Source organism: Bacillus sp. Cr_A10 (genome assembly GCF_029222665.1).
In the GTDB taxonomy this organism is placed as follows: Bacteria; Bacillota; Bacilli; order Bacillales_A; family Planococcaceae; genus Psychrobacillus.
The window spans coordinates 173,015-280,666 of record NZ_JARHXR010000013.1 but is presented as its reverse complement, the minus strand read 5'-3'; the positions used below and the strand labels follow the sequence as shown (position 1 = coordinate 280,666).

Below are 107,652 nucleotides of genomic sequence, written 5' to 3'. Positions count from 1 at the left end.
GTCGTTATGGTTACCGTCGCATCGCGAAAGAACTGCAGAAATACGGTTTTACTCATGACCCGAAGACCATCAACCGCTTGATGAATGAAATTGGTTTAAAATGTGAGGTCCGTATGAAGAAGTATCGCTCTTATAAAGGAAACGTTGGGAAAATCGCTCCTAATGTACTACAACGTGATTTTAAGGCAGAGAAAATGAATCAAAAATGGGTAACAGACGTGACTGAATTCCATCTATTTGGAGAAAAACGTTATCTGTCACCTGTTCTTGATTTGTGTAATGGGGAAATTATCGCATATAAAGTCATGAATCGACCGGTCTACCAACTTGTAGGAGATATGTTAGAAGAAGCTGTTCAGCGCCTACAGCTAGGAGACGAAGTCATCCTTCATTCCGATCAAGGCTGGCATTATCAAATGAAAAAATATCAACAGACATTACAAGCACATCAAATTACACAGAGTATGTCTCGTAAAGGGAACTGTTTAGATAACGCAGTCATTGAAAATTTCTTTGGCCTATTAAAGTCTGAACTGCTTTATTTACAAGAGTTTGAGAGCATGGCGCATTTTGAAAAGGAATTAGAAGAATATATGGATTATTATAATCACAAGCGAATGAAGGCAAAATTAAAAGATCTGAGCCCGGTAGAATACCGAACACAGATCTTAGAAGCTGCCTAAATTATTTGTCTAACTTTATTGGGTCAGTTCAGATCTGAGGGTTTTTTGTTTTAAAACTCTGGATTCGCTCTTTTCATTACTTGATTATTTCATTGAAAATTAAACCATCATCGTCTAATTTAATAATTTTAAGGCGGTTTTCATTTTTAACAAAGGTGCTTTTGTATTCTTTATGGCCTTCGCTATTTTCAAAGAATATGATACGAGTTCCTTCGTTATCTGTTTCAACATTAGCTGTATACTTAGTTAAATCAATATGTTTAGCCAACATTACGAATTCTGGAAAACTTTTCAAATCACTTTGGGCCGTAGTGTCTTCAGTAGAATTAGTACTTTTCTCAGCGTTCTCTTCAATTGTTACATCTTCTTCTACGTCCACATTTTCAGTTTTGGCATTCGTATCTACCGTTTCTTCAGAACATCCTGCAAGTAGAGCTAATCCTAGAAAAGCTACTAATAATTTCTTCAAATCATAAACACTCCTTCGATAAATACTGCTTTCATAAAGAAAGCCCTAAAACATTATCCTAGAAGAGAGCGTGAATGAAGTCAAATATTTTCTAACGATGGCTCGGTGCTGACTTACGGAAAGCTTAAGAGAAATTTAAGGGAAGTAATTGTTTTCTTCCATAAAAAAGACACTTTCCAACTAAGTGCGTTTAGATTCCAACTAAATCGTTCATTATTCCAACTAAGCACTCTCAATTTCCAACTAAATCATTTAGGCAAAGCAAAAAGTGTTTAAATTAATCTTTTGGTATGGAAAAGCTTACCACTCGCCCTGTAGGAAGCGAACGGAAAGTCTCGGAAAACATGATTTATATGCTATTATTTAGTTATTTCGAATCGGAGGAGCAGTTTCTTCAGGAGTTAGCTCTCTTACTAATACAGGGACAGGATAGTCCACTCCTTCTCTGTTTTCAAGTTTCACTGCATAAAGTGATTGGAGCGCTTGATGGTCTTCTGGACGGAAGGTCATGGTACCTTTTGGTGATTCAAAGCTCATTCCTTCCATTGTCTCTATAAGTGTATCCGTATCGGTATTACCTTCTGTTTTCTTCACTGCTTCTACTATCGCTAATGCTGCACTCATTCCACCAGGTGTGAAAAGATCTGGAACCTCCCCATTAAATTTCTTTTTGTGTTCCTCTACAAGCCATGTGTTTACTTTGTTATCTGGTAACTCATGATAATAGACCGTAAAACCTTCCATTCCCACAAGAGGTTTCATTGTAGGTAAAGTGGCTATATCTGCAACACCAGTAGAGATTTTGATTCCTTTTTCTTGTACTTTCATATCCATGATTTGGTTCCATGGTGTATTAGAGCCTGCCCATATAACATATAAATAGTCAGGTTTTTGATCGATAATCTTTTGAATATTGGAAGTAAAATCTGTAGCAGCGGGATCCACATATTCTTCATGAATAATGTCACCACCTAGCTTGATAGCTGCTTCTTTAAATGCAGCAACACCATCTTGACCAAATGAGTAATCGGGAGCAAGGGTAGCAATTTTAACGCCTTTTTTAACAATAGCAGCTGCACCTGCGACCGCATCCTGAGATGAATTTCGAGCTGTGCGGAAAATATACTTATTGAACTCCGCGCCGGTAATACTATCTGCAGCGGCTGGCTCTACAACCATAATTTTTTCATATTCCTCTGCAAGAGGTAAAACTGCTAATGTGTCACCAGAGCTAGAAGACCCTACAAGAAAATCAACCTTATCTTCTTCTAATAGTTTGGTAGCTTTTTGTACTGCGACCTCTGCTTTCGTTTCTGTATCCTCTACAATAAATTCTATTTTACGACCTTCGACTTCCATCGTTCCATCTGTTGCATAGTCAAGACCAAGCTCAAAGCCTTGAACAGATTGTTTTCCATAGGATTCTAAACCACCAGTTAAAGATGCAAGTACACCAATTTTAATAGGTGCAGCATCATTTGCTTCAACCTCTACAGCATCGCCCTCATCGGAGCTACACCCAAAGATAAACAACAGAAGTGATAAAAATAGACCTAAGCAAACCGTTTTGTTTTTAAAAGTTTTCATTTTCTTCCTCCTTAGTCTCTTATTTTTATTAAAGTGGTCGCTGCCCATGTGTAACCTGTTCCAGCACTAACTGTGACAACAATGTTCCCTTTTTTAAGTTTTTGATCAGCTTCAGCAAAATCGAGTCCTACAAGTGGGTCAAGGGAAGACATATGACCATGATGGTCGAGATAAATGGCTTTGTCTTCAGAAAGCTCTAATCCGTTTAATATCTGATTAAACATCGACTTTTTTGTATGCAGTGGTAGGAGCATATCGATATCGTGCAATGTATATCCGCTTTTTTCTACTGATTCTTTTACTACCTTTACAAAATTACCTACAGATACAGGGTCAAGCCGTTCCTTCATATCCGCAGGATCTTTTACATCGATGAAATGGAGATTCTCTTCCACTGTTTCGTGTGAAGCGGGAAGAACAGATCCTCCAGCGGGGACACGTATATCGTCGTGGAAGGAACCATCTGTGTAAATGGATGACTCTAAAATTTCAAATTTACCATTATCTCTTGATAGAAGCGCTGCTGCACCCCCATCTGCAAAATTGAACATAAATCTTGATCTAGGATTTTGATAGTCGATAATTTGTGATTCTTTACAACCTCCAACAAGTAAGATATGGTTTATTGTCCTATCGGAAGTTAACATATCTTTTGCTACCTTAAGGGCGATAGGAAAACAAGAGCTGACATTCATTATTTCAAAAGCATAGGCATTTTTTGTGCCGAGCTCATATTGGATTTTTGGGGCGCTTGACCAAACTCCATAATCTTTAAACGGACTTCCAAAGTAAATGACAACGTCTATGTTTAGTGGATCAACCACCTCTAAAAGCGGCAACGCAGCGCTAATGGCCATATCAGAAGCATGCATTGATGAATCAGCAACATGTTTTTCGTAGAGACCGAATTTTTCTTTTATCACATTTTCTGGAATGCCTGTTTTTTCTTCTAGTAAACGAGCTGTTTCAACTTCGGGTGGAAAATAAGTGCTTGTTTTTACAATTTGTGTCATATCTTTGCTCCTTCCTTGGGCATCATCATTTTGGCCTCTCCTTTTAACACAATCGTGTTATCCTGTTTTCTACAAATCGTCTCTAGCCGAAGAATTCCACGATCCTGGTCAATCTCTAAAATTTCAGCACTAGCAGTAATGGTATCTCCTATGAAAACTGGCGCTAAAAATTTTAAGGATTGCTCTAAATAAACCGATCCCTTTCCAGGAAGCTCCATGCCAAGTAGCCTAGAGAGAAAAGAGGTAGTTAATAAACCATGTGCAATTCGCAATCCAAATCTTGTTTCGACAGCATATTCCTGATCTACATGAACAGGATTATAGTCACCACTTAAACCAGCGAACATGACAATATCAGTCTCGGTAACTGTTCTGCTAAAGGCTGCTGTCTGTCCAACAAAAAAGTTCATCATAAGATCATCACTTCTTCTACATAATATTTTTTGAGAGTTGCTTTATCGATTTTTCCCGTCGCATTTTTCGGTAAAGCGCTTACAATTCTAAAAAGACTCGGAACTTTATAACGTGCTAACTTTTTAGTGCAATACTCTTTCAACTTCTCGTCTGTAAAGTTTGTCTCTTTTTTAAGTACAATAAAGGCGATAGGCGTTTCACCCCATTTATCATGGGGAACTCCGATTACAGCTGCTTCATCAACATCTGCAATCTCGTAAATGACTTTTTCAACCTCAAGAGGATATATATTTTCACCTCCAGAAATAATCATTTCTTTTTTTCTGCCGGCAATGTAAACAAAGCCTTCCTCGTCTTGTCTTACAATATCGCCAGTTGCAAACCAACCTTCTTGAATCGCTTTAGTTGTTTCCTCGGGGAGGTTATAGTATTCCTTCATGACAGTCGGTCCCTTTACAAGTAATTCGCCATATTCTCCAGATGAAACTTCATTTGCTTCATCATCAACAACTCGTATCTCGGTAAACATAACGGGTTTTCCAATGGAGCCAACCTTACGGTGATAGTCTTCTTCCGATAGTAAAAATACAGTAGGGGAAGTCTCTGTCAATCCATAGCCTTGCCCAAAGCTAATCCCTTTTTGTAAGTACCAACGTATTAACTCTTCAGGGCATGGCGCGCCTCCGTTATAAAAGAATCGAACAGAGGTTACATTAGTCGTTTCGAAGCTTGGGCTTTTTCGTAAAGCATCATGAATAGTTGGAACTCCCATAACGATGGTAATTTCATGCTTCTCTATATATTCCAACGCTTGCTCAGGGTTAAATCGCTCTGGAACTACAACTGTACCGCCACATAACAGTACAGGTAATGTGAATAAACCGATTCCTCCAATATGGAAAAGCGGTAATAACGTAATAATTTTATCTTTAGAAGTAATATCAAGTCCTACAGTATTATTAATTGCATTCCAAAACATATTTTCTTGGGTTAAGACGGCTCCTTTTGGCCTTCCGGTTGTTCCAGATGTATAGAAAATAATGTATGGAGCTGCTGAGTCAATTTCGGTAGGTATTAGTGGTTCTGTTTTTGCGAGATTAATTGTTTCGAAAGTTAATAACTGAAACCGTGTTCGATTTAATAACTCTTTTCCTTTCGTATGGTTGTCGTTGTCAACAATGAGTGTTTGAAGTCCGCTGTCCTTTAGCTGATACTCTAACTCGTCGACAGTTAAGCGAATATTGAGTGGAACAGCCACAGCATTTAATTTTGCCAATGAAAATAAAACAATAATGAAATCAATACTATTCAGAGACAGAACGCCAACTCGATCTCCTTTTTTTATAGAATAAGTGGACTGTAATATTCCGGAAAATCGGTTGACTATTTTGCTCATTTCTAAATAAGTAAGTTTTCTCTGATCATCGATTAAAGCTAGTCTATTTGGTGTTATGATAGAACGCTGATCAATCCAATGTGATATACCCTTCAATCTGCATCACTCCTGCTTTTATTTTCGTAAACCTTGGAAAATAAGGGCTATAGCGTCTTCTAATAAATCCTCTGGTACATCTCGATCCTCCCAGTAAATCCATCTCATCCCTAAAAACTGGCTTATGCCCATTAAACAATAAGCAATTGTTTCCGTATCATACTTTTTTATTTTCTCTTTACCAATAGCTTCCTCTAGACCTTTAATGTATCCAGATGCTAGACGCTCGTAATACCAACGATAAAGCTCTTCGTCCACTAGTACAGTTTGCTGAACAATGCTATACAAATCCCGATGATTTTTTACCCAAGAAAAGAAAGTACGAAAGCCGATTCTTTGTGACTCTTCGAAACTATCTGCTGTCTTAATAGCGTTTCGAATTTCACTTCGAAACGTGTGGCTCATGTTACGCACAAGTTCTTCGAAAATGGACTGCTTCGAAGGGAAATAATTATAAAAAGTTCCCTGAGCTACATTTGCTTTTTGGGTAATATCAACGATCGAAGCATTAAAATAACCTTTTTCACCAAAAACTTCTTCTGCAATATTAAGTAAGTGCTGACGTGTTTTTTCTCCTTTCTTTGTAAGTGGTAGGGAATTAGAAGACAAATTTATTATTTCTGACATATGAATCACCTCTCAGTTTTTATAATATGTAAAATATTCAGAAATTACAATAGACTTTTAAAAATTATTACAAAAATATTTAGCGAAGAGAAAAAAGATGGTGCAGAAGTGGGCGGTGGCGAATTATAGATAAACTAATTTGAAAGAAGAATGTACATTTTCTAGAAACGGATGAATATACTGATTTGAGAGGCTGGGCTCAAAACTATAAATTGTAACTCAACTTGCAGTAATACTAGCTTTCGGAGTTTTTTGAAAAAATATTTCAATATTTTTGTTGTTTTATAGTACAAAATTTTATAATATTGAATTATCGGAATTTTGAGTATTTTTTATGGGGGTGAAAAATGCTTCAACAGTATATTAAAGGGTTTATTGAAGAACAAAAAATTCCAGGTGCAGTCATTCATGTGCAACGAGATATGGATGTTCTTTTGAAGCAAAGTTACGGCAATTTTACAGCAAAAGATGGCAGTACTCAGCCAATTACGCAACAAACAATTTTCGATATAGCATCTTTAACGAAAGTAATAGCGACCTTACCATCAGCATTATTATTACTAGCAAGAGGAGAAATTGCATTAGATGATTCAGTGCAAAAGTTTTTACCTAAATTTCTTCATGAAACAGTAACGATTAAGAACCTACTACAGCACAATAGCGGTCTGCAAGCAGATTTATCACCACCAGTGCAAAGGGATGAAGTAAGAAATATATTGGAAGAAATATATCAATTGAAATTAAGTTATAAGACAGGCGAAACCATTGTTTATAGCGATCTAGGAATGATTTTACTAGGCAAAATCATTGAAGAGGTGTCAGGTAAATCTTTAAATAGTTTTGCTGATAATGAAATTTTTAAACCATGGGAGATGCGTCATACTACGTTCAATCCTTCAAAGAACCTTTTACATAATATTGCATCTACTGAATTGGTTAAGGGTCAATATGTGCAAGGTGAGGTACACGATGAAAAGGCATTTTTGTTAAAAGGTGTTTCAGGGAGTGCAGGTCTGTTTTCATGTGTAGAGGACTTAGTAAAGTATGCACAATACTGGTTAGGCATCTCAAAACAATCGATCATACCATCGGAATGGATGGATTTATGTCATTCTCATTTATGTCAGCATAGAGGCCTGGGCTTCGAAGTTTGGACTGGGAAGGATACGGTACCACCCTGCGGAAGGAGGTGGACGGTCGGCTCTTTTGGTCATACAGGTTTTACAGGGACAAGTATTTGGTTGGATCCAAAGAGGAAGTTATTTGTAGTACTACTAACAAATGCAGTGCATTATGGAAGACACTTTCACGTGAAAGAGTTTAGACAAGGGGTTCACGAGTTGGTTTATGATATATACATTTCAAATTAAAAGGGGCGTATTAAAAATGAAAAAATCAAATAAGTACCTGTTTCTGTTTCTGTTTGTCATGTTATTTACGTTGATTTTAGCTGCTTGTTCTGACGATAGTGAAGATACTTCAACAAATAGTAATGCTAGTGATAGTAAAGATAATGGCGAAGTAAGTGAAGCTACAGAAAAAGTAAAGTTAACAATAGGTAGCTGGCGTACAGAAGATGTAGCGAAATACGAAAAAGTTATCGCTTTGTTCAACGAAACAAATCCTGATATCCAAGTTGAGTTTAGTCCAACTAAAAATACGGAATACAACACAGTTTTAAATACAGCGTTACAAGCGGGAGAAGGTCCTGATATTTTCCATCTACGTCCGTATGCAGCAGGATTAAAGCTAGCTGCAGCTGGGTTTGTTGAGCCGATTACAGACCTAAAGGGATTAGATCAATTTTCAGATGACTATTTAGCAGCTTCCCGAGGAGAAGATGGGAAGCAATACGGTGTTCCATTAAACATTAGTTCAACACAATTTTTCTATAATAAAAAAATATTTGCTGACCAAGGTCTTGAAGTGCCAACAACTTGGGATGAATTTATCGAAGTGAATGAAAAATTATTAGCAGCGGGTATTACTCCAATTGCGATGGGAACTAAAGAGAGCTGGTTACTATCTTTAACACATGGCATTGTAGGACCAGGTGTAGTGGATGGAAATGCTTTCGCAGATAAACTTGTTACTGGTGAAAGAGACTTTACAGATCCAGCATTTGTTGAATCAATTGAAGTAATGAATGATTTGAAAAAATATTTCCCTGCTAACTCAGAAGGATTAGGTATGGAAGATATTCGTACATTATTTGCTATGGAGCAGGCAGCAATGTTCCCACTTGGAAGCTGGGAAATCCCAGTTGTTAATGAACTGAATGCAGATTTAGATTACGGCTTTTTCCCAATGCCTTCAAAAACTGGCAATCAAACAGTGACAACTTGGGTTGATGGATCATTTGCGATAAATGCGAACTCTAAAAACAAGGAAGCTGCAAAAACATTTTTAGAATTTTTAACAACAAAAGAGTTTGGAGAATTATTTGTAGAAGAGTTCAAAATGATTAGTGCGCTTCCTGGTATAACTTCAAATGACGAACTTCTTAGTGAGTTAAGTAAAGCAGTGGAAACAAATTCAACGCCATATTACTGGGTAATTAACTTTGTAAGTGGAGATCCGACAACGAAAACAGTATTAGAAACGGAATTACAAGGAATGTATTTAGGAGAAGTAACGCCAGCGGAAGTAGCTCAAAAAGTGCAGGAAAATGCAGAAATTTCATTTGAGCCTTTTAAAAAATAAGAAAAGCGCAAGGCGCCTGTCAGTGGAATACAGTCTAAATTAGCGACATCGTGGTGTTCCCGCGCAAAGCTCGTCGCAAAATAAAAGAACATTTCGCAATGACTGCATGACCCACTTCGTGTGGGCCTCCGACAAGCGAATGGGAAGGTTCGTAGTCCAACTAGTTGGATTCAGAAGATTCCCCATTCGACCTTGAGGGGGTGGTGCCTAGAGTCTGGACAAAAAATGAGTAGAAAAGTTTATCATTTCTTATTCTCAAAAAAGGAGGCTGTGGATGATGACTATGACTGTACAAACAGCTTCAACAAAGAAGGAAAGAAAAAAGGGAAAACGGTGGACTATCCACCTTTTCCCAATACCTGCACTAATTATTTATGGTTTATTCGTGCTCTATCCTATATTAGCTGCATTATCTTATAGCTTTTATTCTTTCAATGGTTTTTCACGAGAGTCATTTGTTGGTTTTAACAATTTCGTTACATTATTTACGACAGAACCCTATGGTTCTATGTTTTTGAATGCGTTTAAGAATAATATACTGTATTTTGTCCTACAAATGATTGTTATGAATGGCTTAGCGTTTTTACTTGCATTTATTATTTATAAAAAAGTAAAAGGTGCTGAGTTTTTCAAGATTGCCTTTTTTTTACCGCGTTTATTATCCGTAATTGTTGTAGGTTTTTTATGGAAGCTTATTTTAAATCCAAACTTCGGCACATTGAACATGTTGCTAGGTAAGCTAGGATTAGAGGAATTACAACGAGCGTGGCTTGGAGACCCAAACACAGCGCTAGTCTCTATTATTCTAGTAAATTGCTGGTTTGGATTAGGGTTCGGGGTATTAATCTTTTTAGCAGGTTTTCAAAGTATTCCGGGTGAACTAGTGGAGGCTGCTAAATTAGATGGAGCAAAAGGAATGACGATGCTTCGGAAAATTTATTTACCGTTAATGGTACCTTCCATTTTGATCATGACAGTATTAACATTTATTCAATCTTTTGAGGCATTTGAGCTCGTATATGCAATGCAAGGGTCAATGGGAGAACCGTATTTTTCTACGGACACGCTAGCTGTATTCTTTTATCGCTTAGCATTTGGTAGTTCCACATCTGGAAGCTCGGATGCGATAGGGCTAGGTTCTGCTTTAGCAACTGTGTTATTTTTCTTCATATTAGTATGTACAATGGTATTCTTGAAATTTATGAATAAAAAAGAAGTACAAATGTAAGGGTGAGTAGTATGAAGAACAGTTCGATATGGTCGAAGCCATTTTATTATGTTGTTGTGTTTGCTGTCGCAACAATTAGTTTGTACCCGATTTTTTTAATGTTTTTATCTTCGTTTAAAACGAGTGCTGAAATTTTCAAGAATCCATTAGGATTGCCAACGAGTTTTAGCTTAGATACATATAGAACATTATTGAGTAAAATACCATTTGATCAATATTTTATCAATAGTGTAATTGTTAGTGTAACCTCTGTTGTGCTCGTTGTTCTCTTTTGCTCGCTAGCAGCATTTTATATTGCACGCTTTAAGTTTAGCTGGAATAATGCTATTTTCTTTTTATTTTTATTAGGAATGATGATTCCAATAAAATTAGGCATTGTGCCACTCTTCATTTTAATGCGTGATTTAGGTCTGATTAATTCACTTTGGTCCCTTATTTTTATGAATATCGCTACAGGTACACCCCTAACAATGCTTATTCTAACTGGCTTCTTTAAAACAATGCCTATGGAGCTAGAGGAAGCCGCAAGAATGGATGGGGCAGGAAACTTACGCGTGCTTTGGAATGTGCTTCTTCCATTAATGCGTCCAGCATTGGGTACAGTGTTAATTGTAAACTTTATTTCCGCATGGAATGATTTTTTCTTTCCTTTAATTTTTATTACTGAAAAGGCGAAGATGACAATTCCAGTTGGAATGTTATCCCTGTTTGGTGAGCACTCAGCGGATTGGGGTTCCCTATTCGCAGGCTTAACATTAGCTTCACTACCGATGATGATTCTATTCTTAGTTGCATCGAAACAATTTATGGAAGGGCTGACAGCCGGTGCACTTAAGTGAGGAATACTTTATCGGTGTAGATGGAGGGGGAACGAAGACAGTCTGTGTTATTGGAGATAACTCTGGTCGAATAATTAGCAAGATTGTAGGTAAGGGTTCCAATATTAAATCTACGAAGCCTGAAAATGTACGTATTCAAATTTTGGAGCTTCTAAATACTTTATTAAAGCAGTCAGGTATACAAAAGGAACAGGTTTCTGCAATATATATTGGAACTGCAGGTGGGGACAGAGAAGAAGATAAACGAACATGGATTGACTGGATGAGCATATATTTTCAATCACATCCGTGTCGTATTCAAATTACGAATGATGCTGTGCCTGCCCTTGTAAGTGGCTCATTTAGTTTGAATGGGCTTGTAGTTATTGCGGGCACAGGATCGATTGCTTATTTAGTACAAGATGATGGAGCGCGTACTACACGTTCAGGGGGCTGGGGCTATTTATTTGGTGATGAAGGAAGCGGTTATCATATTGGTAATGAAGCACTTCGCTATGTAACAAGGTATATTGATAAACATGGCAATTTTTCGCAAGATGAACTGTTAACGCAGGCTGTTTTGCGACATTTTAAGCTACAAAATTCATCTGAAATTATTACCGCCGTGTATGATAATGATAACCCACGTACAGCTATTGCATCATTAGCAAAGCCAGTAATAGAACTAGCAGAGCAAAAGTATGGACCAGCTAATGATATTGTTCAACATGCGATTACGTCGTTAGTTAAGCTTCTTTCTACCATACTAGAGCGGGAGCAGGAAACCAAAGGATTGCCGATTGTACTAAGTGGTGGCTTATTTTTAAATGATATGTTTTGTGGTTCATTTGTAGAGGCTATGCGAAAGTTTGATAATGAATTATATGTACCTTCATTACCACCAGTGATTGGCTCGTATATCAATGCATTGCTTAGCGTAGGCATCCCACTCACGCCTAAACTGAAAAGAGAAGTTATTGAGTCATGGAAACAGCTATGATGAACATAACCATGAAAGGTATGACGTAAATGAATGGATTGGAAAAACTAGCAACGGAAAGATCCAACCCGAAAACGAGTAAATTAGATAGCATGTCCGTGAAGGAAATTATTAAAACGATGAATGAAGAAGATCAGACAGTTGCAATTGCAGTTGCAAAGGTTTTGCCACAAATTGAGGATGCTATTCACATTGTGTATGATAAACTCTCAAAAGGTGGTAGATTGTTTTATGTAGGAGCAGGAACGAGCGGTCGAATTGGGCTCCTAGATGCTGTAGAGTGCCCACCTACATTTAGTACTTCTCCACAAATGGTACAGGCAGTATTGGCCGGTGGTTTAAGTGCTGTCATGGTTGCTGTTGAAGGAGCAGAGGACGATAAGGAGCTTGGAGAAAATGATTTAATACAAAAAAAAATTACTTCAAGTGATGTTGTTATTGGAATTGCTGCTAGTGGTAGAACACCTTATGTAGCGGGTGCACTATCTTATGCTCAATCAATCGGGGCTAAAACAATCAGTTTAACAAGCAATGTGCAAGCAGCTATCAGTCGATTTGCGAATGTAGCGATAGAGGTAGAGACTGGTCCAGAGATATTAACCGGCTCTACACGTTTAAAGGCTGCAACAGCACATAAAATGGTTTTAAACATGATTTCTACAGCTACAATGATTCAACTTGGCAAGGTGTACCAAAATTTAATGGTCGATGTGAACGCTAGTAATTTCAAGTTGAAAGAACGTGCAAAAAGAATTGTTTGTGAAGCAACAAATGTAACGAATGAAGAGGCAGAGAAAGCGTTAGCTGAAACGCAATTTAATGTAAAGCAAGCGATTGTAATGCTTTTAACTGAATTCACAGCCGATGAAGTAGCTGTATTATTGGATAAGACAGATGGAAAAGTTCGGGCTGCAATCGGAGAAATAAAGCTTTAATATGGGGTGAATAGTTATTAACTATTCACTTTTTTCAATAAATCAAGTAATAAATGAGGGTGTGAATATGACACAAAAGGTAAATGCAGGATTAGCTATACTAGAAGAAATGCTGAATCGACTACCACGTTCAGAGCGAAAAATTGCCGAATATATTTTAAAATATCCGAAAGAGTCTATTAATTTTACAGCAGTAGAGTTAGGTAAAAAAAGTGGCACGAGCAGTGCAGCTGTTATACGGCTTTGCAAATCAATCCAAGTTAATAGCTTTCAGGATTTAAAGCTTAGAATTGCTGGCGATTTACAGCACGAGCGCAAAGATGTGCGTGATATTGAGCCGAATGAATCGTTTGAAACGATGGTTGAAAAAATCACAGTTCAAAGTATAAGGTCGTTGAGAGAAACTACAAATATGCTAGATATGGAACAGCTATCGAACGCTGTAAAAGCTATTTTACAGGCTAATCATATTTATTTTTTTGGAGTAGGAGCATCGGGCATTGCTGCAATGGATGCACAGCAAAAATTTATGCGTATTCATAAACAATGTTCTTTTTATCCAGATGTACATTTAGCTGCAACTGCAGTTGCAAATGCATCGGAGAATGATTTAATATTTGGTATTTCATTTTCAGGTGAAACACATGAAGTATCAAAGATTTTAGAAATCGGAATAGAAGCAGGCGCTAAAACAATTAGTCTAACACGGTATGGCAATTGTCTTGTGGCAGATTTAGCCGAAATTAATTTATATACAGCCAGCTCATTAGAACCTGCTTTTCGAAGTGGGGCAACATCTTCAAGACTTGCACAGCTACATGTAATCGATATTCTGTTTATGTGTGTTGCCACGAGTACTTTTGAAAAAACAATAGGTTACTTAGATGCAACAAGAATGGCGATTAGTGATTTATATCAAAAGGTGCCAAAAAGAAAAAATGCGAACGAATAATGCAAAATTTAAGTACATATTAATAATATTTTTTTGTTAATAGGAACTAAATACATCTTATCTTCACAAAATAATAAAACAACATTTGAGAGTAGACTAAGTAACCCCTATCATTAGTTAATGATAGGGGTTACTTTTTATATATAATTAGAATCTATCACGTTTATTCAAGGGGTCGTTGTCCAATCGGTTTTCTTCCATTGGATCATTGTCTAGTGCTTTACTCTCAGTATAGCTTACTAAGGTAGGGTCAGATGTGTCGACAACATCATCTGTACGCTGGATATCTGCTTCTTCACGGCGAACGGACTCAGTTACAAGTTCCGTATCCTTTACTTTTTTCTTGCCTACGACTATTTCTTCACTTACTACAGGTCGTTTTGTCACTTCTACTCGTTCTTCCATGACAGGAATATGAATTTTTTCGCCATCATCCACTATATCCCCAGCTGCAGTCTCGTCAACAACCGCGCGTCTTTCGATATACACTTCTTCACGCTCTACTGGGACTTCAACCGTCTCTTGATCTTCCACAACATGTTTCTCGACGTTCACTTCACCTGCTTGTTGGCGTTCTTTGTCTACAGATAATCGTTCTTCATGAAGACGCATACGTTCTTCGCTAGTTTCATTATCATTCAATGTGTTGGTTCCAGTGAAATTATTGCCTGTATAAGTCGTTCCTAAATCAATATCCTTCTCATCATAAATAGTTCCATACTCTTTATCTACATAGAGAAGGATTCCGCCACTTTTAACTTCGCTGTAGTACCGCTCTGCCTCTTCATCTGTAAATCCCATATTGAGAAACGCTGCACGTACCGGCTCATCACCGCTTATGAAGGCCATGAATTTGTCTAGCCAGTTCCCATCCGCTGAAGTCAAATCGACGTCCGTTTGTCCGCGAACGATTGAAAGAGAATCTTTATCGTTTGTTACTACATAAATATCATCTTCTACATAACCTTCTAGCTTCAATTCATTAATCTTATCCAGTACTGCCTGCTCTGTTCTAAAAGATCCAACATATTTTTTGTCTGCCATTATTAATCTCCTCCTAAAATGTGAAAAATTAATATCGTGCATGTTTAATAGATACCCACTCGTTTCTTAGCTAAACAAAAGTATCGTATTTTGTGCTGTTTTCTTATACAAATTATAAAAGAACAGAAATGCTTACCTGCCCATTAGAATGCGGGTTTGATATACGTTGAACATAATAATTTTATTCCACAAATTGGATGATAATTAATTTGATTATTTTGCTAAAATAATACAGGTGTACTATCAAAAATGTACAACAAAAGGAGGGTATTTTATTGAAAAACGCATTACTTTATGTTTCCTTATTACTAGTTATGCTACTAGTTGCATGTGGGGAAGAGGAAGCAACAGAAAAATCTTCAGCTCCTACAAATGCATCAGAAGAAGTTTCAAAAGACGTTGAAACATCAGAAGAAGCGGATAAAACTGAATCACCAGAATTCGGCAAACGTTCAAATCCAGTGCCAGTAGGAACAACCCAATCGGTTGATATCGCTATCTACGACAATGAATCCAATTCATTTGCAGGAAAAGCAGATATAACGATTACGGAAGTGAAACGTGGCCAGGAAGTACTTGATCTTGTATTAGCTCAAAACGAATACAATGAAACTCCTCCTGAAGGATACGAATATATTCTCTTAAATGTAAAAGCAACTTTAACAGAAGCAGAGACCGAAGATTATGCATGGTTAGCTGATGGATGGGATTTTAACTTTATTGGAGAGGATGGTTCTCCATACGAAATGGCTTCAGTAGTATATGAACCAGAATATCACGGAGAAGTTTATGTAGGCGGAACAGTAGAAGGGTTTGTTGTCAATCAAGTAAAAGTAAACGATCCTATTAAAGTAGTCTACGAGGATGGAAACTGGGATAATGTATTTTTCTCAACAAAATAATATAGGTAGGAGATAGAATGTTGAAAAAACTAATAGCATTTTTAATTGTACTAGTATTTATCGTATCTGCTTGTGGTACAAATGAAACAAGCAATGAAAAAGAAACAGAGAAAGAAACTGAAAATGGTAAAGTGGAGAAAGCAGAAAGCCAATCCGTTAATGTTGATAAAGGATTAATCAATGTGGAAGTTACATTACCAGCTACTTTTTTTGAAGATCAAGACATCAACGAAGTTATTGCAAGTGCTAAAGAAGAAGGTTTTGACGAAGCGACAGCCAATGAAGATGGGTCTGTAACGTATAAAATGTCTAAAGCTAAACATAAGGAAATGATGGAAGACATCAAAACGAGTATATTGGAAACTGTAGAAGAAACAAAAAACAGTGAAGACTATGTTTCTATTAAAGATATTACTCACAATGATACTTTCTCAGAATTCACTTTAGTTGTGGACAAAGCTGCTTACGAAAATAGTTTTGACGGATTTGCTGCTTTTGGTTTAGGAATGTCAGGAGCATACTATCAAATATTTAATGGAGTGAGTACGGAAGATTATAAAGTGCAAATCTCTATTAAAGATGAAGCTTCTGGTGAAGTATTCGATACAATTGTTTATCCTGATGCGTTGGAAGAGTTAGAAGCAGAATAAAAAACAATATTATAAAGAGAATAACAAAGAACCCCAATCATTATTTATTGATTGAGGTTCTTTGTTATATTGGAGGGAATTTAGGTTAAAAATAGTCTACTTTACAATATCTACTATTAAAATTACTCCTAACTATGTAAAATAAAAGAAAAAGAAGTCGAAAAAAATGGAACATAGCATGTAGATTTTAATTTATAAAATTTATCGTAAAAAGTTTATGTGCCTACGATTGGAGACTGGGTGAATGGATAGGGAACAGATGAGATATTCTAGACTTGCGAATATAACTAAAATATTAAATACAAAGCTAGAACTGTGTGAAGTATTACAGCGTGTAACAGCAGCGATATCTGAGGAGATTGTTCAATGTAGTTCTGTTGGTGTTTTTTTACCCCAAGAAGATGGAACATTCAAAGGATACGCTGGAAAACCAGATAACATGAATGGAGAAACGTTGGATACGCAGATAATTGACCCTGAAATCGACCTACTTGCGAAAGAAGTTATTGATACCAAAAAAACTATTTACATCCCTGACACCTCTAAAGATAAAAGGCCGTATCCTAGAGCAGTCGAAGCATTTAAAATTAAATCCATATTAGCTCTTCCTATCTTATTTGAGCAGGATTTATTTGGTCTTGTTTTTTTGTTTAATTATGGAACTCCAATGAACTTAACAGATTCAGAAATTCAAAGTGTGGAAGCATATGTTAATATGGCAGCGGTTGCAATGCGAAACGCAAATAATCTAACGCAAAAGGAAAACCTGATTGACCAAAAACAGTTGTTACTGAATGTTACACGTGATTTATCCATGTGTTCCTCCTTAGAGGAAAGTCTTGAAAAATGTTTTTTTTACATAGAAAAGATTTTACAAAGCAAAAATATTGCTGCCCACTTCCTAGATCCGTTTGAAAAAACAACGATTAGATTAACAAAGTTAAGTATGAACTGTGATTGGACAGAAGCAGAATGGATGAAAAACCTTAATAATACAAGTAAGGACAAAAACTATACGGATATGATTCAAGAGGTTACTAAAACAAAAAAAATCATTCACTTACCTAGTTTTGATCTAAAAGGGCTTCTGATGATTCCTTTGGTTTCGATGGGTAAAGTATTAGGCGTAATAGCAGTTGTGCATTTGGGAGGGGAAGCTCCAAATTACGAGGATTCTCAAATTCAACTTGTACAATCTATAGTTGATGCTACAGCCCCTACATTTTCAAACCTATTGTATATGGACCAACTTGAAAGCATGGTAAAAGAGCGGACAAGAGAACTAGCTTCGGCAAATGAAATGGTTACGAGTGTCATTGAAAGTATTACGGATGGCTTCTTTACTTTAAATAAAGACTGGGAATTTACGTACATAAATGAACATCAATATTTACCACAAGGGAAAAAAGCTAATGACGTATTGGGTATTAATATGTGGGAAATTTTCATGGAAAATGTGGGAATGGATATTTACAGGGAGCTTCATCGTTCAATGTCACAGCGTATTACAGTAAATTTCGAGATGCTTTCACCATATAACAATAATTGGTACGAAGTAGTTGCGTATCCATTTGACGACGGTATTTGTTGTCTATTAAAAGACATAACGGAAAAAAAGGAATATGAGAAGGAATTAAAAAGATTGTCCAATCTAGACTTAATTGGACAAATGGCAGCAGGTATTAGCCATGAGATTAGAAACCCAATGACGACGGTAAAAGGGTTCTTGCAATTAATAAAAAAAGAAGAAGATTTTGAGAAGCATAAAGATTATTTAAACATTATGATTGAAGAATTGGACCGTGCAAATTCAATCATTACTGAGTTTCTTTCAATGGGCAATACAAGAACATCCGATTTAAAGATGTTAGATTTAAATGAAGTTATCCATGATATTATCCCTTTAATAGAGGTTGATGCATCAAATCAAAATAAATTTGTTGAATTCCATACACAAGACATCCCAAAATTATTTTTAAATCGAAATGAGATACGGCAGTTACTAATAAACTTATACCGCAACGGCTTAGAAGCAATGTGTGCGGGGAAAGCTCTCTCTATTAGTACGTATAAGGAAGATGAAAACACGGTGGTACTTGCAGTGCAGGATCAAGGAGTAGGGATCCAGCCTGAAGTATTAGAGAAACTGGGCACGCCATTCTATACTACGAAAGATAATGGTACAGGCTTAGGACTAGGTATATGTTATGCCATCGCTGCTCGTCATAATGCAAATATTGAGATACAAACTGGATCTAAAGGTACTACTTTTATTGTTAAATTTAAAATATGATTAATAAAATATAAGCCATTAGAGAAAAAACTAGATATTAATCAAACTGAAGACTACCTCGAATTTATTTTTATATAAGATAGGTTGGGTTTTCCGCAGCTTTCCGCGGTCGGGCTACGAGCCGCTTGGGTAAACACGGTGTTGTTCACTTATTCGATTCTTATTTTGGACCCGTTAATTTCCGTTCCAGGCGGACGCGTTCCGCCGGCATGGCTTCAGCCGCTTCCCTCGCGACGCTCAGTCCAGGGTCTTCAGCTCATGCGATTCCGGCTGGAGTCGCCGCCTTCCACTCCAATCAACTATTATCCGCTTTTCAATTAGAAAATGATCATGCCATTAATAGAGCAAGTTTTTATCACTTAAATTTTTTCAATTAGTATTTATGGAAAATCGTTGAATAAAGGCGACACTCCTGCGGGAATACCGTTAGCCGAATACCCCGCAGTTGAGGGGAAGGCAATCAAGTTCGCCGCATCCTGCTCCTGCGCAAAGCTCGTCGCAAAAGGAACTTTTGAGGCAACGATTGCATGACCAACATCGTGTTGGCCTAGGAGGCTAAGGCAACGCTAGCTGAAAGAGACCTGTTGTCTACATCTGGATTAATATGTTTTACCTTTAAATTGAGTTCAGTAGTCAAACTAGAACCCAGTTATTCTTAATTGCGAGAACTACTGCTTGGGTACGATGTTCTGCTCCTAGTTTATTTAGAATATTTGATACATAGTTTTTTATAGAATTAACAGATAAAAACATATTTTTGCTTATAGTTTCGTTATTATGGCCGAATGCTAACTGCTGAAGTATTTCCCATTCTCTAGGAATTAATAATTCAGGTGGTTGAAAAATAGGTTTAGGTGAAGATGCTTCCTCTAAATCACTCAACCTTCTTACATCGAGCATAATTTCGTGTATGATTCTTCCATCGATATAACTATGACCATTCTTTACGTTTGCTATTGCTTCTTTAATTTCATTTCTTCCATTCGTCTTAAACAAGTAACCTTTCACACCTAGTCGGATCATTTCTTTTGCAAACTCTTTGTCCTCATCACTTGTCAGGATGATAATTGAAGCTTGTGGTCGCTTGGTTAATAGTTTTTTTACCGAATGGATTGTATCTTTTTTATTGTTATCTACTTCGGATATGATTACATCTGTTATATGTTCCTCGTAGATATTGAGCATCTCATCAGAAGATGTACCCTCAGAGACTATTTTTATATTTTCCGACTGCAATCGTTCTTTAATTTTGGTTCTGACCATCTCTCGATTATCAATAATCGCAACATTTATCATTTGAATTTCTCCTTTCACAAGAGTTTCAAAGGCATGTATCAATTGAATACCCCCTACTCCAACTTCCTAGACATAAAATAATAAATACTAGTATTGTTTATTCAAATCAAAACCAAAAAAAGAACATACGTTATCCATTATGATAAAATTGAATTAGATATTATAATGTAGACCGATATTGAGTTTAACCAAAAACGTAGACGATCGAGAAAGGATTAGAAAAATGAATTTTTCGATGAATGAAAAGAAAATCAAAAGATTATGTGGAGAAACTGCTTTTAAAAAGGGTAAAGCATACTTTCAGGCGGGAAAAGTAACCCTTCACTCCTTTGAACAAATAGAAATTAAAGCGAGTGTAAAAGCAGGAGAGAATTTTTATACAACGGTAAAAGTCAATTCAGATGGGAAAATCATCGCTACATGTACTTGCCCACCTATAGACTTTGTAAAAACTCATTGCCAACATATAGCTGCAACATTCCTAGCAATCGAAGAGAAACAACAGGTGGAAGACCATTTGGCTGTAAAAATGCTGAATTTATTTGAAAAATCCTTACTTCCTACCGGAAAACAATTGCATTTTGATAAAAGACAGATGCTTCACATTGAATTTACTTGCCTTCCGATTGAGCTTGAGGACGGAGAATATGCTTTTGGAATACAAATGAGCGTTGGTGCCCATACATTCCAATCTATCGAAAATATAACGAAATTTCTTGAAGAAATAGGAAGAAGGCAAACTTTTGAATACTCCACTGGTTTGATATATACACCGGAGTTCTACAGTTTTCCGAAAGAAACGGATGAGGTTCTCCAATTCCTAATGAAAAGTCAGCGTGTAAACAATAAAACGGACTTACAAGACGATTTATTGCTAATTTCAGCTTCTGATTGGGAGCAGCTTCTTCCATTATTGTCGAAGGCACCAAGAGTAAGATTTTTCCACGAGGGGTTGCTTTATGAAGGAATTCAGTTTGAACAAGAGCTTTCATTACGTTTTGAGTTTGATGAAGCAAAGAAGCCGGACTACCAACTAAATGTAAAAGGACTTGACCAAATAATTGTTTTCAAAGCATATGGCTACGCGTTTTCAAAAGGTAAATTGTACAAGCTACCTCTAGATGATTGCAACCGATTGGCAGAGTTAAAAGTAATGCTGGATCAGTCAGGGAAGCACGAGCTTATCATCCCGGAAAAACAAATAGATCATTTTATGGAGAAGGTTATACCCAGCTTGATGAAGGTCGGTCAAGTGCATATAGGAGAATCTATTTCGAAAAGAATGGGAGAAACTCAACTAAAGGTGAAGTTATATCTAGACCGAGTGAAGAATCGATTACTTGCAGGGTTGGAATTCCATTATGGACATATGATGATTAATCCTTGTGAAGAAACAGAACAATCATTTACCCATTTTCCAGGGATAAGACGTCAGCGTGATAAAGAACTGCAGGTGATACAATTACTCCTAGAAAATTCATTTACCCAAACGCCTGGTGGATTTTACTTATATGATGAGGAAGCGGAATATCACTTTTTGTATCATGTACTAGCAAGAATGGAGAAATGGGTTCAAGTATATGCTTCGATAGCTGTGAAACTACGTGTAAACAAAGAATACACCGGTCCGAGAATAAGAGTAGAAATGAAGGAGCGGACGGAGTGGTTGGAGTTCCGTTTCGATCTAAAAGGAATTCCAGAAAAGGAAATTCAACATCTAATGGTTTCGCTTGAAGAAAAAAGGAAGTATTATCGAATTCCAAATGGTAATTTGGTTTCGTTGGAAACTCCGAGTTTCTTGGCTCTATCCAGTTTTATCCGTGATATGGGATTATCTAATGACAATATAACGGAAGGTATACGAGTTCCTTTAATTCAGGGAATACAAGCAATTAATTCCTTAGAGCAAGGTGATTTAGTAGATTCCGGTGAAAATTTTGCAAAGCTCCTAAAAAATTTAAACGATCCAGAAAACGTGGAATTGGACGGTTCTATTCCTTTAGGATACGTACTTCGAGATTACCAAAAAGTAGGCTTTAGATGGATGAAGCTATTAGCAAAATATAAATTCGGAGGAATTCTGGCAGATGATATGGGGTTGGGTAAAACATTGCAAAGCATTGCATTCATTGAATCAGTGCTTCCTGAAGTACGCGCACGAAAATTGCCAGTATTAATCGTATCTCCTGCGTCACTCATCTACAATTGGAAGAACGAGTTGGAAAAATTCACACCACATATAAATGCACAAATCATAGATGGAAGCAAAGAAAAGAGAAGCTCCTTATGGATGTCATCTTTAGAAGCAGATGTAATAATCACATCTTATCCGACACTGAGGATGGATACGGACCTTTACCGCAAACAGCCTTTTCATACGTTGTTTTTGGATGAAGCACAAGCATTTAAAAATCCTGTTACCAAGACAGCGAAATCGGTGAAAATGATTCAAGCAGTATATCGATTTGCGCTTACAGGAACGCCAATAGAAAACGCCTTAGAAGAACTTTGGTCCATTTTTCACGTAGTATTTCCTGGCTTGTTACCAGACAGAAGAGCTTTTAGCGAATTAAGGAGAGAAAACGTAGCAAAACGTGTACGCCCATTTATATTACGACGAATGAAAAAGGACGTTTTGAAAGAGTTGCCTAATAAAATGGAAACCATTCTTTTCTCCGAGTTACATTCAGAACAGAAAAAAATATATGCAGCTTATTTGGCAGAACTAAAACACGATGCTTTAAAGCATTTAAAGAAAAACACCTTTCAAAAAAACCGCATAAAATTTTTAGCAGGTCTCACGAGACTTCGGCAACTCTGCTGCCATCCGAGCCTATTTGTGGAGGGCTATACCGGAGGCTCAGCAAAGTATGAGCAACTGATGGAAATCTTAGAAGAATGCCGAATGTCAGGAAGACGAGTACTCGTTTTTTCTCAGTTCACGCAAATGCTCGGAATCATCAGAAGGCAACTAATACGACAAGGCACACCATACTTTTACTTAGACGGCCAAACCCCACCGTCCGATCGCGTCGCATTATGCAATCGCTTCAATGAAGACGAAGGAGACCTATTTCTCGTATCCTTAAAAGCCGGTGGCACAGGTTTAAACTTAACTGGAGCAGACACCGTAATCCTATACGATCTCTGGTGGAACCCCGCAGTCGAACAACAAGCAGCAGACCGCGCCCACCGAATGGGACAAAAAAACGAAGTAAACATCATCCGCTTAATAGCAAAAGGCACAATCGAAGAAAAAATAAACCAACTCCAACAAAAAAAGATGAGTCTTATCGATGAAGTGATACATTCCGGTGGAGATGTGATGACTAGTATGACGGAGGAGGATATTCGGGAGATATTGATGATTGAGTGAGGATTTCTTTGAAGATTTTGAAGTACCATCAGGTAATCTATCATTTCCAATTTATGGAGTATTCCTAGTAATACTAAATCCTAAAATCAATCGTGGAATTAAGTTCTTGCATTTTGAAGAATTTTGTTGCAAATGCTAAAATTTATAGTCTTGTATAAAAAAGTGAAGTTTTGACAATTCATATGAAATGCACAGAGTTAACAAAAGGAGTATCTACAAGCTAAAGCTTATGTAGATACTCCTTCAAGATTTTTATGGGGTTATTCTTCAACCAAATAATGATAAATGTTGGATTGTACTGGTTCTTTAAGGTACATACTCATAGTAGCGACACTATAGGTTTTTCCTTTGTCTAAAAGACTATCGTTTTGTGCACTACTAGAATCAACTGTGACTTCTCCGAGGTAATAGAAATCTTTACCCTCACCATTATGTTTTTTGACAAACAAATGAACAGCAATATTAGCTTCAGAGGAATTCACTATAGGAGCAATATCTTTAGCTGTAATTTTTCTATTCTTTGTTGAACACCATTTAAAAATATCTGGTGATAAAAACTCGTCCATATATTTAACTTCTGAATCATCTTCTTCAGCTTTATGATAGTTTACAAAAATAGGACAGGTATTCATTTTAACTCTGCCACCATTCAAAGTACCTTCTTCATTACTATCCCAATTTAAGAGTCTACAAACATCTTTTCTAGAATACTTTTCGTACATTGTAAATGGGGATTGTAGATTGTATTTTTTGTTTTTTTCAATACTACACAAAATTATATCTTCTAACATTAATTTAAATGAATCTTTTTCAATACTTTTTTGGAGCTCATTGTTTAGCTTATATTTACCATTTTCAAAGATTATAATTGGCTTCAATCCATAGTTTTTCTTCGCGGTTGTCACGAAGAAATTTAATGATAGTAAGTTTTCTACGGATGTAATAGTTTCTTCGTCAAGATAAGTTCCAAAATCCTTTAATATTTTTAGGTAATCAACTTTAGATATTTCACTTTGCTTTATTAAATTTTGAATTAACAATATTTCATGAATTCTTTTTCCATTAATAAGTTCTTGAGAAAACATTGTTAATACCGCATGTTCATAATCATTTATATTTGGAACTGGTTCATTCATACTTAATAAAAAATCAAAGTAATTTTTCTTTTTTATAAAGATTACTTCAGGATCAATAGAATTATTTTTAATAAAATCTAATAATAAAGGAACTCGACCTAAACGATTTTTTAATTCTTTGTATGGAGTTTCGAGAAATTCCTTATTGTACAATTTTAACTTTTTATTATCAATAGCATCAAAAATACGTTTCTTAGCAATTTCTTCAAAATTAATTGTTGAAACTCCTTGAATATAGTCGGTATTAACGGTTCTACGTCGGACATTATCTTTGTTCATGGATTGATCACCAGAAAGGGCAATAGGAATTAGATAGTTATTTTTATAGTTACCGATGAAGTCAATGATAGTTACATAATCCTTTTCATTATGCTTGCGTAGACCACGCCCTAGTTGCTGGATGAAAATAATACTAGACTGTGTTTGACGAAGCATTACGATTTGGTTCAAAAATGGAATATCAATACCCTCATTAAAAATATCTACCGTTAAAATATAATCAATTTCGTAACGCTCTAATTTACTAATTGCATCTTCTCTTTCTGGTTGTGAATTATCACCTGTTAGTGCAATAGTGTTTAACCCATGGGTATTTAAAATTGAAGAAAGAGCATGTGTTTCTTCTTTAGAACTACAGAAGATTAAGCCTCGTACTCTTTTCCCTGAATAGCCGTAGTAATTAATTTTTTCTAGAATATGATGGACACGTTCATTTGATACAAGCCGCTGTAGAGTAGATGTATCATCAATGACTTCTCCGCCTCTCTCATAATCAGTCACGCCAAAATAATGAAATGGACACAGCATTTCTTCTTCAAGAGCAGCCTGCAATCGAATTTCATACGCTATATTGTAATCAAACAGTTCAAAGATATTAAAACTATCTGTACGTTCAGGAGTAGCTGTCATACCTAGTAAAAACTCAGGTTCAAAATAATTTATAATATTGAGGTAAGAAGCTGCACCTGCACGATGTACTTCATCTATTAAAATATAGTCAAATTCATCTTTTTCGAATTTTTGCAGATGGCGTTGTGAAGATAAAGTTTGAACTGTTGCAAATAAATATCTTGCATTCATATCCTTCGAATTTCCAGAAAGTATACCAAAATCATCTGGATTACCACCTAGTATTGTTCTATAATCTTGAAGTGCCTTCTTTAATATTTGTTCTCTATGAACCACAAAGAGCATTTTTTTAGGGGCGAAGTTCCGTACATCGAATGCAGATAAGTACGTTTTTCCGGTACCAGTAGCAGAAATAATTAAGCCTTTTTTAGCACCCGTTGCACGAAGAGTTTTTAACTGTCCCAGTGCATCGATTTGCATTTTATTAGGTTGAATAGCGAGACTATCAGATAATTGGTTTGTTAAATATTCTGTGTTTACTTGAAATACATTGGTAGCTGAATGTTTAATGAAAGGTTGCTTTTCGTAATTAAAATTGTAGTTATTAATCCAATCAATGTTTAAAGGAATTGCTTCGTTCCAGGCTTCTTCAAATTGGTTTTTAAAGTGATGGATGATTTCTCCATCTTCTAAAGAAGTTAAATAGACATTCCACTCATAGTTAGCTTTTAATGCACTATCCGTTAGGTTAGAGCTACCTACTATTAAAGAATAATAGTTTATATGTTCGAATATATATCCTTTAGAGTGGAATCCTTTAACCCCAGTTAGCCGGACCTCTACATTTTCTAGTTTCATTAGTTCTTTGAACATTTTGGGTTGATTAAAATTCAAAAAAGTAGAGGTTAGAATTCTACCTTTGATTCCTTTTAGCTGAAGATCATAAAGCATGGTTTTTAATGTCGCTAGACCACCCTCAGTAATGAAGGCAACGGAAAAATTGAAGGTTTTACATGTTTTCATTTCTTGAAGGAGCGTTGACAAAACATTTTCGTGGGATTTATTTGATAGCAGCTTAGGTTTAAATTGTCCTGATACAGGATTACTTTGATCAATAAACCCCTTATGTAATGAATTCTTCATTTTACGGATAAGTTGTTCCATTTAATCACGTCATTTCATTCAAATTTTCCGAATATCTACTTTTCTTTTATGATTTTTTCAACTGCTGGTATATCTGCAGGTGCAAAATTAAGTCTATGTAGGTTTTCACGAGTTACCCATCTCATGTCAGCATGCTCAGTTGCGATGGGGAAACCTTCTAATAGTTTTGCTTTATACGTTTCTAATCTAACGATAAACTTTTCATATTCATATGTTGTATCTTCGACCTTCTGACCAACCTCAATTGCACAATCAAATTCTTCTTTAATTTCACGATGTAATGCTTGCTCCGCAGTTTCTCCAGTTTCAATTTTACCACCTGGGAATTCCCAAAGATTTGGAAGAGACATTTCGGAACTTCTTAAAGCACAAAAAATTTCATTTTTATCATTTTCGATAATTGCACCAACAACATGGACTGACTTCTTCATTTTTTATCTCCCTAAATTTAATTTATAACTGTATCATAGCTGATTTTAATGTAATGAGCAGCAAAATACTTAAAATTAGCAAAGAAGGGAACCTACACATTATCCATTCCTCTGGTTGAATAATGCACACAAAATTCTGATGAAGAGAGCCTTATTTAATTATGGGAATCAAGAAAGTGAAGTTTTTTGAGTTTGGAAATATGGAAAGTCCAAAGAGGAACCAAACAAAAAGTTAGAAAAAATTTATTAGTATTTCAAAAGAATAGATCATTAACCGGTTTACTTTGTAGATTCGTAATTATATGGGTTACACAAATCAAAAGATGTTGTTTAAATGAATATAGCCCTGCAATCGATTTATTTCGACTGTAGGGCTACTTTTTTTTGAATGTTATTTAAGAAACCATTAAACCCCAAATCTCTGTCTATATCCACACTTCCTGCACATTTCTTCAACAGCTTCTCTTCTCGTAAATCCATCATAGAGGGCATTTGCTCGATCACTTTCGATAATTTCTGAGAAGGGAGTTTTATTGATATTGCCTAGATTGATGACACCTTCTCCGTCCAGGCAGCAAGGGACAACGGTTCCATCAACAAGAATGGCTGCTTGACTGCGGAGAGCATGGCAGAATCCTTTTCCATCATCTTCTGGTGCTTGTAAGCTAGGCCATTGAAATTCATGGTCTTGGTTTAGATAAACGTTCTGAGAAATTTTAATACCTTTTCCTGGCTGTACTTTTTCTTCGATTTTGTAATCTAGGTTGTACTCATTTTCTAAGATTTCTAATGTTTCTCGGTTTCTTCGTTGTGCCAAATCCGAAGTTGCTTCTTTTTGTAAATTCCATAATCGATAGGAAATGATTGTATTATGCTCCTTGGCATCACGCACGAATTCCAGAATATCTCCTAAGTATTTTTCTCGATTTTCTGATCCTTCATGGCCATCAAAGCTATGTAGGGAGAAGTTGATTTGGCGTAATGCAGGTTTGCCTAGTAGTTTTTCACGATTCTTTTTAATAAGCGTCCCGTTTGTCGTAATATTTACTTTAAATCCTTTTGCATGTGCAGCATCGAGCAATTGGTCGATTCTCGCATGCAGTAGGGGTTCCCCTTTGACATGAAGATAAATATATTTCGTATGGTCTTTAATCTGATCTAGTATGTTGTTAAATGCATCAAGTTTAATAATATTTGCCTTTCGACTTGTTGGAGGACAGAAGCTACAAGCCAGATTACATACGCTTGTAATTTCAATATACATTTTCTTAAATGTTTTCAATGTTTGTTCACCATTCCAGTTCTAATATATTCACATAACTACATTCATTCTAACAGAAAATATACATTCCTTAAGTAGTTTTTGAAAGCACGTAGGGAATCTATAAAATACAAGATATTAAGAATTATAAATTTAACAAAGAATGGTTATTTCCCTCTTTATCTAGTATAATTTATTCAGTAAATATAGAGTATATTTAGATGCTTTTTAATAGGTATAAGGATTTATTTGGGGGTAAAATCGTGTATTGTTCAAAGTGTGGTGTAAAAAATGAAGAGGGTGCAAAATTTTGTACCGGTTGTGGAACTAGTCTAACTCCACAAAAGAATGGGTCAAAAGGTTTTCTAATTTTAGGGATTATACTTTGTTTTATTATATTAGGTGGGGTTGGGTATGGTTTTAAAGAGCTACTCTTTTCAAAGAATGAAGCTCAAAATGTTTTAGATGAAGTCAAATCGACTGTAGAAGAAACTCGCTCAACACTTACAGAAAAAGCAAAAGTAGTAGCGGAAGGTAAAGTACCTAAAGTTGAAGCGAAAGACAAGACACAAGTCATACAAGAAACGATGCCGAAAGTATTTACAATCCTGACTCAGGAAGGTCAAGGCTCAGGATTCCTGTATGGGCAAGGCGGATACATTGTAACAAATGCACATGTGGTAGCAGGATATACAGACGTTATTGTTCGAAACTCGGTTGGGAAAGAATCAAATGCGAAGGTAATCGGTATATCAGACCGTTCAGACGTTGCTCTTCTTCTTTCGGAAGATTATGTACAAGTAAAACCTCTCCTTACGGAAAATGAGGACTCGATTATTGGTACAGAGGTAATTGCTCTTGGAAGCCCTCAAGGTTTTGAAAACTCTGCATCTATCGGCTACTTGACTGGCATTAATCGAGATATGGAACTAGGATTTATTTATGAACATTTATACCAGATTGATGCACAGATTGATCAAGGTAGTAGTGGTGGTCCATTAATTGATGCGAAGACTGGAAAAGTGATCGGTATCAATTCACTTATTTATACGGAAAATAATTTATTTGGTTTTTCAATTCCTATGAATAGTGTAACGAATTTAGTAGATAACTGGATTGCAAATCCTATGAGCTCCAAGCAGGTTACTTCTCTTTTTGGTATTTACGAGGAGTATACATATAGTGATGATAGTGCTTCAGAAGATACCACTTTTGAAGAAGATTACACAGAAGAAAACTGGAACAATTATTCATTTGAAGAAGAATCACTATCTAATTTTATTATTACGTATAGAGAGTATTATGAGATGGCGTTGGACGCTGAGGATTTTTATTGGATTCAAGACTTGATCCAACCTGGCAGCACTGCTTACACAGATTTAGAGGAGTATATAAAAGAAATCGCTGGGCAAGGCATGACTTTTGACTTTACATCAAATATTGTCACTGGAGTGGAAATTTTCGAAGACTATGCACTAGTTTCAACAAACGAAGAATTTGATTTTATAAACGCTGCAGGTGAATACAAGTATTATAATCGTGATAAAGTATACACGGTGGTAATCGATAGTGAAGGTTATTATCAGATCACGGATATTGAAATATTTGACTAAAGCAGTTTGAAAGATGTATTTCCAATCCATTCTATTGTTTTTACGTGTAAGTAACCTGAAAATAGCGAAAGAGTAGCCGAAATTGCATCTTCGGCTACTTTCTCAATTCATAGAAAGTATTTATTCTTTCATTCCCCTAATCTAAAACATCAAGTACGATAAGGTTGTAGGAGAGCATCGGACAAACATCAGCCACAGGATTACCAAAAAGAAAAGAGCCGATGCTAGTGACAAAGTCACTTCCATCGGCTTTCGTTCTCTCGGCAAAGGTGTAGTAAATGTGTAGTCCAAAGCAACCCGGAAACCAAAACGGACTTAGGGTCCCCAAACTCCGTGGATAACCATCTCCATTAAATCTCTTCTAAAACACCTTTAACTAATTCAACAAATTTAACTTTTACCTTACCTGCGACCTCAATTACCTCATCGTGGTTTAAAGGTTGATCCAAAATACCACTCGCCATATTTGTTAGGCAAGAAATACCGAGCACCTTCATACCTCCGTGTGTTGCTACAATAGCTTCAGGTACAGTAGACATACCAGCAGCATCGGCCCCTAATGTGCGGAACATACGGATTTCTGCAGGAGTTTCATAAGTAGGACCGCTCCACCAAGCATAAACTCCTTCTTGTAACGTAATGTCTAACTTGTTCGCTACATTAGTTGCAATAGTACGTAGCTCCATGTTATAAACTTTCGATAAATCAGGGAAACGAGTTCCCAATTCATCATTATTTGGTCCGATTAATGGATTTGTCCCAACTAAATTAAGGTGGTCAGTAATTAACATCAAATCTCCAGGGTTAAAGTTTGTATTAACAGCACCGCAAGCGTTTGTAATAATGATATTCTCTATACCTAACGCTTTCATAACACGTACTGGGAATGTTACTTCATCCAAAGTGTAGCCTTCATAATAATGAAAACGACCTTTCATTGCTGCTACTATTTTTCCGTTTAGTTCTCCAATAACAAGTTCGTTCGCATGCCCAATTGCTTCCGATTTTGCGAAGTGTGGAATCGTGCTATAAGGGATTACTACTGAGTTTTTAATCTCATCTGCTAGCGTCCCTAAACCAGAGCCGAGTATCAATCCGATTACAGGCTGATTGTCCGTCTTACTTATAATAAAATCTCTAGCTTCTAAAATATCTTGAATGTTGTGCATAATAATTCCTCCTTGAAACGATACGCTAAGTATACACCTGCTATAAAAATTTAAGCATGTTGTCGATAAAAGTCTAATGGACTTAAGGAGCGTTGTAAAGAAAGCTTAACAAATAAACCTTTTCCAAACAGATTTAGTACAATTATTTAATAATGTGGATAAAAGTATGTAGGAAATTAAGTTCGCGATTGCCGCAACAAGAGTTTAGTAGAATAGAAAATTAGTAGAAATCTCTACCTGATACAAGTAGAAATCTCTACTTTTCTATGTTTCCAAGTTTCAATCTTAATATAAAATCTCTCCTAAGCGATAATCGTTTGTAATAACAAAGTCAATAACTCATCTAAAGTTTCTGGTAATTGTTCTGGTAAACCTATTGGACTCTTCATTTCTATTCCTCCTTTGAATCTTGTAATCTATTAACAATATAGTCAGTCTAATCGGAATTTATACATACATTTAGAAGATAATTTTAAATAAATTGATAATCTCTTAAAAAAAGATATTATCTGCCTAAATTCTATAATCTAGCGTTCTAAACCTTAAGTATAGGTATTGTCAGCTTCTCTCAAATGAAAATAAAGAATTAATAGACTATTGACACTAGTAAGTTATATATATATTATTAACTTGTACACATAAGTGGTCAACTAATAAAATATGACTAAAGGAGGATTAGAATTGCTAGATAAGAATGATTTTACTCCTTTGTATATTCAACTGTATCGTCAATTGAGGTTGAAGATAGTAAATGGTGAGTACAAACAAGGGGAAGCGATTCCATCTGAAACAGAGATGATGAAGTTGTTTGATACGACTCGAGGCACCATTAGAAAAGCCCTGTCTTTGTTAGCTAATGAAGGGCTAGTCCATCAAGTTCGTGGGAAAGGTACTTTCGTTCGACTAAGTCCACTTCAGTACAGCATTACCAATTTTGGTGGCTTTACGGATTATTTGAAAAACCGTAATGAGTTAGCAGTTTCGAAAGTATTAGAACAAAGCAAGCTGACAATGGATGGAACAGAATACTATCAGTTGACGCGAGCTAGAGGTGTGAAAAAGGAAGATTCCGTTAGCTACTTGATGATTGATACCTCGTTGCTTCCAGTGGACTTGTTTCCAGACTTAGATAAAAACAATTTTGAGAATGAATCGCTTTACAAAATACTGCGTGAACAGTATCGAGTTAAGCCAACGCGTTCGGAAATCTCTTTGTCACCTGTATTAATCGATGACCAAATGAGAAAAATATTAGATTTAAAAGATGAAGAAGTGGCATTACTGCAAGCAGAAGGAAATATATATGATCAAAACAATAGAAACATAGAAAAAGTGAAAATCGTTTATGCACCCACTATTGAGTTCAATATAATGACGAGTATTAACTCACCAAAATAAATATTTGATGTAGTTAATGGAAGCGTATACATTTTGACGAGTGCTGTATCCACGCTGTAAAGATTAAATAATTTTATTTAATTTCTATAAAAAATTGAATGGGGGATGTCATGTGAAAAAGATGAACAAGTTAACAATTTTTTTAATTCCGATTGGGATTGCAGTAAATTTTATCGGAGGACAAATAGCACTCTTATTAAAATTACCACTCTATCTAGATTCAATTGGAACGATTACAGTAGGTGCACTTTGCGGTGGAATACCAGGAGCAATTGTTGGAGCAATTACAAACGTTAGTATTTCCGTTACAAATCCTACAACACTTGCTTACATTTGGTTGAATATCGGTTTCGGTTTACTTGCGGGTTATTTATCGAAAAAAGGTGTATTTAAAAAACTATGGAAAACAGTTTTTGCTGGTTTGGGTTTCGCTATTATTGGCGGAGGTGTTGGGTCAATGATTACTATTTTGCTCTTTGATGGTTTAGGTGCTGGAACAACAGGTATGATTACTGGCATGTTAATGACAGTAGGATTATCGGTACAGGCAGGTGCATTTGTTTCTGAGTTATTTGCTGATTTACTAGATAAAATCCCTACATTAATTATTGTGTTTTTTATTCTTAAAAGTATTCCAGTACGAACATTGGCAAAGCTTCCACTTGGACATGTTCTAATTGACAAGGACAAGTTGCAAGGTACGGCTCAAAGATTAGCCTGACAGTGAATAGAACTTTATAGTCATTCGCTTATCCCCCGCATGTAGCGTATTTCTGCATGTGGGGAAATTTATTTTTCGTGTTACTTAATTTGTATGAAGCGAAAAAACCACCACTTTGGAAAGGAGACATGTACATGGATTATGAATTTATCTATTCGTTTAGAAAGGCACAAGTACAAAATAATTGGTTTTTAGATTTTAATCCACTTAGTAAGTTAAATATCATCCTCATTTTAGCGGTCATCCCGATTGTCGCTAAGAGTTGGGTAGTCAGTGTGGCAGTCATCCTCTTTTATTTTATTTTCGCAACAGCGTCTAGTCGTATCAAAGAGTTCTCAAAAGTCTATATTCGGCTTGGGCTTCTGATTGGTTCGTTACTCTTCATCATGAGGGCGATGTTCATACCTGGAGAAGACGTACTGATGAAATTAGGCTTTCTCACAATTACACAAGAAGGCGTGGACCATGGGGTGCAGTTTGCTACATTGGTTGTTGCAATTTGTGGAGCGCTTGTATTTTATAGTGTTGCTACGCAAGCGAAAGACTTAATGCTTGCCCTAGAAAAAAAAGGTGTCCCTCCTACGGCTACCTACGTTATTCTATCTTCGCTCCAGTCTATTATTGACCTTGGAAGCATGTCGAAGCTAATTATGGAATCACAGAAAGCGAGAGGAATCGAGACGGAAGGAAAAGCCATTCATCGAATTAAAGCTTTTTTCCCGATACTAGGACCGTTGTTTTTAGGGGCTATTTCAAACTCAGAAGAAAAGGCGATTGCGATGGATGCAAGAGCATTTTATGCACCCGTAAAAAATACACATTTACGTGAATTAAGGTCGGTTCCTCAGTCTGAGAAGATGATTTTGCTTATCTTCAATCTTGCTTTTATAGGATTTATCGTATGGAGGGTTGTTGGATGAACTGTATTTCACTAAAAAATGTATCCTATAAGTATCCCTATACGGAAGAATTCGCTCTCCAAGAGCTGAATTACGCGTTTGAAATAGGGAAATGCTACGGTATTATTGGCGCGAACGGAAGTGGAAAAACAACATTTTGTAATTTACTTAGAGGGATGATTCCTCATTTTTTCGAAGGTAATCTTACGGGTGATGTTCTGATTGAAGGGAACGATGTGCGTAATTGGGATAGTAATTTATTATCCACCAAAATAGGGTATATCTTTCAAAATCCTTTTACACAAATCAGTGGAATTAAAGAAACTGTCTTTGAAGAAATTGCGCTTGGCCTTGAAAATCTGGGTGTTGAAAAAGAAGCTTTGATTGATCGAGTCATCGAAGTTGTGAAGCTTTTAAAACTGGAACAGCTCATCAAGAAAAATCCGAATAATCTTTCGGGTGGTCAAAAACAACGCGTTGCATTTGCATCTATTATTGCCATGAATAACGATATCCTTGTGATTGATGAACCGACTTCACAGCTCGATCCGGAGAGTACTGCTGAGATTTTTTCGATTATCAATCTGTTAAAGGAACAAGGCAAAACTATTTTTCTAGTTGAACATAAAGTGGATTTAATAGCCGAGCACTCGGATGAAGTTATCGTGTTAAAAGATGGTCGGATTACCTTAAGCGGTTCAACGCGAGACGTGCTTTCCAATATGGATCTACTTCAAATGGGTGTTATGCTTCCGCAAGCAGCTATGCTCAGTTACGATATGCAAAAGGCAAATAAAGCTTTCGATACAATCGTGATAACGAAATCCCAGGTAATAGATCAGATCAAACAAAGGGTGGGTGTATAAATGGAAGCAATTGAGTTAAAGAATGTTTCGTTTGCTTACCCTGATGGACATGTAGCTAACGAAGAGCTGAATTTGATTATTCAAAAAGGGGAAAGAGTAGCCATTGTAGGACAGAATGGAGCAGGAAAGACGACAGCAGTGAAATTAATGAATGGGTTAAACAAACCTACGAGCGGTGATGTGCTCATTAATGGCGTGAATACCAAAACGCAAACTACCGCCAAAGTTTCAGCCTATGTGGGCTACGTTTTTCAAAATCCGGATGATCAGATTTTTAATAGTAATGTCCAAAAAGAAATCGAATACATGCTTCATTATTTAAAACTAGATTCACAAGAAATCAAGCGACGTGTCAGTCGGGCAGTAGAACTGACTGGGATCGAGGGTTATTTAGACATGAATCCATTCGATGTGTCCTACTCAATCAGGAAGTTTATAACTATCGCTATGGTATTGGCTCTAGAAACCCCATATATTATCCTTGATGAACCCACTGCAGGACAAGATTTACATGGAATTCAAACACTCACAAACCTGTTAGATAGATTACAGGAAGAGGGGAAATGTGTAATTACAATAACCCATGATATGGAGTTTGTAGCAGATAATTTTAGACGTGTGATAACCATGGCAAATAAAAGGATTATTGCAGATGATTCGGCACGGAATACATTTTGGTCTACAGAAATCTTAACGGAGGCTAGGCTTAAAAAACCTCAAATTGGAGAGATTTCTGAGGAACTCGGTATGGAAGGGAATATCATCTACCGACATGAACTAGTGGAACTACTAAACAAGAAGTAATGAATAGACAAATATAAAAAATTGGTATGAGGTGAAGGGATTGCGTATCCAAAAAAAGGATTTTCTAAGCTTGTTTCATGTAAAAAACCCTATATTGGCAATGATTCATTTGAAAGGTGAAAGCAATGAAGAGAAGGTAGAAATTGCTAAATTGGAAATCAATCAATTGATTGACAATGGCATTGACGCTGTAATCATTGAAAATTATTTCGGTACCCCTGAAGTTGTGGAAGAAGTGTTGAACTACCTCTATACCGAACGAAAAAACATCATTTATGGTGTCAATGTTCTCGATGATGATAAGAAAGCATTTGAACTGGCCGTTAAATACGATGTGAAATTCATTCAATTGGATTCGGTGGCAGGACATCTGAACCTAGATGAAGATCTAGAGTTTGATGAATGGATTACGAATGCACGCAAACAAACAAATGCCTTTGTACTTGGTGGCGTTCGATTTAAATATCAACCTTATTTGTCAGGTAGAACGTTAGAAGAGGATTTAACAATTGGGATGACTAGATGCGACGCAATCGTTGTGACAGGCGAGGGGACAGGTTTAGAAACAGATATTACTAAAATCAATGAGTTCAGAAGGATTATGGGAAATGACTTCCCGCTAGTTGTCGGTGCGGGTATTACTGTAGATAACTTTAAAGAGCAACTTAACGTAGCTGATGCTGCAATTGTAGGAAGTTATTTGAAGGACACATTTAAAGATGATGGAAATGTTAGTGTTGAAAACGTGCGTCATTTTATGATGCAAGTAAATAACGTACGATAGAGTTTTCCTATCGGTAGTGGAGGGGTTACATATGAAGAGCGATTATTCTTTTTTTGTTGGAGACATTGCGCTAGACGAATATTATAGGGCTCCGTATTGGCCGGGGATTCGTGAAAAAGTCCTTGTTGAAACGTTAGACGCTTACGTTGGTGGAATGATAGCGAATGCAGCAAGTGTCTATGCGGCTTATAATGAAAATATTTACTACCTTGCTTTGCTTAATAGCGGAAACATCACACAAATTCTATGTAAAGATTTAGAGGATAGAGGAATAGACACGCGGTATATTCTCTATGATGATACGCTGCCAGATGCGAAGAATATGATTATATTAGCAGAAGATGACCATACATTATTTATCCCTACATTGGGTATTACTCATTTTGAAATAACTCATGAAATTATCGATGCAATGTGCAAGGCAAAATACGTATATACATGTATTTCAGAAATCAGACCTTTACGATGTGGAGATATGCATGCAATCGATATTATTAGGAAAGTCAGAGCAAGTGGTGCGAAAATGGTATATGATCTGGATGTTGCTCATTTAGAAGCGGGTGACGAATTATTTATGGAAGAGATGGACATTGTATTTTTCAACAAGATTGGTTTTGATACCTATCGAAAAGAGAACACAAATGAACAAGCTATCGCTCAATTACTTGAATTTGGAACAGAAATTGTAGTCGTTACACATGCAGAAGACGGGTGTGCTGTATATACAAAGGAAGAGCAGATTCATGTTCCAGGAATCCCAGTTCAAGTTGTCGATGTAACTGGAGCGGGCGATACATTTTGCAGTTCGTTTATTCATGCGCTAAATAAAAGTGATGATTTAACACTTGTGGCCCGTTTTGCAAACGCAGCAGCTGCCCGAGCAGTAACTGTTATGGGTCCTCGTGGTGGAGTGGCTTCAAACGAGGAAATTATTGACTTTATAAAAGAGCGGAATCTCCTCCTAGATAATGCATTCGACTGTTTCTTAGTCTAAATGACATACATATTAGGGAGAGGGTAACGTATGAAAATCATTGCACAACCTGTTTCATCAATTGATTTCTCGGAATATGGAAAGTACTACAATATGAGTAATCAACCTCATAATGTTGCACGTTCAGAAGGCGATGGATGGAAGGATAGTATGACGAATACACCCCTTATACATTCAGAAGGGCATTTAGGATTAACTATTGGATCACCTTTGCCAAGTAAAACATATAAAATGGAAAGACATTTGCATACAGAAGAAGCTCTTTTTTGCATGGCAGATCCCATTGTGTTGGCGCTTGCAAATAGTGGAAATCGGAAGCAACCTAGAGCGGAAGACATCAAAGCAATCATCATTCATCCAGGGGAAGTTATTGTGTTGAAAGAAGGGATTTGGCATGATGCCTGTCATGGGATTGATGGTGTGGTACCTTATTATTGGTTCGCCCAAGTCCTTGACACCCCAACTGAGTGGATAGAAATAGCAGATGGACCTGTTGAAATTCGGGTTGCTGCACACTAAAATGTTGTTCCCTGTGTTACACACAATTCGGATACTTTTCTGAATAGCGTCTGATACAAGGGTGTTTTCACAAATTATTTATGACGCTGAGTATGGTAAATACAATGAATCAAGTTGCACTGTTACAATTGGAAAGGCGTAAGAACGGATGAAGGGTATCTCTAAGCTAAGAGATACCCTTCATCCTATTTATTGGGAGAATAAAATTCAATTTTGTCTGGATCTGGGCAAATTCGCACGTTTGTCGCAAAGTGGCCACCTAATTCAGAAGTTGGTATTACATTTTTTATTATTTTACTGTTCCCTTTGTTATGGCACTCTTATTCTTCGCCGTATCTAATGCGTAGATACTTAATGTAGAGCTGTATCGTAAGTATTAAATCCTAAATTGATCCCCTCCTTGTCAAATTTTTAAATGACATCATAAAACTATATCATTTTTAAAATCATCTTAATATAAGGAGAATGATTAAGTGAATGGGGTATTAATTGTTCTAAAGCTATTCTGCTAACCATAGCTTGGGTGGAACAGAAGAGAAATATCTATTTGACGATTACGAAAGCATTCTATATTATAGATAGGTACCCGAACTTAATCGGGAGAGGTTCATAGCTGATACCCTCTATAAAAAACTATGGATACATGACTTTTCGCCATGTCCATATTTGGGCATGGCTTTTTTGTTTTTTTATCCTATATGTTTGCAATAGAATGTTAGAGATCCTCTATAAAAAGTTGTATTAGGAGGTTTTTATTATGTCTGGCAGAAGCCAAGAAGAAGGTTTAAAAGATTTAACATTGTTAGGTAATCAAGGCACACAATATTCATTTGAATATGCACCAGAGGTACTGGAGTCGGTAGATAGTTTACATTCAAATAGGGATTATTTCGTAAAATTTAATTGTCCAGAGTTCACTAGTTTATGTCCAATTACACAGCAACCGGATTTTGCGACAATGTATATTTCATACGTACCGGATAAAAAGATTGTGGAAAGTAAGTCGCTAAAATTATACTTATTTAGTTTTAGAAACCATGGTGATTTCCATGAAGATTGCGTCAACATCATCATGAACGATTTAATTAAATTACTTGATCCTAGGTATATTGAAGTTTGGGGAAAATTCACACCTCGTGGGGGAATCTCGATTGATCCATGGTGCAACTATGGGAAACCGGGTACCAAATACGAAGAGATGGCAAATTATCGTTTGATGAACCATGATCTCTATCCAGAAAAAATAGATAATCGATAAACGAGGAATTGTATAGTCCTCCATATGAAGGAAGAGGTTTTTAGCTACCCTCTTTAAAAAACTAAGAAGAAAACAGCATTCTTTTTAGGGTGCTGTTTTTTCGTTAAAAGGGAGTTTTACAGAAGATGAAGCAGGAAAAAGCAATCATTGTGTTTAGCGGAGGTCAGGACAGTACCACTTGTCTGTTCTGGGCAAAAGAACGTTTTAAAGACATTGAAGCAGTGACTTTTGATTATGGGCAGAGGCATAGTTTGGAAATAGAATGTGCAAAGGAGATAGCAAAGGATCTTGGTATCAAGCACCACATTCTTGATATGTCGCTCTTAAATCAGCTTGCTCCAAATGCTTTGACCCGAGATGACATTAAGGTAGAAGACGGAGATAAAGGGGAGCTGCCATCCACTTTTGTGCCCGGTCGAAATCTACTCTTCCTTTCATTTGCCGGAGTATTAGCAAGCCAAGTAGGAGCGAAGCATATCGTGACTGGGGTTTGTGAAACAGATTTTAGCGGATATCCTGATTGCCGAGATATTTTTATTAAATCCTTGAACGTATCGTTGAATTTATCGATGGATGCTTCTTTTGTAATTGATACACCTTTGATGTGGTTGAACAAGGCACAGACATGGGAGCTTGCGGATCAGCTGGGGGCACTTGAGTTTGTTAGGGAAAGAACGCTAACATGCTATAACGGTATAAAAGCAGATGGCTGTGGTGAATGCCCGGCGTGTAAGCTGCGAAAAAAAGGGCTTGATGAGTATTTAAGCTTAAAAAAGGAGTCCTAAGGCATGTCTAATTTTAGAATTGTCGATAGGCTCCAAAAAATAAATGAAGATATCCAAATGAGCCAATTAAAGTATCATTCAAAGCGTGTTCTCGTAAGTAAAGAATTTACCTTCGATGCTGCCCATCATTTACATAACTATGAGGGGAAATGTAAAAATCTACATGGCCATACATATCGAGCTGTTTTAGGGGTAAGTGGATACACGGATGATCGCGGCTTGATGATTGATTTTGGCGATATAAAAGAAATATGGAAGCAAAAAATAGAGATTGATTTGGATCATCGTTATTTAAATGAGACTCTTCCATCGATGAATACGACAGCAGAGAACATCGTTGTTTGGATTTACGAAAAGCTGGCTGAAGCACTGTTTGATGTAGAGCGATACAATGGTGCGCGTGTAGAATTTATCAGATTGTATGAAACTCCGACAAGCTATGCTGAAGTGAGACGGGAGTGGATGGAAGTTGAGTAAGGTACCTGTTATGGAGATTTTTGGACCAACTATTCAAGGTGAAGGAATGGTAGTGGGACAGAAGACCATGTTTGTACGGACTGCCGGATGTGACTATTCCTGTTCCTGGTGTGATTCATCTTTTACGTGGGATGGAAGCGGCAAACATCTTATTGTCCAAATGACAGCAGATGAGATTTGGTCAGAATTGAAACGTCTTGGGGGTAGTGGTTTTTCATTTGTCACGATTTCGGGAGGAAACCCAGCACTCCTTCGTAACTTGGATGCACTCATTGCTCTATTAAAAGAAAACGACTTAAAAATTGGAGTAGAGACACAGGGAAGCAGATGGCAGGAATGGTTATACGAAATCGATGAACTGACGATTTCACCAAAACCGCCAAGCTCTGGAATGACTACGGACTTTTCGGTGCTCTCGGATATCATTGGAAAACTTAAAATTCGAAATAGCGAGCAGCATATATCGCTTAAAATAGTCGTTTTCAATCAAGAGGATTATGAATATGCCAAGCAAGTTCACCGTCGATACCCGACGATTCCTTTTTACCTACAAGTAGGAAATGACGATATCACAACGACTGATAACCCTCGACTAATCAGCCATTTATTAGAGAAGTACCAAGCGCTGATTGATAGGGTGATAGCAGATGCGGAATTAAAAGACGTCAAAGTTCTGCCACAGTTACATGCTCTTGTATGGGGAAATAAAAGAGGGGTATAGTGGGCGGCAAAAAAACTGTATTAAAACTAACTTGAGGAGTAACATCATGAGAATATTATTCTATTTATTATCTATTGTCACAGCTAACGTGGTAACGGCAGCTTTTGCACCATTACAATTTGGGATGTTTATCGTTCCTATGGGAACTCTATTAATTGGAGCAACCTTCATTTTCCGAGATCTTGTGCAAAATAAATATGGTAGAGCAAAGACGTATTTATTTATTTTTATAGCTTTAGCATTATCCGCAATAGTTTCATTCATACTTGGTGATACACTATTGATTGTGGTAGCATCGGCACTTTCATTTGTTGTCGCTGAAACAGCTGATACAGAGATTTACTCTCGGTTGAAACTACCAATGGCTTGGCGTGTGTTCTATAGCGGAATCGTTGGTGGATTTCTTGATTCTGTCATTTTCGTTATAATTGGGTTGAGTCCACTAGGGGCTAATATACTTCCTTGGGAAGCCGTACCAGCCGCTATTTTGGGTCAAATTATCGTGAAAACTATTATTCAAATGTTAGGTGCACTAATCTTGAATCAAGTTTATGTAAGCAAGGAAAAAAGTATCCCTTCAAAATAATTATTTTAAATAAAGTCCTCCATTAGAAGGGAGTATACAATAGTTGATTTTCGTTTCATACCGGCGGAAAGCGTCCGCCTTGAACGGGAATCAACGGGGCACATACTCGCTAAGAGATAACTTGGAGAGTGTGTGCCCTCCCATTAGAAGGACTATTTTATAACTATAAAAAATAACCCATCCTTGATTAATTCTCGGATGGGTTATTATATGTATTTTTTATTCACTATTTTCAAAGATAATAATATTGGAGCGGGTGAAGAGAATCGAACTCTCATCATCAGCTTGGAAGGCTGAGGTTTTACCACTAAACTACACCCGCGTAATTATGGTGGCTCAGGACGGAATCGAACCGCCGACACAAGGATTTTCAGTCCTTTGCTCTACCGACTGAGCTACTGAGCCTCTTCGATTTGCACTAAGCTACGTATCTCTTCGTCAGCTTCATTCGTTCAGTCAGTTACGTACTTTAGTACGCGCCTTTCTTCACTCAATTGCTTCCTCGAGCTACTTGCTTATTCCAAATCTCTAATCGATTTACGCTAAGCTGCGCAACTCTTCGTCAGCTTCATTCGTTCAGTCAGTTACGTACTTTGGTACGCGCCTTTCTTCACTCAATTGCTTCCTCGAGCTACTTGCTTATTCCAAATCTCTAATCGATTTACGCTAAGCTGCGCAACTCTTTGTCAGCTTCACTCACTCATTCAGTCACATACTTTAGTATGCTCCTTCTTTCGTTCGATTGCTTCCTCGATTTGCTTGCTTATCCTAAATCTCTATTAAGTTTGTACTAAGCTTCAATTTAATATGTACAAAGCTACAGATATCTCTGTTTGCTTCTATGAATCTTATAATAAATTAAATGGCGGTCCCGACCGGGATCGAACCGGCGATCTCCTGCGTGACAGGCAGGCATGTTAACCGCTACACCACGGGACCATTTGGTTGCGGGGACAGGATTTGAACCTGTGACCTTCGGGTTATGAGCCCGACGAGCTACCGAACTGCTCCACCCCGCGACAATAATATGCTTACTTATTATAGTATACCACAAATACTAATAATAAGTTAAAAATGGAGGAGGAAGAGGGATTCGAACCCCCGCGCGGTTTGACCCGCCTGTCGGTTTTCAAGACCGATCCCTTCAGCCAGACTTGGGTATTCCTCCGTATTAATGTCGGTAAGTATTACTATCAATTATTAGCGACATATTATATTATAATTTATTTTTCCTAATAAAAGCAATGTTTTTTTAAAATAAATACAAAAGAGAAAACCAATTGCTTTATTCCATATACATTTGGCATCCATTCGATGCGCCAAACAATAAAAGAGAATCGAAACGAATATGGCGTATCGCTGGTTTTTAGGATTTGGTTTTCATACTGAAATACCGCAATTTACCTCTTAGAAGATTTAGAAACTCAACAATTTTTAAATTAGCCAACACTAGTCGATTGGAGTGGAAGGCGCGAAGACTCCTACGGGAACAGCACGAGCCGAAGCACCCGGACTGAGCGTAGCGAAATTAATTTTTGCGACGAGCTTGCGCAGGAGCATTGTTTTTTGCGACGAGCTTTGCGCAGGAGCATTGTTTTTTGCGACGAGCTTTGCGCAGGAGCAAGGGAGAAGGCTGAGGCCGTGCCCGTGGAAAGCGTAGCGCCTGAAACGGAAATCGACGATTTCTTACTATGTATTGTAAATAAAAAAACTGTAGACAGTTTCAAATTTCTTTGAGTTTGTCTACAGTCTGAGGCATCTCTATAAAGAGATGCCCTTAAGTTTATTCGTTAATAATTTCTTCATATCCAACCATTTTATCCAAGTGGCTGGCAATCATAGCAATAATCGTGCTGCCCTCTTCTTTTTTAAATGTAAAGTTACTTTCGTCTTCAAAGAACTCAGAGTCTTCTGTCCAGATTCGGTTAACTCTTCGCAAAACACCATCACCGTTAGCGCTGTCTATACCAAATTGATAAGTAACTTCAATCTTATCCTCAATTTGGAAAGCAGTAACTTCTGGAGTTTCCCATTCAACGTCAATTTCTTCAAGAGTAATTTCACCATCTAGCACTTCGTATTCCTCTTCCAAATCAAAATCCTCATCGTCATCGTCGTAGTCATCATCGTCTATAAATTCATGAAAGCTTTCATGAACGGCTTCAATTATATCCGTAATGTCATCTAAAATAATTCTTGTTGGTTGTTGGATTGTTGTATCAAAACTTTCTTCGTAAAATTCTTCATTATGAGGGTCGAAAAGCAGAGTATAGAAATATTCTCTTTCATCCTTATCTGTTTCGACAAAAAATTCAATTCGTGGATGTTTGGAAGCCTGATTTACACTCATATGTCCATTTTTGTCATATTCCTCACAAATGGATTCCAATTGTTCCTGAAGCTCACTAGTTACTCTGTTAAACCATTCCATCGACATGTCGTCTTCGCCTCTTTTTCTAGTATTTTTCCTCTTCTATCTTCTCCCAAATTGTTAATTTAATTCATTTTATTTATAACCAATTTTTTGTATTAATTATGTTACTGAATAGTTTTAGTAGGATTGGGGACGATAATTTTTGTATGACCTTATTAAAAAGAAGGAGGAACTAAAATGAGTAAAAACATTCCAAAGCCAGATGATCGTTCAGATAATGTAGAAAAGCTTCAAGATATGGTGAAAAATACAAAAGATAATATGGAAGCAGCTGAAGAATTAATGCCATATCTTGATGGCAATGAACGAGAGGCAATTAAACAGAAGAATGCACGACGTGAAGAGAGTCTTGAAGGTTTTCGAAAAGAAATTTTAGATGAAGCTCAAGCACGAAAAAACGGTTATTCATAATATTAGGTAAAAAGATGGGGAGAAATTCTCCATCTTTTTTAATTCTCGAAGTTATTTCACTTTAAAAAACATAGGTACTTCTTTTTTGGACAATCTAACAGAAAGAAGAAAGTTACATGAGGTGATATTCATGATAATAGAAAGGTCGTCTGAGTGGAAAGAAGGCTTTATAGATAGATTGGAAAATCGTGAAGCTTGGGATAATTGGACATTATACAATATGAGTTACGAAGTGATGAAGGCTAATCTGATTACAGATTTTTTAGGTCTTCAATCTCCTAAGTACTTACCTAATTTAACACCCCTTAATCATCAATTAGATGTTGCGGAAACGGTCATCGAAAGGATGAATGGAAAAGCGATTCTTGCAGACGAGGTGGGACTTGGTAAAACCATTGAAGCGGGTTTGATATTAAAAGAGTATCTTATACGGGGACTTGTAAAAAAAGCGTTGATCTTAGCTCCAGCGTCACTTATTAATCAATGGATTGAAGAGTTAAATTATAAATTTTACATCCCCGCTATTGCTTATAAAAAAAATTATTCATTAGATCATTATGAAGTAGTGGTAATGAGTATGGATACCGCCAAGAAAAGCCCACATAAAGAACTTATCTATGAGCAGGATTATGACATGATTATTATTGATGAGGCGCACAAATTAAAAAACCATAAAACAAAAATTTACGAATTTGTCCAAGGTTTAAAGAAAAAATTCTGCTTATTGTTAACTGCTACACCAATTCAAAATGATATCTTTGAACTTTTTTATCTTATTTCTTTACTGAAACCAGGACATCTTGGTAATTATGAGACCTTTCAATCGGAGTTCTCTGCGAGCAAACATAACTTAGAGCACGATGAATATTTAAGAGAATTGGTCAATCAAGTTATGGTGCGAAATAGAAGACATGATACGGGAATTGAATGGACAAATCGAAAAGTTGAAATTATTCCTATTCAGTTTTCCAAAGAGGAAAAAGAAGTGTACGACATGATTTTAGAGCTTAAAAATATTTCGCCAATTTTTTCAGGTGCTTTTTCTATGATCACGCTGCAAAAGGAAATGTGTAGCAGTAAGGAAGCAACCTATTTGACGTTAAATAAAATGCTTCAAAAATGTACGGAACCAGAAGAGATTAGTTATATAGAAGAAATCATTCAAAAACTTAGTGCATTGGAAATAAATTCGAAAGCAGAAAAGGTGTATGAAATCATTTCAAAGGCAAATGATAAGGTCATCGTCTTTACAGAATATAGAGCGAGCCAGGTTTATCTACAATGGTACTTACAATCTAAAGGCATTACAAGCGTTCCCTTTAACGGAAAGTTTAACAAATCGAAGCGAGATTGGATGAAGCATTTATTTAAAGAAAAAGCACAAGTATTGATTGCGACGGAATCTGGAGGAGAAGGTATTAACCTACAGTTCTGTCACCATGTCATCAATTATGATCTTCCCTGGAACCCGATGAAGTTAGAGCAGCGAATTGGGCGTGTCCATCGTTTAGGGCAGGAACACGACGTCCATATATATAACTTAGCCATCGATAACACGATTGAGAAGAATATATTAGATTTGTTGTATGTAAAAATTGATGTATTTGAAAAAGCCGTTGGTGAGTTAGATGACATTTTATCAACTTTTAAAAAAACTATATAAGCTGATTCTTGATAAGGAAGGAGGGGAGGATGTGTATGTACCCAAAAGAAGTTCACCGTTATTTACAGAAATTCTTTATGGAAAATAACTGTCAAATCGTCCAAAACCATGATTATTACATGACGGTCCAATTAACGGTTGATATGGATAAAAAAATTATGAATCGCCCCTATTATTGGCAATACCTAGAAAGTACAAACGGGGTGCCATGTCCAGCTCAACTAACCTTAATTACAGATCAAAATAAGCTTGTTGAAAAGATTAAAGGGGAGGTTGTCCACTTTGGTTCCCCCCGACTAAATCAAATTTTTCAAACGACCAGACGGATGGGTTCATTTGTGCATATGTATGAGAAAATTGATAACACAGAGGCAAGAACGATATTAACTCCTTGGTTAGGAGTGAATTATAAAATATCGTATTACTGTGATCAAACGAAGGAAATGCTTCATTCTTTAGGCATAAACTTGATGACAGGTAGTATTATCGATCATTTTCAGGAATCGCTAACAGGACTTGAATTAGAAACAACTTCGTCTCAAAATACATTTAACCTACCTTATATTATCAAACCACTCCGTGCACTTGAACGATTAGAAGAGATTATTGACCATCTTATACAAAAAGATGATCACACTTGGGCGGAAGAAGCGAAACAAAGATGGCAAAAGGACTTGGAAGTACTAGAATATTTCTATGAAGGGGTTAACGTTAAACCAGAATGTTATGAGATGGAGAAAAAAGCACTACAAGAACAATACGAGCCTAGGATAAAAATAGAAATTATTAATGGCGGATTATTTTACGTTAAATAAATTTCATACAACATATTAAGACCGTTTGATAATCATATCAAACGGTCATTTATATGGGAAACTAGATAATTTTTTAACAAGTATTGGAATTAAATTAGGGCTAGCGTATAATTTTATTATATATTATTTAGAAGAGTCGCTAGTGAAGTTGGCACTTACTCAGGAGTGGAATACTTGGAATTACTAATAATAAGGCACGGCCAATCAGAAGCAGACTTGTTAGGTGTGCATGAGGGAAGAGCGGATTTTTCTTTAACCGAGCTAGGAGAGAAACAAGCAAAGAAAATGGCCGCTTTTGTAGCAACACACTTTCCTCCAGACATTATCTTATCAAGCCCATTAAAAAGAGCGAAAAGCACAGCCTTAACACTTCAAGAAGAAGTAGGATGTGTATTAATCGAGGATAAAGACTTAATGGAATTTAATAATGGTGTACTTGCTGGACTTTCAAGAGAAGTGGCTGCTATTAAATATCCCTTACCTCCCAATGGAAGACCTGCTCATATTCCGATTGAGAATGGAGAATCAGAGTTGGAATTTCGTTTTCGAGCAGAAAGGATATTTCATAAAATAACAAATGAATACCAAGAGTACAAGCGGGTGGCGATTGTCTCTCATGGTGGACTAATCTCCCAATTTCTTAAAGCATTTCTTCAGCAGTCAAATACCAGTAATTTTGTATATGCTACTGGAGATACGGGTATACATTTATTGGAGATTAAAGAGAATGTGAGAGTTATTAGATTTTTAAATAATCAGGCGCACTTAAGTTAAATTAGGGGTGGGAAAGTGATACTACATACACATACTAGAGGTAATGGGGAACCAATCGTGTTTTTACATACTGGTCTACAGACAGGATTGACAGACTTTGAGTCTCAAAGAGAGTATTTCAGTAAAGATTTTCAAGTTTTATCACCGGATTTAAGAGGACACGGGCAATCTATTTCGAATGATATACAAAATTTTTTCGAGGATTCTGCGAGAGATCTATTCGAAACGATTGAACATTATAAACTAAAAGCTATCCATTTAGTAGGATGTTCATTGGGGGCTTTAGTTGCTATTAAGTTTGCTCAGCTATATCCTGAGAGACTTTACACATTAACTGTTTCGGGAATTACTCCAGTGAAACCGGATAATTGGATAGAGCTTCATAAAGAAGATGTGGATTCTCAAAAGAATGTAATGAAGAGCGAAGAAGCAAATAATTATTTTAACCAATTACATTCTTCCGACTGGAAACAATTCATTTTAAAGGGGAGAAATGAAGGTTGGTATCCATTCGATGATGTTAAATCAATGCACGAATTTGATTTTCCGGTCCTATTCATCGTTGGAGAAAGAAACCCACACGAAACGGTTGGTGCAACAATATATCCAAAAGCTAATAAAAATGTACATGTGGCAATCGTTCCCTTTGCGGGCCATTTGGTGCAAACAGAACAACCAGAAATATACACTAGTATAGTAGAAGAATTTATAAAACAAACATAACTATTAGGAGACTGTAGATAATAGTAGCTCCTCCAACGGATACTATTCCATCTATACAAAAGCAATAACAGTCTCGAAAATAATAAAAAACCTGGAGCAGCAATTAGCGCTCCAGGTTTTTTATTATTTCTCTACAACTACCCCATCAAAAGCTGCTTTATATATCGTATAAATGTCTTCTTTTAATAAAGGCATTGGGCTACGAGCAAGGATGCGTTTTTGCTCGACGGCATCGTTAGTTAAGCTATCTAGTGCATCTTCTGTAATGTTAAAGCCTTTTAAAGTAGATGGAATGTTCACATCTTCTACAAGACGTTTCAACTCCGCTACACATTTATAAGATGCTTCTTCTTGAGATAGATTTGTAGAGTTAAAGCCCATCGCTTCAAATATATCTTTCATTCGTTTTTCACAGCTTTGGCGAATATAGCCCATTACATATGGAAGTAAAACGGCATTTGAGTCCCCATGTGCAACATGGAATTGTCCGCCGATTGGATAGGCTAATGCATGAACACCCGAAACACCTGCGTTGAAGAAAGCGAGACCTGCTAAGTAACTTCCATAGCTCATATCAGTTCGAGCTTGCTTGTCCTCGCCGTTTGATACAGCAGTTCTAATTGAGTTACTGATTAAACGAATTGCTTGTAGAGCCAATGCATCCGAGATAGGACTAGCGTTTTTAGAAATATACGCTTCTACTGCATGTGTTAATGCATCTACTCCAGTTGCAGCAGTAACTTTTGGTGGTAAAGAAATAGTTAATGCAGGATCGACAATTGCCACGTCTGCTAACAAATAGTCGTGTGTTACTACGTCTTTTGTAGTTTCCAAAGATAGAACAGAAATATTAGTCACTTCTGAACCAGTCCCCGATGTAGTAGGGATTAAGATAGAAGGGAGCCCTTTTTTTGTCACTTTTTTTGTGCCAGTCAAATTTAAATAATCTGCAACGTTCCCGTCATGTGCTGCTAACACACCTGCAAGCTTTGTTAAGTCTAGTGCGCTTCCGCCGCCAATTCCGATAACCATATCAAATTCATTGTCACGAGTGTAAGCGACTAATTTTTCACCAATAGCTAAAGGTGGTTCTGGTACAACCTCTGTGTAGATTTCCATCACGTAACCTGCTTCTTCAAGTGGAGAAACTACTTGATCAGTTAAGCCAATCTCCTTTAAAAAAGGGTCCGTAATAACGAGAATTTTTTTTGAATTAAAGCGATTTACTTCTTCTAATAGATGAGAAAGTGAACCCCATCCAGTATAACTAACTGGAGGTAATGTAATTTTTTCAGACATATTAACACTCCTTATTGTTGATTCCAAACTACTAGTTTGGTTTCTGTCATTTCATGAATCGCATACTTTAAGCCCTCTTTACCTGTACCGCTTTCTTTTACTCCGCCATAAGGCATTTGGTCGATACGGTACGTTGGGATATCGTTAATCATTACACCTCCAACTTCTAATTCTTTAGAAGCTTTAAAGGCTGTTTGGATATCGTTCGTAAAAATACCAGCTTGTAGGCCATAGTTTGAATCGTTGATAGCGTGAATACCTTCTTCAATAGAAGAGATTCGGTTTACAACAACGATTGGTGCAAAGACTTCCTGACAGGAAACTTTTGAAGTGGGGGATACATTTGTTAAAATGGTTGGCATGAAAACACCATTTTCAGTAGTGCCTCCCGCAATTATTTCCGCGCCATGCTCTACTGCTTCCTGTACCCAGCTCAATGCTCTTTCCTGCTCACCTGGATTGATCATGGCAGCTATGTCTGTTGTTTCTTCTAGCGGATTTCCAATCACAAGTTCTTTTGTAGATGACGAAAATTGTTGGATAAATTCTTCAAATAATTCATCCATTACATACGTTCGTTGCAAGGAGATACATACTTGCCCTTGGTTTGAAAATGCACCCATGACACATTTTGGTACGATTTGCGATAAATCCACGTTCTTGTCTATGATCAATCCTGCATTGGAACCAAGTTCGAGTGCTACTTTTTTCAATCCTGCTTTATCACGGATACCTTTTCCGACTGCAGGGCTACCTGTAAATGTAATCATTTTCACTTTGTCACTTTCCACTAGTGCGTCTCCAATTGTTTTACCGCCACCTGTTACAACGTTGAATGCACCTTTAGGTAAAGCGGTTTGATCAATCAATTCAGCTAAAAATAGAGCAGAAAGGGGAGTTTGTGATGCTGGCTTTAGGACAATTGTATTGCCAGCAGCAATCGCAGGTCCTACTTTATGTGCTACTAAGTTTTGTGGAAAATTGAAAGGTGTAATGGCACCGATCACTCCAATTGGCTGTTCAATTGTGTAGCCAAAACGATTTGCACCATTTTTTGCAGCGTCCATCGGTATCAATTCACCAGTTAATCGTTTTGCTTCTTCAGCTGCAAATTTATAAGTTTCAATTGTGCGGTCAATCTCTGCTAATGCATATTTCATCGGCTTCGCCGCTTCAAAAGAAATAATCTCAGCTGCTTTTTTGCGGTTATCAATAAACAATTGTGTAATATGCTCTAAAATTGCAGCACGTTCGTAAGCAGTAAGTTCAGCCATTTGTTTTCTGGCATCGTATGCAAAGTCGATTGCTTGTTCTACTTCTTCACGTGTTGCTTGTGGTATTTGTGCAATCACTTCTTTAGTATGTGGGGAGTGGAGGTCAGCTAGTTTTTCTGAAGACTTCCATTCACCATTTACGTAAAATTGCTTTTCCATCAAATAATCATCCTCTCGTATTTAACTCATGTCTTCTTCGGTTATTTTATCTTTTATAAATGTATCGTCTACTTCACCTTTGAAGAAGTCTTTACCATAGATTAAAAAGCAAAGTAACAACCCTACTGCGAATCCCCATGCAGCTCCTTTAATACAAAGAACTGCACCGATAATACCAGCAATCCCTAAATCACGTTGGCTCCGTGATTCAAGAATACCAACTTTCACACTTACATACCCTTGAATTAACATCGTTAAAGCTAAAGCAACGCCTAAGATCGGTTCTACTAAACTAACTATTGGTAATAAGAATAAACCTGTATTTGTACCCCAACGGAAGGAACCGACACCACCGAAGATGGAATCCATAGCTTTACGGCCTTTTTTAAATCGTTCAATCATAACTACTTGCATCGCAGACCATAATGGACCGCTCATTGTAACGTCCGGACCTAAAATACTCATTACACTGTTACGCATACCGAATATTAAATGTGCACGACTTGGGCTATATTCAACTTTTTCATCTGGACGTACTGCTGCACCATCTTCAACTAAAGCTTTTGTTTGTAAAACATCACCGAATAATACAATGTAAGCTGCAAGTACAGTAGGTAAACCAGTGATAAACATCATAAGTGGTGGGAAGCCTAACCCAAAAACAGTATATTCATTCCATAATGTGATGAAGTCTGGAGATGAGATACCCCATTGAATTGTTGGCCAAGCTGCTTCTCCGAATAAAGGAGCAATAACAACTGCTATAATAATCACTGGGAAAATACCTAGTTTAGCAATCGTTCCCCAAAATGGATTGCGATTCTGGAATGTTGCAAAGTGTTTTGAAAATAAAAGATAGAATCCGATACCTATTGCAATTGTAATTGTCCATGGAAAATCATCGAATTTCCCACCGATTTGAAAAACAGAGATGATAGCTGCAAATCCTGCGCCAAGAATAACACCAGATTTCATCGCTGCTGGAATTAATTGTACGACTCTTGAAGCCAAACCGGTTGCGCCTAAGAAAAGAGAAAGAATCCCGAGCGTCATCTGGAAAGCTATCAGCGAATGTACTCGTTCAGGTCCTTCAGGGAACTGTTGGCAATATAACATGATTAATGGAATTGCCGGTGTAATCCATCCTGGAACAGCAGGGTCTCCAAGTAAATGATGCAGTAAATAGAAAAGACCATTTAGTACTATAATTGCTAAAGCTACTTCAAATGGCATTCCTAATAATTCAATTAATAGTGGAATGGCAGATAAATCAACTGCACACATAAGTAACCCTTGAACATAGTCAGGCCATTCAAAACGATAATGAATAAAAGGTAAACGTATTTTAAAAGGTCCTGCTGGTATGTATGGAGATTCTTCCCCAAACTTTCTGTCTTTCCATTTCATAAAAAAATTCCTCCCCCTAACATAATGAAACCCCTTTCAAAACGATATAAATAAAAAATAATCTTACATGAATACGTAACCATTTTTAGAGAAAAATATATAGACTAAAAATGGTTACGTATTCATTTTTGGGAAAAAATAAAACAAACCCTTCAAAAGGCTGTTTTATATTTTCCGTGTTGTGTTTCTACCAAACACTTTAACAGATTCAGTAATTTGTATGCAACCATTTTTTTTATTTTCAATCATTTCTATCAATTTCTGAATAGCTATATATCCTAGATTTTGCTCAGAGACGCTACCAACCGTAGTAAGCTGAATGGACCCATGGCGACTTAAATCTACGTTATCGATTCCAATAATACTAATATCCTCTGGTACCTGTAATTTTTCCTGTATAGCGTCATCGATTAAGTTTAAAGCAATCGAATCAGCTCCGGCACAAATAGCAGAAGGGCGTTTTTTTAGTTGGAGTAACTCATGGAAAGCACGTGTAATATCTTGTTTAGACGTGTCCGTGTTAATAATATATTGCTCTTGGAGTGGTACTTTACAATCTTCCATCGCTTGAAGAAATCCAAGATAACGGTTATTGAATGTGCTAACGTTCAAAGTTCCACCAACCCAAGCAATTGCTTCGTGGCCTTGTTCAATCATATGCTTTGCAGATAAATAACCAGCATGAAAATTATCAATTTCAACAAAGTATTCATTATTTTTGTGTTTTCGGTTATAGGTGATAAATGGAATGTCCATCCGCTTCAGTTTTTCAAATATTGGATCATCAATTAATATACAGGATAAAATAACGCCGTCAACTTTATGGGCAATAGCAGTTGCATATGCTTCGGAAAGGTTTTTGTCATTAACGAACTGTACATTCACCCGAAAACCCTTTTCATTGGCATAATTTACGATTGCTGTTGTTGTATCTACGAAAAAAGGATTATGTAGTGGACCTGATAAAAGGGCAATTGTATTGGTTTTATTTTGAACAAGAGAACGCGCATGTCCATTTGGTATGTAGTTTAACTCGTCGATTGCTTTCATTACTTTATCAAGAGTTGGTTTTTTAACAGTTTGAGGCATATTTAATACCCGAGAAACTGTCGTTTGGGATACTCCTGCGTGCTTTGCCACGTCTTTAGATGAGACCAAAACGATACCTCCTTTTTACGTTGATAATACATTATTTTATACAAAGTTGCTATATGTAAATGCTTGTATAAAAGAGAAGAGAGATTCTTTCCAACATGCTTTATATTGGCTATCATTTAAGGAAGGGTATCTTTGAGAAGGAGCGTGAAAATTTTGCCATTAGAAATCGTACGAAATGATATTACTAAAATGACGGTAGATATTATTGTTAATGCAGCTAACGTTTCCCTTCAAATGGGTGGAGGAGTATGTGGAGCTATTTTTCAAGCAGCAGGTGCAGAGCAATTGCAAAAAGCGTGTAATGAAATTGGAGAGTGTCCTGTAGGGGAGGCAGTCATTACGGATGGCTTTCAGTTACAAGCAAAGCATATTATTCATACAGTCGGTCCAATTTGGAGGGGAGGCTCACAAAACGAGGAAGCACTACTTACAGCATGCTATGGAAATGCATTGTCTTTGGCTAAACAATACAATTGTAAATCTATCGCTTTTCCCCTCATTTCTTCTGGCATATATGGCTATCCGAAAGAACAGGCTTTACAGGTTGCCATTTCAACCATTAGTGCCTATTTGATGGAACATGAAATGTATGTGTATATGGTTGTTTTTGATAAGAGTGCATTCAGATTAAGTGGAAAATTATTTACTTCCATTCATGAATACATTGATGAATATTATGTTGAGGAACTAGGTCTACAATTTTCTCGCAATCGACAAGAAGAGCTATTTGAACTGGAGTCTCAAGTTATATTAGTGGAAGCTTCAATAAAAAAGAGGAGCTTGGAAGATGTATTTAAACATATGGAAGAAACATTTTCAGAAAGACTTTTACGTTTAATTGATGAAAAAGAGATGACAGATGTGGAGACGTATAAAAAAGCGAATATTGATCGCCGTCTTTTTTCTAAAATCCGCAATTCTGTTGATTACACTCCGCTCAAAAAAACAGTGATTGCCTTCGCTATAGCATTAGAATTAGATATTGAGGAAACAAAGGATTTGTTATCTAAAGCTGGCTACACTTTGTCACGTAGTAGTAAGTTTGATCTTATAATTGAATATTTTATGGAAGAAGAGATTTATAATATTCACGAAATTAATGAGGCATTGTTTGCTTTTGATCAAGTTCTGTTAGGTGCTTAATTTGTCGCTTTGGAAGCGACCTATTTGGAATTCGGAATTGTTATTCTGAGTTTGTAAATAACAAACTTAGGAGGAAGACGAAGATGAAAAACAATTTAACAGAGTTAGTTTTTATTCTTGATAAAAGTGGATCAATGGCAGGACTAGAGGCAGATACAATTGGTGGGTATAATGCGATGCTTGCCAAGCAAAAAAAAGAAGAAGGCGAAGCAACGGTGACAACTGTATTGTTTAACCACGAATATGAATTGCTCCATGACCGTATTAATGTAGGAGGAATTTTCCCAATTACGGAAAAGGAATATGAGGTTGGTGGAACGACAGCCTTGCTTGATGCAATTGGATCTGCAATTCAAAAAATAGGGAACGCACAAAAAAGAACAATGGAAGGGGAACGCGCTGATAAAGTGTTGTTTGTAATCACGACTGATGGTATGGAAAATGCAAGTTGCGAATATACCTATGACAAGATAAAATCAATGATTGCACATCAAAAAGAAAAACATGGATGGGAATTTATTTTTCTTGGTGCAAATATTGATGCCATTTCCACTGCTGCAAAGTTCGGAATCAGGGAGGAGTTTGCTGTAGAATATCACGCGGATAATGAGGGGACTCAGTTAAATTTCCAAACACTCAATGAAGCTGTAACTTCATTCCGTAAAGGGAAAAAGATAGATCGAACTTGGAAAAAAGATATTGAAGAAGATTTTCAACGACGCTTGTAATAAGGAGTGTTGCGGATGTTAGAAAGAAATCAGCCGTTAAGAATAGGTTGGTTTCTTTTTTTTTGTAATTTTCTTATGTAGTAACTGTAAAAGGGATATATGTAGGAATTAATGAAGGTTTCTAGATATAGTCACCATTAATTGGGGGAAACAATAAATGGTGACTTTTTTCACAATGGTTATTTTAAAATAAATCCAACTACAGGTATAGATTTATTTCTATTTCAAAGTATTAACCACCAGAAATTAACCAAATATCTTGGATAATAATAATTAATATATCCATATAAATTACCTCCTTTTTCTAAATAATAATTCAATATTATGGTATAATTACAAAATATCAGAAAAATAATATTGGGGAGGTAAACTTGATTAATTACGGGTCTACACTTAAAAAAATACGTAAAAATAAAGGATATTCTCAAAAAGAAGTCGCTGGTAATAGTTTTGCCCAATCTACTTATTCAAATTTCGAATCAAATAAGTCGGATATCCATTCAGCTGGTTTCTTATACCTATTAAATCAACTTCAATTATCTTCTGACGAATTTGAATATATTTTTAATGAATATAAATTTGATAAAGTGACAGAGATTAAACAACAATTTTTTCGTTTGCCATATAATAATAAGCAAGAAATCAAGCATGTTATTAATTCAATAGATATGTATCTAGAAACTAATCAAAATAAGTTTTTGGAAGAATTAAAGTGTATTTGTGAGGCCTTATTAATTTTGGAGATTTCGGGTGATTTAACAAAGGCAAAAGAAAAAGTAATTACGGTATGGGAACGCCTTTCTCGTTATGACCAGTGGTATTTAATGGATATCAAAATCATTAATGTAATTTTATATTTTTTCGATGATGATGTAGCTATTCAAGTAACTGATAAGTTATTAGAAAGGCTAAAAACTTATAAGGGATTAGGAGATTCACTTAGACTCTCTTTAACACTAACGTTAAACTTATCAATGATTCTTATCAAAAATGGTAAGTATTCTGAAGCTCTAGTAAAATTAGAAAAACTATTACAACAAAATTTACATTCATTTCCCTATCAATCCTTAGCTGTATGTTTTAATAGAATTGCTATTTGCTATTCCTATTCAAATAGAGAGAAAGAAGATAATTATAAAATGAAATTATTTAATTTATTGGAAGTCTATGACGATAAACTTTTTTTAAATATGATTCAACATGAGTATGAAAAATATGCTCTACAAAAAGATTATTAGAATAGAAATTACATAGTAGATAATAAACAAACAAAAAACAGCCCTAGATTTCTCCAGGACTGTTCAGTTGTCGACAAAAGGTTTCGATAAATCATCCACTCGATACCTTTTGTCATTATTATTGTATTTAACTTGGGGACATCTTAACTTATAAAATTATCCAATATATTGATTGGAGCGGAAGCGGCTCGGCCCCGCCCGCGGCGTCCGCCAGGAGCAGAAAACCCAATTCGATTTATCATAGAATCAGTTACTATTTTGTACTTGTTGAATCAACTCTTTAAGACTCTTACCACTAATTGTATCAGTGATAGTCTCATGGATTTCATTTTTCACTATAAATGTTTCTTCTGCAAATTGTGTTTGTGAAGTTAGGCTATCTTCATCAATAGTTTCAATGTTTGTTTGAAGTTCTGCTTTATCATTTTTATCAAAGCTTATGGAGAAAGGTTCAATTGCGCCGTAATAGCTTCCTAAATCCTCATTTTTCTTCAAGAAAAGCATATATTTTTTGCCATTGGCTGGCTCTATAAATAAGGGGTCCTTATTCTCAATTTCTTTCATATCTACTTTAGTTGCTTCTTTAGTAACTATGCCTTCAGGGGATACTACTGCATCTGATACTTCTAATACCACAGTTTCTGCAAAACGATGGTTTACCTGGATTTGTTTGCTATCCGATGCACCTTTAATTGTTTCTGAAATTTTGAAGTTATATAAATGCCCTTCTACGTAATTCTCTGTATCTTCCTGTGAAGGATTATTTGGGTTTCGTGCCATATTCCATTTAGAATCGAGCCCATTATAATGACCAATAACAACTAAATCTGCTTCATCAATCATCACATTTAAATCACTTGTAGAAGGAAAGTCCTTACTGAGTATAACTGTTTGAGGTTCTTTTTCAATCCCCGCTAAGCTGTGAACCTGCCCACTCAATGTCATATATCCTCCAAAGCCGATTACTACAGCTAATGGAATTACTATTGCCATTTTTTTTGCTTTTTTTGTTAACATCAGAAATCCTCTCCTTTTCTTAGTAAATTGCATTTACGCCATTTTTGTCATCTGTTTGTGGAGTGTGCATTGTAGTTCGATCACGACTGCTATTCATGATGGAAGTCCCGCCGGTATGGGCGATTCCAATTGCATGCCCAAACTCATGAACGCCAGTACTTTTAGCAACATTTGATTTTGTAATATTTGTATTTCCGGAGTTAAGATCTCCAGCAAATTTTGTTACTTTACCATCTGAATGAGTTGTTGTCATTCTTCCATAATAGGTAGAAGAGTATTCGTACCAAGAATTTAATGTATTAACAGAGGAAGTATTAACCGTGAAGTTAATGCTGGATGCAGTATACCAAGCTGAGTCTGCAGCAGACCAACCAGATTTGATCACACTTGAGCCGTCATCTAGATTAGTTCCCCACTTATATGTCGATGATTTTGATGGTAGTTTCCATCCGTGTAAGACGTATGCTTCTGAAACACTCGTACTTGCGAAAATAATTGTAATTCCTAACAAAAGTGAAGTAACTACTTTTTTGATTTTCATATTATCCCTCCAATGTTTTATGAAAAAATTAAAATCTTATAATTCCAAAACGATTACTCTCCCATTATTTTTGGGGCTTTTAAAGCTTGTCCAACTGGGATAACCTCCTCTAATTTTTATAATAAATTATAGAAATTAAAAGGTTGCAAAATATCAGAAAAATGTTATTTGTGATAATTTTTTGTTTTGCATTCAGTTCAAATTCAGTTAAATGGATATAAACTCTATTACTTCAATATAAAAGACAGAGATCATTAAATCTCTGTCTTTTTGTACTACTTATTGTTGTGCTTTCTTAACGCTATTCAATATTTCATCAATGTTTTTTCCACTAATATTATCAACAACGGTGTAAGGAATTTCATTAATTACATAAAATGTTCTCTCTTCTACTTTTGTTTTAAATTTAAGCTTACTTTTATCAAGGTTGATTAAATTACTTTTTAACTGTGCTACATCATTTGAATCGAATTGAATCATAAAGGGTTCAATAGCGGGATAATAATGACCAAGCTCGGAGTTTTCTTTTAAGAAAATCATATATTTCTCACCGTATGCTGGTTTTATATAGAGCGGATCTTTGTTTTCTACTTCTTTTGTAAAGATGTTCTTAGCTTCTTGAACAATTACTCCAGTTTCATCAACCACTTCATCACTTTCCTCTATTGTAATGATTTCAGAATATCTATGATTTATTAATATTTCTTTTTCTACAGGTTTTCCTTTTAAAGTTTCATTTACTTGGAAATTAAATAAATGTCCCTCTACATTTTCATTTTGTTCAAATGGTGCCTTTGCCATATTCCATTTAGAGTCTAAACCTTTATATTCACCTAGAACAACGACATCTGATTCTTGGACCATTTCACTTAATTCATTTGTTACTTTAAACGTCTTATGTAAAACTAACGTTTTAGGTTCCAAATTATTTTTTGATATGAACCAAAAGGTAATACCTATAATAAGAAACAAAATAAATAATAAGAAATAAAAATAAGTTCTCCTATACTTAGGTTTAGACATCATTATCTTTCCTCCTTTTAATGAGTAGGTTCTACATAATGAGAAGTATGTTGATAACATTAATTGTCAGATGATATGTTCCTCTTTAATGTATTTAGACAGTTGTTTAGTGGGAAAAGTTACAATAATTTTCTGAATACTATAGTTTCTGAGATATGAATAGTTGCTTCAAAACAAAAATAAAATGGCGTTTCTACTAGAGGTTTTTTTCTTTAGATTTTTCAAGTATGATAAACATATTAGAATATTTCGAAAGAGGGAGAACTTAACGATGATATTAGTTTTGGCTGCATTAATGATAGAAAAAGTTGGGATCATCGTTATTGTTGCATTCTTACTTTCTCAAATAAAATCATTTCGACAGGTTATTCACAATGAACACAATTGGAGCGAAAAAGTAATTCTTATTTTAATTTTTGGTGCTTTCGGATTGATTAGTAATTACACAGGAATTGAAATGGAGCGAGGGACTATTGTAAATAGTGGCTGGCTTGTAGGAATTGACCCGGATAATGCGATAGCAAACACAAGAGTAATGGGAGTTGTGATTGGTGGAATATTAGGTGGGCCAGTTGTTGGGCTAGGTGCTGGTCTAATTGCTGGTATCCACAGGTATTCACTTGGGGGTTTTACGGCAATAGCATGTTCATTGGCAGTTGTTGTAGCTGGAATTTGTTCTGGGTATTTTTCTAGAAAACAATTAAAACTTGATAAGAAAATTACACCAATCTATGCTGCAAAGTTAGGAATGACATTAGAAGCTGTACAAATGATCATAATTTTGGCTTTGGCAAAACCATTTGAAGAAGCATGGGCTCTCGTGCAAGTCATTGGGATTCCAATGATTGTTGTTAACGGATTAGGAATGTTTTTATTCATGTATATTATCCAGTCAATCGTACGAGATGAAGAGCGTGCTCGAGCAAACCAAACGAGCCAAGCATTTTATATTGCAGATCAAACCTTGCCTTTCTTTCGACAAGGATTAAATACTAATTCTTGTAAAGAGATTGCAGAAATTATGTTGCGGTTGACGGATGCCGATGCGGTTGCGATGACAGATGAACATCGAGTGTTAGCGCATGTTGGAGCAGAAGCAGATCACCATATTCCAAAGAGAGGCCTAACGACTGGATTAACAAAAAAAGTGTTAGAAACCGGCAGGATAGCAGTCGCCAAATCAAAGGAAGAAATTTTTTGTTCCCATAGTGATTGTTCGTTAGAAGCAGCCATCGTACTACCTTTAAAGATACAAAACAAAACTGCAGGAACATTAAAAATGTATTATATTAAGCCGAGTAAGTTAGATGATGTTCAGCAGCAGCTAGCAGAAGGACTTGCCAATTTATTTTCTACTCAATTTGAGCTAGCAGAAGCTGAAAGACAAACAAAATTATTAAAAGATGCAGAAATAAAAGCATTACAAGCCCAAATCCATCCGCATTTTCTGTTTAATAGTCTCAATTCCATTTCTATCTTATGCCGCACAGATGCACAAAAAGCTAGAAAGCTATTGTTGGAGTTAAGTTCATTTCTACGTGGTAATATTCAGGGAGCTAAACAAATGCTTATTCCTTTAGAAAAGGAAATAGAGAATGTGAAGTCATACTTATCCCTTGAACAAACGCGTTTTCCAGACAAATACGAAATAGAGTTTGAAATAGAAAACAGTTTAGAAGAGATACTGATACCTCCGTTTACGTTACAACCGCTAGTAGAGAACGCCATCAATTACGCATTCACAAGTCTAGTAGGTATAGGAAAGATACAAATCCAAATTTACTCCTTAAATAACAACCTGCGAATTGTTGTATCAGATAACGGAAAAGGCATTCCAATGAACAAGATAGAATTATTAGGTAAACAAACGATGGTTTCTAAAAAGGGTACGGGTACAGCGATTTTTAATATAAGTAAGAGACTATCTGGAATTTATAATGGCCAAGCAAAGTTAGAGATAACTAGTGAATTAAACAGGGGCACATCTATATTAATTTCTATTCCACTCGATAGTAAAGGAGTTTTACATCAAAATGTTGAAGGCGTATATAGTTGAAGATGAACCATTGGCAAGGGAGGAATTAAAATATCTTCTCACAGAAAGTAAACAAATTGAAGTTATTGGTGAAGCAGATTGTCTTTTAAATGCTGTGAAGGATATATCCAAACAACACCCAGATTTGGTTTTCTTAGATATAGATTTAGAGGAAGATAACGGATTAGACTTAGCTAAGCAATTGATCCAGCTTAAACCAACTCCTGCCATTGTATTTGCGACCGCGTACGATGAGTATGCCTTACAAGCGTTTGAATTAAATGCACTTGACTATATTTTGAAACCATTTGATGAGGAGCGTATCCGAAAAACGCTGGAAAAGATAATTCATGTGGGGAAAATCGGAAGTGAGGAACGACGATTCATTTCTTCTGCTAAGAATGTTAATTCGGGAAAAATTGCTGTTTTAGTAGAGGAAAGAATTGTTTTGCTTGAAAATGATTCCATCATTTATTTGGAATCTTTTGAAGGCAAATGTAAGGTCAAAACGATGAGTGATGAATATATTGTTAGTGATTCACTAACTGTGTTAGAGAAAAAATTAAACAATACCAATTTTATGCGCGTCCATCGAAGCTATATAGTGAACATGGATCATATTGTAGAAATTCATCCATGGTTTAACTCTACATATAATGTCATATTAAAAGATCGATCAAAAGTTCCTGTTAGTCGAACATATGTAAAAGATTTTAAAATGTACATTGGGTTTTAAATAGGTCAAATTGTATTTCATTTCCCCATTTTTGCAGCTCATCCTTGAAATTTTGTAACTCAACTAGAATATGAATTTATCAATCTTAATTTTAGTATGATTAATAAATACATAAGGGATGGGGGTAAAAGAAAATGAATGCGGTTACAATTGTTATTGGCTCTATTTGTATACTATTAATTGCTTATCGTTTATATGGTACATTCATGGCTGCAAAAGTTTTGAAACTAGACGATTCAAAACCCACTCCAGCTCATGAACTGGAAGATGGTAAAGATTATGTACCCACGAACAAATGGGTTACGTTTGGTCACCATTTTGCGGCGATTGCTGCGGCGGGACCATTAGTTGGACCAATATTAGCAGCACAGTTTGGTTATTTACCCGGCTTACTTTGGCTTCTAATTGGGGCGGTAATCGGTGGAGCGGTTCACGACATGGTTGTACTATTTGCATCCATGCGTCAAGAGGGAAAATCTCTATCTGAAATAGCGAAAAAAGAGCTCGGTCCAGTGGCAGGATTCTGTGCTGGGTTGGCGATGCTATTCATTATTACGATTACGATGGCAGGTCTTTCTTTAGTAGTATTGAGCGCATTAGAGAGAAACCCATGGGGAACCTTTGCTGTAGGGATTACAATTCCGATTGCAATGGGAGTTGGGTTGTACCATAAGAAAACAGGAAATTTAAAAGCTGCTACAATCGTCGGTTTTGGACTTATTATGGCTGCTATTCTTTGGGGACCTAATATTCAAGGAACAGCATTAGGTGATTTCTTAACATTAGAAAAGAGTACTATCGCTATAGCATTACCTATTTATGCGTTTTTTGCTGCGGCGTTACCAGTTTGGTTATTGCTAGCACCTCGTGATTATTTAAGTACTTTTATGAAAATTGGTGTATTCGTAGCTTTAATAATAGGGGTATTCTATGTAAATCCAGCAGTTCAATTCCCTGCTTTAACAGAGTTCATAAATGGTGGGGGTCCGATTATCGCGGGACCGGTTTGGCCATTTGTTTCCATCACCATTGCTTGTGGAGCTATATCAGGATTCCATGCATTCGTTGGTTCAGGGACAACTCCAAAGATGATCAATCGTTGGAGTGATATTAAAGGGGTAGCTTTTGGTGCGATGCTTGTGGAATGTTTAGTTGCAATCATGGCTTTAATCGCTGCTGTATCTTTAATGCCAGGAGATTATTTTGCAATAAATTCTACACCAGAGAAATTTGCGACATTAGGGATGGAAACAGTGCATTTAGATGAGCTAAGTGATGAGATTGGAATGGATTTGGAAGGAAGAACAGGAGGGGCTGTTACTCTTGCTGTAGGGATGACGTATATCTTTACGGAGATTCCGATTTTCGAAAAAATGGCTTCCTATTTCTATCAGTTTGTTATTCTATTTGAAGCAGTCTTTATCCTAACAGCAATTGACTCGGGGACACGAGTTGCTCGTTATCTCATTCAAGATTTCGGTGGAACATTCTTTAAACCGTTAAAACGAACTAATTCAATAGGTGCAACTATTTTCGCAAGTGCGTTAGCTTGCTTTATGTGGGGATATTTACTGTATTCCGGAGATATTAGTTCCGTTTGGGCATTGTTTGGGGTGTCAAACCAGTTAATGGCTTCGATAGGATTGATCATTGGGGCAACGATAGTATTGAAGATTGCACAAAAACGAAGCTATATGCTTACTTGTTTGATTCCTCTATCTTATCTGTATGTAACAGTTAATGTAGCTGGCTACTGGATGGTGAAAAACGTTTATTGGAATGCAGAAAGCCCAGGCTACAATATTTTAAATGGAACTCTTTCTGTAATCATGTTAGTTCTTGGTCTAGTAATTCTTGTGACCTCCATTCGTAAGTGGTTACAGCTTTGGAAAATTCCACAGCATGAACTAGTAGAGCGTGCTGCAAAAGGAACCATATAAGTTAACCTTTAATACCTTCCAACATACTAAATGTTGGAAGGTTTTTTATTTTTTACACTAAAATATTATATTTGAATATTTTAATAATTATTTCTATTAAATTTAAAACATAGGTATATGAAGGGATTAAGGTGTTTTTCCTAAAAATACATTTGTATTTTAAGTCAGTTCTTATTATTCTATGATAAGAAAGATTATTCAGCTTTCTATAAACTTTATAAAACCGTATGTATTTCTCGGTTGATTTATACCGAATAAATTAGTTGTAAATATTGCGTCTGGGGGAGCTAACATGTCCAATAATGAATTGAAGAGAGGACTTGAGGCACGTCATATTCAAATGATTGCTTTAGGGGGTACAATTGGCGTTGGTCTATTTATGGGTTCTGCTAGTACGATTAAATGGACAGGCCCATCTGTATTACTTGCATATGCTATATGTGGGATTTTTATATATTTTATCATGCGTGCAATGGGAGAAATGCTTTATGTAGAGCCAAGTACAGGTTCATTTGCGACATTTGGCCATAAGTATATTCATCCGTTAGCAGGCTATATCACAGCGTGGAGTAACTGGTTTCAATGGGTAATTGTTGGGATGGCAGAAATTATTGCAGTTGGGACATATATGCAATATTGGTTTCCCGATCTACCTGCATGGATTCCTGGGCTCATTGCAATGGTGATTCTTGGTGCTGCAAACTTGATTTCTGTTAAATCTTTTGGTGAAATTGAATTTTGGTTTGCGATGATTAAAATCGTGACAATCGTATTGATGATTATTGCAGGGTTAGGTCTTATTTTCTTTGGATTTGGTAATGGAGGAGACGCAATCGGTTTATCAAACCTTTGGGAAAATGGTGGTTTCTTTGCAGGTGGTTGGACAGGATTTTTCTTTGCACTGTCGCTTGTTATTGCAGCTTATCAAGGAGTAGAACTAATCGGGATAACAGCCGGAGAAGCGAAGAATCCACAAAAAACATTAACAAAAGCGATTAATAGTATTATTTGGCGTATATTAATTTTCTATATTGGTGCGATTTTTGTTATCGTTACGGTTTATCCTTGGGATCAACTTGATTCACTTGGAAGTCCGTTTGTTGCTACTTTTGCAAAGGTAGGAATTACAGCAGCAGCTGGAATTATTAACTTTGTCGTCATCACAGCTGCAATGTCAGGATGTAATAGTGGTATTTACAGTGCGGGACGTATGCTTTATACATTAGGAATCAATGGACAAGCACCAAAATTCTTTGCGAAAATATCTCATAATGGTGTGCCTTTATTCGGTACGGTCGGTGTTTTAGTAGGTTTAGCAGTTGGGGTTATTTTAAGCTATATTGCACCAGCCAATTTGTTCGTATATGTATACAGTGCAAGTGTGCTACCAGGTATGGTACCTTGGTTTGTTATTCTTATTAGTCAAATTAGATTTAGAAAAGCTAAAGAGGGAGAACTTAAAAACCACCCTTTTAAAATGCCTTTTGCACCAGTCACAAACTACTTAACCATTGCATTTTTAATTATGGTATTAGTAGGTATGTGGTTTAATGATGAAACACGTATTTCTCTTATTGTAGGGATCATTTTCTTAGCGATTGTTGTAGCAAGCTTCTACATCTTTAAAATCGGCAAACGTATGCCTATAGATAAATAATGAAATAAAAAATATTCTGCCGTTTGATGCTTTAGCATCGAACGGTTTTTTCGAAAGATGAGAAAGATATGAAATTTGATTTACTTAAAGCCCGTATTCATCGGTATCTAATTAATACTATGAAGAAGGGTATTATCATCCTGTTGAATCTATTTTTATCAGCGATATACCGAAAAAAATAGCAAGCGTTCTTCTAATAGAGCAGATGTACAGCGACCGAAATTGCATCTTCGGGAGCTTCCAATATGAATAGGATGGCAGCTATTCTCCAATTATCCAAAATAGTGGTACCAAGTTTTCAAAAGTTGTAGCAGGGCGACGGATAGACGACTGCCACAGGATTACCGACCCTCCACTCCAAAAATTCAAACGGTAACGATGTAGCCGAAGTATGTCCAAAGCTCTCTGGAAACGTTTGAAACCTGGTATTTCTTTTTCACGGTTCGCCTGCGCTTTTCTTGTATTGTATATTACTTATTTTTAGCGTACAATATATCGAATTGATAGAATCTTTTAATTTATTTCGTTAGTCGTTAAGGAGGTGGGTGTGATATTGAAACGCATACATTATAGCTGGTTTGTGTTAACCATCGCTTTTTTCTCGATAATTGTAGCGGGAATTATTCGATCATCTTCTGGGGTATTTATTGTACCTTTTGAAAATGAGTTTGGATGGGATAGGTCCATTATTTCTTTAGCTTTTGCAGTTGGTCTTTTTCTTTATGGACTATCTGGCCCATTCATGGCAGCATTGATTGAAGTACTAGGATTAAAAAAGATGATGGTTTATGCGATGTCCACTCTACTTGTAGGTCTCATGCTCACCTATTTTATGGACCGTGCCTGGCAGCTCATTCTCATTTGGGGAATCATCATAGGATTAGGATCTAGTGTGTTTTTAACAGTATTGAGTACATATGTTGCGAATCGTTGGTTTGAGAAAAGAAGAGGACTTGCAGTAGGGATTTTAACAGCGAGCACCGCAACAGGACAGTTAGTATTACTTCCTGTTCTAGCAATTCTTGTAGAAAATTATTCATGGCGCACTGCAATTGGTTTAATACTAGTCCTTAGCTCTATCATGCTAGTAGTTATTCTTTTATTTATGAGAAACTCCCCGAAGGAAATTGGCATTTTACCTTATGGACTAGAAAAAGAGTTTCCGGAGTCTAATGCTGTGAAAAAGAAAAATCCAGTTGCCATGGCGTTCGAATCATTACTCGAAGCTATAAAAGTAAAGGAATTTTGGTTGTTAGCAGGAAGCTTTTTTATATGCGGGCTTTCTACAAGTGGTCTAATTGGAACCCATTTTATATCCTATTGCATAAGTTATGGAATTCCGGTCGTTGCAGCCGCTTCCATGCTTTCTTTTATGGGGGTTTTTGATTTAGTCGGTACGACAATATCTGGTTGGTTATCCGATCGTTTTGATAATCGATGGTTGTTGTTTTGGTATTATATTTTAAGAGGAGCTTCTCTCGTTTTGCTTCCATTTGCACTCCAAGAAGGCTCACTTTCGTTATTAATCTTATTCTCTATATTTTACGGATTGGATTGGATTGCGACAGTACCGCCAACAATTAGCATTTCAAGACAAATCTTTGGAATTGAGAGAAGTGGTATTATTTATGGATGGATTTTTGCCGCTCATCAAGCTGGAGCTGCAGTAGCTGCATACGGTGGGGGTTATATGTATAAAGTATTTGACTCATACACTTGGGCATTCTTACTTGCGGGAATCTTTTGTGTTATGGCTAGTTTGTTTGTCATTTTAATAAAAAAACAAAAATCAAGTATAGTAGTTTAATAGAAGAATTACATTTTTTATCTTTTAACGTGTTGACCCATCCTGGAGACTCCTGTAGGATGGGTCATACTTTTTTATCTATTCATATAAAGTATCATCAAGGGATCCATCCTCTTGATAGATTTCAAGAACTCCATTATGGTCGTTAACATATGGCTTTACTTTTTCCAACAGTTTTTCCTTCGTTTCTTCCACGAAAATTGCCCGTTCTCCGCCTGATTTCATAAGTGTCCACTCATCTTTTCTTGCTTTTACTTCATACGTTGGACGGTCGGTATCATCTCCATTAATCGCTTTGCGTGCTTGTGCGGTTGCTATGGCGATTGCTCGACCTTCATCATAATTGTCTCGTAACAAAGCATTGGCAATTTCAATCGCTTTCTCTCTTACATCAGGGTCTAAATTTTTCATTGAGTCTGGATAATCCTTTTTGTCCCATGGCATTGCTATCGCCTCCTTAGCTTGCATTTTCCCTTATTTCTACCAAATCAAACGCACGGATTCGAATCGGGATTTTTGGATAAACTATACTTATTGAGAAGTATTTTGCGTGGGATGGAGGAGTGTATACACGTGGATGTGCATAAAAGTTCGAAGGTACATTTATTTCTACTCATAGTTGTTTCTGGTTTTTTCGTTTGGTCAGTAATTAAGCCTGCAACCTATTTGGATTGGCTAGCGGAAGTTAGTCCTAGTGTAGTTGTAATAATCATTCTTTTAGCGACATATAAAAAGTTTCGCTTTACAACTCTCTCTTATTTCATCATTGCAATATTATCTATTTTGACATTTATAGGAGGCCACTATACTTACTCAGAGGTACCATTTTTTAATTGGATTAAAGAAGAATTTAATTTGAAGAGAAATAATTATGATCGATTTGGTCATTTGCTTAAGGGAATGATAGTTATAGTAATTAGAGAATTATTACTCCGCAAAACGGCTTTGACGAAAGGAGTTTGGTTGTTTGGAATTACTATGAGTATATCACTTGCCATTGCTGCTTTATATGAAATCATTGAATGGATGAGCACCAAAATTTCCAAAGGAGGAAAAGTTTCTAAAGACTTTTTAGGAATGCAAGGAGATAAATGGGATGCCCAATGGGATATGTTTTTAGCTTTAGTTGGTTCTCTCCTGGCATATATTATTCTTTCAAGGTTGCATGACAAATTATTAAAAAAAATAAAGAAAAATTCATCATTTATGCATGATGAAAAAAGGTTAAATTAAGATGAATTTGTCGAAAATAGAATAAATAGAGTAACTCCTTCTCCTGCAATTCGTCAGGAAAGGAGTTTTTTTACGTTGAATGATTAGGAAAATGAATAGTGAAAAGTTAATAATAGGTAAAACACGCTTAAATTTGAAAAAATAATCTCATTTTTATGACTTTTATCACATAAAAATACAAAAACGCCCATTACATAATACGACAAAAAAGTAGTTCTTATGTATCATAAAATACATTGACAAGATGATAATCAGTAAAGTAATATTCAGAAAAAGCTAAAAGGTTAAGCGCTTACAAACGAAGGGGTGGTTCGAGTGCAACCTATATTAGAAATAGAGAATGTGTCATTACAATTTGGTGGGGTAAAAGCATTAGATGATGTCAGCTATCATATAAAAAAAGGAGAGATATTCTCACTTATTGGTCCGAATGGAGCTGGGAAAACTAGTATGCTCAATTGCATAAGTGGCTTATATCAACCTACCAGCGGATCAATTCGTTATAAAGGACAGGAAATTATTAATATGAAACCTTATAATCGAACGTCCCTTGGTATTGCCCGTGCGTTTCAAAATATAGCATTGTTTGCTCATATGTCTGTACTAGATAATCTAAAGCTCGGAAGACATACTTTGATGAACTCTAGTGCAATTAGCGGAGGTCTATATGTAGGAAAAGCTGCCAATGAAGAAATTGAGCATAGAAAAAAAGTAGAAGAGGTTATTGAGTTTTTAGAGTTGCAAGACATTCGACATACGCCGGTAGGAACCCTTCCTTATGGACTACAAAAACGTGTGGAGGTAGGAAGGGCGTTGGCACTGGGACCGGAGTTAATCTTATTGGATGAGCCGATGGCGGGAATGAACAACTCTGAAAAGGATTTGATGGCACGTTTTATATTGGATATGCATGAAGTAATGGAAATAACTGTCGTATTAATTGAGCATGATTTAGGAATTGTCATGAATTTGTCTGATCATATTGCGGTTTTGGACTTTGGTAAACGCATTGGATTTGGTACACCAGATGAAATACAAAATAATCCAGAAGTTATAAAAGCTTATATCGGGGAAGAAACCGTTATTTAGAAAGGGGAAAAACAATGAGCGCAGTGAAAACATTACCTAATCTTTTAGCGGAACGAGCAAACAACCATAGAGACGAGGTTGCACTTAGACAAAAATACCATGGTATTTGGAATGAAATAACTTGGGGTGACTATTTAAAAACAGTGGAGCAGTTGACGATATCCCTTTCTGAAAATTACGGTTTCAAGCAGGATGAAAAACTGGCTATTATTGGAGAAAATAGACCGCAATGGCTTTATTCATATATGGCAGCTCAAAGTTTAGGCGGGATGGCAGTTGGTATATATCAAGAATCACTGCCAGAACAAATTGTCTATTATTTAAACGATTGCCAAGCTCGAATCGTGGTGGTGGAAGATCAAGAGCAAGTAGATAAATTGCTTGAAATTGAAGATCAGATTCCAATGGTGGAATATATCATTTTTTACAATAAACAAGGAATGCGTCATTATAAGCATTCTAAATTAGTCGATTTTGATGATGTATTAATTGCAGGGACATCCTTGATAGAAAAAAAACCCACATTCTTCCGTGAACAAACTGAGCGATTGCTCGGAGACGACTATGCTGCTATTGCGTATAGTGCAGCTACTTCTGGAAATCCAAAAGGTGTAATTCTTACACATGAAAATTTAATGGAAGCTGCTAAAAGCCTTTTAATAGTAGATAACATGGAACCTAAAGATGACTACTTTTCTTTCTTGCCATTATCATGGATTCATGAGCAGGTGATGAGTGGAGTTATACCATTAACAACTGGAATCGTTATTAACTTTCCTGAAAAACCGCATACAGTAATAGGTGATATGCGTGAGATAGGTCCACATACACTGCTTGCACCTCCAAGAGTCTATCAAACTATTTTGTCGAACTTCACTATACGTATGGATGGGGCAAGCTGGTTTAAGAAAAAAGTCTATCAAACTTTCAAGAAATACGGAGATATAATGGCGCAGGCCAAGCTCCACAAGCAAGAAGTTTCTTTTAAAGAAAAGCTGATGTATAAAATTGGCGATTTGTTAGTTTTCAGTGCAATTCGTGATCATTTGGGATTCCCAAGAATAAAACGAGCGTATATTGCTGGAGCGGCACTTCAATCAGATGCCTTCCATTTCTTTCATAGTATCGGAGTAAATTTAAAGCAAACTTATGGTGGAACAGAGCTTGCAGGAATCGCATTTGTTCAACAAGATGACGACATCAATGTGGAGAGCTCGGGCGTTCCTCTACCTGGTACGGAAGTAAGAGTTGCGGAGGGTGGATCTATATTTGTAAGAAATTCAGCCACTTTCGCAAAGTATCTACATGAAGAAGACCACAAATCAATGACGGATGGTTGGATCACGCTGGGAGATTGTGGACGTTTGGGGCAAGATGGGCATCTCTATATTCTTGATAGAAAAGAAGACATTATTACAGATCAAAGTGGGAAATACATTTATCCGAGGATTGTCGAAAACAAATTAAAATCCAGTCCTTATATACAGGAGGCTGTATGCTTCGGCAAGGAAAAACCCTATATGACAGCTATTGTGAATATCGATTTAAACAGTGTTGGACGTTGGGCAGATAAGCAAAGGCTTGTCTATACAGAATACTCAGATCTTGCGAGGAATCCTCAAGTTGTTGAGTTTATAGAACAACAAGTTACGGAGTTAATGAGTCAAATACCAGAATATGCGAGAGTGAAGAAGTTTTCCATACTACACAAACAATTTACCGCAGATGACGGTGAGCTCACAAGAACATTAAAGGTAAGAAGAAAATATATTGAGGAAAAATATCAGATGCTAATCAATGGAATGTATTCTAATTTTTCTATAGTGACAATGGGTAGTTCGGAAATGGAATCTATTGAGGAGATAAGTTTGCAGGTCATTCAGTTGAACATTAAACAGGAGGTGGCATAGTCATGACGTTTTTTCTTCAAATGCTTGTAACCGGGATAGTAGTTGGAAGTATTTATGGACTGGTTGCATTAGGATTTGTCTTAATATATAGAGCTAGTGGAGCGTTGAATTTAGCGAACGGAGAATTCGTTATAATTGGTCCCTATATCTGTTTAATCTTAATGACGGCTTATAAAATACCATTCATTCTTGCATTACTCATAACACTCGTTTTTAGTGCAGTTCTTGGCCTCGTCGTCGAAAGGCTTGTGATTAGACCGATACAGAATGCTCCTGTTGTGTCTGTCATCATGGCTACTATTGGGTTATCGAGTTTATTAGGTGGTGCAGTGCATATGATATGGGGTCACCAGACAAGAACATTTCCACCTGTTTTCCCTTTAACCCCAATAAATATTGCGGGAGTTATCGTAACACCTGTTTATTTGTGGTCATTTATCGTAGTAATCGTCCTACTCGTTTTATTTTCACTTTTCTTCAAGTTCTCCAAAATGGGGATTGCCATGCGTGCAGTTGCAGACGATCGACAGGCAGCATTATCAATGGGAATGAGTGTGAAATATGTCTATGCCGCAACATGGACAATTGCAGCAGTAGTGGCTGCTGTTGGTGGGGTACTTCTTGGTAATATAAATGGTCTTAGCCCAACAATGTCTGCAATAGGTTTAACTGTTTTGCCAGTTGTTATTCTAGGTGGCCTTGATAGTGTATTAGGCGCAATAGTTGGTGGCTTTGTAATCGGTATTATTCAAAACATGGCTGGAGGTTATTTAGATCCCCTTGTAGGAGGGGGCTTAAAAGACGTTGTTCCATTTATTATTGTCTTGCTCATTTTGATGTTAAAACCGCATGGCTTATTTGGCAGTAGAAGAATCGAGAGGGTGTGAGATTGTGCGGAATTTGTTCGTGAGGGAAAGCGGTAACTATAAAACTTCTTATAGTGATGATATGAAAATGTTTGGAACTACCGGTTCTAAAATAAAAGCACTACTTATCGTTCTCATGGTACTTTCACTTCCTCTATTTGTGTCCAATTACTGGATTGGACTAATAACGTTATGTGCAATATCATCTGTTGGAGCAATTGGATTAAACATTTTAACAGGGTTTACTGGTCAAATATCAATAGGTGTGGGTGCTTTTCTAGGTGTTGGTGGTTATACATCAGCAATCTTAACATCTACATTAGGTTTAAGTTTTTGGATTTCACTACCACTAGCTGGAATTGTTACAGCAATTATAGGAGGTCTTTTTGGAATTCCATCCTTACGCTTAAATGGTTTGTATTTAGCTATCGCAACCCTAGCGGCACAGGTCATTATTCTCTTTGTCATTAGTAGGTGGGACGGTTTGACAGGTGGCACAGCAGGGATGGTTCTTAGTCGTCCGACTATTGGGGAGTTTTCTTTATCGAGTAATACTGGCTATTACTACTTATGCGTGATCATTTTGTTGTTGACGGTATTGTATGCAACTAACTTATTAAGGACCCGTACTGGACGAGCTTTCTTGGCGGTTCGCGATCGAGATATAGCAGCTCAAATAATGGGTATCAACTTATTCAAATATAAAGTTATGGCTTTCGCGATCAGCTCCTTTTTTGTAGGAATAGCAGGTGCATTGCTCGCACATTATACGATGATTGTAAGTCCAGAACTTTATAATTTCCATGTATCTATTGAATATTTAGCGATGATATTGATCGGAGGGCTAGGTAGTGTATTTGGTTCTATTTTAGGTGCTGCCTTTATTACGCTCTTACCGATAGGTCTTGGTTCACTCATTGATGTACTAGCAGGTTTCATGCCTGACTTGTATCAATTGTTTTCAGCTTTTAAAGATTTTGTGTTTGGAGCGGCAATTATCTTGTTTTTAATTTTTGAACCAGGAGGATTAGCTCATATTTGGCTTAATATTAAAAAGTATTTTAGGTTATGGCCATTTTCTTATTAAACAAAGGGATTGCAGAAGCCGTATTTAAAAAAATGTGTGCTTCTTTATATATGAATATGAGGGGGATTATGAATGAAAAGCAGAAGAAAGTTTACTAGTGCATTAATCGGAATATTGTCTGCCGCATTAATACTTGGTGCATGTTCGGATGATAAAGTGGCTGTAAATGGTAATGTTTCTGAAAGAACGGTTGTCATTGGTGGACTTTACGATATTACTGGTGGTACTGGTGATGTAGGAACACCATATGCCGAGGGAGAACAAGCATATTTCAAGTATTTAGCAAGTAAAGGTGGAGTAGAGGGGATTAGTTTAGAGTTAACAGGAAAAGATTATGCTTATGAAATTCCGGAAGCACAGAAAATCTATCAGGAACTTAGAGATAAAGAAAAGGTTTCTGCAGTACTTGGTTGGGGTACTGGGGATACGGAAGCTTTGCGTCAGCAAGTTGCGAATGATAAGCTTCCATTCTTCTCGGCTTCATACTCAGAGAGTTTGAAGAATTTAGATGAAAGCCCATATAACTTCTTAGCTGCAGCATCTTATTCAGACCAAGGACGTTCCGTTTTAAAATGGATTAAAGAAAACCATAAAGGTTCTAATCCAACCTTAGCGCTATTGTATAACGACACAGCGTTTGGTCGTTCTCCAATTGAAGATATTAAAGCATATGCCGCAGAAATTGGAATTGAAGTCGTCGATGAACAAATTGTTGATGTTCGAGCGACAGAAGCCCAATCTCAATTATTAAATATGGAAAAGAAAAATCCTGACTATGCTATTATTCAAGAAACATGGGGAGCAACAGCTACAATTTTAAGAGATGCTAAAACGCTTGGAATTGACACGCAATTCATTGGGTTGAACTGGGCTTCAGGTGAAGGTGTAATTTCTATAGTAGGAGAAGATGTTGCAGAAGGGTATATTGGTATTCTTTCTCATGCAATGCCTTATGAGGATCTTCCAGGAATGGCAGAGATTAAAGAATATTTAGAAGCTGAAGGCAAGACAATAGATGATATTAATCAAAAATTTATTCAAGGTTGGACTACTGCGAAAATTTTAGTTGCAGGTATTGAAGAAGCTGCAAAAAAACATCCTGATGGCGAATTAACCGGAGAAGAAATTCGTTCAGGTCTTGAGTCTTTACAAGATTTAGATCTTGGTGGGTTAGGGGCTCCTGTTAGCTTTAGTGCAGATAATCATACTGGTACTGAGCAAACACGACTAGGTATTGTAAAAGACGGAAAATGGGAGCCGTTAACGGATTATTTTAGCCATAAAGACTAATATGTAGATATTTTTCTTGAAAGGAGGATATTTATGCTCCAGGTCAATAATATAGAAGTGGTCTATTCGAAAATCATTTTAGCCTTGAAAGGGATGTCACTTCAAGTACCCGAGGGTAAGATTGTTGCTTTACTTGGTAGCAATGGAGCGGGAAAATCCACTACCTTAAAAGCTATTTCTGGATTGCTTAACGGTGATAGAGGGCAAATAACAGATGGTACAATCCAATTTGAAGGAAAGAATATAAATGATATTACACCGGATGTGATTGTAAGGAATGGAATATTTCTTTGCATGGAGGGCAGGCGCGTATTTAGAGACTTAACAGTTGAAGAAAATCTACTAGCCGGGGCTTATTCACGTAAGGATCGTTCGAATATAAAAGAAGATATGGAGAAAATATTTATTTATTTTCCTAAACTAAAAGCCTTACAATCACGAAAAGCGGGTTTCCTATCAGGAGGAGAGCAACAAATGCTAGCAATAGGTAGGGGTATCATGGCTAAACCCAAATTATTACTTCTTGATGAGCCTTCCTTAGGCATTGCACCGTTACTCGTGAAAGAGATATTTCAAAACATTAAACAGATTAACGAAGAGGAAGGTACTTCAATATTGGTAGTAGAGCAGAATGCTAATGTTGCGCTTTCCATCTCCGATTACGGATATATAATGGAGAATGGTAGAGTTGTTCTGCAGGGGAATGCAGATTATCTATTATCTAACGAAGAAGTACGAGAGCATTATTTAGGAATTGGAAAAGAAGGAGAGAATAATTACAAAGAAAATAAAGTATATAAACGTCGTCAAAGAGTAGTTTGGTGATTTATAAGAACGATTGCATGTGTAACGTGCAATCGTTCTTTAGTTTGAAGGAATAGTCCCTGTTCCATTTAAATGCTTTTAGAAATTTTTTATTAATGCAAGACCCGTTCATTTCCGTTCCATGCGGACGCGTTCTGCCGGCATGGCTTCAGCCGCTTCCTTCGCTTCGCTCGGTCCAGGAGCTGAGGGGAAGGCGATCTAAGTTCGCCGCATCCTGCTCCTGCGCAAAGCTCGTCGCAAAAGAACTTTTGCGGCAACGATTGCATGACCAACATCGTGTTGGCCTAGGAGGCTAAGGCAACGCCAGAGGAAAGGGAGCCGTTTCAACGATTTTCTTATTTATATTACAAATATAACAATGTGCAAAAACTTGTCATTTAATTGATAAATCTCTCTAACCATTTTGAAATGTTACTGACATCTTTGCGTGGTAAGATAAGTCTCGTTAGTGAAAGGGAGGAAATTCATTTTATGAAAAAACACATTGTTGCACTAACCGCAATCGCAGCACTATCAGTAGGAGCGGCGGGACAAGCTTCCGCATCAACCGTTCATACGGTAGAAAAAGGAGATACACTTTGGGCTATTTCTAGAGAAAATAACGTAAGTGTACAAGATTTACAAGAATGGAACGAACTAGATTCAACGTTAATATATCCATTACAGCAGTTAAAGGTACAAGAAACCCATGTTGTCGTTCAAGGTGAAACACTTTTCCAAATTGCACTTTTACATGGTCTGTCGGTGGATGAGTTAATGGAAAGTAATCAGCTTACAAGCGATTTAATTTTTCCTGGAGATGAATTAGTTATCGAGGGAACGAAAAAGGTTGAGCATAAAGTAGATTCGGCTTCCTTACATAAAGCACCCGTAACTAATACAACTGAAAATACATCAGAACCAGCTACAGAAAAAACTGCAGCGCCAGCACCAGCTACAGAAAAAACTGCAGCACCAGCACCAGCTACAGAAAAAACTGCAGCACCAGCACCAGCTACGGCAAAAACTACAACACCAGCACCAGCGCCAGCTGCAAAAACAACAGAACCAGCAGCTGTTAAAACTTCAACTCCTGAAGAATCTACAGCAAAAGAGCTTACGGTTACTTCTACTGCTTACACAGCTTCTTGTGAAGGATGCTCTGGTGTGACAGCTACTGGAATCGACTTAATTGCTAATCCGAACCAAAAAGTTATCTCTGTAGATCCATCGGTTATTCCATTAGGCTCCCGTGTATGGGTAGAAGGCTATGGTGAAGCAATTGCTGGAGATACTGGCGGATCAATTAAAGGAAACAAAATAGATATTTTTATGCCAGTTAAACAAGATGCAATCAATTGGGGACGCAAAACAGTTAAAGTAAAGATTTTAGATTAAACATAAAATAGATATCCGGCAAATGCTGGATATCTATTGGTTTGTTAATATGTAAAGCTATAGTAATTCCTGGGGAACTTCTTTCATTGAAATTGTAATATTTCAACGGATATTTTAAGGGTGCTAGTCTCAAAGAGAGGCTTTAGGATTTGTACGGAATGGGTACCATTTAATGAATTTTTTCAGGATGTTTACCTTACATGCCTAAAGAGCCCGAAGAATGAGACCCCGCAAAGGATGGGGAATGAAGCGACTCATCCCGCGAAGACTCGATGGTGTAGCGTGCGACAAGAGTGTATACTCTTAAAATTATAGAAGTGATTTAAAAATCCTACAATATACGCAGCGAACATTTTTATTCATTCAATCATTACTATTTTATCTTTTCTTCCAGTTCTATTTTTGCAATTATTTTTTCTATTATTGATTCAAGAGCTTCTAATCTTTCCACTGATCGATTCGTATTGACCTCATTTTTATCAAGCTTCTCTAAGGCTGTCTCAAAATACCTCTTTAGAATACTCTCTTGTCTATTGTTGTTTCCTTGAATCCGATTCAATACCTCATTTTGAATACTAGATCGTCTAATCATCATCTTGTTAAATGCAGTTTGCTTACTCAAATGCTCATTCATAGAGGTTTTGTAGCTTTTTGAGGCATGTTTGATTTCGATTACATTTTTCTTCAGATGTTCATACTGCCTTCTGTGGATTTTTCCTTGTATATTTAATACTTCTTCTTGTCTTTGCACGCCCTCTAAAATTTTTTGACATGACTTCTCCAGCTCAGCAACACTTTCAATTAAATGTATGTTTAATGATATCTGTTCTTCTATAAAATCTAACCAAGGATTGAGGTTAAAAGTACTTTGGTTATTTTCCATGGAAAGGGTAAGTGGAAATAAACGTACCTTCGATTCATTCATATATACAACTCCTTTATAAATAAAACGTGTTGTCATCATTGTTTAGTCTATGAACGAAATCGATTTTTGTGAGCAAATCACCTAGCGATAAATGACAAGTTTTTTATGCATAGTGCATAGGATAGTTAGTATGAATCATTCGGAAGGTGGCAATTGATGTATTATCAATCTATGCGAGGCCATTTATTTTCTCCTTTACGGGTCATAACGGTAAGGGGTGACGGTGAGGTTTTTGTAAAGCCTAACTATGCCCAAATCCAAATAGAGGTAAGTACGGAAGGAAAAGATGTAAGAGGAGCACAACAGGAAAACGCAAATATTATGAACCAAGTAATACAATCCCTTTTACAGCTGAATATTCCGAGAGAAGATATTCAGACAGCTGCATTTAATGTTCTTCCTCAATATGATTATGTGGAAGGGAAACAAATATTTAGAGGGTACGAGGTTACAAATGCATTGACTGTCAAGGTGAGAGATACAAGCAAAATAGGAAGTGTCATTGATAGTGCTATTCAAAATGGGGCAAACCGTGTCTCTGGAATACAATTTAAAATAGAAAATGCTGATCCGTATTACCAACAAGCACTTCGTTTAGCACTTCAAAATGCTCAAACAAAAGCAAAAACAATTGCAGAGACTTTGAAATTGACTTTACACCCTCAACCAATTGAAGTTGTAGAAGAAAGGGAAACGGGACCGATTCTTTATAAATCAGTTGCTATGGCTGACCAGACTTTCTCTACACCAATTGAACCCGGACAAATTTTGATAAATGCAATTGTTAAGGTGAAGTATCAATACTAATTAAATCTTATTATTAGGCTGTTTGATATTTTTATCAAACGGCTTTTTTAGTAGGAAAGTGTTGAAGTTGAACTACCGTAAATATAATTTTAATGCTCTTAGCACCGCCAAAAGTACTAATATATTTATCCATTATTTCTATTTTTGACTTCGTTGCCGCCTTCTCTATGAAGTACTTTCTACGTAAATTGTATCGTAAATATTCCTTTTTCATGGATGTAGGATGAAATAATAAATAATTCTTGTATAATAGGATGCAGTATATGAAATGGGGGAAATACAATATGCCAGCTTTACCAAATTGTCCGAAATGTAACTCAGAATATACATATGAAGATGGAAATCTTTTTGTTTGTCCAGAGTGTGTGCATGAGTGGAGTATAGATACTGAGAGTGAAAAAAAGGAAGATGAAAAGATTGTTAAAGATGCAAATGGAAACGTATTGAATGATGGCGACTCCGTAACTGTTATTAAAGATTTAAAGGTAAAGGGGACCTCTTCTACGTTAAAAATCGGCACGAAAGTTAAAAGTATTCGATTAGTAGATGGAGACCATAATATAGACTGCAAAATTGACGGTTTTGGTGCAATGAAGTTAAAATCTGAATTCGTTAAGAAAATATAAGTTTAAAAAAAGCGGCTTATCGTTTAAATATAAACGGGAAGTCGTTTTTTTTGATTCAAAATGCTTCTCCAGTCCTCGTAAAGAAGCGGATCAATGGTATTCGCATGTTTCAAACTGACTAGATTGTTCCAGTGCAGATTTAATCATTCAAAACTATACATTACTTTCACCATGAATTATCCCTAGTACTAATGCATTTTAAATAATATGTGTTAATGCAAAAGTACCACGACAAAATAGACCATTAGATGTTGGTTGATACATCATCTAATGGTCTTTAAAATAACTTTATTCTATTTTGTCAAATTGGACTTGATATACTTTCTTCGGACGTCCTCGTAGTTTTTTCTGTTGCTGCATTAAAACTGTAGCAGCTCCGTGTTCTTCTAGTTTTTTTAGTATTCGATTAGCAGCTCTTGACGTGATACCTAAATGACTGCTTAAATCCTCTGACGCCAGTATGTTAGATTGAAGCTTGTCCATAACGGCAATAATTTTTTGAATTTGTAGAGGAGATGTGTTTAATTTCCCGCTTAATTGTTCAATACCAGAATCATACTGTGTGATTACCTGTATCCAATTTTTATCGCCCAATGGTCCAATCAACTTCTCTTCTTTAGACAAAATGTAAGCCTGAGTTTCCAGTGCTGCACACATTTGTGAAGCTTTTTCAGCGTTTGATCGTGCTTCTTGAATCGAATGACCTATCCCCCAGCCGATATGAACAGGAAACTGTAATTCGTGGGAGAGAAAGGGTACTAGCTGACAGCTAGTCATATCGTTTGTAATCAATTTAAAGTCAGTGTAATTCGTGATAATTTCATAATACAAAACATTTTTATGAATAATAAAAGACATATGATTTTGTTTGCTAAAATCCAGTATTGCTTTATATAAGGACATTTGTCGATATTCTAATTCCGTTACGTTATTCCTATTAATAGCTATCTCTAAATGACCAATAACAACTTGATTCTCTATTAATTGAAGAAGTTGTATTTCTTTTAACAATGCTTCTATTTTCATAATCATACTTCGGTCAGAAGGAACTACTAATAACAAGTTAATATTATATGGTTTTAATATTTCTGGTAGCCTGCTTAATCTAGTCATGCATACATCTACTTTGTTTTGTTGCCACATATCAACGTGGAGATCTCGAATTTTATCATATACATCAAGATCCGCATATGCGCGGATACTAGGGTCAAAGATATAGGGTAAATCTTCCTCTGAAGTCCATTCCTTTATCCCCAGATAATTATTTTCCTCGTATAAGAAATCTACTAAACATCTTTTCATCTCGAAGTCTTTGTTCTTATAGATATATTCAGAAAGTGTCCGATAAAAATCAGCTTGGGTGACATCGAAATGTAACATCGGAATGAGTACATCTGAAAAATGTTGTTTAACGAAAAAATAAGGTATTTGTCCACTAAATAATATCCCATCCACCAACTGTATTTTATCTAAAAAAATTGCGTGTAAATGTGCGAGGCTATCATAAATTGTGTAAACAAATTCACAATTTTCTAGCTGTAATGCCTCAGCCTTTTTAACCCATTTTAAAGAATTTTCTGTTGTAAAAATAAGAATTCTTGGCATTTTTCAATTTTTCTCCTTTTTCTAAAAATATATTGACTTTCGTAATTAATTTAGTTTACCCTGTTATTTAAAGACATGGGACAAAGGGGTCTTTAATTAATCGAAGGGGTGGTTTTATTGAATAGCACAATTGAAAATAACGAAGAGATTAATAGTGAAAATAGGTTTTCAAAATTTTTATCTTTCGTGGAGAAAGTGGGAAATAAGTTACCACATCCGTTTATTTTATTCTTTTATCTAACAGTTCTTCTCGTTATTCTATCATGGATATTAAGTTTATTTAAAGCTGCTGTAGTTCATCCGAATACGCAGGAAACTGTAGCAGTAAAAAGTATTTTGTCTTATGAAGGTATTCAGTTTATATTATCTGATACTCTAAAGAACTTTACAGACTTTGCACCGTTAGGTTTAGTACTAACTGTCATGTTAGGAATAGGTTTAGCTGAAAAAGTCGGGTTGCTAGAAATGCTTATGAAAAGAGCAATACTCAATACACCTAGAAAGATTATTACATTTACCGTTTTCTTTATTGGAATCTTAGGGAATATTGCTTCCGATGCAGCATTTGTTGTAATTCCCCCATTAGCTGCACTAGTATTCTTATCGGTCGGTCGTCATCCAATTGCTGGATTGGCAGTTGGCTTAGCAAGTACCGGAATTGGTTTTACGGCAAATGTATTAATTGCTGGTACAGATGCTCTATTATCTGGAATATCTACAGAAATATCACAAGGTATTAACCCCGATATTATTGTGACACCACTAGATAACTGGTTTTTTATGAGTGTTTCTACATTTGTTTTGGCTGGACTAGGTACACTAATTACCGAGAAGTATGTAGAACCGAGATTAGGAGCTTATACGGGAGAGCAACAATCTCTTTCCAATGAGATAAGTACCCTAGAAAAAAGAGGTTTACGTAATTCACTGATTGCTGCACTAATATTCATCGCTGCTGTTGTTGGAGCTATGCTTATACCTAATTCTCCTTTGCTAAACGAAGATGGAACCTTATTGCGATCACCATTTTTGTCAGGGATCGTGCCAGTTTTGTTTCTATTCTTTTTAGTCGTAGGGATTGTTTATGGGGTAAGTACGAAAAAAATCCAATCATCTGCAGACGTTCCTAAATTGATGACAGAGGCAATTGGAACTTTATCTGGATATATTGTATTAATTTTTATGATTGCTCAATTTGTTGCATATTTTAACTGGAGCAATATTGCTATTTGGTTAGCGGTACATAGTGCAGCAATATTAACTCACTTAAATATGACAAATGTATTCGTTATTGTGCTATTTGTATTATTAACCGCATTTTTAAGCTTGTTCATTATTAGTGGTTCTGCATTATGGTCACTCGTGGGCCCTGTGTTTATTCCGCTCTTTATGGTGCTTGGTTATCACCCGGCGTTTATACAACTAGCTTACCGTGTAGGGGAGTCTTCTACCAATATGGTGACGCCATTAAATCCTTATTTCGCTATTATTCTATCATTCATGCACGTGTATGATAAAAAAGCGGGAATAGGTACACTCATGTCTCTTATGATTCCTTATACAATCGGTTTTCTGATTATTTGGATTATTTTGTTGCTCGTTTTTGCATTACTCGGTATTCCTATTGGCCCAGGGGTATCTTTATATCTCTAGTTTATAAATTTAAGGAGTGAATAAGATGAATGGGTTTACTATAACTCCTAATTTAATGGAGCAGATATGTGAATGGAGAAGGGATTTTCATCGTTATCCAGAAACAGGCTGGACAGAATTCCGCACAGCCTCCATTATTGCGCATGAATTAAATCATTTAGGATTTGAAGTAAAGATCGCTAAAGAAGTGTTAACAGAGGAGCGTATGGGTGTTCCTTCTGATGAACAGTTAGAAGCTTGTTATGAGCGTGCAAAAAATACTGGAGCATACCAAGAATATCTTGAAAAAATGGTAGGAGGATATACAGGTGTGGTTGGGACACTTAAAGGATACAAGCCTGGACCTACTATTGCTTTTCGATTTGATATGGATGCTTTGGAAATTTTAGAAACTAATAGTGCATCGCATATACCTACAGAAAAAGGTTTTCGTTCTTTAAATGAGGGAGTTATGCATGCGTGTGGACATGATGCCCACAGTGCTCTTGGTTTAGGCTTAGCAACAATACTTGCAGGAAGCTTGGAGTACATAGGAGGGACGATTAAAATAATTTTCCAACCAGCGGAAGAAGGAGTGCGTGGGGCAAAATCCATGGTGGATGCTGGTGTAGTAGATGGGGTGGATTATTTTTTAAGTATGCATGTTGGAACTGGGGTGCCATTAGGAACCGTGATTGCTGGAACAAATGGATTTTTAGCTACAACTAAAATAGATGCAACGTTTAAAGGGAAGGCAGCACATGCAGGAGCTGAGCCAGAAAAGGGAAGAAATGCTTTATTAGCTGCGGCATCTGCTATTCTAGGCCTTCATGGAATTTCCCCGCATAGTGGAGGTGCTTCTCGGATAAATGTCGGAACCTGTATTGCGGGTGATGGGCGGAATATTGTTCCAGCCCATGCTTCCTTACAGCTTGAAACTCGTGGTGAAAATAGCGAAGTCCATTCCTATGTTCATCAACAAGCTTTAACTGTGCTAGAAGGAGCTTCCAAAATGTATGGGACTGAGCTTTCTTGTAAAGTTGTGGGATCGGCCAAAACTTGTTCATCTTCTGATAAATTAATAGAACTAGTTACGGATGCAGCAAAAACTGTAAATAAATTAGTGGAAGTAATTCCTCTTACTAAATTTGCGGCCGGTTCAGAAGATGCTACCTATATGATGAATCATGTTCAAAAGCAAGGTGGACTTGCAACGTATTCCATCTTTGGAACAACACTATCAGCTGGACATCATCATGAGAAATTTGATATCGATGAGGACGTGTTTCCAATTGTTTTGGAAACTTGGTTAGCCACAATTGAACAAATTTATGTATATGAAAGTGGGAAACTTTAAATGGATAATCTAGCAGATTTAATAGAGTTGTTAATAGAAGAGCGACGAGAGGAAATAATAGCGTTAAGTGATCAAATTTGGGACATACCAGAGACTAGATTTCAAGAATATCAATCATCAAAAATATTAAGTGATTTTTTAGAACAAAAGGGCTTTATTGTTGAACGTGGAGTAGGTGGAATTGAAACAGCCTTTACAGCTACCTTTGGAGAAGAAAAGCCTGTCATTGGTATACTCGGGGAATTCGATGCTTTGTCAGGTCTGAGCCAAAGAGAAGCATCAGATATACGAGAACCTTTACAAGAAGGTGCAAACGGGCATGGATGCGGACATAATCTATTGGGTACAGCAGGAATCGCAGGAGTTCTTGCAATAAAGGAACTAATTCAACAAAAGAAAGTAAAGGGTTCTATCAAATACTTTGGATGTCCTGGAGAAGAAGGGGGATCTGGTAAAACTTTTATGGTGAGAGATGGTGTTTTTAAAGACATTGATGTTGCGCTTACATGGCATCCTAATTCTTACACGGGTGTTTTTTCATTCTCCTCACTCGCAAATTATCAAGTATATTTCTCTTTTGAAGGAAAAGCATCTCATGCAGCAAATTCTCCCCATCTTGGACGGAGTGCATTAGATGCAGTTGAGCTGATGAATGTTGGTGTCAATTATTTACGCGAGCACATTATCTCAGATGCCAAAATCCATTATGCCGTTACAAACACGGGAGGCTCTTCTCCCAATGTTGTACAATCAGATGCAGAGGTATTGTATCTCATTCGTGCCCCTCATTTAAAAGATGTAGAAGAAATTTATCAGCGTGTTATTAACATTGCAAATGGAGCTGCTTTAATGACGGAAACCAAAGTATCCGTTCGTTTTGATAAGGCATGTTCAAATTACATACCAAACCATACATTAAATATGATAATAAATGAAAAATTACAACATTTTGGTTTGCCGGAATATAATGGGGAAGAATTGAATTATGCTCATAAAATGGCCAAAACTATTACATCTGAAGAGGTTGAAACGGCTATTCTAGATGCAGAGAAATTATCGAGCTACCAAATCACAGATCAATTTTATAGAGAAGGCAATCCATTTTTTGAAGAGATTATACCTTATGTGAAAAATAGAGAAGTGATGCAGGGTTCCACAGACGTAGGAGATGTTAGTTGGATCGTGCCAACCGCTCAATTTTTTACTACTTGCTTTGTAGCGGGCACTCCACTTCACACTTGGCAACTTGTCTCTCAAGGAAAAACCTCTCTGGCTCATAAGGGATTATTATATGCAGGAAAGGTTCTTGCAGCAAGTGCTATAGAGATTTTTGAAAAACCAGACTTAATAGATTTAGCGAAGCAAGAATTAGCTGCAAGCACAAAAAGTGCCTATCGAAATCCGTTGCCTGATAATCTTAGACCGAGCATTCAATAGATATTTAATATGACAGGTAGAAATCAATACAATGAGAGAAGGTTCTAAAGCAATTGGATATTGTTTTAGAACCTTCTCATTTTTAGTTAATTTTATTTATCATCGTCATCATCATATTCAAACTCTAGTACAACTCCAGTACTTGCATCGATTTTAACTTCTGCTTCCCCTTTTTTAGTACGTAATTCTATTTCATACTCATATCTTTCGTCATCTGAGTCTAATTCAATTTTAATGACTTCTCCGTTTATTTTTTCTTTAGCAAGGGCAATTGCATCTTTTTCTGAGATCAGCGATGTGGTAGATGTAGTTTTAACGCTAGCTTCCATATCGTCATCGTCGTCATCGTTATCACTTTCTTTAACACTTAACACCTTTGCTGTATATGCATCAACTTTTACTTCAATTTCTTTATTTTTATCTACATCAATGTCTACATCGTAATATGTTTTTTTGTTCTCCGTCTCTAATTCAACACTATCAAATTTACCGCTAGCTTCCTTTAATGCAATTTCTTTTGCTTTTTCAATACCGATTAGTTTATTACTTTGCTCTGTAGAAATCTTTACGTCATCCTCTGCAAATGCATTAATTCCGACTGCACCACTTATAACTAAGGCGGTTGCCAAAGTCCCTATTACCATCTTTTTCATGTTGTTTCCTCCTCTGTTTAATTTGGCTTACACTTATATAATAAACAGAGAAAAAGAAAGGACGGTTATAAGAAGGTTAAAATTCGGTAAGAAAAAGTATAAAAGAAATTAATCTTCCCAATTAACGGATTTTACTTCTCCTGTATATGCATCGACTTGAACGATAGCTTCTCGATCTTCCTCGCCATTTTCAATTTCTACTTCAACCAAGTAATAAGGGGCTTGGTCTGGTGGTTGATGTAATTCAGTATCATCATCTGCTAAACCATTTACATGTTTTGCAGCGATATCTAGTGCCTCCTGTTCCGTAATTACCGTGTTTTCTTTTGGTGCAGGATCTTGTGTTGTAGGATCGTTACTCTCACTTTGGGATCCATCTTCAGTATTTGTTGGCGGCTCTTTAGGCTCAACAGGTTGTTCTTTGGCCTTTTCAAGTTGTTTCAAGGAAAGAATATTTCCGCTCTTTGCATCTATCTTAATATTGTATATACCATTTTCAATCTGCATTTCTATCTGATATTCATCATGAGTTTTTGTCGTTCGGATAATGTCTCCTGCATATTGGTCTATCGCAACAGCATTCGCTTCTTCCTCTGATAACCCTTGAGCAGAAATGGATGGAGATAACCATTGAAACCATACGATTAAAAGTAGGGAAACGAGGAGTATAGCTCCAGATACCCATACCCATTTCTTTGTCTTCATTGTGCAATCCCCCTTGTAACAGTTTGTCGCAATAGTATATAACGGGAAAGTTAAAAAATGGTGAGAAATAAATTGTTATTTTACTTAGCATTTTTCGTTTTGAAAAAAAGTGTAACCGTTGTACCGCGGTTTTCTAAGCTATTCAGTTCGATTCGTGCCCCGATTGCCTTGGCTATTTCTTTTGCCATAGTAAGTCCTAAACCTGACCCTCCTTGCTTTCTGCTTCTAGCTTGATCGACACGGTAAAATCGATCATATATTTTTGGTAAGTCTGCCTTTGGGATTCCAATTCCTCTATCTTCAATTTGTATAAATGTTTCATTAGAGGTAGCACTAACATATATAGTAATGCGTTCTTCGCTGTACTTTCTGGCATTATCTAAAAATATAAAAAGAAGTTGTTTTAGCTTTTGATGATCGGTATAACCAGTAAACATTTCATTGCTTTCGACGGAAATCTCTCTTTGGTAGGTGTTTTGAAACGTATTAGCAGTTTCCAAGACGAGTTCTGTTACATTTATTTGTTCCATTTGGATATTCCATTGTTCCTGAGGTTTTGCTAATTGTAAGAGCTGTTCCGTCATTTCTCTCATTCGAACAGCCTCTGAGTGTATCGCTTCTATAGATTCTTCAAATAGGTCTGGTCGCTCTAGGCCTCTTCGTTTTAAAAGATCCGAGTAGTTCTCAATAATAGTTAAGGGAGTTCTTAGTTCGTGAGAAGCGTTCGATACGAATTGTTCTTGCTTTTCAAAGTTAGTTTGTAGCAAATCAATCATATGGTTAAAGGTTTCACCCATTTCCACTAGCTCTTCCTCAGAAGTCTCTTCAAGCTTAAGTCTTTTAAAGTGACCACTTTTCTGTATTTCTTTCATCGTATTAATCATTAGTCTGATCGGCTGTATGATTAAATTACTAAGAATTCTGCTAGAAATAAAAACAGGTATCATCGCGATAATCGTTACACCAATTAATACAATACCCAGAATCTTAATCATCTCATCTGTTGCATGTATACTACTAATCACTTGAAGGTTAACAACTCGCCCGTCATTCCAAACGACTGGATAGGAAACAAAAACATACTGCTTGTTTCCAAACGAAATTATTTTGCTTACTTCGCCCGCAGAAAAGTTGCTTTTTCGTGACTTTAAGGCTGTCTCTGTGGCAGATGTTATTTTTGCTTCAGTTGTCAAATCCTCGTTTAATACTTGGATCATCCCATTCACTGGCACATAGGCTAGGAGAAGCTTGTTAGGTGCAATTCGATCAATTTCACGCCGCACATCTGAAGCGATTTTTTCGACTTCAGCTTTGGCGCGATCAAGTTCATTTGACATCATAAGATGACTGAAAAGAAAGTAGATAGAAGTATTCATTAGAACTAATAAAACGATAAATAACACCGAAGTATATAAATTTATTTTATTTCTTAGTTTCATGTAACTTCCTTTAAGACGTAGCCTACGCCCCTTACTGTATGAATTAATGGATAATCAAAGTCAGCGTCGATTTTTTTTCGGAGATAACGAATATAAACATCAACAATTTTTGTTTCTCCAAAATAATCATAGCCCCAAACCGCCTCTAAAATTTGCTCACGGTCTAAAACTTGACGCTTATTTTTAAGTAAATATAAAAGTAGATCGTATTCCTTTGGTGTTAGAGTTATATCGTTTTTGCTTCGAATGACTTCTCTCGTTTTTTCATTTATCTTTAAGTCACTTACATATATCCACTCGTCATTCTCTTCCAATTTTGGTGCTGTGGCCTGCTTTATCCTTAAAACAGCTCGTATTCTTGCTAGTAATTCTTCCATACGAAAAGGCTTTGTAATATAGTCATTGGCTCCCAGGTCAAGACCGGATACTTTATCTTCTATGGAGTCCTTGGCTGTTAATAAAATTACTGGAATGAATGAGTCCTTTACACGAATGCGTCGGAGAAGTTCTATTCCGCTCATTTCTGGCAACATAACATCAAGTAATATCAAATCCCAATTTCTTGCGCGATAGGTTTCTAAAGCATCTATACCATTTGTAGCCTTTCCAATATCATAACCTTCAAATTCTAATTCTATTTCCAGCAATCTTAAAATTTTTTCTTCATCTTCTACTATTAAAATAGATTCTTTTAACAAAAGCGATACCACCTTATGTAAGCATTTGACGTCTTTATTCTATTCTACACTACTTAATTTTGCCAGGAACTCGAACATTCTGATAATTTATTTCCTAGTTCTCTTGTGTCATTACAATATAAAATCGTTTTATTAATATGTTGTGAGGGGTATCTTTATAATGTAGATAACATAGAAAGAATATATGAAATGGAGTGGAGACGGATGTCTAGACAATATTACATGATCATTAATGGAGCGGAAGTTGGAAAAGAATTACCTGTTATTGAAGTTAGTAACCCTGCAACAGGAGAAGTTTTTGCGACTGTTCCAAAAGGAGGTAAGGAAGAAGCGATACAAGCAGTCGATGTAGCTTATGAAGCATTTAAAAAATGGTCTGCTTTATCTGCATATGAACGAAGTGAACTAATACAAAATTGGCATAATCTGATTAAGGATCATACGGAAGACCTTGCCAAAACGATGACAGAGGAGCAAGGGAAACCTCTTACAGAAGCAAGAGGGGAAATCAATTATGCAAATGGGTTTATTTCCTGGTATGCAGAAGAAGGGAAACGTATTTATGGAGAAATGATTCCCGCAACTCAACAAAATAAACGTATTTTTGTGCATAAACAACCGGTGGGCGTTGTAGCAGTTATTACTCCTTGGAACTTTCCAGCAGCAATGATTACAAGAAAGGTTGGTCCGGCTCTCGCTTCTGGCTGTACTGTAGTAATAAAACCTGCTGGACAGACACCTCTCACGGCAATCAAGTTGGTGCAACTTGCAAAAGCAGCAGGAATACCAGATGGGGTTGTAAATATAGTAACAGGCGATTCTAATTCTATTGGAAATGCTTGGTTAGAAGACTCCCGTGTTCGAAAACTGACTTTTACAGGTTCTACAGAGGTTGGAAAGTGGTTAATGAAAGGTGCGGCGGATACAGTCAAAAAAGTTTCGCTTGAATTGGGGGGGCATGCACCTTCTATCATTATGGAAGATTGTAATTTAGAAAAGGCTGCAGAAAATGTGCTTGCCGCGAAATTCCGAAATGCTGGTCAAACCTGTGTATGTATTAATCGTGTATACGTGCAGGAATCGATTGCACAGAAGTTTACTGAGTTATTAATAGAAAAAACGAAGAAGTTGAAGATTGGTAATGGTCTCGAAGATGGCGTGACAATCGGTCCGCTTATTAACGATTCTGCTGTGGAAAAAGCTCAGGAGCATGTAGATGATGCAGCCTCAAAAGGAGCAGAAGTAAAAATTGGTGGGAAAAGAAAAGAAGGTCTTTTCTTTGAACCGACCATTTTAACGAATGTCACTGATGACATGCTTTGTATGCAGGAAGAAACATTCGGACCGGTAATTCCTATTAGTACATTTAAGGATGAAGAAGAAGCAATCCGACGCGCGAATGACTCTATATATGGACTTGCCGCGTATGTTTTTACTGAGAATATTTCGAGAGGTATCCGTATTACAGAAAAATTAGAGTACGGTATTATTGGTTTAAATGACGGGTTACCATCTACTCCACAGGCGCCGTTTGGAGGATTTAAACAAAGTGGACTCGGCCGTGAAGGTGGTCATCATGGAATGGACGAATACTTAGAGATTAAGTACATTTCTCTTGGTTTATAGTCTAAATTTATAATAAGCATGCACATCCGATTATCTTGTAAAGATTTTTGGGATGGCATGCTTTTTTATTTGTTTTAGCCTTTTATTTTTTGTGGGAATATATCAATAGTAATAAAATGTATAAACGGGTAAATAGGTAAAATGGATTCAATCATTTTTTATTTATGATAAAAAATATCTATAAAATACAAATATTTATCTTTTATTTGCGTAATTTTCTGCTATTATTATATCTTGGAGGAAGGGGATAAGAAATGAAGAAGACAAAATTAGGTAAGCATATTTTACTGTTTGCTCTAGTTACATTTACATTAATCGCTGTTATTTTCGGGGGAATTGTTTATTGGAATACAAATACGAGTGTCGAGAAAACAATGGGTGCACAAGCATCGCAAATTGCGAGTAACTTTGCCAATCAAATTGATGGAGAACAATATAAGAAGTTCAATACTATTTTAGAAGAGGATGATCTCTATTGGGAGTTAAGAGATCAACTAAATGATTTAAAAGAGAAAAATGGTGTTTTATATGCTTATACTTTTTCCATTCCAGAGTCAGGAAAGAATCCAACCTTTTTGGTTTATGCAGCACCACGTGATGAAGATCCTGCGCTAGTCGGAACTATAGGTCTAGAGTCTACTGGCACCTCCGGGAAGGAAATTCAAGAAGCAATTGAGAAGGGCTCTTTATTTACTAATATTCAGAGTGATGGAGAATTTGGAGAATATATAACTGGATATGTACCGATTAAGGATGCATCAGGTAAAGCTATTGCGGTTCTTGGGGTAGATATTTCAGCTGATGTAGTACAAGGGATACAAAAAGATGTTTTGTCGTCTGTTCTTCCGATTGTGTTTTCTTTAATAATCGTAATCTGTCTTGTTGTATTGTACATAATCTATCGAAGTACATATAAAATACTGCACCCTCTTTCAGAATTAAAAGAGGCGACGACCAATTTTGCAAATGGGGATTTGAAAGGCGCAGAAGAGCAAGTATCGCAAATTCAATATAAGGCAAAAAACGAAATTGCAGATTTTGTTCAGGCATTTTCTACATCATTGTTACAGTTAAAGAAAACATTAAAGCTGATGAAGGATTCTTCTGTGGAAGTCAATGATTTTACATATCGAATCCAGGATACAATGAATAAAGTGCGTGTCTCAAATGATGCTATTGCTCAAAATATAACTAGCCTAGCCATTAATGGAGAAAAGCAACATATAAGTAATAATGAAGTGCTAAATGCTATGGAAGAAATGGCTGCAGGAATTCAACGTATGGCTGATTCTACAACATCTATGTCAAATTCATCTTTTGACATGACAAAGCTTGTGGAAAATAGTGTTTCAGATTCAGAAAAGGTTATTGAGAAAATCGAAACGGTAGAAAAATCTGTACTAAAAACGAGTGAGCATGTAGAAGAAATGGGCGAAAAGTATCGCTCAATTGAAGAAATGGTAAAGGTTATTACGAGTATCGCAGAACAAACAAATTTACTTGCATTAAATGCAGCAATCGAAGCGGCACGAGCAGGCGAGGCAGGTAAAGGCTTTGCAGTTGTAGCTGATGAAGTACGCAAGTTAGCGGAGATGTCACGATCTTCTGCAGAGGATATTCGTATGCAGCTTCAGAAATTTGAAGAGATTACAAGTCGTGTAACGGAGGAAATGAACCAATCTTCAGTATTGGCGAAAGAAGGAAATAGCGAGGTTCATACTATCGGAGAACGTTTAGAAATGATCCTACAAGCTGTTGTTAAGGTCAATGATGGAATTCAAGAAGACTCAGCTATTATTGAACAAATGTCAGCAAGCTCAGAAGAGGTGCTTGCATCGACAGAAGAGATGAATGGTGTTGTTCGTCAGAATACAGAAGATACAACGAGTGTTGCAAAATCATCTGACCAACAAGTAGAGCTAGTTGAAGAGTTAAATGATGAAGTATATAAACTTCAAGCTTCCATGCAAGAAATGATCCAGGATATTTCGAAATTTCGTATTTAATATTTATTTGCTACTTGTGATTTAACCAGTTAGCGTAAAAGTAGAGAATAAAGTAGTCTATATATCTGATAAATTTACACTGTTTTGAAAGGGTGTTTCCAGGATGTGAGAGCGACGAAGGAGCGACTCATCCTGCGGAGGCTCAAGCGTAACGTGTGGCAAGCGCACATCCGTGTTCTAGTTTTTAACGTGCGTTCACTAGTTTTTTCTCTTTAATATTTTTTAATGACTTGCATTTTAACTATTCAAAATAGTTGAAGTGCAAGTTCTTTTTTTCATGTTACTATTAGTAAAAAGAAATCAGGATAGGGGAATAGTAAATGAAACAAATTATTGCAATGGGTGGTGGAGGTTTCTCCATGGAGCCTGAAAATCCATTATTAGATCGATATATTTTGAAGCAATCCAAAAAGGATTGGCCAAAAATTTGTTTTATTGGTACGGCTAGCGGAGATGCAGATAGTTATATTGAACGTTTTTATAATTTTTTTCAAAATGAGGCATGTGAGCCTTCCCATTTATCGTTGTTTAAACCACATACCCGTGATATTAAGAAATTCATTCTCGACCAGGACATTCTCTATGTAGGGGGAGGTAACACGAAAAACCTCATGGCTCTTTGGAAAGAGTGGGAATTGGATATAATTATTCGAGAAGCATACAACAATGGAATTATTTTAGCTGGGATCAGTGCGGGGTCACTTTGTTGGTTTGAAGAAGGTACAACGGATTCCTTCGGGGACGAGCTTGAACCTATCTCATGTCTGGGTTTGATTTCTGGTAGTAATTGTCCACATTATGATGGGGAAGAAGATAGACGTCCTGTTTATCAAAAGTTTATTAATGAAGGAGTTATTGGTGCAGGATATGCAGCGGACGATGGGGTTGCTCTGCATTTTATAGATGAAAAATTATACTCTGTTGTAAGTTCTCGTCCACATGCTAGTGGATATCGTGTGGATAAGAACAAAGAAGAGAAGTTATCCACAACTTATTTAGGTTTTGAAAACTAGTTACAAAACATATTGAGGCGATATACTGATGGAATATATACAAAAAGGAACGAAAGAATATAAAAAAGTTAACTTTGCATTATTTGCAGCAGGGTTTATAACGTTTGCTAATTTATACATCACACAACCGATTCTTCCTGAATTTTCAAGAGAATTTCAGGTGTCACCAGCTGTGGCTAGTTTGTCCCTTTCATTTACTACATTTGCTTTAGCTATATGCCTTGTCATCTTCGGATCTCTTTCAGAAGCATGGGGACGTAAACGATTGATGACGATTTCCATCCTTGCGGCTTCTATTTTGACATTAATAATTGCGTTTTCTCCAAATTTTGAAGTGCTACTTGTATTACGAGTGATTCAAGGGGTTGCTTTTGCCGGTCTTCCGGCAATTGCAATGGCTTATTTGGGGGAAGAAGTAGAGCCGGCTAGTCTAGGAGTTGCGATGGGACTTTATATAAGTGGAAATTCGATTGGCGGGCTAGCAGGTCGTATTATTATGGGGACGATGACAGATTTATTTAGCTGGAAAATTGGAATGGTTTTTCTTGGTTTATTAAGTCTAGCGATTAGCATTTATTTTGTCGTTTCTTTACCAAATTCTCGACATTTTGAGCCAAGAAAGTTACAATTTAGAGCTTTAACTAATTCGCTTATAGCACATTTAAAAGATTCAAGTATGCTTTGACTTTTTGGTATAGGTTTTACACTGATGGCGAGTTTTGTATCATTATATAACTACATCAGTTTTAAATTGCTAGGTCCTCCTTATTCACTTAGTACAACGATTGTCGGGTGGATTTTTATTATTTATTTGGTAGGAACATTCAGCTCCACATGGCTTGGTAGCCTAGCGGATCGATATGGTAGACAAAAAATGTTATTTGTTGGAATAGGCATTATGTTTGCTGGTGCTATCCTAACGATTAATGTTGCATTAACACTGAAAATTATTGGTATTATAATATTTACTTTTGGATTTTTTGGAGCGCATTCCATCGCGAGTGGATGGGTGAGTAAAAAAGCGGAACATGATAAGGCACAAGCTTCTTCGCTTTATTTATTTTTCTATTATGTTGGCTCTAGTATTGGAGGTACTGCAGGTGGGATTTTTTGGTCCAAGTTTGGCTGGAACGGAGTCATAGGTTTAATAGCAAGTTTCCTTCTAATTTCAGTAATCTTATCCTTCCTTCTAAAATTTACCTTGAAAGAAGCTCAGAAATAAGTATCCTATTTCTGAGCTTCTTCTTTTTCTATATGGTTTTTCCTCTTATTCATTTAATGGATGAAAGAGCAATCTGAATTCCTATAATCAAACATTAATTGTTCTTCAAAAACTCCACAAGATCCTGTTGATTTTGCGGTGGTACACCGTGACCATCATCATATGTTTTAAAGGTTACCTTAGCACCGAGCCTTTCGAAATAATCCTTACTTTCAGCACCCCATTGGGAAGGAATAATGTAATCATAATCCCCATGAGAAATAAAAATATCTAAATGATCTACAGATCTTTTGCTATATTCATTTTTTACAAAGTCCGGTATATACCCACTCAAAGCAACAACACTATTCAATTCATTTCCCATAGTTAAAGCTAATGCTTGTGCTAGCACAGCTCCTTGACTAAAGCCAAGTAAAGAAATTTGGTTAAAATCCAACTCAAATTCTACAATTGCCTCGCGAATAAAAGATTGAATATAGACCAGCACTTTATCAAATACTTCTCGATTAGGTTTGCCCTCTTCTTCTATTGTAAAAAACGCATACCCAGGGTTGAAAACGATTGGACCGCGCAAGCTAAAAATATGATGTGTCTTTTCAAATCCCTTCACTAGCTGAGGCAAATCCTCTTCATTACTTCCCATACCGTGTAATAAAAACAAAGTTGGTTGATTTTTTTCTGCTACCTGTGGAGCGGTATATTTGTATGTAAAAGGTGAGTTCATTTATTTTTCGTCCCTTCAGGCTAAAGTAAATCCATTTTAACAAAAATAAAACACTTTGTATAAGTCATTCGACATTATACAAAGTGTAAAATCTATCCTTTAAAGTTTAAAGTGTTGTACAACTCCATTTAAATCTTCAGCTAACTTCGCAAGTTGTTCTGCGCTTTCAGCTACTTCTTCCATCGAACTACTAGCTTCTTCCGCGGTTGCGGCAGTTTGTTCTACTCCCGCTGCTGATTCTTCCGATATAGATGCTATTTCTTCTATTGAACCATTCATCTCTTGGCTATTAGCTGCGATTTCAGATAAGTTATTAGAGATTGTTTGGACATTTTCAACCATTTCTAATACTAAAACATTGATATTGCTAATCGCTTCGCCTGTAGATTTAATTTGACCTGCGCCTTCTTCGACCTCATTATATCCACTCTGTAAGAAACTTTTTACTTCAATAAACTCTTCTTGTGTATTATTTACAATGGCCGTAATGTCAGTGACAGAATCATTTACTTGCTCTGCAAGCTTCCTTACTTCGTCTGCAACTACAGCAAATCCTTTTCCGTGTTCTCCTGCGCGTGCCGCTTCAATCGAAGCATTTAATGCTAAAAGATTGGTTTGCCCTGCAATATCACGTATCACGGTAACGAGATTAGCTATTTCTTTCGTGCGTTCCTCGAAACCTTGGAATTGTTGAACGGATTCTCTTATAATCTGATTTACTCTTTCCATCTGTTTATTAGAGGATTCCATCAAATGCTTGCCCTTGTTAGTCATCTGTAGAACTTCGCTTGTAGAATGTTGGATTTTTTCTCCATTTTCATTAGCTTCTATCACTCTAGAAACAAACGAATCCATTATGGAAGACAATTCTCCAGTGCTATTGGCTTGTGATTCTGTTCCAAAAGCCAACTCCTGCATGGTTGTAGCTATTTGTTCAGTACCTGCTTTCATTTCATTAGCAGATTGAGTTAGCTCTTCACTATGGCTCGACAATGTTTCTGAGCTACTAGATATACTTTTCATTGCATTTATTATACTACTTTGCATTTTATTCATTGCGTCTGCAAGCTGGCCGGTCTCATCTTTTGATTTCACTTGTATATGTCCTTGAGTCAAATCACCATGAGCAAGATGGTTCATATGTTCAGACACTTTCTTAATCGGTTTAGCAATACTATTAGCAAACAACCATATGATCAAGGTACCAACAATTAATGTAATTCCAATTGCTATAGAAATCATCTGTAAAATTTCATTAGCGGGTTGATTGAAATCCATCATAAAAGTACTTGCATTAACTACCCAACCCCAATAAGGATCGGTTTCAGAATAAGACACCTTTGTCTCTATCACTTTGTTGTTTGTTGGATGAGGCCATTCATAATAAACGAATCCACCACCATCATTCCCCATTTTAATTATTTCTTGAACAAATTTAACTCCGTTAGAATCTTCTGAGTCCCAAAGATTTTCACCTTCAGCGGTTGGATGAGCAAGTTCTAGTCCTTCACTATCCAAAACATACATGTATCCATGTTCACCTAAGCCGATATTTTTATTGATTGGACGTGTTCCATCTGGATTTACATCGCCTAGTATAGCCTTCTTAACTTTTTCCTGTGCTTCAATTAGTGACAAATCGCCTTTTTCTACGCTTTCATTTAATACACGTATCATTTCAAGGGTCATTTCTACGCTATTTTTTAAGTTCTGTTCTCCGATTTCATCTAAGCTGGAAGCACTCTTTTCATAACTAGCGATTCCAAGAACAATTAAAGGAATTACTAAAAGCAGGATGGAAATACTAATAAGTTTAAATTTAATGGAAGACATCCTTTTTATAATATTTTTAAAGTTCATTTTAAAACACCTTTCGTTTCTAATTCTCTGAAGTTATGCATTGGCTTCTGTCTCTATTGAATTACTTAAAGAAATGCAAGTGAACATTACCTTTTTACTACAGTATTCCGATAATTAGGTATTTCGTATTATAATGCCAAAGTAAACAATATAATAAATATTGAAGTGTGTCAATAACTTGCGAATAATAATTTTCCTGTCATTAAAAAGAGGTTATGTAATCGTAAGTTTTAATAAAAATAAACAGGGGAACACTAATTAAAAATGATTTGTGAGGAAGACCTTTAAGGAGATGGATTAAATAATGAATTCAAATCAGATGCCTCGTGAAGAGGGTATAGATCATAGCCTAAGTTTTTTGAGAGAGGGTTATTTGTATATTCCTAATAGGAGAAAAAGTTTCTCCTCCAATGTTTATGAGACCCGTTTATTAGGTCAAAAGGCAATTTGTATAGGGGGAAAGGAAGCAGCGGAGATTTTTTATGATGACGAAAAGTTTTTGCGAAATGGGGTTGCTCCAAAGCGTGTTCAAAAGACTTTATTTGGCGTTGGGGGAGTTCAGTCTTTAGATAACGAGGCTCATAGACACCGTAAAGAAATGTTTATGTCACTGATGACACCAGATAAGCTGGAGGAGTTAAAGAATATCACTAAAAAGCAATGGGAAAATGCAGTCAATAAGTGGGAACTAACAGACGAAGTAATACTTTACGAGGAAAGTAAAGAAATCCTGTGTAGAACTGCTTGTGAGTGGGCTGGAGTGCCTTTAAAGGAAGAGGAAGTAAAGGAACGAACAATACAATTAGGATTATTATTCGAATCACCAACTGCAATTGGGCAAAAGCATTGGAAAGGTCGGCATGCCCGCAAAAATCTAGAGGAATGGGTTGCGGGATTGATTGAACAAGTAAGAGAAGGACAGTTGAAGCCCAAGGAGGGTTCTGCTCTCCATACCATTTCCATTCATCAAGATTTAAAAGGCGAGCTATTAGATATAGAAATAGCTGCAGTGGAAGTAGTAAATATTATTAGGCCAATTGTGGCAATTGCTATTTATATTAATTTTACAGCGTTAGCCATTCATCATCATCCCGAGGAAAGAGGTAAGTTGAAGGTAGCAAATAATCAATATGCGCAAATGTTTGTTCAGGAAGTTCGACGATATTACCCTTTTTTTCCTTTAGTAGCTGCCAAGGTGAAAAATGAATTTGTGTGGAATGGTTACACATTCGAAAAAGGAACATTGACTCTGCTCGATTTGTATGGAACAAATCATGACGCTGAACTTTGGGATAATGCGGAGGTTTTTAATCCTGAACGTTTTAGTAACTGGAAAGGAAGCCCATTTAACTTTATTCCACAAGGCGGCGGTGACTATTTGTTAGGACATCGTTGCGCAGGTGAGTTTGTTACGATTGAGGTAATGAAAGTTACTTTAGATTATTTAGTTAACAAGTTCAAATATGATCTGCCCGAACAAGATTTAAGTTATAGCATGGTGAGTATGCCAAGCATTCCTCATAGTAAAATAATATTAACAAACGTTGAAAGAATTTAAACTTACCAAGCGTTAGGAGAAAAACTGTGAAAGAATTTAAAGTGACTTACTTCTTTGAAGAAGACCATTATATTAGAAGGTTCATCCATATGGAATCACAAGATCAGGCAGAGGAATTGATTCAAAGTGAGCGAGATCAATATATATCCTTTCGAGATAGCAGGGGAATTTACCATGAGTTGAATACAAGAGATGTACGAGTCATTCAAATTTCTGAATATCATAGAATTGATAAAAGTAAAAAAGGTACCAGTGAATAATAATCCTGGTACCTTTTTAATTAATTGATTTTCTTTTATTCCTTCTACCGAACAATTGAACGATTAGCACGCCTGAAATGGCAATTATTCCTCCGCTAATAGATAGAGGTGACGGTAATTCGTGCAACCAGATCCAAGCTATGAAAATGGATATTACGGGTTCTGCATAGAGCAAGCTGGAAACTGAACTTGCTTTGCTTTGAGACAATGCATATGCCCACATAAGATATGCGATTGCCGTAGGGAAAATACCTATATAAATGGCTGACAAGTTAGCTTCAAGCGATGCATGCTGTATATCTTCTATAAGTCCAGGAGCAAAAACTAGAAAAGGTAAAGTCCCTGCCCACGTAAAATACGCAGTTAATTCGATCGGGGTATATTTTGTTAATAAAGATTTTTGGAAAACAAAAAAGATGGAAGTAGCTAAAGCAGCTATAATCACTAAAAATATACCAGGAGAAATGTCAAAAGATGATTCTCCAGTTCCTAAGCCAATAATGGTAATACCGATAAACCCGAATCCTAATCCTATCCATCCAAATGTCCCGATTCGTTCTTTTAACACAACTACAGCAATGATCGTAGTGAAAATAGGTGCTGAACCAATGAGCATACCAGCTGTACCAGCAGTGATAGTCAATTGACCGAATGTTACACAGACATGGTAAATACTAATTCCAATCCAACTTAGAGCAAAAATGGGTAACACATCTTCTTTTTTAGGTAAACTAAATCTCATTTGAGGTATAAAAGCAAGAATAATAAATATAAAGGAAGCAATAATAAAACGAAATAATATCAAGTGGCCAGCAGAGTAGCCTCCTTGAAGGCTGGCGCTTATCGAAGCAAATGTTGAGCCCCATATAAATACTGTAAATATTGCTAAGAGAAATGCTTTTTTATTCAATTTTTCACACCTAACTTTCTGTGACTGTCCTATGAAGGCTAACAATTGTTCATGATACGACTAACTGGCACTTCATGCAACAAAAAAAGACAGAGTATATAAAATGAAGTTTATATGTTGACAATATACCTAATGGGGTATATTATCGTCTTAAGAACAAAAAAAGAAAGTGAACACCTTTTTGGAAGGAGGTAATTCTAATATGTCTTCTTATGATGCCAAAACGATTAATAGGATTAAGCGTATAGAAGGACAGCTGCGAGGAATATTACGTATGATGGAAGAGGGGAAAGACTGTAAAGAAGTAGTTACTCAGCTTTCAGCAGTTCGTTCTGCAGCAGACCGAACCATCGGTGTAATAGTAAGTAACAATCTATTAGAATGTGTACAAAACGCAGAAGGTAATTCTGATAAAGTAAATTCAGCAATTCAAGAAGCGATGAACCTAGTAGTTAAGAGCCGATAAAATACGGCTTTTATTTTTAATTGAAATTATACCCCGGTTGGTATTTTAGTATCGAAAGCTTTAAAGGAGGTGAAGAAAATGGAATGGGTTTTTATTGTTGTAATTGTTGTTTTTTTTGCATGGAGACTGATGCCTTCAAAAGGCGTAAAAACAATCTCTACAGCAGAGCTTAAAAATATGTTGAACGATCAAGATAAAGTATTTGTTGATGTGAGAACTCCTTCTGAGTATAAAGCACAAAACATACGACAATTCAAAAACATCCCACTTGGATCATCGTTTGAAAAGTTGCCAAAGGATAAAGAAATTGTTGTTATTTGTCAGAGTGGTATGCGGAGCAATAATGCTTGCAAAAAATTAAAGAAGCTAGGATACGAGCGCGTGACAAATGTCCGTGGGGGGATGAGTGCATGGCGTTAAGAGGAGGAAATCAGATGAAAGAGATTACAGCAAAAGAAGTAGAGCAAAAACTTAAAAGTGGCGAAGACCTTCATATAATTGATGTCCGTGAAGTAGATGAAGTAGAGGCTGGTAAAATAGCTAATATCATTCATATTCCACTTGGTTTGTTAGAATTTCGGTTGCAAGAATTATCTAAATCAAAACAATATATTGTAGTTTGCCGTTCTGGTGGAAGAAGTGGTCGAGCTACACAGTTCTTAGAAAGTCAGGGATACGATGCGACAAATATGAGTGGAGGAATGCTAGCTTGGGAAGGTGAAGTTCGCTAAAAATTTATTATCAAAAATAATACCCTTACAGGTATTTAAGGAGTGAAAAAGATGAAAGTAGACTATTCTTTAGACGCTAAGGGCTTGGCTTGTCCGATGCCTATTGTTAAAACCAAAAAAGCGATGAATGATTTGATAGATGGTCAAATAATAGAGGTAGTAGCAACGGATCGAGGGTCAACAGCGGATATTGCAGCATGGTCTGAAACGGTCGGTCACCAATATCTTGGGACAGTTGAGGATGGGGATGTATTAAAGCACTATATCCGTAAGTGTTCCAACGAAACAGTTGTGGAAAAGTTACATGGACAAATTATTCATTTGGACGAACTATTAACAACAGTTTCAGAGGGAGCTTTACTTTTAGATGTCCGAGAAGAAGCAGAATATGCTTTTGGGCATATCGAAGGCGCGAAATCGATTCCAATGGGCGAATTGGAGAGGCGGATGAACGAGCTAGAAAAAGATAAATCCATATATGTTATTTGCCGTACAGGTAAGCGTAGTGATTTAGCGGCACAAAAATTAGCGGACAATGGTTTTACAAATGTCTGGAACGTAATACCTGGTATGACCCAATGGAAAAGCGCTATTAAAAAATCAATTTAAATTTGGAGGAATAAACAATGTCAAATAAAGTAGCGATTATCGCAAGTAATGGTGGTCTATTCGACGCATATAAAGTATTTAATATAGCGACAGCTGCAGCTGCCACTGAAAAGGAAGTTACCATCTTCTTTACATTTGAAGGATTGAACTTGATTCACAAGCAAGGTATGCAGGCACTACCTATGCCAGAAGGTCGTGAAGCTATTGCAGAAGGATTTGCAAAGTCCAATGTGCCAAGCATTCCGCAATTAGTTGAAATGGCTCAAGAACTTGGAGTGAAATTTATTGGTTGTCAAATGACAATGGATGTTATGGGATTAACGAAAGATGATTTTGTAGATGGAATGGATGTTGGGGGAGCAGTGACCTTTTTAGAGTTCGCAAAAGACGCGTCACCAACACTAACTTTTTAAAAGGGAGAGACCTTTAAAAATTTTTACCGAAAATAATACCTATGGGGGTAATTGAATGACTTTGAATAAATGGACAGCAGAACAAGTAGCAAAGAAAGTAATGAAGAACGAAGAATTATTTATTTTAGATGTTCGGAATGCGGATGCTTTTGCTGACTGGAAAATTGAAGGTCACAAATTTGGGTATTTAAATATTCCATACTTTGAATTATTGGATGGAGTAGAAGAAATTTTACCGCAAATTCCTACAAATACACCTTTATTAGTTGTTTGTGCAAAGGAAGGCTCATCTATAATGGTAGCGGAAATGCTTTCTGATGCTGGGCGTGAAGCAGCTTACTTAGAGGGTGGTATGAAAACGTGGAGCGAATATCTTGAACCAGTAAAAGTGAGTAATCTTGAAAATGGGGGAGAGCTTTACCAATTCGTAAGATTAGGTAAAGGGTGTCTTTCTTATATGATTATTTCAAATGGAGAAGCTGCAATTGTTGACGCAACACGGATGGTAGATGTATTTACAGATTTTGTAGCAAGTAAAAACGTGAAGATAACAAATGTATTTGACACTCACTTACATGCGGATCATATTTCTGGGGGACGTCATATTGCAGAAAAGACTGGTGCAACTTATTACTTGCCACCAAAAGATGCAGAGGAAGTTGTATTTGATTACACACCTTTAGAAAACGGAGTAGAGGTGAGAATTGGCGATAGTACGATTGCCATTCAATCCCTGTATTCACCTGGACACACTATTGGGTCAACATCATTTGTTGTAGATAATAAGTTTTTATTAACAGGGGATATTTTATTTATTGATTCCATAGGAAGACCTGATTTGGCGGGTCTTGCAGAGGACTGGGTAGGTGATCTCCGTGAAACTCTATATAGCCGTTATCGTGAGCTTTCAAATGAGTTAATCGTATTACCTGCACACTTTATGATTCTCGATGAGTTAAATGAAGATGGTACAGTGGCAAAACGATTAGGCGATTTGTTTGAAGAAAACCATGGTTTAAATATTATGGATGAAACAGAATTCCGTAGTATTGTTACCGATAATTTACCTCCTCAGCCAAATGCATACGAAGAAATTCGTCAAGTTAATATGGGGAAAATTGTCCCTTCGGGGAACGAACAAGCAGAAATGGAAATCGGTCCAAACCGTTGTGCAGTACGTTAAAAATAAATTATGAAAGGAGAGATGAATATGGATTCAACTAAAATATTAGATGCAAAAGGATTAGCTTGCCCGATGCCAATCGTTCGTACGAAAAAGGCTATAGATACTATTGAATCAGGCGAAATATTAGAAGTACATGTTACCGACAAAGGAGCCGTTGCTGACATTCCAGCATGGGCGGCTTCAGGCGGCCACACGATTATAGAGCAAAAAGAAGAGGATGACGTTTTGAAATTCTGGATTCAAAAAGCGTAAAAATGGAGAGGGAGGCCAAAAAAGAGCTTCCCTTTTTTAGATAGGAGTGTAAGAATAATGGATATAGCATGGATTATTACTATCTTTTTAATAGGCTTTATCGGTTCATATATTTCAGGGATGCTAGGTATTGGTGGATCGATTATTAAATACCCAATGCTATTATATATTCCCCCAATGTTCGGATTTGTGGCTTTTACAGCGCACGAAGTTTCTGGTATTAGCGCAGTCCAGGTACTTTTTGCATCGATAGCTGGTGTATGGGCATATCGTAAAGGCGGTTATTTAAATAAATCTCTTATCGTCTATATGGGAGGAGCTATTTTAGTAGGGAGCTTTGTTGGTAGTTTTAGTTCCCAATCTTTATCGGAAGCAAGTGTGAATATTGTATATGGAATACTCGCATTAATTGCAGCAATTATGATGTTCATCCCAAATAAACAAGTGGATGATATTCCGCTTGATCAAGTAACATTTAATAAATCATTAGCAGCTATCCTTTCATTTATTGTAGGTATTGGATCAGGGATTGTAGGAGCGGCTGGTGGATTTTTGTTAGTGCCGATCATGCTCGTTGTTCTAAAAATCCCTACACGTATGACCATTGCAACAAGTCTTGCGATTACTTTTATTTCATCGATTGGAGCTACAATTGGTAAAGTTACTACGGGACAAGTAGAATACTTTACGGCAGTCATTATGATCATTGCAAGTCTTATTGCAGCACCACTAGGAGCAAAAATTGGGAAACGTTTGAACACAAAGATACTTCAAATGATTTTAGCGGCACTTATTTTAGCGACTGCTATTAAAATTTGGATGGATATACTGTAAAGGGGCAACTTGAAGCAGAAATTGCTTCAAGTTTTGCTATGAAAATAAATATAAAAAAGGAGGTTAGAGCATTTGGTTGCAACGGAATGGTATAGGGTTTTTTCCATGACAGTTCCTTCGACATGGTTAGCCTTTGTATTCGCAGCTATACTTACAGCTTTAATACTATATGTTAAATTCGGTAAAGCAATTTCCAATCAATTTAGTGATATAATTTTCCTTTTTATTGTTGTATGGAAACTTAGCATTGTATTAACAGATTTCTCCACGATTATCCAACATCCTTGGATGATATTATATTTTTCAGGGGCTAGAACAGGCGTATACATAGGAGTAGCGTGGATAATTCTCTATATGTTTTATCTTCTTAAGAAGCAAAAGCCGTTTCCGTTGAATAATGCTCTAATTTTTACTTTTATCTCGTTTTATAGTAGTTTCGCGGTTTTAGTAGTTATTCTGAATAATTCTTCTCTTCTTCAAATTGGGTTCACATTAACCCTTGTTTTCTTCATAGCATTGTTAATATACAAATATAAAGAATCTATTCGATTGGCAATTCTATTTTTATTCCTATTTTGCGTGTTACATTTAGTTTTACAGAAACCCCTTATAAGTACTTCCATGATTACTGCTACTATGTTTTGTGTGGCAATTTTATTTCGTGAAAAACGTTGGAAGATTTAAAGTCCATAAAAAAAGGAGGAGTCCACATCCAAGATGAGGGCTCCTTCTTTACTTCTATCTAATGCGACTTTCTGTTTCCTTATCGAAGAAGTGGGCTCTAGTTAAGTCGAATGCGAGTTTAACTTTTTGACCAGGTTCCATTGTAGCATCAGCATTTATTCTAGCTACATATTGTTGGTTTGCAATAGATGAATACACCATAAGTTCAGCCCCTGTTAATTCGGAAACTTCTATATCAGCATCTACAATAGAGTCAGGAAATAGAGCGAGAGCTTCAGTATCTCCAGAGATATGTTCAGGTCTTACACCTAATATAACTATTTTCCCATCAAATCCTTGGGAATTAAGCAAGTTCCATTTCTCCGCAGGAATTCTCAGATTAAAATCACCAATCTTGAAATAACCATTATTAACTTTTCCTTCAAAAAAGTTCATTGCTGGTGAACCAATAAATCCACCTACAAAGACATTTTCTGGGTTCTCATACACTTCTTTCGGTGATCCAATTTGTTGTATGAAACCATCTTTCATAACGACAAGACGTGATGCCATAGTCATTGCTTCTGTTTGGTCATGTGTTACATAAACTGTAGTTGTTTTTAGACGTAGGTGTAATTTTGCAATTTCAGCACGCATTTGAACACGCAGTTTTGCATCAAGGTTAGATAATGGTTCATCCATTAGGAATAATTTTGCATCACGCACAATTGCGCGACCAAGTGCTACCCGCTGACGTTGACCACCAGATAGAGCTTTTGGCTTCTTATCTAATAGTTGCTGCAGCCCAAGAATGTCAGCTGCATTTTTTACACGCTGATCAATTTCAGCTTTTGAAAACTTTCTAAGTTTTAATCCGAAAGCCATATTATCGTAGACATTCATATGCGGATACAGTGCATAGTTTTGAAATACCATTGCGATATCACGATCTTTTGGAGGGACATCATTCATTAATTTGCCTTCGATTCGCAATTCACCAGTCGTAATTTCTTCAAGACCGGCAATCATCCGGAGTGTTGTAGATTTTCCGCAGCCGGATGGTCCAACCAAAACGATAAACTCCTGATCCTGAACACGTAAATTAAAATTGGAAACTGCAGTAGAACCGTCATCATAAACTTTAAAAATATTATCAAGAACTAACTTCTCCATATAAGCACCCCTTTAGTATTTAATCTATACATTAAGGTTACCAATAGAGACAGATGGATGGTATGGACGATATGCACAATTATTAATATAGAAAATTGTGCAACTTTGATTTAACGATTGTTAGCAATTAAGCTTGCACAGTAAGCAATAAGGGCACCGTCAAAACTACGAACGGATATTCCTGTAATATCTTGAAATTTAGTTAGACGGTAATGGAACGTGTTTCGGTGAATATGTAATTTCTTGGCTGTGACAGATGCATTAAAGCCGTTTTCAAAAAATTGGTGGACTGTTTGTAGTAACTCCATATCATATTCAATTGGATTGAGAATCTCTTTGCGAATAATATGTTTCATTTCTTCTGACATTTGTTCAATCAAGTTAAAGGGAAAAATATTTTCCAATGTATAAATTCTTTCCGCATGGTTGGCGGAGATGCCTTTTTGAAACCATTCTTTTTCTGTAGAGAAATGAACAGAAAATAGCATATTGGTTTGGTGAAACTTCCCGATATATAACTTTGCTTTTATAAAGAAATCACTTTCAAGTGCAGCAATAAAAGAAGCAAAATCCTCCGTTGTTTGAACATATGAAGACTTTTCCTCAATGAGTAACGCATTTTGAGAAGAAACAAAAACAAATTGCATAGCATCACCAAAAAATACATGAACAGCTTCTTCTAAATC

At 36.5% G+C, this 107,652-nt stretch carries 98 protein-coding genes, 5 tRNA genes, 3 pseudogenes and 2 riboswitches (1 of these 108 running past the window's edge); of the genes and pseudogenes, 69 read left to right on the top strand and 37 right to left on the bottom strand.

Annotated features, from left to right (window positions below):
- A partial coding sequence (locus P2Q73_RS15475) for an IS3 family transposase (RefSeq protein ID WP_275788885.1) occupies nucleotides 1-683 on the top strand: 683 nt, incomplete at its 5' end.
- A 76-nt stretch (nucleotides 684-759) separates the two neighbouring features.
- Here the strand turns inward: P2Q73_RS15475 and P2Q73_RS15470 are convergent.
- The 6 genes from P2Q73_RS15470 to P2Q73_RS15445 all read right to left on the bottom strand — a co-directional run bounded on the left by P2Q73_RS15470 (nucleotide 760) and on the right by P2Q73_RS15445 (nucleotide 6,285).
- Complete coding sequence (locus P2Q73_RS15470) at nucleotides 760-1,152, bottom strand: putative periplasmic lipoprotein (RefSeq protein ID WP_056828809.1); 393 nt, start codon at nucleotides 1,150-1,152, stop codon at nucleotides 760-762.
- 363 nt (nucleotides 1,153-1,515) lie between these two features.
- Nucleotides 1,516-2,739, bottom strand: a complete 1,224-nt coding sequence (locus P2Q73_RS15465) for a substrate-binding domain-containing protein (RefSeq protein ID WP_056828808.1) — start codon at nucleotides 2,737-2,739, stop codon at nucleotides 1,516-1,518.
- An 11-nt stretch (nucleotides 2,740-2,750) separates the two neighbouring features.
- Nucleotides 2,751-3,752, bottom strand: coding sequence for a 3-oxoacyl-ACP synthase (locus tag P2Q73_RS15460; RefSeq protein ID WP_275788879.1), 1,002 nt, complete (start codon nucleotides 3,750-3,752; stop codon nucleotides 2,751-2,753).
- The gene (locus P2Q73_RS15455) at nucleotides 3,749-4,165 is read right to left on the bottom strand and encodes a MaoC family dehydratase (RefSeq protein WP_053590896.1); all 417 of its coding nucleotides are present in this window, start codon (nucleotides 4,163-4,165) and stop codon (nucleotides 3,749-3,751) included. The genes P2Q73_RS15460 and P2Q73_RS15455 overlap by 4 nt, the downstream gene beginning before the upstream one ends.
- Nucleotides 4,162-5,658 (bottom strand): o-succinylbenzoate--CoA ligase, encoded by a 1,497-nt coding sequence (menE, locus tag P2Q73_RS15450; RefSeq protein ID WP_275788877.1) that lies wholly within the window; start codon nucleotides 5,656-5,658, stop codon nucleotides 4,162-4,164. Before menE ends, P2Q73_RS15455 begins: the two co-directional genes overlap by 4 nt.
- A gap of 18 nt (nucleotides 5,659-5,676) precedes the next feature.
- Entirely contained in the window at nucleotides 5,677-6,285 is a 609-nt protein-coding gene (locus P2Q73_RS15445) for a TetR/AcrR family transcriptional regulator (protein ID WP_275788874.1), read from the bottom strand.
- Between the two features lie 347 nt (nucleotides 6,286-6,632).
- Between P2Q73_RS15445 and P2Q73_RS15440 the strand changes: the two genes are divergently transcribed.
- The 7 genes from P2Q73_RS15440 to P2Q73_RS15410 all read left to right on the top strand — a co-directional run bounded on the left by P2Q73_RS15440 (nucleotide 6,633) and on the right by P2Q73_RS15410 (nucleotide 13,921).
- The gene (locus P2Q73_RS15440; protein ID WP_275788871.1) at nucleotides 6,633-7,655 is read left to right on the top strand and encodes a serine hydrolase domain-containing protein; all 1,023 of its coding nucleotides are present in this window, start codon (nucleotides 6,633-6,635) and stop codon (nucleotides 7,653-7,655) included.
- A 16-nt stretch (nucleotides 7,656-7,671) separates the two neighbouring features.
- Complete coding sequence (locus P2Q73_RS15435) at nucleotides 7,672-8,988, top strand: ABC transporter substrate-binding protein (RefSeq protein ID WP_275788868.1); 1,317 nt, start codon at nucleotides 7,672-7,674, stop codon at nucleotides 8,986-8,988.
- 283 nt (nucleotides 8,989-9,271) lie between these two features.
- Complete coding sequence (locus P2Q73_RS15430) at nucleotides 9,272-10,216, top strand: carbohydrate ABC transporter permease (protein WP_053592231.1); 945 nt, start codon at nucleotides 9,272-9,274, stop codon at nucleotides 10,214-10,216.
- 11 nt (nucleotides 10,217-10,227) lie between these two features.
- The gene (locus P2Q73_RS15425; protein ID WP_275788865.1) at nucleotides 10,228-11,055 is read left to right on the top strand and encodes a carbohydrate ABC transporter permease; all 828 of its coding nucleotides are present in this window, start codon (nucleotides 10,228-10,230) and stop codon (nucleotides 11,053-11,055) included.
- Complete coding sequence (locus P2Q73_RS15420; protein WP_275788863.1) at nucleotides 11,042-12,034, top strand: N-acetylglucosamine kinase; 993 nt, start codon at nucleotides 11,042-11,044, stop codon at nucleotides 12,032-12,034. The genes P2Q73_RS15425 and P2Q73_RS15420 overlap by 14 nt, the downstream gene beginning before the upstream one ends.
- A 29-nt stretch (nucleotides 12,035-12,063) precedes the next feature.
- Nucleotides 12,064-12,969 carry an N-acetylmuramic acid 6-phosphate etherase gene (gene murQ, locus P2Q73_RS15415; RefSeq protein WP_056828800.1) on the top strand — a complete coding sequence of 302 codons (906 nt, stop codon included), beginning with the start codon at nucleotides 12,064-12,066 and terminating at the stop codon, nucleotides 12,967-12,969.
- A gap of 67 nt (nucleotides 12,970-13,036) precedes the next feature.
- Nucleotides 13,037-13,921 carry a MurR/RpiR family transcriptional regulator gene (locus tag P2Q73_RS15410; RefSeq protein WP_275788858.1) on the top strand — a complete coding sequence of 295 codons (885 nt, stop codon included), beginning with the start codon at nucleotides 13,037-13,039 and terminating at the stop codon, nucleotides 13,919-13,921.
- Nucleotides 13,922-14,068: 147 nt separating this feature from the next.
- Here P2Q73_RS15410 and P2Q73_RS15405 read toward each other — a convergent pair whose 3' ends face one another.
- Nucleotides 14,069-14,965, bottom strand: a complete 897-nt coding sequence (locus tag P2Q73_RS15405; protein WP_275788856.1) for a YsnF/AvaK domain-containing protein — start codon at nucleotides 14,963-14,965, stop codon at nucleotides 14,069-14,071.
- A gap of 275 nt (nucleotides 14,966-15,240) precedes the next feature.
- On the opposite strand from P2Q73_RS15405, the gene P2Q73_RS15400 reads away from it, so the two are divergent.
- The 3 genes from P2Q73_RS15400 (at nucleotide 15,241) to P2Q73_RS15390 (ending at nucleotide 18,810) form a co-directional block, all read left to right on the top strand.
- Entirely contained in the window at nucleotides 15,241-15,867 is a 627-nt protein-coding gene (locus P2Q73_RS15400; RefSeq protein ID WP_056828788.1) for a hypothetical protein, read from the top strand.
- Nucleotides 15,868-15,884: 17 nt separating this feature from the next.
- Entirely contained in the window at nucleotides 15,885-16,517 is a 633-nt protein-coding gene (locus P2Q73_RS15395) for a hypothetical protein (protein ID WP_056828786.1), read from the top strand.
- 244 nt (nucleotides 16,518-16,761) lie between these two features.
- Nucleotides 16,762-18,810: an ATP-binding protein gene (locus P2Q73_RS15390; RefSeq protein WP_275788851.1), complete on the top strand. Its 2,049-nt coding sequence runs from the start codon at nucleotides 16,762-16,764 to the stop codon at nucleotides 18,808-18,810.
- Nucleotides 18,811-19,443: 633 nt separating this feature from the next.
- On the opposite strand, the gene P2Q73_RS15385 is transcribed toward P2Q73_RS15390, so the two are convergent.
- Nucleotides 19,444-20,148 (bottom strand): LuxR C-terminal-related transcriptional regulator, encoded by a 705-nt coding sequence (locus tag P2Q73_RS15385; protein WP_275788849.1) that lies wholly within the window; start codon nucleotides 20,146-20,148, stop codon nucleotides 19,444-19,446.
- 181 nt (nucleotides 20,149-20,329) lie between these two features.
- Here P2Q73_RS15385 and P2Q73_RS15380 point away from each other — a divergent pair, with 181 nt between their 5' ends.
- Complete coding sequence (locus P2Q73_RS15380; protein WP_275788846.1) at nucleotides 20,330-23,482, top strand: DEAD/DEAH box helicase; 3,153 nt, start codon at nucleotides 20,330-20,332, stop codon at nucleotides 23,480-23,482.
- Nucleotides 23,483-23,742: 260 nt separating this feature from the next.
- On the opposite strand, the gene P2Q73_RS15375 is transcribed toward P2Q73_RS15380, so the two are convergent.
- On the bottom strand, nucleotides 23,743-26,631 hold the full coding sequence (locus tag P2Q73_RS15375) for a DEAD/DEAH box helicase (RefSeq protein ID WP_275788843.1): 2,889 nt from the start codon (nucleotides 26,629-26,631) through the stop codon (nucleotides 23,743-23,745).
- Between the two features lie 35 nt (nucleotides 26,632-26,666).
- A complete protein-coding gene (locus tag P2Q73_RS15370) occupies nucleotides 26,667-27,062 on the bottom strand; it encodes a (deoxy)nucleoside triphosphate pyrophosphohydrolase (protein ID WP_056828778.1) in 396 nt (131 codons plus the stop codon).
- A gap of 91 nt (nucleotides 27,063-27,153) precedes the next feature.
- Between P2Q73_RS15370 and P2Q73_RS15365 the strand changes: the two are divergent.
- Nucleotides 27,154-27,312: pseudogene (locus tag P2Q73_RS15365) on the top strand (NAD(P)H-dependent oxidoreductase); the annotation flags it as partial.
- 156 nt (nucleotides 27,313-27,468) lie between these two features.
- Here the strand turns inward: P2Q73_RS15365 and P2Q73_RS15360 are convergent.
- The gene (locus tag P2Q73_RS15360) at nucleotides 27,469-28,344 is read right to left on the bottom strand and encodes a radical SAM/SPASM domain-containing protein (RefSeq protein ID WP_056828776.1); all 876 of its coding nucleotides are present in this window, start codon (nucleotides 28,342-28,344) and stop codon (nucleotides 27,469-27,471) included.
- Between the two features lie 242 nt (nucleotides 28,345-28,586).
- Here P2Q73_RS15360 and P2Q73_RS15355 point away from each other — a divergent pair, with 242 nt between their 5' ends.
- The gene (locus P2Q73_RS15355) at nucleotides 28,587-29,936 is read left to right on the top strand and encodes a trypsin-like peptidase domain-containing protein (RefSeq protein WP_275788838.1); all 1,350 of its coding nucleotides are present in this window, start codon (nucleotides 28,587-28,589) and stop codon (nucleotides 29,934-29,936) included.
- A gap of 350 nt (nucleotides 29,937-30,286) precedes the next feature.
- Here the strand turns inward: P2Q73_RS15355 and P2Q73_RS15350 are convergent, their stop codons facing one another.
- Complete coding sequence (locus P2Q73_RS15350; RefSeq protein WP_275788836.1) at nucleotides 30,287-31,105, bottom strand: purine-nucleoside phosphorylase; 819 nt, start codon at nucleotides 31,103-31,105, stop codon at nucleotides 30,287-30,289.
- Nucleotides 31,106-31,786: 681 nt separating this feature from the next.
- Between P2Q73_RS15350 and P2Q73_RS15345 the strand changes: the two genes are divergently transcribed.
- The 13 genes from P2Q73_RS15345 (at nucleotide 31,787) to P2Q73_RS15285 (ending at nucleotide 41,917) form a co-directional block, all read left to right on the top strand.
- The gene (locus tag P2Q73_RS15345) at nucleotides 31,787-32,503 is read left to right on the top strand and encodes a GntR family transcriptional regulator (protein WP_275788833.1); all 717 of its coding nucleotides are present in this window, start codon (nucleotides 31,787-31,789) and stop codon (nucleotides 32,501-32,503) included.
- Nucleotides 32,504-32,615: 112 nt separating this feature from the next.
- On the top strand, nucleotides 32,616-33,224 hold the full coding sequence (locus P2Q73_RS15340; RefSeq protein ID WP_275788831.1) for a hypothetical protein: 609 nt from the start codon (nucleotides 32,616-32,618) through the stop codon (nucleotides 33,222-33,224).
- A gap of 134 nt (nucleotides 33,225-33,358) precedes the next feature.
- Entirely contained in the window at nucleotides 33,359-34,144 is a 786-nt protein-coding gene (locus P2Q73_RS15335) for an energy-coupling factor transporter transmembrane component T (RefSeq protein ID WP_275788828.1), read from the top strand.
- Entirely contained in the window at nucleotides 34,141-34,989 is an 849-nt protein-coding gene (locus P2Q73_RS15330) for an energy-coupling factor ABC transporter ATP-binding protein (protein ID WP_275788825.1), read from the top strand. The genes P2Q73_RS15335 and P2Q73_RS15330 overlap by 4 nt, the downstream gene beginning before the upstream one ends.
- Nucleotides 34,990-35,793: an energy-coupling factor ABC transporter ATP-binding protein gene (locus P2Q73_RS15325; RefSeq protein ID WP_275788823.1), complete on the top strand. Its 804-nt coding sequence runs from the start codon at nucleotides 34,990-34,992 to the stop codon at nucleotides 35,791-35,793.
- A gap of 40 nt (nucleotides 35,794-35,833) precedes the next feature.
- Nucleotides 35,834-36,577 (top strand): BtpA/SgcQ family protein, encoded by a 744-nt coding sequence (locus P2Q73_RS15320; RefSeq protein WP_275788821.1) that lies wholly within the window; start codon nucleotides 35,834-35,836, stop codon nucleotides 36,575-36,577.
- 31 nt (nucleotides 36,578-36,608) lie between these two features.
- Nucleotides 36,609-37,571: a carbohydrate kinase family protein gene (locus tag P2Q73_RS15315; RefSeq protein WP_275788818.1), complete on the top strand. Its 963-nt coding sequence runs from the start codon at nucleotides 36,609-36,611 to the stop codon at nucleotides 37,569-37,571.
- A 30-nt stretch (nucleotides 37,572-37,601) separates the two neighbouring features.
- The gene (locus P2Q73_RS15310; protein ID WP_275788815.1) at nucleotides 37,602-38,090 is read left to right on the top strand and encodes an ureidoglycolate lyase; all 489 of its coding nucleotides are present in this window, start codon (nucleotides 37,602-37,604) and stop codon (nucleotides 38,088-38,090) included.
- Between the two features lie 596 nt (nucleotides 38,091-38,686).
- Nucleotides 38,687-38,733: riboswitch (PreQ1 riboswitch) on the top strand.
- Between the two features lie 114 nt (nucleotides 38,734-38,847).
- Nucleotides 38,848-39,348, top strand: coding sequence for a preQ(1) synthase (gene queF, locus P2Q73_RS15305; protein WP_056828772.1), 501 nt, complete (start codon nucleotides 38,848-38,850; stop codon nucleotides 39,346-39,348).
- Between the two features lie 27 nt (nucleotides 39,349-39,375).
- Nucleotides 39,376-39,419: riboswitch (PreQ1 riboswitch) on the top strand.
- A 54-nt stretch (nucleotides 39,420-39,473) separates the two neighbouring features.
- On the top strand, nucleotides 39,474-40,133 hold the full coding sequence (queC, locus tag P2Q73_RS15300) for a 7-cyano-7-deazaguanine synthase QueC (protein WP_275788813.1): 660 nt from the start codon (nucleotides 39,474-39,476) through the stop codon (nucleotides 40,131-40,133).
- Nucleotides 40,134-40,136: 3 nt separating this feature from the next.
- A complete protein-coding gene (queD, locus tag P2Q73_RS15295) occupies nucleotides 40,137-40,610 on the top strand; it encodes a 6-carboxytetrahydropterin synthase QueD (RefSeq protein WP_056828768.1) in 474 nt (157 codons plus the stop codon).
- Nucleotides 40,603-41,331: a 7-carboxy-7-deazaguanine synthase QueE gene (gene queE, locus P2Q73_RS15290; protein ID WP_275788810.1), complete on the top strand. Its 729-nt coding sequence runs from the start codon at nucleotides 40,603-40,605 to the stop codon at nucleotides 41,329-41,331. The genes queD and queE overlap by 8 nt, the downstream gene beginning before the upstream one ends.
- Nucleotides 41,332-41,377: 46 nt before the next feature.
- Nucleotides 41,378-41,917, top strand: a complete 540-nt coding sequence (locus tag P2Q73_RS15285; protein WP_275788808.1) for a VUT family protein — start codon at nucleotides 41,378-41,380, stop codon at nucleotides 41,915-41,917.
- Nucleotides 41,918-42,165: 248 nt separating this feature from the next.
- Here P2Q73_RS15285 and P2Q73_RS15280 read toward each other — a convergent pair.
- The 5 genes from P2Q73_RS15280 to P2Q73_RS15260 all read right to left on the bottom strand — a co-directional run bounded on the left by P2Q73_RS15280 (nucleotide 42,166) and on the right by P2Q73_RS15260 (nucleotide 43,085).
- Nucleotides 42,166-42,239 (bottom strand) — tRNA-Gly (locus tag P2Q73_RS15280).
- A 7-nt stretch (nucleotides 42,240-42,246) separates the two neighbouring features.
- Nucleotides 42,247-42,322, bottom strand: a tRNA-Phe gene (locus P2Q73_RS15275).
- Nucleotides 42,323-42,780: 458 nt separating this feature from the next.
- Nucleotides 42,781-42,856, bottom strand: a tRNA-Asp gene (locus P2Q73_RS15270).
- A 3-nt stretch (nucleotides 42,857-42,859) separates the two neighbouring features.
- Nucleotides 42,860-42,936: transfer RNA gene (locus P2Q73_RS15265), tRNA-Met, on the bottom strand.
- A 56-nt stretch (nucleotides 42,937-42,992) separates the two neighbouring features.
- Nucleotides 42,993-43,085, bottom strand: a tRNA-Ser gene (locus tag P2Q73_RS15260).
- A gap of 116 nt (nucleotides 43,086-43,201) precedes the next feature.
- Between P2Q73_RS15260 and P2Q73_RS15255 the strand changes: the two are divergent.
- Nucleotides 43,202-43,325, top strand: a pseudogene (locus P2Q73_RS15255) (transposase); the annotation flags it as partial.
- A 375-nt stretch (nucleotides 43,326-43,700) separates the two neighbouring features.
- Here the strand turns inward: P2Q73_RS15255 and P2Q73_RS15250 are convergent.
- Complete coding sequence (locus tag P2Q73_RS15250) at nucleotides 43,701-44,354, bottom strand: hypothetical protein (RefSeq protein WP_056828760.1); 654 nt, start codon at nucleotides 44,352-44,354, stop codon at nucleotides 43,701-43,703.
- A 174-nt stretch (nucleotides 44,355-44,528) separates the two neighbouring features.
- Between P2Q73_RS15250 and tlp the strand changes: the two genes are divergently transcribed.
- The 5 genes from tlp to P2Q73_RS15225 all read left to right on the top strand — a co-directional run bounded on the left by tlp (nucleotide 44,529) and on the right by P2Q73_RS15225 (nucleotide 48,737).
- The gene (gene tlp / locus P2Q73_RS15245) at nucleotides 44,529-44,762 is read left to right on the top strand and encodes a small acid-soluble spore protein Tlp (protein ID WP_056828758.1); all 234 of its coding nucleotides are present in this window, start codon (nucleotides 44,529-44,531) and stop codon (nucleotides 44,760-44,762) included.
- 130 nt (nucleotides 44,763-44,892) lie between these two features.
- Nucleotides 44,893-46,425, top strand: coding sequence for a DEAD/DEAH box helicase (locus P2Q73_RS15240; RefSeq protein ID WP_275788805.1), 1,533 nt, complete (start codon nucleotides 44,893-44,895; stop codon nucleotides 46,423-46,425).
- A gap of 35 nt (nucleotides 46,426-46,460) precedes the next feature.
- A complete protein-coding gene (locus P2Q73_RS15235) occupies nucleotides 46,461-47,240 on the top strand; it encodes a YqhG family protein (protein ID WP_275788804.1) in 780 nt (259 codons plus the stop codon).
- A gap of 174 nt (nucleotides 47,241-47,414) precedes the next feature.
- The gene (locus P2Q73_RS15230; RefSeq protein WP_275788802.1) at nucleotides 47,415-48,014 is read left to right on the top strand and encodes a histidine phosphatase family protein; all 600 of its coding nucleotides are present in this window, start codon (nucleotides 47,415-47,417) and stop codon (nucleotides 48,012-48,014) included.
- A 15-nt stretch (nucleotides 48,015-48,029) separates the two neighbouring features.
- Nucleotides 48,030-48,737: an alpha/beta fold hydrolase gene (locus P2Q73_RS15225; protein ID WP_275788800.1), complete on the top strand. Its 708-nt coding sequence runs from the start codon at nucleotides 48,030-48,032 to the stop codon at nucleotides 48,735-48,737.
- Between the two features lie 123 nt (nucleotides 48,738-48,860).
- Here P2Q73_RS15225 and P2Q73_RS15220 read toward each other — a convergent pair whose 3' ends face one another.
- From P2Q73_RS15220 to P2Q73_RS15205, 4 genes are all read right to left on the bottom strand, one after another.
- On the bottom strand, nucleotides 48,861-50,036 hold the full coding sequence (locus tag P2Q73_RS15220) for an iron-containing alcohol dehydrogenase (RefSeq protein WP_275788797.1): 1,176 nt from the start codon (nucleotides 50,034-50,036) through the stop codon (nucleotides 48,861-48,863).
- Nucleotides 50,037-50,047: 11 nt separating this feature from the next.
- Nucleotides 50,048-51,469, bottom strand: a complete 1,422-nt coding sequence (locus P2Q73_RS15215) for an aldehyde dehydrogenase family protein (protein WP_056828750.1) — start codon at nucleotides 51,467-51,469, stop codon at nucleotides 50,048-50,050.
- Nucleotides 51,470-51,490: 21 nt separating this feature from the next.
- Nucleotides 51,491-52,876, bottom strand: a complete 1,386-nt coding sequence (locus P2Q73_RS15210; protein ID WP_275788792.1) for a hypothetical protein — start codon at nucleotides 52,874-52,876, stop codon at nucleotides 51,491-51,493.
- Between the two features lie 165 nt (nucleotides 52,877-53,041).
- Nucleotides 53,042-54,034, bottom strand: a complete 993-nt coding sequence (locus tag P2Q73_RS15205) for a LacI family DNA-binding transcriptional regulator (protein WP_056828746.1) — start codon at nucleotides 54,032-54,034, stop codon at nucleotides 53,042-53,044.
- 153 nt (nucleotides 54,035-54,187) lie between these two features.
- On the opposite strand from P2Q73_RS15205, the gene P2Q73_RS15200 reads away from it, so the two are divergent.
- The 3 genes from P2Q73_RS15200 to P2Q73_RS15190 all read left to right on the top strand — a co-directional run bounded on the left by P2Q73_RS15200 (nucleotide 54,188) and on the right by P2Q73_RS15190 (nucleotide 57,143).
- Nucleotides 54,188-55,177, top strand: coding sequence for a macro domain-containing protein (locus P2Q73_RS15200; RefSeq protein ID WP_275788789.1), 990 nt, complete (start codon nucleotides 54,188-54,190; stop codon nucleotides 55,175-55,177).
- 83 nt (nucleotides 55,178-55,260) lie between these two features.
- A complete protein-coding gene (locus P2Q73_RS15195; RefSeq protein WP_275788787.1) occupies nucleotides 55,261-55,905 on the top strand; it encodes a vWA domain-containing protein in 645 nt (214 codons plus the stop codon).
- A gap of 371 nt (nucleotides 55,906-56,276) precedes the next feature.
- Nucleotides 56,277-57,143, top strand: coding sequence for a helix-turn-helix domain-containing protein (locus tag P2Q73_RS15190; protein WP_275788785.1), 867 nt, complete (start codon nucleotides 56,277-56,279; stop codon nucleotides 57,141-57,143).
- 246 nt (nucleotides 57,144-57,389) lie between these two features.
- Here the strand turns inward: P2Q73_RS15190 and P2Q73_RS15185 are convergent, their stop codons facing one another.
- From P2Q73_RS15185 to P2Q73_RS15175, 3 genes are all read right to left on the bottom strand, one after another.
- Nucleotides 57,390-58,160, bottom strand: coding sequence for a cardiolipin synthase (locus tag P2Q73_RS15185; RefSeq protein ID WP_275788783.1), 771 nt, complete (start codon nucleotides 58,158-58,160; stop codon nucleotides 57,390-57,392).
- Between the two features lie 19 nt (nucleotides 58,161-58,179).
- Complete coding sequence (locus tag P2Q73_RS15180; protein ID WP_056833469.1) at nucleotides 58,180-58,701, bottom strand: matrixin family metalloprotease; 522 nt, start codon at nucleotides 58,699-58,701, stop codon at nucleotides 58,180-58,182.
- A 279-nt stretch (nucleotides 58,702-58,980) separates the two neighbouring features.
- A complete protein-coding gene (locus tag P2Q73_RS15175; protein WP_275788911.1) occupies nucleotides 58,981-59,724 on the bottom strand; it encodes a hypothetical protein in 744 nt (247 codons plus the stop codon).
- A gap of 274 nt (nucleotides 59,725-59,998) precedes the next feature.
- Here P2Q73_RS15175 and P2Q73_RS15170 point away from each other — a divergent pair, with 274 nt between their 5' ends.
- From P2Q73_RS15170 to P2Q73_RS15150, 5 genes are all read left to right on the top strand, one after another.
- Nucleotides 59,999-61,780, top strand: coding sequence for a sensor histidine kinase (locus P2Q73_RS15170; RefSeq protein WP_056829145.1), 1,782 nt, complete (start codon nucleotides 59,999-60,001; stop codon nucleotides 61,778-61,780).
- Entirely contained in the window at nucleotides 61,758-62,495 is a 738-nt protein-coding gene (locus P2Q73_RS15165; RefSeq protein ID WP_275788780.1) for a LytR/AlgR family response regulator transcription factor, read from the top strand. The genes P2Q73_RS15170 and P2Q73_RS15165 overlap by 23 nt, the downstream gene beginning before the upstream one ends.
- 134 nt (nucleotides 62,496-62,629) lie before the next feature.
- On the top strand, nucleotides 62,630-64,435 hold the full coding sequence (gene cstA / locus P2Q73_RS15160) for a carbon starvation protein CstA (protein WP_056828738.1): 1,806 nt from the start codon (nucleotides 62,630-62,632) through the stop codon (nucleotides 64,433-64,435).
- Nucleotides 64,436-64,727: 292 nt separating this feature from the next.
- Nucleotides 64,728-66,092, top strand: coding sequence for an amino acid permease (locus P2Q73_RS15155; RefSeq protein ID WP_275788775.1), 1,365 nt, complete (start codon nucleotides 64,728-64,730; stop codon nucleotides 66,090-66,092).
- Between the two features lie 553 nt (nucleotides 66,093-66,645).
- A complete protein-coding gene (locus tag P2Q73_RS15150; protein ID WP_056828734.1) occupies nucleotides 66,646-67,899 on the top strand; it encodes an MFS transporter in 1,254 nt (417 codons plus the stop codon).
- Nucleotides 67,900-67,977: 78 nt separating this feature from the next.
- Here the strand turns inward: P2Q73_RS15150 and P2Q73_RS15145 are convergent, their stop codons facing one another.
- Nucleotides 67,978-68,343: a DUF2188 domain-containing protein gene (locus P2Q73_RS15145; protein WP_275788770.1), complete on the bottom strand. Its 366-nt coding sequence runs from the start codon at nucleotides 68,341-68,343 to the stop codon at nucleotides 67,978-67,980.
- A 129-nt stretch (nucleotides 68,344-68,472) separates the two neighbouring features.
- On the opposite strand from P2Q73_RS15145, the gene P2Q73_RS15140 reads away from it, so the two are divergent.
- The 8 genes from P2Q73_RS15140 to P2Q73_RS15105 all read left to right on the top strand — a co-directional run bounded on the left by P2Q73_RS15140 (nucleotide 68,473) and on the right by P2Q73_RS15105 (nucleotide 77,576).
- Nucleotides 68,473-69,132, top strand: a complete 660-nt coding sequence (locus tag P2Q73_RS15140) for a DUF2238 domain-containing protein (protein WP_481747161.1) — start codon at nucleotides 68,473-68,475, stop codon at nucleotides 69,130-69,132.
- A 315-nt stretch (nucleotides 69,133-69,447) separates the two neighbouring features.
- Nucleotides 69,448-70,221: an ABC transporter ATP-binding protein gene (locus P2Q73_RS15135; RefSeq protein ID WP_053590851.1), complete on the top strand. Its 774-nt coding sequence runs from the start codon at nucleotides 69,448-69,450 to the stop codon at nucleotides 70,219-70,221.
- Between the two features lie 14 nt (nucleotides 70,222-70,235).
- Nucleotides 70,236-72,131 (top strand): AMP-binding protein, encoded by a 1,896-nt coding sequence (locus P2Q73_RS15130; RefSeq protein WP_275788764.1) that lies wholly within the window; start codon nucleotides 70,236-70,238, stop codon nucleotides 72,129-72,131.
- Nucleotides 72,132-72,133: 2 nt separating this feature from the next.
- Complete coding sequence (locus P2Q73_RS15125) at nucleotides 72,134-73,018, top strand: branched-chain amino acid ABC transporter permease (RefSeq protein ID WP_056828724.1); 885 nt, start codon at nucleotides 72,134-72,136, stop codon at nucleotides 73,016-73,018.
- Between the two features lies 1 nt (nucleotide 73,019).
- Complete coding sequence (locus P2Q73_RS15120; protein WP_481747163.1) at nucleotides 73,020-74,084, top strand: branched-chain amino acid ABC transporter permease; 1,065 nt, start codon at nucleotides 73,020-73,022, stop codon at nucleotides 74,082-74,084.
- A 72-nt stretch (nucleotides 74,085-74,156) separates the two neighbouring features.
- Nucleotides 74,157-75,374 (top strand): ABC transporter substrate-binding protein, encoded by a 1,218-nt coding sequence (locus P2Q73_RS15115; protein WP_053590847.1) that lies wholly within the window; start codon nucleotides 74,157-74,159, stop codon nucleotides 75,372-75,374.
- A gap of 33 nt (nucleotides 75,375-75,407) precedes the next feature.
- Complete coding sequence (locus P2Q73_RS15110; protein ID WP_275788757.1) at nucleotides 75,408-76,199, top strand: ABC transporter ATP-binding protein; 792 nt, start codon at nucleotides 75,408-75,410, stop codon at nucleotides 76,197-76,199.
- Between the two features lie 471 nt (nucleotides 76,200-76,670).
- Entirely contained in the window at nucleotides 76,671-77,576 is a 906-nt protein-coding gene (locus P2Q73_RS15105) for a LysM peptidoglycan-binding and 3D domain-containing protein (RefSeq protein WP_275788754.1), read from the top strand.
- Between the two features lie 373 nt (nucleotides 77,577-77,949).
- Here P2Q73_RS15105 and P2Q73_RS15100 read toward each other — a convergent pair whose 3' ends face one another.
- Nucleotides 77,950-78,501: a hypothetical protein gene (locus tag P2Q73_RS15100; protein WP_275788751.1), complete on the bottom strand. Its 552-nt coding sequence runs from the start codon at nucleotides 78,499-78,501 to the stop codon at nucleotides 77,950-77,952.
- A gap of 156 nt (nucleotides 78,502-78,657) precedes the next feature.
- Here P2Q73_RS15100 and P2Q73_RS15095 point away from each other — a divergent pair, with 156 nt between their 5' ends.
- Both P2Q73_RS15095 and P2Q73_RS15090 read left to right on the top strand, forming a co-directional pair.
- Nucleotides 78,658-79,308: an SIMPL domain-containing protein gene (locus P2Q73_RS15095; protein ID WP_275788748.1), complete on the top strand. Its 651-nt coding sequence runs from the start codon at nucleotides 78,658-78,660 to the stop codon at nucleotides 79,306-79,308.
- 284 nt (nucleotides 79,309-79,592) lie between these two features.
- Entirely contained in the window at nucleotides 79,593-79,934 is a 342-nt protein-coding gene (locus P2Q73_RS15090; RefSeq protein ID WP_275788907.1) for a zinc ribbon domain-containing protein YjdM, read from the top strand.
- A gap of 288 nt (nucleotides 79,935-80,222) precedes the next feature.
- Here P2Q73_RS15090 and P2Q73_RS15085 read toward each other — a convergent pair whose 3' ends face one another.
- Entirely contained in the window at nucleotides 80,223-81,539 is a 1,317-nt protein-coding gene (locus P2Q73_RS15085) for a helix-turn-helix domain-containing protein (protein WP_056828709.1), read from the bottom strand.
- Between the two features lie 117 nt (nucleotides 81,540-81,656).
- On the opposite strand from P2Q73_RS15085, the gene P2Q73_RS15080 reads away from it, so the two are divergent.
- Genes P2Q73_RS15080 through P2Q73_RS15070 form a run of 3 tightly spaced genes read left to right on the top strand, consistent with a single transcriptional unit; the run spans nucleotide 81,657 to nucleotide 85,965 of the window.
- Nucleotides 81,657-83,192 (top strand): AbgT family transporter, encoded by a 1,536-nt coding sequence (locus P2Q73_RS15080; RefSeq protein ID WP_275788744.1) that lies wholly within the window; start codon nucleotides 81,657-81,659, stop codon nucleotides 83,190-83,192.
- A gap of 25 nt (nucleotides 83,193-83,217) precedes the next feature.
- The gene (locus P2Q73_RS15075) at nucleotides 83,218-84,528 is read left to right on the top strand and encodes an amidohydrolase (RefSeq protein WP_275788742.1); all 1,311 of its coding nucleotides are present in this window, start codon (nucleotides 83,218-83,220) and stop codon (nucleotides 84,526-84,528) included.
- On the top strand, nucleotides 84,529-85,965 hold the full coding sequence (locus P2Q73_RS15070) for a M20 family metallopeptidase (RefSeq protein ID WP_275788737.1): 1,437 nt from the start codon (nucleotides 84,529-84,531) through the stop codon (nucleotides 85,963-85,965). It begins immediately after the preceding gene.
- A 92-nt stretch (nucleotides 85,966-86,057) separates the two neighbouring features.
- Here P2Q73_RS15070 and P2Q73_RS15065 read toward each other — a convergent pair whose 3' ends face one another.
- The 4 genes from P2Q73_RS15065 to P2Q73_RS15050 all read right to left on the bottom strand — a co-directional run bounded on the left by P2Q73_RS15065 (nucleotide 86,058) and on the right by P2Q73_RS15050 (nucleotide 89,460).
- Nucleotides 86,058-86,618 carry a PepSY domain-containing protein gene (locus tag P2Q73_RS15065; RefSeq protein WP_275788735.1) on the bottom strand — a complete coding sequence of 187 codons (561 nt, stop codon included), beginning with the start codon at nucleotides 86,616-86,618 and terminating at the stop codon, nucleotides 86,058-86,060.
- A gap of 108 nt (nucleotides 86,619-86,726) precedes the next feature.
- Nucleotides 86,727-87,323 carry a PepSY domain-containing protein gene (locus P2Q73_RS15060; RefSeq protein ID WP_275788732.1) on the bottom strand — a complete coding sequence of 199 codons (597 nt, stop codon included), beginning with the start codon at nucleotides 87,321-87,323 and terminating at the stop codon, nucleotides 86,727-86,729.
- A gap of 80 nt (nucleotides 87,324-87,403) precedes the next feature.
- Nucleotides 87,404-88,762 carry a sensor histidine kinase gene (locus P2Q73_RS15055; protein ID WP_275788729.1) on the bottom strand — a complete coding sequence of 453 codons (1,359 nt, stop codon included), beginning with the start codon at nucleotides 88,760-88,762 and terminating at the stop codon, nucleotides 87,404-87,406.
- Nucleotides 88,759-89,460, bottom strand: a complete 702-nt coding sequence (locus P2Q73_RS15050) for a response regulator transcription factor (RefSeq protein WP_275788726.1) — start codon at nucleotides 89,458-89,460, stop codon at nucleotides 88,759-88,761. Before P2Q73_RS15050 ends, P2Q73_RS15055 begins: the two co-directional genes overlap by 4 nt.
- Nucleotides 89,461-89,664: 204 nt before the next feature.
- On the opposite strand from P2Q73_RS15050, the gene P2Q73_RS15045 reads away from it, so the two are divergent.
- The 4 genes and pseudogenes from P2Q73_RS15045 to P2Q73_RS15030 all read left to right on the top strand — a co-directional run bounded on the left by P2Q73_RS15045 (nucleotide 89,665) and on the right by P2Q73_RS15030 (nucleotide 95,327).
- The gene (locus P2Q73_RS15045; protein WP_481747160.1) at nucleotides 89,665-91,086 is read left to right on the top strand and encodes an NAD-dependent succinate-semialdehyde dehydrogenase; all 1,422 of its coding nucleotides are present in this window, start codon (nucleotides 89,665-89,667) and stop codon (nucleotides 91,084-91,086) included.
- A gap of 1,427 nt (nucleotides 91,087-92,513) precedes the next feature.
- The gene (locus P2Q73_RS20440) at nucleotides 92,514-93,092 is read left to right on the top strand and encodes a methyl-accepting chemotaxis protein (protein ID WP_442853796.1); all 579 of its coding nucleotides are present in this window, start codon (nucleotides 92,514-92,516) and stop codon (nucleotides 93,090-93,092) included.
- A gap of 320 nt (nucleotides 93,093-93,412) precedes the next feature.
- On the top strand, nucleotides 93,413-94,105 hold the full coding sequence (locus P2Q73_RS15035; protein ID WP_275788720.1) for a Type 1 glutamine amidotransferase-like domain-containing protein: 693 nt from the start codon (nucleotides 93,413-93,415) through the stop codon (nucleotides 94,103-94,105).
- A gap of 28 nt (nucleotides 94,106-94,133) precedes the next feature.
- Nucleotides 94,134-95,327 (top strand): annotated as a pseudogene (locus tag P2Q73_RS15030) (MFS transporter).
- 94 nt (nucleotides 95,328-95,421) lie between these two features.
- Here the strand turns inward: P2Q73_RS15030 and P2Q73_RS15025 are convergent.
- Together P2Q73_RS15025 and P2Q73_RS15020 are read right to left on the bottom strand one after the other, a co-directional pair.
- Nucleotides 95,422-96,051, bottom strand: coding sequence for an alpha/beta hydrolase (locus tag P2Q73_RS15025; protein WP_275788717.1), 630 nt, complete (start codon nucleotides 96,049-96,051; stop codon nucleotides 95,422-95,424).
- Between the two features lie 99 nt (nucleotides 96,052-96,150).
- Nucleotides 96,151-97,911, bottom strand: coding sequence for a methyl-accepting chemotaxis protein (locus tag P2Q73_RS15020; RefSeq protein ID WP_275788714.1), 1,761 nt, complete (start codon nucleotides 97,909-97,911; stop codon nucleotides 96,151-96,153).
- A gap of 301 nt (nucleotides 97,912-98,212) precedes the next feature.
- Here P2Q73_RS15020 and cypC point away from each other — a divergent pair, with 301 nt between their 5' ends.
- Together cypC and P2Q73_RS15010 are read left to right on the top strand one after the other, a co-directional pair.
- A complete protein-coding gene (gene cypC / locus P2Q73_RS15015; protein ID WP_275788901.1) occupies nucleotides 98,213-99,469 on the top strand; it encodes a CYP152 family fatty-acid peroxygenase CypC in 1,257 nt (418 codons plus the stop codon).
- Between the two features lie 26 nt (nucleotides 99,470-99,495).
- Complete coding sequence (locus P2Q73_RS15010) at nucleotides 99,496-99,729, top strand: hypothetical protein (RefSeq protein WP_275788711.1); 234 nt, start codon at nucleotides 99,496-99,498, stop codon at nucleotides 99,727-99,729.
- Nucleotides 99,730-99,745: 16 nt separating this feature from the next.
- Here the strand turns inward: P2Q73_RS15010 and P2Q73_RS15005 are convergent, their stop codons facing one another.
- Nucleotides 99,746-100,639, bottom strand: a complete 894-nt coding sequence (locus P2Q73_RS15005) for a DMT family transporter (protein ID WP_275788708.1) — start codon at nucleotides 100,637-100,639, stop codon at nucleotides 99,746-99,748.
- 202 nt (nucleotides 100,640-100,841) lie between these two features.
- On the opposite strand from P2Q73_RS15005, the gene P2Q73_RS15000 reads away from it, so the two are divergent.
- The 9 genes from P2Q73_RS15000 to P2Q73_RS14960 all read left to right on the top strand — a co-directional run bounded on the left by P2Q73_RS15000 (nucleotide 100,842) and on the right by P2Q73_RS14960 (nucleotide 105,814).
- Nucleotides 100,842-101,105 (top strand): metal-sensitive transcriptional regulator, encoded by a 264-nt coding sequence (locus P2Q73_RS15000; RefSeq protein WP_053590826.1) that lies wholly within the window; start codon nucleotides 100,842-100,844, stop codon nucleotides 101,103-101,105.
- A 78-nt stretch (nucleotides 101,106-101,183) separates the two neighbouring features.
- Nucleotides 101,184-101,525, top strand: coding sequence for a rhodanese-like domain-containing protein (locus P2Q73_RS14995; RefSeq protein ID WP_275788703.1), 342 nt, complete (start codon nucleotides 101,184-101,186; stop codon nucleotides 101,523-101,525).
- 14 nt (nucleotides 101,526-101,539) lie between these two features.
- Entirely contained in the window at nucleotides 101,540-101,836 is a 297-nt protein-coding gene (locus P2Q73_RS14990; RefSeq protein ID WP_056829140.1) for a rhodanese-like domain-containing protein, read from the top strand.
- A 51-nt stretch (nucleotides 101,837-101,887) separates the two neighbouring features.
- Nucleotides 101,888-102,445, top strand: a complete 558-nt coding sequence (locus tag P2Q73_RS14985; RefSeq protein WP_275788699.1) for a sulfurtransferase TusA family protein — start codon at nucleotides 101,888-101,890, stop codon at nucleotides 102,443-102,445.
- 17 nt (nucleotides 102,446-102,462) lie between these two features.
- Entirely contained in the window at nucleotides 102,463-102,858 is a 396-nt protein-coding gene (locus P2Q73_RS14980; protein WP_275788696.1) for a DsrE/DsrF/DrsH-like family protein, read from the top strand.
- Between the two features lie 55 nt (nucleotides 102,859-102,913).
- A complete protein-coding gene (locus P2Q73_RS14975) occupies nucleotides 102,914-104,041 on the top strand; it encodes an MBL fold metallo-hydrolase (RefSeq protein ID WP_275788693.1) in 1,128 nt (375 codons plus the stop codon).
- Nucleotides 104,042-104,068: 27 nt separating this feature from the next.
- Nucleotides 104,069-104,296, top strand: coding sequence for a sulfurtransferase TusA family protein (locus P2Q73_RS14970; protein ID WP_056828675.1), 228 nt, complete (start codon nucleotides 104,069-104,071; stop codon nucleotides 104,294-104,296).
- Between the two features lie 57 nt (nucleotides 104,297-104,353).
- Nucleotides 104,354-105,130, top strand: coding sequence for a sulfite exporter TauE/SafE family protein (locus tag P2Q73_RS14965; RefSeq protein ID WP_275788689.1), 777 nt, complete (start codon nucleotides 104,354-104,356; stop codon nucleotides 105,128-105,130).
- Nucleotides 105,131-105,202: 72 nt separating this feature from the next.
- Nucleotides 105,203-105,814, top strand: a complete 612-nt coding sequence (locus P2Q73_RS14960) for a hypothetical protein (protein ID WP_275788686.1) — start codon at nucleotides 105,203-105,205, stop codon at nucleotides 105,812-105,814.
- A gap of 54 nt (nucleotides 105,815-105,868) precedes the next feature.
- On the opposite strand, the gene P2Q73_RS14955 is transcribed toward P2Q73_RS14960, so the two are convergent.
- Together P2Q73_RS14955 and P2Q73_RS14950 are read right to left on the bottom strand one after the other, a co-directional pair.
- Nucleotides 105,869-106,966: an ABC transporter ATP-binding protein gene (locus P2Q73_RS14955; RefSeq protein ID WP_053590818.1), complete on the bottom strand. Its 1,098-nt coding sequence runs from the start codon at nucleotides 106,964-106,966 to the stop codon at nucleotides 105,869-105,871.
- A 110-nt stretch (nucleotides 106,967-107,076) separates the two neighbouring features.
- Nucleotides 107,077-107,652 carry the 3' portion of a PucR family transcriptional regulator gene (locus P2Q73_RS14950; RefSeq protein WP_275788682.1) on the bottom strand. Its footprint extends 318 nt past the window's final position, so the window shows 576 of its 894 coding nt (coding positions 319-894); its start codon lies off the right edge, out of view; the stop codon is at nucleotides 107,077-107,079.

Coding starts and splice junctions, on each gene's coding strand:
- P2Q73_RS15465 (WP_056828808.1), bottom strand. CDS start 2,739: ATGAAAACTTTTAAAAACAAAACGGTTTGCTTAGGTCTATTTTTATCA.
- P2Q73_RS15460 (WP_275788879.1), bottom strand. CDS start 3,752: ATGACACAAATTGTAAAAACAAGCACTTATTTTCCACCCGAAGTTGAA.
- P2Q73_RS15455 (WP_053590896.1), bottom strand. CDS start 4,165: ATGATGAACTTTTTTGTTGGACAGACAGCAGCCTTTAGCAGAACAGTT.
- P2Q73_RS15445 (WP_275788874.1), bottom strand. CDS start 6,285: ATGTCAGAAATAATAAATTTGTCTTCTAATTCCCTACCACTTACAAAG.
- P2Q73_RS15440 (WP_275788871.1), top strand. CDS start 6,633: ATGCTTCAACAGTATATTAAAGGGTTTATTGAAGAACAAAAAATTCCA.
- P2Q73_RS15435 (WP_275788868.1), top strand. CDS start 7,672: ATGAAAAAATCAAATAAGTACCTGTTTCTGTTTCTGTTTGTCATGTTA.
- P2Q73_RS15430 (WP_053592231.1), top strand. CDS start 9,272: ATGACTGTACAAACAGCTTCAACAAAGAAGGAAAGAAAAAAGGGAAAA.
- P2Q73_RS15425 (WP_275788865.1), top strand. CDS start 10,228: ATGAAGAACAGTTCGATATGGTCGAAGCCATTTTATTATGTTGTTGTG.
- murQ (WP_056828800.1), top strand. CDS start 12,064: ATGAATGGATTGGAAAAACTAGCAACGGAAAGATCCAACCCGAAAACG.
- P2Q73_RS15410 (WP_275788858.1), top strand. CDS start 13,037: ATGACACAAAAGGTAAATGCAGGATTAGCTATACTAGAAGAAATGCTG.
- P2Q73_RS15405 (WP_275788856.1), bottom strand. CDS start 14,965: ATGGCAGACAAAAAATATGTTGGATCTTTTAGAACAGAGCAGGCAGTA.
- P2Q73_RS15395 (WP_056828786.1), top strand. CDS start 15,885: ATGTTGAAAAAACTAATAGCATTTTTAATTGTACTAGTATTTATCGTA.
- P2Q73_RS15390 (WP_275788851.1), top strand. CDS start 16,762: ATGGATAGGGAACAGATGAGATATTCTAGACTTGCGAATATAACTAAA.
- P2Q73_RS15380 (WP_275788846.1), top strand. CDS start 20,330: ATGAATTTTTCGATGAATGAAAAGAAAATCAAAAGATTATGTGGAGAA.
- P2Q73_RS15375 (WP_275788843.1), bottom strand. CDS start 26,631: ATGGAACAACTTATCCGTAAAATGAAGAATTCATTACATAAGGGGTTT.
- P2Q73_RS15370 (WP_056828778.1), bottom strand. CDS start 27,062: ATGAAGAAGTCAGTCCATGTTGTTGGTGCAATTATCGAAAATGATAAA.
- P2Q73_RS15350 (WP_275788836.1), bottom strand. CDS start 31,105: ATGCACAACATTCAAGATATTTTAGAAGCTAGAGATTTTATTATAAGT.
- P2Q73_RS15335 (WP_275788828.1), top strand. CDS start 33,359: ATGGATTATGAATTTATCTATTCGTTTAGAAAGGCACAAGTACAAAAT.
- P2Q73_RS15330 (WP_275788825.1), top strand. CDS start 34,141: ATGAACTGTATTTCACTAAAAAATGTATCCTATAAGTATCCCTATACG.
- P2Q73_RS15325 (WP_275788823.1), top strand. CDS start 34,990: ATGGAAGCAATTGAGTTAAAGAATGTTTCGTTTGCTTACCCTGATGGA.
- P2Q73_RS15315 (WP_275788818.1), top strand. CDS start 36,609: ATGAAGAGCGATTATTCTTTTTTTGTTGGAGACATTGCGCTAGACGAA.
- P2Q73_RS15310 (WP_275788815.1), top strand. CDS start 37,602: ATGAAAATCATTGCACAACCTGTTTCATCAATTGATTTCTCGGAATAT.
- queF (WP_056828772.1), top strand. CDS start 38,848: ATGTCTGGCAGAAGCCAAGAAGAAGGTTTAAAAGATTTAACATTGTTA.
- queC (WP_275788813.1), top strand. CDS start 39,474: ATGAAGCAGGAAAAAGCAATCATTGTGTTTAGCGGAGGTCAGGACAGT.
- queD (WP_056828768.1), top strand. CDS start 40,137: ATGTCTAATTTTAGAATTGTCGATAGGCTCCAAAAAATAAATGAAGAT.
- P2Q73_RS15285 (WP_275788808.1), top strand. CDS start 41,378: ATGAGAATATTATTCTATTTATTATCTATTGTCACAGCTAACGTGGTA.
- P2Q73_RS15250 (WP_056828760.1), bottom strand. CDS start 44,354: ATGTCGATGGAATGGTTTAACAGAGTAACTAGTGAGCTTCAGGAACAA.
- tlp (WP_056828758.1), top strand. CDS start 44,529: ATGAGTAAAAACATTCCAAAGCCAGATGATCGTTCAGATAATGTAGAA.
- P2Q73_RS15240 (WP_275788805.1), top strand. CDS start 44,893: ATGATAATAGAAAGGTCGTCTGAGTGGAAAGAAGGCTTTATAGATAGA.
- P2Q73_RS15235 (WP_275788804.1), top strand. CDS start 46,461: ATGTACCCAAAAGAAGTTCACCGTTATTTACAGAAATTCTTTATGGAA.
- P2Q73_RS15220 (WP_275788797.1), bottom strand. CDS start 50,036: ATGTCTGAAAAAATTACATTACCTCCAGTTAGTTATACTGGATGGGGT.
- P2Q73_RS15215 (WP_056828750.1), bottom strand. CDS start 51,469: ATGGAAAAGCAATTTTACGTAAATGGTGAATGGAAGTCTTCAGAAAAA.
- P2Q73_RS15210 (WP_275788792.1), bottom strand. CDS start 52,876: ATGAAATGGAAAGACAGAAAGTTTGGGGAAGAATCTCCATACATACCA.
- P2Q73_RS15195 (WP_275788787.1), top strand. CDS start 55,261: ATGAAAAACAATTTAACAGAGTTAGTTTTTATTCTTGATAAAAGTGGA.
- P2Q73_RS15185 (WP_275788783.1), bottom strand. CDS start 58,160: ATGTTAACAAAAAAAGCAAAAAAAATGGCAATAGTAATTCCATTAGCT.
- P2Q73_RS15180 (WP_056833469.1), bottom strand. CDS start 58,701: ATGAAAATCAAAAAAGTAGTTACTTCACTTTTGTTAGGAATTACAATT.
- P2Q73_RS15175 (WP_275788911.1), bottom strand. CDS start 59,724: ATGTCTAAACCTAAGTATAGGAGAACTTATTTTTATTTCTTATTATTT.
- P2Q73_RS15165 (WP_275788780.1), top strand. CDS start 61,758: ATGTTGAAGGCGTATATAGTTGAAGATGAACCATTGGCAAGGGAGGAA.
- cstA (WP_056828738.1), top strand. CDS start 62,630: ATGAATGCGGTTACAATTGTTATTGGCTCTATTTGTATACTATTAATT.
- P2Q73_RS15155 (WP_275788775.1), top strand. CDS start 64,728: ATGTCCAATAATGAATTGAAGAGAGGACTTGAGGCACGTCATATTCAA.
- P2Q73_RS15145 (WP_275788770.1), bottom strand. CDS start 68,343: ATGCCATGGGACAAAAAGGATTATCCAGACTCAATGAAAAATTTAGAC.
- P2Q73_RS15130 (WP_275788764.1), top strand. CDS start 70,236: ATGAGCGCAGTGAAAACATTACCTAATCTTTTAGCGGAACGAGCAAAC.
- P2Q73_RS15125 (WP_056828724.1), top strand. CDS start 72,134: ATGACGTTTTTTCTTCAAATGCTTGTAACCGGGATAGTAGTTGGAAGT.
- P2Q73_RS15115 (WP_053590847.1), top strand. CDS start 74,157: ATGAAAAGCAGAAGAAAGTTTACTAGTGCATTAATCGGAATATTGTCT.
- P2Q73_RS15110 (WP_275788757.1), top strand. CDS start 75,408: ATGCTCCAGGTCAATAATATAGAAGTGGTCTATTCGAAAATCATTTTA.
- P2Q73_RS15105 (WP_275788754.1), top strand. CDS start 76,671: ATGAAAAAACACATTGTTGCACTAACCGCAATCGCAGCACTATCAGTA.
- P2Q73_RS15100 (WP_275788751.1), bottom strand. CDS start 78,501: ATGAATGAATCGAAGGTACGTTTATTTCCACTTACCCTTTCCATGGAA.
- P2Q73_RS15095 (WP_275788748.1), top strand. CDS start 78,658: ATGTATTATCAATCTATGCGAGGCCATTTATTTTCTCCTTTACGGGTC.
- P2Q73_RS15090 (WP_275788907.1), top strand. CDS start 79,593: ATGCCAGCTTTACCAAATTGTCCGAAATGTAACTCAGAATATACATAT.
- P2Q73_RS15085 (WP_056828709.1), bottom strand. CDS start 81,539: ATGCCAAGAATTCTTATTTTTACAACAGAAAATTCTTTAAAATGGGTT.
- P2Q73_RS15075 (WP_275788742.1), top strand. CDS start 83,218: ATGAATGGGTTTACTATAACTCCTAATTTAATGGAGCAGATATGTGAA.
- P2Q73_RS15070 (WP_275788737.1), top strand. CDS start 84,529: ATGGATAATCTAGCAGATTTAATAGAGTTGTTAATAGAAGAGCGACGA.
- P2Q73_RS15065 (WP_275788735.1), bottom strand. CDS start 86,618: ATGAAAAAGATGGTAATAGGGACTTTGGCAACCGCCTTAGTTATAAGT.
- P2Q73_RS15060 (WP_275788732.1), bottom strand. CDS start 87,323: ATGAAGACAAAGAAATGGGTATGGGTATCTGGAGCTATACTCCTCGTT.
- P2Q73_RS15055 (WP_275788729.1), bottom strand. CDS start 88,762: ATGAAACTAAGAAATAAAATAAATTTATATACTTCGGTGTTATTTATC.
- P2Q73_RS15045 (WP_481747160.1), top strand. CDS start 89,665: ATGTCTAGACAATATTACATGATCATTAATGGAGCGGAAGTTGGAAAA.
- P2Q73_RS20440 (WP_442853796.1), top strand. CDS start 92,514: ATGGGCGAAAAGTATCGCTCAATTGAAGAAATGGTAAAGGTTATTACG.
- P2Q73_RS15035 (WP_275788720.1), top strand. CDS start 93,413: ATGAAACAAATTATTGCAATGGGTGGTGGAGGTTTCTCCATGGAGCCT.
- P2Q73_RS15025 (WP_275788717.1), bottom strand. CDS start 96,051: ATGAACTCACCTTTTACATACAAATATACCGCTCCACAGGTAGCAGAA.
- P2Q73_RS15020 (WP_275788714.1), bottom strand. CDS start 97,911: ATGAACTTTAAAAATATTATAAAAAGGATGTCTTCCATTAAATTTAAA.
- P2Q73_RS15000 (WP_053590826.1), top strand. CDS start 100,842: ATGTCTTCTTATGATGCCAAAACGATTAATAGGATTAAGCGTATAGAA.
- P2Q73_RS14995 (WP_275788703.1), top strand. CDS start 101,184: ATGGAATGGGTTTTTATTGTTGTAATTGTTGTTTTTTTTGCATGGAGA.
- P2Q73_RS14990 (WP_056829140.1), top strand. CDS start 101,540: ATGAAAGAGATTACAGCAAAAGAAGTAGAGCAAAAACTTAAAAGTGGC.
- P2Q73_RS14985 (WP_275788699.1), top strand. CDS start 101,888: ATGAAAGTAGACTATTCTTTAGACGCTAAGGGCTTGGCTTGTCCGATG.
- P2Q73_RS14980 (WP_275788696.1), top strand. CDS start 102,463: ATGTCAAATAAAGTAGCGATTATCGCAAGTAATGGTGGTCTATTCGAC.
- P2Q73_RS14975 (WP_275788693.1), top strand. CDS start 102,914: ATGACTTTGAATAAATGGACAGCAGAACAAGTAGCAAAGAAAGTAATG.
- P2Q73_RS14970 (WP_056828675.1), top strand. CDS start 104,069: ATGGATTCAACTAAAATATTAGATGCAAAAGGATTAGCTTGCCCGATG.
- P2Q73_RS14965 (WP_275788689.1), top strand. CDS start 104,354: ATGGATATAGCATGGATTATTACTATCTTTTTAATAGGCTTTATCGGT.
- P2Q73_RS14955 (WP_053590818.1), bottom strand. CDS start 106,966: ATGGAGAAGTTAGTTCTTGATAATATTTTTAAAGTTTATGATGACGGT.